The sequence below is a fragment of the Stenotrophomonas sp. YJH_SMC_131 genome (assembly GCF_059367975.1).
This window is the reverse complement of record NZ_JCAFRJ010000003.1, coordinates 56,655-169,883: the sequence shown is the minus strand read 5'-3', so window position 1 is coordinate 169,883 and position 113,229 is coordinate 56,655. Positions and strand designations below refer to the sequence as shown.

The 113,229-nt window shown below is 67.8% G+C and carries 101 protein-coding genes, 1 other RNA gene, 1 pseudogene and 1 riboswitch (2 of these 104 running past the window's edge); of the genes and pseudogenes, 57 read left to right on the top strand and 46 right to left on the bottom strand.

Translation table 11 applies throughout. From position 1 onward, the window contains the following. The 4 genes from ribB to thiL form a co-directional block, all read left to right on the top strand. Window positions 1-670, top strand: partial view of a 3,4-dihydroxy-2-butanone-4-phosphate synthase gene (ribB, locus tag AC5P56_RS08230; protein ID WP_111206811.1) — the 3' portion only. The gene continues 431 nt to the left of window position 1, outside the view; only the last 670 of its 1,101 coding nucleotides appear in the window; its start codon lies off the left edge, out of view; its stop codon occupies window positions 668-670. A gap of 184 nt (window positions 671-854) precedes the next feature. After that, window positions 855-1,322 carry a 6,7-dimethyl-8-ribityllumazine synthase gene (gene ribH, locus AC5P56_RS08225; protein ID WP_005415267.1) on the top strand — a complete coding sequence of 156 codons (468 nt, stop codon included), beginning with the start codon at window positions 855-857 and terminating at the stop codon, window positions 1,320-1,322. Then, a complete protein-coding gene (gene nusB / locus AC5P56_RS08220) occupies window positions 1,319-1,798 on the top strand; it encodes a transcription antitermination factor NusB (protein ID WP_005408062.1) in 480 nt (159 codons plus the stop codon). The genes ribH and nusB overlap by 4 nt, the downstream gene beginning before the upstream one ends. A gap of 125 nt (window positions 1,799-1,923) precedes the next feature. Next, complete coding sequence (gene thiL, locus AC5P56_RS08215) at window positions 1,924-2,886, top strand: thiamine-phosphate kinase (RefSeq protein ID WP_495231533.1); 963 nt, start codon at window positions 1,924-1,926, stop codon at window positions 2,884-2,886. A 536-nt stretch (window positions 2,887-3,422) separates the two neighbouring features. Here thiL and AC5P56_RS08210 read toward each other — a convergent pair. From AC5P56_RS08210 to AC5P56_RS08200, 3 genes are all read right to left on the bottom strand, one after another. Continuing rightward, entirely contained in the window at window positions 3,423-3,794 is a 372-nt protein-coding gene (locus tag AC5P56_RS08210) for a DUF805 domain-containing protein (RefSeq protein ID WP_164077310.1), read from the bottom strand. A 128-nt stretch (window positions 3,795-3,922) separates the two neighbouring features. Further along, window positions 3,923-4,333 (bottom strand): hypothetical protein, encoded by a 411-nt coding sequence (locus AC5P56_RS08205; RefSeq protein ID WP_134808501.1) that lies wholly within the window; start codon window positions 4,331-4,333, stop codon window positions 3,923-3,925. Between the two features lie 456 nt (window positions 4,334-4,789). After that, on the bottom strand, window positions 4,790-7,246 hold the full coding sequence (locus AC5P56_RS08200) for an autotransporter family protein (protein WP_495231532.1): 2,457 nt from the start codon (window positions 7,244-7,246) through the stop codon (window positions 4,790-4,792). A 324-nt stretch (window positions 7,247-7,570) separates the two neighbouring features. Between AC5P56_RS08200 and AC5P56_RS08195 the strand changes: the two genes are divergently transcribed. Then, window positions 7,571-10,822: an autotransporter family protein gene (locus AC5P56_RS08195; RefSeq protein ID WP_495231531.1), complete on the top strand. Its 3,252-nt coding sequence runs from the start codon at window positions 7,571-7,573 to the stop codon at window positions 10,820-10,822. 192 nt (window positions 10,823-11,014) lie between these two features. After that, on the top strand, window positions 11,015-13,036 hold the full coding sequence (locus AC5P56_RS08190) for an acyltransferase family protein (RefSeq protein WP_495231530.1): 2,022 nt from the start codon (window positions 11,015-11,017) through the stop codon (window positions 13,034-13,036). A 443-nt stretch (window positions 13,037-13,479) separates the two neighbouring features. Here AC5P56_RS08190 and AC5P56_RS08185 read toward each other — a convergent pair whose 3' ends face one another. The 4 genes from AC5P56_RS08185 to AC5P56_RS08170 all read right to left on the bottom strand — a co-directional run bounded on the left by AC5P56_RS08185 (window position 13,480) and on the right by AC5P56_RS08170 (window position 17,696). Next, window positions 13,480-14,865, bottom strand: a complete 1,386-nt coding sequence (locus AC5P56_RS08185) for an FAD-binding oxidoreductase (RefSeq protein ID WP_288496476.1) — start codon at window positions 14,863-14,865, stop codon at window positions 13,480-13,482. Beyond that, entirely contained in the window at window positions 14,862-15,506 is a 645-nt protein-coding gene (locus AC5P56_RS08180; protein ID WP_049440207.1) for a metal-dependent hydrolase, read from the bottom strand. Before AC5P56_RS08180 ends, AC5P56_RS08185 begins: the two co-directional genes overlap by 4 nt. Window positions 15,507-15,616: 110 nt before the next feature. Then, the gene (locus tag AC5P56_RS08175; RefSeq protein WP_041864068.1) at window positions 15,617-15,985 is read right to left on the bottom strand and encodes a YraN family protein; all 369 of its coding nucleotides are present in this window, start codon (window positions 15,983-15,985) and stop codon (window positions 15,617-15,619) included. Continuing rightward, entirely contained in the window at window positions 15,975-17,696 is a 1,722-nt protein-coding gene (locus tag AC5P56_RS08170) for a penicillin-binding protein activator (RefSeq protein ID WP_032956659.1), read from the bottom strand. The genes AC5P56_RS08175 and AC5P56_RS08170 overlap by 11 nt, the downstream gene beginning before the upstream one ends. Window positions 17,697-17,777: 81 nt before the next feature. Here AC5P56_RS08170 and rsmI point away from each other — a divergent pair, with 81 nt between their 5' ends. Continuing rightward, window positions 17,778-18,596: a 16S rRNA (cytidine(1402)-2'-O)-methyltransferase gene (gene rsmI / locus AC5P56_RS08165; RefSeq protein WP_014645933.1), complete on the top strand. Its 819-nt coding sequence runs from the start codon at window positions 17,778-17,780 to the stop codon at window positions 18,594-18,596. Window positions 18,597-18,722: 126 nt separating this feature from the next. Continuing rightward, window positions 18,723-19,074, top strand: an RNA gene (rnpB, locus tag AC5P56_RS08160) — RNase P RNA component class A. A gap of 88 nt (window positions 19,075-19,162) precedes the next feature. Here rnpB and AC5P56_RS08155 read toward each other — a convergent pair. Both AC5P56_RS08155 and AC5P56_RS08150 read right to left on the bottom strand, forming a co-directional pair. After that, window positions 19,163-19,642 carry a DM13 domain-containing protein gene (locus AC5P56_RS08155; RefSeq protein WP_049405822.1) on the bottom strand — a complete coding sequence of 160 codons (480 nt, stop codon included), beginning with the start codon at window positions 19,640-19,642 and terminating at the stop codon, window positions 19,163-19,165. 359 nt (window positions 19,643-20,001) lie between these two features. Then, window positions 20,002-20,802, bottom strand: coding sequence for an NRDE family protein (locus tag AC5P56_RS08150; protein WP_495231529.1), 801 nt, complete (start codon window positions 20,800-20,802; stop codon window positions 20,002-20,004). Between the two features lie 324 nt (window positions 20,803-21,126). Between AC5P56_RS08150 and mraZ the strand changes: the two genes are divergently transcribed. The 15 genes and pseudogenes from mraZ (at window position 21,127) to lpxC (ending at window position 37,977) form a co-directional block, all read left to right on the top strand. Continuing rightward, window positions 21,127-21,573: a division/cell wall cluster transcriptional repressor MraZ gene (gene mraZ / locus AC5P56_RS08145; RefSeq protein WP_004143635.1), complete on the top strand. Its 447-nt coding sequence runs from the start codon at window positions 21,127-21,129 to the stop codon at window positions 21,571-21,573. Window positions 21,574-21,587: 14 nt separating this feature from the next. Continuing rightward, window positions 21,588-22,556 (top strand): 16S rRNA (cytosine(1402)-N(4))-methyltransferase RsmH, encoded by a 969-nt coding sequence (gene rsmH, locus AC5P56_RS08140; protein ID WP_049440201.1) that lies wholly within the window; start codon window positions 21,588-21,590, stop codon window positions 22,554-22,556. Then, complete coding sequence (gene ftsL / locus AC5P56_RS08135) at window positions 22,553-22,816, top strand: cell division protein FtsL (RefSeq protein ID WP_005415286.1); 264 nt, start codon at window positions 22,553-22,555, stop codon at window positions 22,814-22,816. Before rsmH ends, ftsL begins: the two co-directional genes overlap by 4 nt. After that, a complete protein-coding gene (locus AC5P56_RS08130; protein WP_014645937.1) occupies window positions 22,813-24,657 on the top strand; it encodes a peptidoglycan D,D-transpeptidase FtsI family protein in 1,845 nt (614 codons plus the stop codon). The genes ftsL and AC5P56_RS08130 overlap by 4 nt, the downstream gene beginning before the upstream one ends. Next, window positions 24,654-26,162 carry a UDP-N-acetylmuramoyl-L-alanyl-D-glutamate--2,6-diaminopimelate ligase gene (locus AC5P56_RS08125; RefSeq protein WP_346601726.1) on the top strand — a complete coding sequence of 503 codons (1,509 nt, stop codon included), beginning with the start codon at window positions 24,654-24,656 and terminating at the stop codon, window positions 26,160-26,162. The genes AC5P56_RS08130 and AC5P56_RS08125 overlap by 4 nt, the downstream gene beginning before the upstream one ends. After that, the gene (locus AC5P56_RS08120; protein ID WP_197605455.1) at window positions 26,159-27,553 is read left to right on the top strand and encodes a UDP-N-acetylmuramoyl-tripeptide--D-alanyl-D-alanine ligase; all 1,395 of its coding nucleotides are present in this window, start codon (window positions 26,159-26,161) and stop codon (window positions 27,551-27,553) included. The genes AC5P56_RS08125 and AC5P56_RS08120 overlap by 4 nt, the downstream gene beginning before the upstream one ends. Next, complete coding sequence (gene mraY, locus AC5P56_RS08115) at window positions 27,543-28,628, top strand: phospho-N-acetylmuramoyl-pentapeptide-transferase (protein WP_004154219.1); 1,086 nt, start codon at window positions 27,543-27,545, stop codon at window positions 28,626-28,628. Before AC5P56_RS08120 ends, mraY begins: the two co-directional genes overlap by 11 nt. Window position 28,629: 1 nt before the next feature. After that, the gene (gene ftsW, locus AC5P56_RS08110) at window positions 28,630-29,955 is read left to right on the top strand and encodes a putative lipid II flippase FtsW (protein ID WP_014645940.1); all 1,326 of its coding nucleotides are present in this window, start codon (window positions 28,630-28,632) and stop codon (window positions 29,953-29,955) included. Next, window positions 29,952-31,040: an undecaprenyldiphospho-muramoylpentapeptide beta-N-acetylglucosaminyltransferase gene (gene murG, locus AC5P56_RS08105; RefSeq protein WP_049406067.1), complete on the top strand. Its 1,089-nt coding sequence runs from the start codon at window positions 29,952-29,954 to the stop codon at window positions 31,038-31,040. The genes ftsW and murG overlap by 4 nt, the downstream gene beginning before the upstream one ends. Window positions 31,041-31,080: 40 nt before the next feature. Then, on the top strand, window positions 31,081-32,517 hold the full coding sequence (gene murC / locus AC5P56_RS08100; protein WP_049440198.1) for a UDP-N-acetylmuramate--L-alanine ligase: 1,437 nt from the start codon (window positions 31,081-31,083) through the stop codon (window positions 32,515-32,517). After that, window positions 32,514-33,476: a D-alanine--D-alanine ligase gene (locus tag AC5P56_RS08095; protein ID WP_197605451.1), complete on the top strand. Its 963-nt coding sequence runs from the start codon at window positions 32,514-32,516 to the stop codon at window positions 33,474-33,476. Before murC ends, AC5P56_RS08095 begins: the two co-directional genes overlap by 4 nt. Beyond that, a pseudogene (locus AC5P56_RS08090) lies at window positions 33,473-34,150 on the top strand (cell division protein FtsQ/DivIB); the annotation flags it as partial. The gene AC5P56_RS08095 and the pseudogene AC5P56_RS08090, both read left to right, overlap by 4 nt. Window positions 34,151-34,218: 68 nt before the next feature. Further along, window positions 34,219-35,454, top strand: a complete 1,236-nt coding sequence (gene ftsA / locus AC5P56_RS08085) for a cell division protein FtsA (protein ID WP_005408083.1) — start codon at window positions 34,219-34,221, stop codon at window positions 35,452-35,454. 170 nt (window positions 35,455-35,624) lie between these two features. Next, window positions 35,625-36,860 (top strand): cell division protein FtsZ, encoded by a 1,236-nt coding sequence (gene ftsZ, locus AC5P56_RS08080; protein WP_005415297.1) that lies wholly within the window; start codon window positions 35,625-35,627, stop codon window positions 36,858-36,860. 205 nt (window positions 36,861-37,065) lie between these two features. Next, the gene (gene lpxC, locus AC5P56_RS08075) at window positions 37,066-37,977 is read left to right on the top strand and encodes a UDP-3-O-acyl-N-acetylglucosamine deacetylase (protein ID WP_049440195.1); all 912 of its coding nucleotides are present in this window, start codon (window positions 37,066-37,068) and stop codon (window positions 37,975-37,977) included. Between the two features lie 281 nt (window positions 37,978-38,258). Here lpxC and AC5P56_RS08070 read toward each other — a convergent pair whose 3' ends face one another. Next, on the bottom strand, window positions 38,259-38,708 hold the full coding sequence (locus AC5P56_RS08070) for a DciA family protein (RefSeq protein ID WP_032956682.1): 450 nt from the start codon (window positions 38,706-38,708) through the stop codon (window positions 38,259-38,261). Window positions 38,709-38,720: 12 nt separating this feature from the next. Here AC5P56_RS08070 and AC5P56_RS08065 point away from each other — a divergent pair, with 12 nt between their 5' ends. The 3 genes from AC5P56_RS08065 to AC5P56_RS08055 all read left to right on the top strand — a co-directional run bounded on the left by AC5P56_RS08065 (window position 38,721) and on the right by AC5P56_RS08055 (window position 43,753). After that, window positions 38,721-39,677: a M23 family metallopeptidase gene (locus AC5P56_RS08065; RefSeq protein WP_495231528.1), complete on the top strand. Its 957-nt coding sequence runs from the start codon at window positions 38,721-38,723 to the stop codon at window positions 39,675-39,677. Window positions 39,678-39,964: 287 nt separating this feature from the next. Continuing rightward, window positions 39,965-42,697, top strand: coding sequence for a preprotein translocase subunit SecA (gene secA, locus AC5P56_RS08060; RefSeq protein ID WP_014645947.1), 2,733 nt, complete (start codon window positions 39,965-39,967; stop codon window positions 42,695-42,697). 102 nt (window positions 42,698-42,799) lie between these two features. Next, the gene (locus AC5P56_RS08055) at window positions 42,800-43,753 is read left to right on the top strand and encodes a Nudix family hydrolase (RefSeq protein WP_445978475.1); all 954 of its coding nucleotides are present in this window, start codon (window positions 42,800-42,802) and stop codon (window positions 43,751-43,753) included. A 103-nt stretch (window positions 43,754-43,856) separates the two neighbouring features. Here AC5P56_RS08055 and AC5P56_RS08050 read toward each other — a convergent pair whose 3' ends face one another. After that, window positions 43,857-44,441, bottom strand: a complete 585-nt coding sequence (locus AC5P56_RS08050) for a DUF4124 domain-containing protein (protein ID WP_049440193.1) — start codon at window positions 44,439-44,441, stop codon at window positions 43,857-43,859. Between the two features lie 40 nt (window positions 44,442-44,481). After that, window positions 44,482-45,309 carry a methylenetetrahydrofolate reductase [NAD(P)H] gene (gene metF, locus AC5P56_RS08045; protein ID WP_014645950.1) on the bottom strand — a complete coding sequence of 276 codons (828 nt, stop codon included), beginning with the start codon at window positions 45,307-45,309 and terminating at the stop codon, window positions 44,482-44,484. Between the two features lie 203 nt (window positions 45,310-45,512). Here metF and AC5P56_RS08040 point away from each other — a divergent pair, with 203 nt between their 5' ends. From AC5P56_RS08040 to AC5P56_RS08020, 5 genes are all read left to right on the top strand, one after another. Next, window positions 45,513-46,439, top strand: coding sequence for an alpha/beta fold hydrolase (locus tag AC5P56_RS08040; RefSeq protein WP_014645951.1), 927 nt, complete (start codon window positions 45,513-45,515; stop codon window positions 46,437-46,439). 36 nt (window positions 46,440-46,475) lie between these two features. Next, on the top strand, window positions 46,476-47,525 hold the full coding sequence (locus tag AC5P56_RS08035) for a sensor histidine kinase (RefSeq protein ID WP_014645952.1): 1,050 nt from the start codon (window positions 46,476-46,478) through the stop codon (window positions 47,523-47,525). Next, window positions 47,522-48,253, top strand: a complete 732-nt coding sequence (locus AC5P56_RS08030; protein WP_014645953.1) for a LytR/AlgR family response regulator transcription factor — start codon at window positions 47,522-47,524, stop codon at window positions 48,251-48,253. The genes AC5P56_RS08035 and AC5P56_RS08030 overlap by 4 nt, the downstream gene beginning before the upstream one ends. Window positions 48,254-48,303: 50 nt before the next feature. Beyond that, complete coding sequence (locus AC5P56_RS08025; protein ID WP_014645954.1) at window positions 48,304-48,888, top strand: DUF3228 family protein; 585 nt, start codon at window positions 48,304-48,306, stop codon at window positions 48,886-48,888. Window positions 48,889-48,989: 101 nt separating this feature from the next. Beyond that, a complete protein-coding gene (locus AC5P56_RS08020; RefSeq protein WP_053494934.1) occupies window positions 48,990-49,625 on the top strand; it encodes an energy transducer TonB in 636 nt (211 codons plus the stop codon). Window positions 49,626-49,695: 70 nt separating this feature from the next. On the opposite strand, the gene AC5P56_RS08015 is transcribed toward AC5P56_RS08020, so the two are convergent. The 5 genes from AC5P56_RS08015 to ahcY form a co-directional block, all read right to left on the bottom strand. Next, on the bottom strand, window positions 49,696-50,181 hold the full coding sequence (locus AC5P56_RS08015) for a hypothetical protein (RefSeq protein WP_049440185.1): 486 nt from the start codon (window positions 50,179-50,181) through the stop codon (window positions 49,696-49,698). After that, window positions 50,181-50,654 (bottom strand): Cys-tRNA(Pro) deacylase, encoded by a 474-nt coding sequence (gene ybaK, locus AC5P56_RS08010; protein WP_053494932.1) that lies wholly within the window; start codon window positions 50,652-50,654, stop codon window positions 50,181-50,183. Before ybaK ends, AC5P56_RS08015 begins: the two co-directional genes overlap by 1 nt. A gap of 110 nt (window positions 50,655-50,764) precedes the next feature. After that, on the bottom strand, window positions 50,765-52,108 hold the full coding sequence (locus tag AC5P56_RS08005; protein ID WP_014645958.1) for a peptidoglycan-binding domain-containing protein: 1,344 nt from the start codon (window positions 52,106-52,108) through the stop codon (window positions 50,765-50,767). 50 nt (window positions 52,109-52,158) lie between these two features. Continuing rightward, entirely contained in the window at window positions 52,159-52,947 is a 789-nt protein-coding gene (locus AC5P56_RS08000) for a lysozyme inhibitor LprI family protein (RefSeq protein WP_134808519.1), read from the bottom strand. Window positions 52,948-53,205: 258 nt separating this feature from the next. Further along, window positions 53,206-54,651, bottom strand: a complete 1,446-nt coding sequence (ahcY, locus tag AC5P56_RS07995) for an adenosylhomocysteinase (RefSeq protein ID WP_014645960.1) — start codon at window positions 54,649-54,651, stop codon at window positions 53,206-53,208. 36 nt (window positions 54,652-54,687) lie between these two features. Continuing rightward, a riboswitch (S-adenosyl-L-homocysteine riboswitch) is annotated at window positions 54,688-54,771 on the bottom strand. A 120-nt stretch (window positions 54,772-54,891) separates the two neighbouring features. On the opposite strand from ahcY, the gene AC5P56_RS07990 reads away from it, so the two are divergent. Then, window positions 54,892-57,408 carry a S9 family peptidase gene (locus AC5P56_RS07990; protein ID WP_495231527.1) on the top strand — a complete coding sequence of 839 codons (2,517 nt, stop codon included), beginning with the start codon at window positions 54,892-54,894 and terminating at the stop codon, window positions 57,406-57,408. Between the two features lie 237 nt (window positions 57,409-57,645). Continuing rightward, a complete protein-coding gene (ppc, locus tag AC5P56_RS07985; RefSeq protein WP_049406093.1) occupies window positions 57,646-60,357 on the top strand; it encodes a phosphoenolpyruvate carboxylase in 2,712 nt (903 codons plus the stop codon). Window positions 60,358-60,465: 108 nt separating this feature from the next. Here ppc and AC5P56_RS07980 read toward each other — a convergent pair whose 3' ends face one another. After that, window positions 60,466-60,972, bottom strand: a complete 507-nt coding sequence (locus AC5P56_RS07980) for an acyl-CoA thioesterase (protein WP_010481883.1) — start codon at window positions 60,970-60,972, stop codon at window positions 60,466-60,468. A gap of 140 nt (window positions 60,973-61,112) precedes the next feature. Then, a complete protein-coding gene (metK, locus tag AC5P56_RS07975) occupies window positions 61,113-62,324 on the bottom strand; it encodes a methionine adenosyltransferase (RefSeq protein WP_010481882.1) in 1,212 nt (403 codons plus the stop codon). Between the two features lie 335 nt (window positions 62,325-62,659). On the opposite strand from metK, the gene olsF reads away from it, so the two are divergent. From olsF to AC5P56_RS07960, 3 genes are all read left to right on the top strand, one after another. Further along, entirely contained in the window at window positions 62,660-64,375 is a 1,716-nt protein-coding gene (gene olsF, locus AC5P56_RS07970) for a bifunctional ornithine lipid synthase OlsF (RefSeq protein WP_495231526.1), read from the top strand. Then, on the top strand, window positions 64,372-65,172 hold the full coding sequence (locus AC5P56_RS07965; protein ID WP_005412268.1) for a UDP-2,3-diacylglucosamine diphosphatase: 801 nt from the start codon (window positions 64,372-64,374) through the stop codon (window positions 65,170-65,172). The genes olsF and AC5P56_RS07965 overlap by 4 nt, the downstream gene beginning before the upstream one ends. A gap of 119 nt (window positions 65,173-65,291) precedes the next feature. Then, complete coding sequence (locus tag AC5P56_RS07960) at window positions 65,292-66,359, top strand: metal-dependent hydrolase (protein ID WP_046428852.1); 1,068 nt, start codon at window positions 65,292-65,294, stop codon at window positions 66,357-66,359. Between the two features lie 57 nt (window positions 66,360-66,416). Here the strand turns inward: AC5P56_RS07960 and AC5P56_RS07955 are convergent, their stop codons facing one another. The 5 genes from AC5P56_RS07955 to AC5P56_RS07935 all read right to left on the bottom strand — a co-directional run bounded on the left by AC5P56_RS07955 (window position 66,417) and on the right by AC5P56_RS07935 (window position 71,322). Next, complete coding sequence (locus AC5P56_RS07955) at window positions 66,417-67,244, bottom strand: class I SAM-dependent methyltransferase (RefSeq protein ID WP_005415318.1); 828 nt, start codon at window positions 67,242-67,244, stop codon at window positions 66,417-66,419. Window positions 67,245-67,308: 64 nt separating this feature from the next. Further along, window positions 67,309-68,304: a tRNA dihydrouridine synthase DusB gene (dusB, locus tag AC5P56_RS07950; protein WP_134808517.1), complete on the bottom strand. Its 996-nt coding sequence runs from the start codon at window positions 68,302-68,304 to the stop codon at window positions 67,309-67,311. A 147-nt stretch (window positions 68,305-68,451) separates the two neighbouring features. Beyond that, on the bottom strand, window positions 68,452-68,883 hold the full coding sequence (locus AC5P56_RS07945) for a hypothetical protein (protein WP_014645966.1): 432 nt from the start codon (window positions 68,881-68,883) through the stop codon (window positions 68,452-68,454). 149 nt (window positions 68,884-69,032) lie between these two features. Further along, window positions 69,033-69,998, bottom strand: coding sequence for a ribokinase (locus tag AC5P56_RS07940; protein WP_014645967.1), 966 nt, complete (start codon window positions 69,996-69,998; stop codon window positions 69,033-69,035). A 25-nt stretch (window positions 69,999-70,023) separates the two neighbouring features. Beyond that, on the bottom strand, window positions 70,024-71,322 hold the full coding sequence (locus AC5P56_RS07935) for a NupC/NupG family nucleoside CNT transporter (RefSeq protein WP_014645968.1): 1,299 nt from the start codon (window positions 71,320-71,322) through the stop codon (window positions 70,024-70,026). A 193-nt stretch (window positions 71,323-71,515) separates the two neighbouring features. Between AC5P56_RS07935 and AC5P56_RS07930 the strand changes: the two genes are divergently transcribed. The 5 genes from AC5P56_RS07930 (at window position 71,516) to AC5P56_RS07910 (ending at window position 76,834) form a co-directional block, all read left to right on the top strand. Further along, window positions 71,516-72,487, top strand: a complete 972-nt coding sequence (locus AC5P56_RS07930; RefSeq protein ID WP_134808524.1) for an aldo/keto reductase — start codon at window positions 71,516-71,518, stop codon at window positions 72,485-72,487. A 193-nt stretch (window positions 72,488-72,680) separates the two neighbouring features. Beyond that, entirely contained in the window at window positions 72,681-72,875 is a 195-nt protein-coding gene (gene hemP / locus AC5P56_RS07925) for a hemin uptake protein HemP (protein ID WP_005412278.1), read from the top strand. A 153-nt stretch (window positions 72,876-73,028) separates the two neighbouring features. Then, on the top strand, window positions 73,029-75,221 hold the full coding sequence (locus AC5P56_RS07920; RefSeq protein WP_369334247.1) for a TonB-dependent hemoglobin/transferrin/lactoferrin family receptor: 2,193 nt from the start codon (window positions 73,029-73,031) through the stop codon (window positions 75,219-75,221). A 4-nt stretch (window positions 75,222-75,225) separates the two neighbouring features. Continuing rightward, window positions 75,226-75,825, top strand: a complete 600-nt coding sequence (locus AC5P56_RS07915) for a hemin transporter (protein WP_032956720.1) — start codon at window positions 75,226-75,228, stop codon at window positions 75,823-75,825. A 73-nt stretch (window positions 75,826-75,898) separates the two neighbouring features. After that, window positions 75,899-76,834: a DUF6607 family protein gene (locus AC5P56_RS07910; RefSeq protein ID WP_197605433.1), complete on the top strand. Its 936-nt coding sequence runs from the start codon at window positions 75,899-75,901 to the stop codon at window positions 76,832-76,834. 102 nt (window positions 76,835-76,936) lie between these two features. On the opposite strand, the gene AC5P56_RS07905 is transcribed toward AC5P56_RS07910, so the two are convergent. Then, window positions 76,937-79,447, bottom strand: a complete 2,511-nt coding sequence (locus AC5P56_RS07905; RefSeq protein WP_049440166.1) for an ABC transporter permease — start codon at window positions 79,445-79,447, stop codon at window positions 76,937-76,939. After that, window positions 79,444-80,091: an ABC transporter ATP-binding protein gene (locus tag AC5P56_RS07900; RefSeq protein WP_075076551.1), complete on the bottom strand. Its 648-nt coding sequence runs from the start codon at window positions 80,089-80,091 to the stop codon at window positions 79,444-79,446. The genes AC5P56_RS07905 and AC5P56_RS07900 overlap by 4 nt, the downstream gene beginning before the upstream one ends. A 75-nt stretch (window positions 80,092-80,166) precedes the next feature. Between AC5P56_RS07900 and AC5P56_RS07895 the strand changes: the two genes are divergently transcribed. The 3 genes from AC5P56_RS07895 to AC5P56_RS07885 all read left to right on the top strand — a co-directional run bounded on the left by AC5P56_RS07895 (window position 80,167) and on the right by AC5P56_RS07885 (window position 83,034). Continuing rightward, window positions 80,167-80,808, top strand: a complete 642-nt coding sequence (locus AC5P56_RS07895) for an arylesterase (RefSeq protein ID WP_032956728.1) — start codon at window positions 80,167-80,169, stop codon at window positions 80,806-80,808. A gap of 87 nt (window positions 80,809-80,895) precedes the next feature. After that, on the top strand, window positions 80,896-81,609 hold the full coding sequence (locus tag AC5P56_RS07890) for a response regulator transcription factor (protein WP_002811889.1): 714 nt from the start codon (window positions 80,896-80,898) through the stop codon (window positions 81,607-81,609). A gap of 153 nt (window positions 81,610-81,762) precedes the next feature. Beyond that, on the top strand, window positions 81,763-83,034 hold the full coding sequence (locus AC5P56_RS07885) for an ATP-binding protein (protein ID WP_164077288.1): 1,272 nt from the start codon (window positions 81,763-81,765) through the stop codon (window positions 83,032-83,034). Between the two features lie 135 nt (window positions 83,035-83,169). On the opposite strand, the gene AC5P56_RS07880 is transcribed toward AC5P56_RS07885, so the two are convergent. Beyond that, window positions 83,170-83,871 (bottom strand): SGNH/GDSL hydrolase family protein, encoded by a 702-nt coding sequence (locus tag AC5P56_RS07880; protein WP_014645976.1) that lies wholly within the window; start codon window positions 83,869-83,871, stop codon window positions 83,170-83,172. A gap of 213 nt (window positions 83,872-84,084) precedes the next feature. Here AC5P56_RS07880 and AC5P56_RS07875 point away from each other — a divergent pair, with 213 nt between their 5' ends. From AC5P56_RS07875 to AC5P56_RS07835, 9 genes are all read left to right on the top strand, one after another. Then, the gene (locus tag AC5P56_RS07875) at window positions 84,085-84,480 is read left to right on the top strand and encodes a diacylglycerol kinase (protein WP_014036025.1); all 396 of its coding nucleotides are present in this window, start codon (window positions 84,085-84,087) and stop codon (window positions 84,478-84,480) included. 33 nt (window positions 84,481-84,513) lie between these two features. Continuing rightward, on the top strand, window positions 84,514-85,263 hold the full coding sequence (locus AC5P56_RS07870) for a TerC family protein (protein ID WP_005408127.1): 750 nt from the start codon (window positions 84,514-84,516) through the stop codon (window positions 85,261-85,263). Window positions 85,264-85,492: 229 nt separating this feature from the next. Beyond that, window positions 85,493-86,653, top strand: coding sequence for an MFS transporter (locus AC5P56_RS07865; protein ID WP_014645977.1), 1,161 nt, complete (start codon window positions 85,493-85,495; stop codon window positions 86,651-86,653). 544 nt (window positions 86,654-87,197) lie between these two features. Further along, window positions 87,198-87,818 (top strand): LemA family protein, encoded by a 621-nt coding sequence (locus AC5P56_RS07860; RefSeq protein WP_005415338.1) that lies wholly within the window; start codon window positions 87,198-87,200, stop codon window positions 87,816-87,818. A gap of 3 nt (window positions 87,819-87,821) precedes the next feature. After that, window positions 87,822-88,709 carry a TPM domain-containing protein gene (locus AC5P56_RS07855; protein ID WP_049420663.1) on the top strand — a complete coding sequence of 296 codons (888 nt, stop codon included), beginning with the start codon at window positions 87,822-87,824 and terminating at the stop codon, window positions 88,707-88,709. Continuing rightward, window positions 88,709-89,203, top strand: a complete 495-nt coding sequence (locus AC5P56_RS07850) for a TPM domain-containing protein (RefSeq protein WP_032955917.1) — start codon at window positions 88,709-88,711, stop codon at window positions 89,201-89,203. Before AC5P56_RS07855 ends, AC5P56_RS07850 begins: the two co-directional genes overlap by 1 nt. 95 nt (window positions 89,204-89,298) lie before the next feature. Further along, window positions 89,299-90,186, top strand: coding sequence for a prolipoprotein diacylglyceryl transferase (lgt, locus tag AC5P56_RS07845; RefSeq protein ID WP_046428907.1), 888 nt, complete (start codon window positions 89,299-89,301; stop codon window positions 90,184-90,186). Then, entirely contained in the window at window positions 90,183-90,977 is a 795-nt protein-coding gene (locus AC5P56_RS07840; RefSeq protein ID WP_046428910.1) for a thymidylate synthase, read from the top strand. Before lgt ends, AC5P56_RS07840 begins: the two co-directional genes overlap by 4 nt. A 5-nt stretch (window positions 90,978-90,982) precedes the next feature. After that, the gene (locus AC5P56_RS07835; RefSeq protein WP_049440214.1) at window positions 90,983-91,474 is read left to right on the top strand and encodes a dihydrofolate reductase; all 492 of its coding nucleotides are present in this window, start codon (window positions 90,983-90,985) and stop codon (window positions 91,472-91,474) included. A 128-nt stretch (window positions 91,475-91,602) separates the two neighbouring features. On the opposite strand, the gene AC5P56_RS07830 is transcribed toward AC5P56_RS07835, so the two are convergent. The 10 genes from AC5P56_RS07830 to AC5P56_RS07785 form a co-directional block, all read right to left on the bottom strand. Beyond that, the gene (locus AC5P56_RS07830) at window positions 91,603-92,247 is read right to left on the bottom strand and encodes a DUF1287 domain-containing protein (RefSeq protein ID WP_049440156.1); all 645 of its coding nucleotides are present in this window, start codon (window positions 92,245-92,247) and stop codon (window positions 91,603-91,605) included. After that, a complete protein-coding gene (locus AC5P56_RS07825; RefSeq protein WP_014645985.1) occupies window positions 92,244-93,260 on the bottom strand; it encodes a symmetrical bis(5'-nucleosyl)-tetraphosphatase in 1,017 nt (338 codons plus the stop codon). Before AC5P56_RS07825 ends, AC5P56_RS07830 begins: the two co-directional genes overlap by 4 nt. A gap of 15 nt (window positions 93,261-93,275) precedes the next feature. Beyond that, window positions 93,276-93,659 carry a Co2+/Mg2+ efflux facilitator ApaG/CorD gene (gene apaG, locus AC5P56_RS07820; protein WP_008268668.1) on the bottom strand — a complete coding sequence of 128 codons (384 nt, stop codon included), beginning with the start codon at window positions 93,657-93,659 and terminating at the stop codon, window positions 93,276-93,278. A 13-nt stretch (window positions 93,660-93,672) separates the two neighbouring features. Next, window positions 93,673-94,476 (bottom strand): 16S rRNA (adenine(1518)-N(6)/adenine(1519)-N(6))-dimethyltransferase RsmA, encoded by an 804-nt coding sequence (rsmA, locus tag AC5P56_RS07815; RefSeq protein WP_495231525.1) that lies wholly within the window; start codon window positions 94,474-94,476, stop codon window positions 93,673-93,675. Next, the gene (gene pdxA / locus AC5P56_RS07810) at window positions 94,473-95,453 is read right to left on the bottom strand and encodes a 4-hydroxythreonine-4-phosphate dehydrogenase PdxA (protein ID WP_262225254.1); all 981 of its coding nucleotides are present in this window, start codon (window positions 95,451-95,453) and stop codon (window positions 94,473-94,475) included. The genes rsmA and pdxA overlap by 4 nt, the downstream gene beginning before the upstream one ends. Window positions 95,454-95,456: 3 nt before the next feature. After that, window positions 95,457-96,803 carry a peptidylprolyl isomerase gene (locus tag AC5P56_RS07805; RefSeq protein WP_032959016.1) on the bottom strand — a complete coding sequence of 449 codons (1,347 nt, stop codon included), beginning with the start codon at window positions 96,801-96,803 and terminating at the stop codon, window positions 95,457-95,459. Next, complete coding sequence (lptD, locus tag AC5P56_RS07800; protein ID WP_162838511.1) at window positions 96,800-99,307, bottom strand: LPS-assembly protein LptD; 2,508 nt, start codon at window positions 99,305-99,307, stop codon at window positions 96,800-96,802. Before lptD ends, AC5P56_RS07805 begins: the two co-directional genes overlap by 4 nt. Before the next feature lie 89 nt (window positions 99,308-99,396). Beyond that, window positions 99,397-100,335, bottom strand: a complete 939-nt coding sequence (locus AC5P56_RS07795; protein ID WP_288496620.1) for a histone deacetylase family protein — start codon at window positions 100,333-100,335, stop codon at window positions 99,397-99,399. A gap of 9 nt (window positions 100,336-100,344) precedes the next feature. Further along, complete coding sequence (locus AC5P56_RS07790) at window positions 100,345-100,899, bottom strand: cob(I)yrinic acid a,c-diamide adenosyltransferase (protein ID WP_049404150.1); 555 nt, start codon at window positions 100,897-100,899, stop codon at window positions 100,345-100,347. An 8-nt stretch (window positions 100,900-100,907) separates the two neighbouring features. Beyond that, window positions 100,908-101,492, bottom strand: a complete 585-nt coding sequence (locus AC5P56_RS07785) for a hypothetical protein (RefSeq protein WP_014645992.1) — start codon at window positions 101,490-101,492, stop codon at window positions 100,908-100,910. 109 nt (window positions 101,493-101,601) lie between these two features. Between AC5P56_RS07785 and ubiH the strand changes: the two genes are divergently transcribed. Together ubiH and AC5P56_RS07775 are read left to right on the top strand one after the other, a co-directional pair. After that, entirely contained in the window at window positions 101,602-102,810 is a 1,209-nt protein-coding gene (ubiH, locus tag AC5P56_RS07780; RefSeq protein ID WP_014645993.1) for a 2-octaprenyl-6-methoxyphenyl hydroxylase, read from the top strand. Beyond that, window positions 102,807-103,988 carry a UbiH/UbiF family hydroxylase gene (locus AC5P56_RS07775; RefSeq protein ID WP_049440151.1) on the top strand — a complete coding sequence of 394 codons (1,182 nt, stop codon included), beginning with the start codon at window positions 102,807-102,809 and terminating at the stop codon, window positions 103,986-103,988. Before ubiH ends, AC5P56_RS07775 begins: the two co-directional genes overlap by 4 nt. A 68-nt stretch (window positions 103,989-104,056) precedes the next feature. Here the strand turns inward: AC5P56_RS07775 and AC5P56_RS07770 are convergent, their stop codons facing one another. From AC5P56_RS07770 to AC5P56_RS07745, 6 genes are all read right to left on the bottom strand, one after another. Next, window positions 104,057-104,455, bottom strand: a complete 399-nt coding sequence (locus AC5P56_RS07770) for an EF-hand domain-containing protein (protein WP_049440150.1) — start codon at window positions 104,453-104,455, stop codon at window positions 104,057-104,059. Between the two features lie 64 nt (window positions 104,456-104,519). Then, window positions 104,520-105,587 (bottom strand): 23S rRNA (cytidine(2498)-2'-O)-methyltransferase RlmM, encoded by a 1,068-nt coding sequence (gene rlmM, locus AC5P56_RS07765; protein ID WP_046428937.1) that lies wholly within the window; start codon window positions 105,585-105,587, stop codon window positions 104,520-104,522. Further along, window positions 105,571-106,131 (bottom strand): nucleoside deaminase, encoded by a 561-nt coding sequence (locus AC5P56_RS07760; RefSeq protein WP_004154307.1) that lies wholly within the window; start codon window positions 106,129-106,131, stop codon window positions 105,571-105,573. Before AC5P56_RS07760 ends, rlmM begins: the two co-directional genes overlap by 17 nt. Before the next feature lie 98 nt (window positions 106,132-106,229). After that, complete coding sequence (locus AC5P56_RS07755) at window positions 106,230-106,952, bottom strand: DUF6348 family protein (RefSeq protein WP_014645997.1); 723 nt, start codon at window positions 106,950-106,952, stop codon at window positions 106,230-106,232. Between the two features lie 48 nt (window positions 106,953-107,000). Then, window positions 107,001-107,654, bottom strand: coding sequence for a membrane protein (locus AC5P56_RS07750; RefSeq protein WP_014645998.1), 654 nt, complete (start codon window positions 107,652-107,654; stop codon window positions 107,001-107,003). A gap of 43 nt (window positions 107,655-107,697) precedes the next feature. After that, window positions 107,698-109,446: a glutamine--tRNA ligase/YqeY domain fusion protein gene (locus AC5P56_RS07745; protein WP_049440148.1), complete on the bottom strand. Its 1,749-nt coding sequence runs from the start codon at window positions 109,444-109,446 to the stop codon at window positions 107,698-107,700. Window positions 109,447-109,636: 190 nt separating this feature from the next. Here AC5P56_RS07745 and AC5P56_RS07740 point away from each other — a divergent pair, with 190 nt between their 5' ends. After that, window positions 109,637-109,900: a putative signal transducing protein gene (locus tag AC5P56_RS07740; protein ID WP_032956987.1), complete on the top strand. Its 264-nt coding sequence runs from the start codon at window positions 109,637-109,639 to the stop codon at window positions 109,898-109,900. A gap of 30 nt (window positions 109,901-109,930) precedes the next feature. Continuing rightward, window positions 109,931-110,596 carry a peptide-methionine (S)-S-oxide reductase MsrA gene (gene msrA / locus AC5P56_RS07735; RefSeq protein WP_032956996.1) on the top strand — a complete coding sequence of 222 codons (666 nt, stop codon included), beginning with the start codon at window positions 109,931-109,933 and terminating at the stop codon, window positions 110,594-110,596. 583 nt (window positions 110,597-111,179) lie between these two features. Here the strand turns inward: msrA and AC5P56_RS07730 are convergent. From AC5P56_RS07730 to AC5P56_RS07720, 3 genes are all read right to left on the bottom strand, one after another. Then, window positions 111,180-112,136: a transaldolase gene (locus tag AC5P56_RS07730; protein WP_032956985.1), complete on the bottom strand. Its 957-nt coding sequence runs from the start codon at window positions 112,134-112,136 to the stop codon at window positions 111,180-111,182. Between the two features lie 50 nt (window positions 112,137-112,186). Beyond that, on the bottom strand, window positions 112,187-112,591 hold the full coding sequence (rnk, locus tag AC5P56_RS07725; protein ID WP_014036052.1) for a nucleoside diphosphate kinase regulator: 405 nt from the start codon (window positions 112,589-112,591) through the stop codon (window positions 112,187-112,189). Between the two features lie 123 nt (window positions 112,592-112,714). Then, window positions 112,715-113,229: the 3' portion of a LysR substrate-binding domain-containing protein gene (locus AC5P56_RS07720; protein WP_014646003.1), read on the bottom strand. The gene runs 448 nt beyond the window's last position; 515 of the gene's 963 nt are visible here — the last part of the coding sequence; the start codon falls outside the window, past its right edge; the stop codon is at window positions 112,715-112,717.

The window sequence follows — 113,229 nt, the reverse complement described above, 5'->3', positions numbered from 1 at the left end:
CGAAGCCGGCGTCGACCTGGCCATGCTCGCCGGGCTGGAACCGGCCGGCGTGCTGGTGGAGATCCTGAACCCGGATGGCAGCATGGCGCGCCGCCCGGAGCTGGAAGTGTTCGCCCGCGAGCACGGCCTGAAGATGGGCTCCATTGCCGATCTGATCGCCTACCGCCTGGCCACCGAAAAGACCGTCGAGCGCGTGGACGAGCGCGAGATCGACACCGAATTCGGTCCGTTCAAGCTGGTGACCTACCGCGACCGCATCGCCCACGACCTGCACTTCGCGCTGGTTCGTGGCACGCCGGATGCGGACACCCCGACCCTGGTGCGCGTGCAGGTGGAAAACCCGCTGGCCGACCTGCTGCACTGGCGCCGCGACGACTTCGGCGTGGCGGCCACCGATGCCCTGCGCGCGATCGATGCCGAGGGCGCCGGCGTGATGGTGGTGCTGTCGGCCCCGCGCGACGGTGAAGCCCTGCTGGCCCGCCTGCGCCAGCAGCCGGCGCCGGTGGTGCCGGGCAAGGACAAGGATGTGGGCCAGTGGCGCCGCAACGGTGCCGGCGCACAGATCCTGTCTGACCTGGGCCTGGGCAAGCTGCGGGTGCTGGGCACCCCGCGCCGCCAGGTTGGCCTGGCCGGTTACGGCCTGGAAGTGGTGCAGACGGTCACCCTGTAATGGGGGATTGCCGGCCAGCGGCCGGCACTACCGGTGGGTGCCGGCCCCATGCCACCGGTGGGTGCCGACCCCATGCCACCGGTGGGTGCCGACCGTTGGTCGGCACACCCTGCGGGCCCCCGCCAGCCACGGCCGGGGCCCATCCACGCTAGAATTACCCCCTTATCGAGTCCCCAAGCCGCATATGAGCCACTACGAAGGCGATCTTCGCACTCCCGAGTCGGCGCGCTTCGCCATCCTGGCCAGCCGCTGGAACGCCCGCATCACCGACGCGCTGGTCGCAGGCGCGCGCCTGAGCCTGGCCGGCAACGGCATCACCGAAGCCAACATCGACGTGATCCGCGTGCCGGGTGCCTGGGAACTGCCGCTGGTGGCCGCGCGCCTGGCCGCCGCCCATGAACACGCCGCCATCCTCACCCTGGGCTGCGTGATCCGTGGCGACACCCGCCACTACGAACACGTGGCCGACCGCTGCGCCGAAGGCCTGATGCGCGTGCAGCTGGATTTCGGCGTGCCGGTGCTGAACGGCGTGCTGGCGGTGGAACGCGTTGAAGACGCCGAGGCGCGCGCAGGCGGCAGCCACGGCAACAAGGGCGAGGAAGTCGCACTCGCCGCACTGGAAATGGTCAATCTGCTGGAGCAACTGCCATGAACAAGAACACCCAGGGCAAGCCCTCCGGTAAACCCGTCCGCCGCGATGGCGTCGATCCGGTGCTGCGCTCGCGCGCCCGCCGTCGTGCCGTGCAGGCCATCTACGCCTGGCAGATCTCCGGCGGCAACGCACAGTCGCTCATCGCCCAGTTCGCCCACGAGCAGGCCCGTGAAATCGCTGACCTGGCGTACTTCGAGGCGCTGCTGCACGGCGTGCTCGACAACCGTCGTGACATCGATGAAGCGCTCGGCCCGTACCTGGACCGTGGCATCGAGGAAGTGGACGCGATCGAACGCGCGGTGCTGCGCCTGGCCGCCTACGAGCTGCGCTACCGCCTGGACGTGCCATACCGCGTGGTGATCAACGAAGCGATCGAATCGGCCAAGCGCTTCGGTTCCGAACACGGCCACACCTACGTCAACGGCGTGCTGGATCGTGCCGCCGTGGAATGGCGCAAGGTCGAATCGGGTCACTGACCCGATTTCTGTAGAGCCGAGCCATGCTCGGCTCACCGTGCAGCGCACGGTTGCGTTCGGCAATGCGGCGCGTGATCGAACTGCAGCCGAGCATGGCTCGGCTCTACAAAAAAGCAGAACGCCCCATGTCCCTGGCCGAATTCGCCCTCATCGACCGCATCCGCGCCCGCACCCTCGAGCGCGACGACATCCTGCTCGGCATCGGTGACGACGCCGCGCTGCTGCAGCCGCGTGCCAACGAGCAACTGGTGGTCACCGCCGATACGCTCAACAGCGGCGTGCACTTCCCGGTTGAGACGCCTGCCTTCGACATCGGCTGGAAGACCCTGGCGGTCAACCTGTCGGACCTGGCCGCGATGGGCGCGCGCCCGGCGTGGTGCACGCTGGCACTGTCACTGCCGGAAGCGTCTGAAGATTGGATCGAGGCCTTTGCCGATGGCTTCTTCGCCCTGGCCGACCAGCACGACATCGCGCTGATCGGTGGCGACACCACGCGCGGTCCGCTGTCGCTGTCGGTGACCGCGATGGGCCAGGTCGGGCGTGGCCAGGCCCTGCGGCGCGACCGCGCACAGGCAGGCGATGACATCTGGATCAGTGGCACGCTGGGCGATGCCGCCGGCGCGCTGCGCCTGTGGCAACAAGGTGCGTTGAGCATCGCCACCGCCACGCTGCTGGCCCACTACGAAAGCCTGCGCCTGCGCCTGCTGCGGCCGACGCCGCGCGTGACCCTGGGCCTGCGCCTGCGGGCCTTCGCGCACGCGGCGGTGGATGTGTCCGACGGCCTGCTGGCCGACCTCGGTCATATCGCCACGCGTAGCAACGTGGCCGCGCATGTGGATGCCGATTCGCTGCCGATCTCGCACGCGCTGCGTGAGCTGCTCGGCCGCGACACTGCGCGCGACTGCGCACTGCGCGGGGGCGACGACTACGAACTGTGCTTCACCGCCGCCGCCGACCAGCGCGACGCACTGCACTACCTCGCCGAATCGCTGGACGTGCCGCTCACCCGCATCGGTCGGATTGCCGAAGGGCAGGGCGTGCATGTGGATGGCGAAGCCGCCGACGGCGGTTACCAGCACTTCGCGTAGCCGCAGCGGTACTGCACTGCTGGGTGCCAAGCTTCCGGTGTGGGGTCAGATCGATGTTGCTCTGGCAGGTGCCAACCCTGGTTGGCACGAATGTGTCAGCCGCGCGTGGCAACTCCGTGTCGACCAAGGTCGACACCTACCCAGGCGGAGGCACAACGGTGTTGCTCTGGCAGGTGCCAACCCTGGTTGGAACGAATGTGTCAGCCGCCCGTGCCAACAGCGTGTCGACCAAGGTCGACACCTACCAAAGCGGAGGCGCATTGGTGCGCTCTGGTAGGTGCCAACCAGCGTGTCGACCAAGGTCGACACCTACCCAGGCGGGAACACCTCGATGTTGCTCTGGCAGGTGCCAACCCTGGTTGGCACGAATGTGTCAGCCGCGCGTGGCAACAGCGTGTCGACCAAGGTCGACACCTACCCAGGCGGGAACACCTTGGTGTTGCTCTGGTAGGTGCCAACCTTGGTTGGCACGGATGTGTCAGCCGCCCGTGCCAACAGCGGGTCGACCAAGGTCGACACCCACCAACGCGGGCGGGTTACACGTGCGGAACCGCTGTATCGAAGCGGTTGTTGCCCGGCGTGCCGGGTAGCAGCAGGAACACCAGCACCACCAGGCCCACAATCGGCACCAGCATCAGCAGGTACCACCAGCCTGAACGGTCGGTGTCATGCAGGCGGCGCACGGTCACTGCAATCATCGGCACGATGATCGCCAGCCACACCAACGCGCCCACGCCCGTCGATATCAGTGCCAGCGTGCTTGAACCGGTGTAGCCAGCAATGAAGCCCAGCACATTCGACGGTATCAACAGGATCATGATGAACAACTGGAACCACCAGAACTCACCGCGGCTGGCGCGGCCATTGAACTGTGCATAGCGGACAAGCGGAATCATCATCTTGTGCATCCGGGCACTCCCTGAAAAGAAGTGCGCACTATTGGTGCTCCTGTGATGATGAGCCATCGGAATCGTTGGAATTGCACGCAGCGTGCAACTGAACTGAGCGCTACCCCGCACTTCTCCTTGTTGGATGCTTACACTGCCCGCAACTGCACATCCACATACTCGGCCAATCCACGGCAGGCCAGTAGCAGGCCCTCGCGCGCGCCATCGCCTATCTGCTGATCAATATCCCCGTCCACGCGGACGCGTTCAGTGGCGTGCAGCAGTTCCAGCAGGAAACTCAGCCCCGCATTGGCGCGGTCGATGCGCGCCAAGGCCAGCCGCTGACCAGGCGTACGGTTGTGGCCGGGCCACGGCTGGCCGTCGGCGGCATCGCCCTGGCGGATGTACTGCAGGCAGGCCTGCAGGGTGATGGCGCCAGGGCTGTTACCGGTCTGCAGCGCAACGATGGTGTCTTCCAGCGTGCGGGCCAGGTCATCGGGCAGGCGCGTGGCGGCCTCGCCCAGGGTGGCGAACAGGTGCGGGTAAGGGGAAGCGGTCATGGCGGCGTCCTTGTGCAAGCGGCAAGGGGCCACCCTGCTTAACAGCGAGGGTGGCGGACGGTGCGTGGTTCCAATACCGGAGGTCGATGTAGAAGCGCCGGCGGGCACGAGGCCCCCACGCACCGCCCGCCATGTAAGCGCGGACAGAATGCCTGCCGACGCCACCCAACAAGGAAAGAGCGGCGCCGGCAGGCAAGCGTAACCAACACATCAACCTAACGGGATTGGAAGCCCGTGCCACCCGTTGTCGGTGGCGCTACATGATTTGCATGAAGTGCCAGTGCTACCAATGAGAATTGTTGGAAAGTTCGAAAGCGTTGCAATCGCGCGGCGCACGCCACAGCGTGGCAATCGCGACATTCGTGTAGAGCCGAGCCGACGCTCGGCTCATCACAATCTCATCGAGAAGCAGCCGAGCATGGCTCGGCTCTACAGAAAGTAGAACGCGCTTCTACCTCACCACTTGTACGACATGCTCAGGTTCGCCGTCGCTTCGCGGTAACCATGGTCACCGCGCATCACGCCGAAGCCACCCCAGGCACTCAGCCCGGAACGGAAGTCCACGCGCGCACCGGCATTCAACTCGTAGCGGCTGCGCGGCACGCCGGCCTTCAGCGCTTCATCGTCGAACGCCATGCCGTTGCTGGCGCCATCGCGGTACCAGTTGGCCACCACATACGGGCTGACCGACGCGCCGGCGGCACTGCGGCCTTCGCCCTGCAGGCGCAGGCCCACGCGGCCGGACAGACCGCTGTCGCCCAGGCTGCGCACCACCGTGCCGTTGGCTTCCTCGTGGCGATCGGTGTTGGCGTCGGTGTAGACCAGCTGCAGTTCCGGCTGCAAGCTCAGCGCGGTGCTGCCGATCTGGCCGATGCCGAAGCGGTAGCCGGCTTCCAGCGAGCTCTGCCAGATGTCCGAGTCGTAGCGTTCCTCGGCCAGGCCTTCGCCCTGCACGCGGTTGCGGAAGTGGCCGCGCTGCACGCTGGCATCCACATACAGTGCATCGTTGCTCCAATTGCCGTACACGCCCAGCGCGCCGCCGTTGAGCTTGCCGCGTGCGCTGTAGCCGGTCAGCTGTGAACGTGAAGTGGCGTCGGACTTGGCCAGCGTACCCATCACGCCCACGCGGCCCTGGCCGTTGTCGAACACGCCGATGTCCGCACCCAGCTGCACGCGCGAGCGGTCCACGCGCAGGTCCAGCTGGTCTTCCACCGCCGACAGCTTGCTCTGTGTAGCGTCCACGCGGGCCCAGCCACGCACGCCATCAATGGCGGAGGTGTTGCCGCCCTGGCGGTCGCGCCAGCCATGGCGCAGCAGCTGGTCCATCGCGAATTGGTTGGCCAGGTACGCGCCGGCTTCCGGGCGCAGCACCGGCGTGGGGTCGATAGGATCGACCGGATCGACCGGATCGACCGGATCCACCGGATCCACCGGATCCACCGGATCCACCGGGTCCACCGGATCGACCGGCTTACACTCCGGCAGCGTCGGGTCGATCACACACGGATCCGGCGCCCCGGCAAGTTCCGAGCGCAGGTACCAGCCGCCGTTGGTCGCGTCCTTGAACAGGAAGTACTCGTACTGCCCACCCACCGCGCGGCCCTGCAGGTCGAACTGCGCATTGGACGCACCGCCCACACGGATCAGCTCGATGCCCTTGTCGGTCTTGGCGCCTGCGCCGCCGGCATTGAGCACACGCACGTTGGCCTGGCCGTTGGCGTCGCCCTTGATGATCAGCGTGTCGGTGGCCGAACTGTCGTCGCCCAGCTGGGTGTTGAACAGCAGGGTGCCACCGGCCCCGTCGAAGGTATCCACGGTGAGCGTGTTGAACGTACTGCCATTGCCCAGCGCCACCGTACCGGTGCTACCCAGCGCGAGATGACCGACAGTGCTGTCGCCGGACATCAGCCAGGTGCTGTCGCCGTCGATGCTGGCCGAGGTGACGTTGAAGAAGCGGCCGTCGATCTGTGCCTTGTTGCGCAGTTCCACGTTGATCATGCCGTTGGGGACCGTTGTCGTGTCCAGCACCACATCGCCAGCGATGCGCGAGTCATCGACAGTGAAATCGACTGTGGTGCGGCCAGCTGCGACAGCGGTCCGCCCTTTCAGTTGGATGAGAATTCCATCCCCTCCATGCAGTTGGCTGCCGTTGGCAACGGCGACATCGATGTGAGCATCACTGGCACGGCCATGGACCCAGATGGCTGCCGCGCTCTTGGCCGACAGGGTTGAACGGTCCAAATGCACCTCGAAGTTCTGTCCGTTTGCGACTGGCGAGATGACAACACCATGATTCTCGGCATCGATACGGGAGCGGTTGTGCAGCACGAGACTGCCATGGGTCATGAGTGCCCCCACGCCGTCCGAGAGAGGATTGCCACTGCTCGTGGGCAGGGCATCAACCCTGACGGTACTTGCGTCGAGCAGGATGCGCCCACTGCCAACGCTCATCCCGGAAAAACCCAGGCCTACGGACTGCCTGTCACCAGGTTGCTGGCCTGCACCGGGCGAGACCACAACGTGAGAGCCGGAAAGCGTAACCTGCGCTTGATCGTGTACTCGCAGGTTCCCCACAAAAGTACTGTCACGCGCGTCCAGCAGCGAATTTCCATCCAGCTTTACGGCATGTTCGGCGTAGTCGCCCGATGGCTTGCGCGAGACCGTCGAAGCAACCAGCGTTACGCGTGAGTCATCGGCCAGAATGGTCTGGGTCGCTCCTCCGTTCACGGTCAGCAGCGAGCCGTTCTTCAACGTCCACGCTTCGACCGGATCCCCAGCACCGACCTCCGCAGTCTGGCCATCGAGATCACCGGCCAGGGCGACGCCGGAGGGAAGGGATGCCAGTGCCAGCAGCAGGCTGCGGAACAACAGGCGCGGCGTCGGAGGATGGGAGGCGGTGGCGGTGCGCTTCATGGGGGAATCCTTGTGTCGGAGAAGGGGAAGAGACGCGACACGACGCAACCGCATTCAGACGACGTGCCGTATATCCTTCATCTCTGTGACGATGGCGTGAAGGGCGGGCAATTGCGAAGTCAAGTGTCTCTACCGGACTGGCGCCAGTCTCTGTGCGCAGCCCGGCCGAACCCATGCAAAAAGTTGTAAAGCACACTGAACACCGGTAGCGCCTTCAGCTTTCAGCCAGCACTGCGACAGCCTGTCGCAGGTGAGTTGCAAGTGATTCGATGGAGGCAGTGAACGGAGATGACGAGCATGGCGCCTCCTTTCAGGAGCAACCCCATGCACACACCCACCCCACGCCACCATGCGCTGGCCGCCGCCCTCGCCATTGCACTGCTTGCAAGCATTCCCGCCTCGGCCCAGCAGATCGTGGCCGACGGCGACGACCAGATGCCCGCCGAAGGCGATTACCACACCACTGAGCCGGTGCTGCCGGGCGACCCGTCGGGGCATGCCTTCTACGCAGTCAACGGCGGCCGCATTCTTCCGACAGGGCCGGTCAACCTCTCCACCGAAGGACGCGGAGCGCACGCTGCGCACGCCGAAGGTACCGGCAGCCTGATCTCGTTGCAGGGCGCATCGGTGAGCACCACCGGCATCTCCGCAGCAGGCGCGTCAGTTGCTACGGGCGCCCGGCTGGAGGCCGCCGATGTAGTGATCGAGACACGCGGCAACAGCGCCCACGGGGTACAGGTGCAGGGGGCGGATGCCGTGCTGAGAAACGTGCAGGTCCGCAGCACTGGCGGCGATGCGCTGCGGTTGATGGGGGGCACGCTGCAGGTTCAGGGCGCTCAGTTGCAGGTGAACCGCTACGGTACTTACGGTCTGTATGCGAATGCGGGCACAGCAACGCTGGATGGGGTCCACATCGACATGGCGGGTGACGCGGGCAATGGTGTCCTGGCGACCGGCACGGCCGAGGTCGTCCTGCAGGACGCGAGCATTGGACGCGTGGGTCATTCGGGTGTGGCCGCAACGGCGCATCGCGGCGCGCGCCTGGTGATGAAGGGTGTGGACATCGACATGCGCGGTGACGCCGCCGTCGGTCTGGCGATGGGAGGCAGCGTAAACGTTTCCGACAGCCGCATCAGCGTGCAGGGCGCCCATGGTCGTGCCGTCGATCAGTCAGGTGGTGCGCTGGACGTGCAGAGCAGCGAGCTGTCCGGCAATACGGGACTGAGGCTGATGGACAATGGCAGCGTGAACCTGCGTGACAGCAGTGTCCGCAGCGAGCTGGTCGCATTGGATATCAATGGCCGAGGCAACGTCGTGACAGTGGAGCGCAGCTCGCTTGCAACGTCTGCAGGTACCGCCATCTGGATGCCGAACGATTCCACGCTGGTGCTGAGTGAGTCTTCAGTGGTGGCCCAGGGAGACGGTGGGCTCGGCCTTGATGCACGAGGCGGCAGCGCGCAGCTTTTCAGTACCAACCTGTGTACAGGGGGGCACTCTGCCCATGGTCTGTATGCGCAGGGCGGCACGGGGCGGCAGCCCGGGATCGAGGCGGTCGATACCCAGGTGCTGACCGAAGGTGATGGGTCTGCTGCGGCGATTGCGCGCACCGGCGGGACCGTCACGCTGGTCGACAGCCGCTTGCAGACCGTCGGCCGATCCTCGCACGGTGTCATTGCCGGTGGTGCTGGGCAGATCGCTTTGAACAACACCCATGTACGCACCGAAGGCGAGGGCGCGTGGGCGGCGGTGATCAATGACAACGGTCGGATGCGTATCGACGGCGGCTCGCTGGTGAGCGTCCAGCATGGTGGTGTGTGGGTGCGCAGCAGCCGCGACCCGGGCCTGACATTGTCCAACGGTGCGGTGGTATCGGGCGGCAATGGCATCGCGCTGGCGTTGGATGCGGCGGTGTCCGGGCGTTTCGACGTGCTGCTGGAGGGGCGCTCGCAGATGGTGGGTGACATCGTCATTACTCCGGAAGACGAGGACGCTGGACTGCCGCCACAGTCGGACGTGCATGTGCGGCTGGCGGATGGATCGCTATGGCAGGGTTCGTCGGATCTGGTGCAGACGATGGCGATCGAGAGTGGCAGCCAATGGACACTGACCGGTGATGCCACGGTGGGCGAACTGCAGGTGCTCAACAGTGGCGTGGCATTGTCCGACGGCAGTGGTCGCTTCAATACCCTCACCGTGGACGGCGACCTGCATAGCGCAGGGGCGACGTTCCTGTTCCAGGGCGCGCTGGCCGGCGATGACAGTGCGATGGATCGGCTGCACGTGCGCGGCGATACCAACGGTGATGCGCTGATCGCGGTGAAGAACATCGGTGGCGTGGGTGCGCCGACGGTGGATGGCATCCCGTTGATCGAGGTCGACGGTGCATCACTGGCAAGCTACGCACTGAGCGGGCGCGCGGTGGGCGGATCGTACGAATACTTCCTGTTCCAGGGCGGCCTGGCCGATCCTTCCGATGGCAACTGGTACCTGCGTTCGCAGTGGTTCGATATCTGCCAGGACAACCCGGCCGCACCGGGGTGCGTGGTCGATCCGGGCCCGGATCCGGATCCAACCGATCCGACTGATCCGACTGATCCGACTGATCCGACTGATCCGACTGATCCGACTGATCCGGGCGATCCGGGCCTGCCGCCACCGGTGCTGCGCCCGGAAGCGGGGGCTTACCTGGCCAACCAGTCGGCGGCGATCAACCTGTTCGCGCACCGCATGCACGAGCGTAATGGCGCGCGTTCGATGGACGGCGAGCGCCAGGCCTGGGCACGCGTAGGCCGCAACCAGGCTGATTTCAGTGCGGTCGGTGGCCAGTTGTCGGTGGACGGCACTGCCTCAGTGCTGCAGATCGGCACTGACCTGCTGCAGCGTGGCAACGCGGTTGCCGGTGTGATGCTGGGCAGCGGCCGCGCCGACAGCAGCGTAGTGTCCGATCTGACCGGTTACAGCGCCAAGGGCCGGGTGCGTGGCAGCGCCGTGGGTGTGTACGGCACCTGGATGCAGGATGCAGACAGTACGCGGGGCGCATATGTGGATGCGGCCCTGCAGTACGGCCGCTTCGACAACCGGGTGCAGGGCATCGGCCTGGCGCCGGAGCACTACGACTCGCGCATGGCCAGTGCGTCGCTGGAGGCCGGCTACACCTTCAATGTATGGCAGGGCGACGCCAGCGCGCTGTACGTGCAGCCGCAGCTGCAGCTGAGCCATGTCGATTTCCGGGCCGATCGCCACCTGGAGAGCAACGGCACGGTGATTGACCACGCCGACGCCGGTGGCCTGAGCGGGCGCCTGGGCGTGCGCGTGTTCGGCCATGGCACGGCCGCCGGCAACACCGTGCAGCCGTACCTGGGCGTGAACTGGCTGCGTGGCAGCGGCACCAGTACGTTGCAGTTCAACGGCGACACGCTGGGTGCGGACGTGCCGCGCAACCGCTATGAAGTGCAGGCCGGTGCCGAGCTGAGGCTGGGCCAGCGTTGGGGTGCGTGGGGTGGCGTGAGCGTGCAGCGCGGCGATCATGGCTACCGCAACGTAGGTGGCCAGCTGGGTCTGCGCATGGCCTGGTAAGCGCATGAAGCGGGGTCGGATCCCATTGCCAAGGCAATGGGCTCTGACCCCCAGTTGCTGCTGTAGAGCCAAGCCTATGCTCGGCTCACTGCGATCTGGACGAAGGTCAGCCGAGCAGGGCTCGGCTCTACAATCGCGCCGATCCGGGACTGGACCTGAACGTTGTCCACGTCTGTCGCGATTGTCCATTGAATGACTGCGCAAACGGTGGCGATGCTGCCGCCCTTTCTTCTGCCGGTTGCCCGCGTGTCCTCTCCCGAACGTTCCCACAACGCCGCCATCGATGGCCTGCGTGCACTGGCGGTGCTGGCCGTCGTCCTTTTCCACACCAACGCGACGTGGCTGCCCGGCGGCTTCACCGGTGTGGACCTGTTCTTCGTGGTGTCCGGCTTCGTGATCAGCCAGTCGCTGGCCTCGCGCGCCCAAGCATCGCTGGGTGCGATGCTGCTCGATTTCTACCGGCGTCGCGTGCTGCGCCTGTTGCCGGCGCTGCTGGTGATGCTGATGGCGACCTTCGTGCTGTCGGCGTTGTTCATTCCCCGCGCGTGGCGCAATGAGCAGTTCGACCAGACCGGCTGGGCCGCGTTGGTCGGCTTGAGCAACATCGTGCTGGCCGGCCAGCAGGACGATTACTTCTCGCCCGGCGCTGAACTCAATCCGTTCCTGCATACCTGGACGCTGGGTGTGGAAGAGCAGTTCTACCTGGTCTTCCCGCTGTTGTTCTTCGTGTGGTTGCGCGGGCGCGAGCGCTGGCCGGGGTCGCGTTGGCTGTTGCCGGTGCTCACCGTGCTGTCGCTGGCGTGGGCGGGCTGGCAGGCGCAATCGGCGCCGGCGTCGGCGTTCTATCTGCTGCCGGCGCGGTTCTGGGAGCTGGCCGCGGGTGCGCTGCTCTACCAGTGGATGCATAAACGTACGCCACGCCAGGGCAGCGACGCGGCTGCCGTGGCGGGCCTGGCGCTGCTGGCCGCGGGTGTGCTGATCGTCCCGCAGTTGGCGATGCCGATGCCGGGCGTGCTGGCGACCGTGGCCGGTACCCTGCTGCTGTTGGCGGGCGTGTCGACAGCGGGGTCATCGCGCATCGCCCGTGCGCTGGGCTGCGCACCGCTGGCCTATCTGGGCCGGCTGTCCTATTCGCTGTACCTGTGGCATTGGCCGCTGCTGGTGCTGCTGCGCTGGACGTATGGCCTGCATGGCGTCGCGTTGTGGCTGTATCCGGTGCTGCTGCTGGCGGTGTCTGCCGCGTCCTACCACTTCATCGAGCGCCCGCTGCGCAGTGCGGCGCCGCTGCTGCGGCTGGCACCGGCCAAGGTGCTGGCGATGGCGTTTCCGCTGGTGGCGCTGTGCGGTGCCGGCGCCTGGGCCACGGTCGAGTACCACGAGCAGGTCTCGCTCAGCGTCACCCGCAACGGCTACGCATGGCAGGCGCGTCGCTACCCGGCGTGGCGCCCGCTGGAACCGGTGAGTGCGCCGGCGCTTGAAGGGCGGCGCCTGTTCGTGGCCGGCGACTCGCATGCGGCGGCGTATCGCACCATGACCAGCATGGTCGCGCGGCAGACCGGCATGGAGGTGCGCCAGCAGGATCGCGGCGGCTGCAGCTTCGTCAACCTGCTGCGGGCCAGCCCGGCCGACTGCCAGGACTTCATTGAAGACACGCTGTCGACCATCGAACGCGAGGCGCGCCCGGGTGACATCGTGCTGCTGGCGGCCTTGCGCATGCCGGAACTGCGTGGGTTCGACTGGCAGCGGCAGGATGCACAGCAGATCTATCGACAGCTGCTGGCCGAGCGCACGCCCGCGCATGCACAGGCTGCACGCGACGAAGCCGAACGCGTGCTGGGGCGTTTGCAGAAGCTGGGCGTACAGGTGGTGATCGACGCACCGCTGCCGCTGTTCAAGGCCGGTGCGTACCGCTGTTCAGACTGGTTCAACCGCCGCAATCCGGCGTGTGCCGGCGGTCTGAGCATGCCGCGTGCGGATCTGGAAATGCTGCGGGCGCCGCAGATGGCGTTGCTGGCCGAGCTGGCAGCGCACCATCCATCGCTCACCCTGTGGGATCCGCTGCCGCTGCTGTGTGGGCCGCAGGCCTGTTCGGCGGTGGAAGACGGCGAACCATTGTTCTTCGACAATGATCACCTGAGCGGGCATGGCAACCGCGTGCTGCTGCCCAGTTTCCGGCAGACCCTGATCGATATCGCAGCCGACAAGACGGTGTAGAGCCGAGCCCACGCTCGGCTTGCGCGCACAGCGCGGGCGTCATCGCGATCTGGTCGAAGAGCAGCCGAGCATGGCTCGGCTCTACAGGAGCGCGAAGGTTAACGACACGTCGTTGTAGAGCCGAGCCCACGCTCGGCTTGCGCGATCTGGTCGAAGAGCAGCCGAGCATGGCTCGGCTCTACAGGAGCGCGAAGGTGAACGACACGTCGTTGTAGAGCCGAGCCCACGCTCGGCTTGCGCGCACAGCGCGGGCGTCATCGCGATCTGGTCGAAGAGCAGCCGAGCATGGCTCGGCTCTACAGGAGCGCGAAGGTGAACGACACGTTGTTGTAGAGCCGAGCCCACGCTCGGCTTGCGCGCATGGCGCGGGCGACATCGCGATCTGGTCGAAGAGGAGCCGAGCATGGCTCGGCTCTACAGGAGCGCGCAGGAGTGCGCGCAGTCTATGCCGGCGGCAGCACCTTACCGGGGTTGAGGATGCCGTCCGGGTCCAGCGCGGCCTTGATCGCGCGCATCGTTGCCAGCGTTTCCGGGGTGAAGGCCTGCGCCATGAAATCGCGCTTGGCCAGGCCGATGCCGTGTTCGCCCGACAACGTGCCGCCCAATGCCAGCGTCAGCTCGAAGATCCTTGGCAGCGCGGCATGCGCGCGCGTGTTCTCGTCGGCATCGTCCGGGTGGTAGAGGATGTTGACGTGCAGGTTGCCGTTGCCGGCATGGCCGAAGGTGACGATGGTCAGCGTGTAGTCACGTGCCAGCGCCTGCACGCCGGCCACCAGCTCCGGAATGCGCGACACCGGGACCACTACATCTTCATTGATCTTGCCCGGCGCCACACTGCGCAGCGCAGGCGACAGCGCCTTGCGCGCCGCCCACAGCTGGTCGCGTGCGCGGCCTTCCATCGCTACGTCCAGTTCGATCATGCCGCCGCCTTCGGCGGCGCTGGCCAGGGCCTGCAGTAGATAGGGCAGGGTGTCGTGGTCACCATCGGCCTCGACCAGCAGCATCGCACCGGCCTCCGGCACGTCAGCACCATTGAGCCGCAGCAGCTCCAGGCTGCGCGCGTCCATGAATTCCAGGCGGGTGGGTACCACCGGCTGCGACATCAACCGCGATACGGCGGCCGCAGCAGCATCGGCATCGCGGTACAGCACGCGCAGCCCGGCCTGGCTGACCGGCAACGGGGTCAGCTTCAGCGTGGCTTCCACGATCAGTGCCAGCGTGCCTTCGCTGCCCACCAGCAGATGGGTGAGGTCGTAGCCGGTGGCGTCCTTGGTGTAGGCACCGCCGCAACGGATCACCTCGCCGGTGCCGGTCACCGCCACCAGGCCCAGCACGTTGTCGCGGCTGGTGCCGTACTTCACCGCGCGCGGGCCGCCGGCATTGCAAGCGAGGTTGCCGCCGATGCTGCAGATCTCGGCGCTGGAAGGATCCGGCGCCCAGAACAGGCCATGCGGGGCCAGTGCCTGCTGCAGGGTGCCATTGAGCACGCCGGGCTGCACGACCGCGCAGCGATCACCGGCGCGGATCTCGACGATGCGGTCCATGCGGGTGAACGACAGCACGATGCTGCCCGGCTGCGGGACGGCTGCACCGGTAGTGCCGGTGCCGGCGCCGCGCGCGACCAGCGCCACGCCATGCGCGCGACAGGCACGTACCAGTGCCTGAACCTGTTCGACGTCGGCGGGCAGCGCCACGGCTGCCGGACGCTGGCGGCGCCATGAATTGTCCTGTGCGTTGGCCTCCAGCGCGCTGTCATCCATGCGCCAGCCCTCCGCGCCCAGCAGGGTGGACAGTTCGGCGACCAGGGCAGCAGGCAGGGCAGGACTCATGACGGATCTCGAGAGGCAGCAGGAGCGGGTTGGATCAGTTTCCAGGCGACAACGGCGCCGGCCAGTGGCAGCCACACCCAGCGCAGTTCGGAGAGCAGGGTAGCCACGCCGCGTGCGCTGAAGAACTGTGGGGCGAAGGGTGAAACGCGGATCGGTCGCCACGGTGCGAAGAAGCGGTGTTCGCTCCACGGCCAGGCCAGTGCGACGCCGAGGCCGCCGGAGGTCATCGCATCCAGCAGTGGATGGCTGGCGGCGCAGACGAAGACGAATACAGCGGCTTGTACGGTCGATGCCACCGTTGGCCCTGCCTTGGTAGGTGCCAACCTTGGTTGGCACGAAACCGCCGACCAAGGTCGGCGACTACCGGAGCTGTGCTGCGCCGACCAAGGTCGGCGACTACCAAAGAACGCCAACGCCGCCGCCAATGCCGCCAGCACGCCGGCAAACAGCAGCGAATGGCTGGCACCGCGATGGCCGAAGGCATCCGCATAGGGAATGTGCAGCGCAAAGGCCAGTACATCGGCATCGGGCAGCATCGCGGCGATCACGCCTGCAACCAGCAGGCGCGGCGGGATGCGGCCACGATCAGCGGCGCACCACAGCGCCAGCGGCACGGCGGCATGGGTGATGATCGAAGGCATCAGTCACGCACCATGGTAGTGCCGGCCAGGCTGCGCTCTGGCGGGGGCCAACCTTGGTTGGCACAGACGCGCCGACCAAGGTCGGCTTCTACCAAGGCGGACAGTACACATCAGCAATCATCCAGCCGGAATGCGTCACGCAGCCAATGCAGCTGCGGCGGTTCGCCACTGGCTTCCACCACGTCGAAGCGGCAGGGCGCATTGGCCAGCGCGGGGTGGTCCTGCAGGTACAGCTGCGCGGCATGCGCCAGGCGCCGGCATTTGCGCGCATCGACTGAAGCGGCACCGCCACCGTACTCTGATCGCGCGCGATAGCGCACCTCCACGAACACCACGATGCCGGCATCGTCCATCACCAGGTCCAGTTCACCGCCGCGATAACGCACGTTGCGCGCGCGCGGCTGCAGTCCGGCCTGTTGCAGATGCTGCTCGGCGGCGGCTTCCACCGCCGAGCCACGTTGGCTGCGCTCAGCGACCACCGACGATCGGCATCGGCCGGCCGCCATTGAAGGTCGACCATGCCGGCTGGCGCAGGATGTTCCCGTTGCTGTCCAGGAACAGGGTGCCGGTGGCACCGTCCAGGCCGCCTTCGTTGGACAGCTTGTCCAGATAGGCGGTGATCTTCCAGGCGTCGGCGCCGAAGGCGAACAGGCGGCCGGCCGCACCGCGTGCGCTCGGCAGGGTGCTGGCCACCTGGCTGGCCGAGGGCAGGCCGGACACGCTGCGCACGTTCCAGGCTTCATTCGGGTAGACGATGCCGTCCAGGGCCACGTCTTCTTCCACCTTGCCGCTGCCGACGGTCAGCTGCGAGGTGCCGACGCGGGTGGCGCCACCGGCACCGGCCAGCGCCAGCTGCGGCGCCAGCAGGCGGGCCTGCGGTGCACGCACGGCGAGGAACACCGCATCGACCTGGCCGGCATTGCGCACCTGCGCGCCGACATCGCCAACGGCATCGCTGACGTTGAAGGTGGCCACCACCTGCCCACCGCGCTGTGCGAAGCGCTGCGCGAAGGCGGCGGCGGAACGGCGGCCGGTGTCGTCATTGCTGCTGATCACCAGTGCGCGGTTGCGTTCGCGGCCACGCAGGTATTCGGCGGCGACGATGCCGTCGTCTTCCGGTGCCAGCGAGAAACCGGCGCTGCCGGCCGGCGGTGCGTCCTTGCCACGGTTCAGGGCCAGCACCGGCACCTGCAGCTGCTGGCGGCCGTACACGGCGTCCACTTCGTCGCGGCCCAGCGGTCCGACCACGAAGTCGGCACCGGAGGCGACCGCCTTGTCATAGGCGGCGAGGGCACCGGCCGGGGTGCCGGCGGTGTCGAAGAAGTTGATGTCCGGACGGCGGCGGCTTTCACCGTAGTAGGCGCTCAACAGGCCATCGCGCACCGGCTGCGCGGCGGTGGCCAGGCGGCCGCTGAGCGGCAGCAGCACGGCCAGCTTGGCCGGCGGGCGGTAACCGTCGCTCATCGCCGGCGGGCGCTTGCTGGTGTCGAACTGGGCCGCGCCATCGCGGTCGAACGGGCGCGGCAGCGGCAGGCCGCGCGCGATCAGCGCACGGCCGGCGAAGTTGTACAGCGGGTCGTTGGCCGGCAGCGCGGCGGCACGGCTGCGCAGGGTGGCGTCGTCGAGGGTGCCGAGCAGGCCGGCGATGGCGGCCTGGTTCTCGCTGCGCGCGCTGCCGGTCAGGCCGGCATGGGCACGGGCGCGCTCGTTGGCGGCACCGAAGGCATCGCCGGTGCCCTGCAGGGCCTGGGCGCGGGCCAGCAGCCAGCGGGTGCGCAGGCCGACCGCAACGCTGTCGGCATGATCCTTCAGCAGGGCCAGCGCCTGCGCCGGCTGCTTGTCGGCCAGCGCCAGCTCGGCACCGGTCAGCTGGTAGCGCTGCAGGCTGGCGCCGGACAGCTGGCGGGCGGTGAGCTGGCCCAGCAGGCTGCGCGCGCGGGCACTGTCACCGGCCAGATGCCAGGCCCAGGCCGCATCGGCCAGTGCGTTGCTGCGGGCACCGCCACGCAGCGTGGCGGCCAGGCCTTCCAGCTGCAGTGCGGCGTCGCGCGGCTTGCCCTGTTCGATCAGCGCCAGCGCCTGGCCCTGGGCCGGCGAATCGGGGGTGCTGGTCAGGCTGGTGGTGGCACAACCGGCCAGCAGCATCAGCGACAACGACAGGGCGGAGAACCGTGCGGCGGGCTTGTTCATGATCGGGTCCATGCGATGAGGGCAGCGGCCTTGGCCGGGTACACGCTACGATTCTACCCTTGCCCCGTGAGTACCGCTGAAATGAGTGTCCCAACCCTGTACGTCGTCGCCACCCCGATCGGCAACCTGGCCGATCTGAGCCCGCGCGCGCAGGAGGTGCTGCGTTCGGTGGCGGCCATCTGTGCCGAGGACACCCGCCGCAGTGGCCAGCTGCTGTCCCATTTCGGCATCCAGCAACCACTGGTGGCCCTGCACGAACACAATGAAGAGGCCCTGGCGCAGCGCCTGGTCTCGCGCCTGCAGGCCGGCGAGTCGCTGGCGCTGGTCAGCGATGCCGGTACCCCGCTGGTCAGTGACCCCGGGTTCCGCCTGGTGCGTGCCGCGCGCGCGGCGGGCATCAAGGTCAGCCCGGTGCCCGGTGCCTGTGCCGCCATCGCCGCGCTGAGCGTGGCCGGCCTGCCCAGCGACCGTTTCAGTTTCGAGGGCTTCCTGCCGGCCAAGGCCAGCGGCCGCCGCGACCGCCTGCAGGCGCTGGCCGGCGAAGTGCGCACGATGGTGTTCTACGAATCGTCGCACCGCATCGCCGAATCGCTGGCCGACATGGCGGCGATCTTCGGTGGCGAACGCCCGGCGGTGCTGGCCCGCGAGCTGACCAAGCTGTTCGAGACCGTGCTCGATGGTGACCTGGCGGGCCTGCTGGCCAAGGTCGAGGCCGACGACAACCAGCGCAAGGGCGAGTTCGTGGTGATGGTGCAGGGCGCGGGTGATGACGAACAAGCGCAGCTGGCACATGGCCGCCGCGTCTACGCGAAGCTGAGCGAGCACCTGCCACCGTCCACCGCCGCCAAACTGGCCGCGGAACTGACCGGCGCGCCGCGCAAGGCGTTGTACGGTAGTTGATGGATTGCTGCAGCCACGCATGGCGTGGCGCTACTGCAGTAGATCCACGCCATGCGTGGATGGATGAACCGGACGCCGCGATCAGCACGGCAGGAAGGACCTGCGTACGCTAGAATATGCGCTGGCGGAGCCGGCCAGACAGTCGCGTCATCCCTTCGGGGGTGCCGAGGAAAGTCCGGGCTCCACAGGGCAAGGTGCCAGGTAACGCCTGGGCGGCGCAAGCCGACGGAAAGTGCAACAGAAAGATACCGCCTACGTCTTCTTCGGAAGGCCGGTAAGGGTGAAATGGTGCGGTAAGAGCGCACCGCGAGTCTGGCAACAGACCGGCACGGCAAACCCCACCTGGAGCAAGACCAAATAGGGATCCTTTGGCGCGGCCCGCGTTGGATCCGGGTAGGTTGCTTGAGCGTTGCGGTGACGTAACGCCTAGAGGAATGACTGTCCACGACAGAACCCGGCTTATCGGCCGGCTCCGCCTCCTTCTTCTTCCACGCATGGCGTGGAGCTACCGTGATTGCGGGGTCGGATCCCTTTCCGGAGGAAAGGGATCCGACCCCATGCTGTCCTCAGCCCGGCGTGCGGTACTGGCCGGCGGAAATGAACTGCGAGAAGCGCTCGCACCACACCACCACCGTGGTGTAGTCGTCCACGTCCACGTTCGCGGGCACATCCACCAGGAAGCGGTTGAATGTCTTCACCTCGCCGATGCGCTGGGCCTGCGCCTTGATCTTCAGGAAGTCGGCCTTGTTGTCGACGAAGTCGCGGACCAGGTAGACCTTGTAGTCCGGGCCCGGTCCCATCTTGCCGTCGAAGGCAACCTGGGTGGCGCTGACGCTGACCTTGCCTTCGGCCCAGTGCACCGCGTCGCTGCCTTTGAGGTCGCGACGGAAGGTGGTGCGATAGGTGGCGTCGTTCATCGCGGCCTGCACCTGCGTGACCGGCGGGTCATCGGGGGCGATCAGGATCGGCAGCAGATAGATGCCCAGGCCGAAGCCCAGGCCGAGAGCAAGCAGGTGGGTGGCGAACAGGATGAGAATGCGACGCATGGGGCCTCCTTGGGGTTGCGGTCGATGGCGCGGCGAGGTGCCGGGCGCGATCACCCTGGGAGGTCAGGGGCGACATTTATAGACACAGTGCCGATTGCGAAAAGGGCACAGTCGGATGGCTGTGATGCTGAAACCCCTGTGGCACGGACGGATCGTGGTCGCGGCTGGAAGCTGAATGACGTTTCAGGCCCGCTGCGATGACGACTGCCGTCGCGTGGATCGCGACAGCACGCTGCGGGTAGTGCCGGCCGCTGGCCGGCAACTTCATGCTGCATCCGAAGATCCAGAGGTTGCCGGCCAGCGGCCGGCACTACCCCCCCCCCGCCAAGAGCATCCGGCCAAGGGCCGTCATGACCGGGTCAGAAAATGACGTGGCTCTGGCCGCTGGGAGCGCCCTGCGGGCCGAAGCGGCGTTCGTGGATCTCGCCATGGCCGTCGGCGTCGATCAGCAGCACGGTGCTGGCGCGGGTGCCGTAGTCATCGCCACGGATGAAGGCCGGGCTCAGCCAGCGCTCGCGTTCCAGGCCGATGCCGGTGTCGGGCAGGTCGCTGTCGGCAGGGCGGTGTTCGTCGGCCAGGGCATTCCAGAGTGGGGTCAGGTCCGGGGTCAGGTCCGGGGTCAGATCCCTTTCGCCGTGCGAAAGGGATCTGACCCCGTCCTTTTGCAGCCAGGCTTCAAGGGCCGCCATCAGCCGCCGGGTCTTCGGCCAGGGTGCGTCCAGCGCGCCGTTGGACATGCCGTGCACGCCCGGGCCGAGGGTCTGCCGTTCGGCGGGATGGTTGCCGAGGTACTCCAGGCTGTCGCTATCGGCCAGCAACAGATTGAACGGGGCATAGGCGCCAGCCACGGTCGCCAATCGGTCGATATGCACGGCGGCCGGGTCGCGGCCGCGCAGGAAGTCGGCCACCAGCGCGCCCCGCGACGGGCCGGTCTGGGCCGCCAGCGGGTCGCGGACGTTGGTGACCACCGCCATCCGGCCCGAGGCGCCAACCCCGGCCCAGCCACCGCCGGAGCGCAGATCGCGCCCGCCGATGACGGACGTCTCATCCTGCCAGGGGGCCAGCGCCGCCGTCGGGCGGGCGTGGAACTCATCACGGTTGCCGGTCATCACCAGCCGCCAGCGCGGGTGGTGCATCCAGCCAAGAGCGAGCAGGCACATGGCCTCATTGTGCACGGTTTGCGCAGTCCGGCGCCGTTTCCGGCCCGTTCCGGATGAATGCGCGGCCGATGTTTCACGCCCTCTCCACGCCCCTGAACTTCCGTTCAATCTCAAAAATTGAGACGGATCAGCAACTTGTGGATAAGCCTTGAACAATTCTCTAAAGGTTGTTGCAAGCCATTGATGCGGCTGGCGATTTCCCCGCTGAAAAGTTGTTGACAACCCTCGGCCCGCTGCTAAGGTGGGCATCAGAGGGAAATCCGGGTGTTTTGTGGGTTTTCGTGGTTCAATGTTTCACCGGGCGAAGGACAAGGTGCAGGCGTCGTGTTCCAGGGCGAGACGGCCATCACAGTTGACGACAAAGGGCGCATGGCGGTTCCCACCGCTTACCGCGACCTCGTCGCGCGCGCCAGCAACAACCGTCTCGTGCTGACCTACAACCCGTTCGAAGCCGGCTGCCTGTGGCTGTATGCAGAGTCGGAATGGGAGCGGGTCCGCGACGATGTGATGTCCAAGCCCAACACCCAGCGCGTCGTGCGCCTGTTGCAGCAGAAGCTGGTCGGCTCGGCCGCCCATCTGGAACTGGACGGCAACGGTCGCATCAGCATCCCCGCCAGCCACCGCGGTGCGGTGGGCATTGAGAAGAAGGCGGTATTGCTCGGTATGGGCGACAAGTTCGAATTGTGGAGCGAGCAGGCGCATCGGGCCCTGATCCAGCAGACGTTGTCTGACGAGGATCTGGGTGATGGGTTGCTCGACCTGAAGTTGTGAGCCGGGGTGCCCGGATGCGCCCAGAAGCGCAGGCCGGTCACCTTCCGGTGTCGCAGTCGCCGGCGGTGCACCTGCCGGTCCTGTACACCCAGGTCCTTGAAGGCCTGAGGGTGATCGAAAACGGACGTTATCTGGATGGCACGTTCGGTCGTGGCGGTCATGCACGTGGCGTGCTCACCCAGCTCGGTCCCGGGGGGCGCCTGCTGGTCATGGACAAGGATCCGGAAGCCATCGCCGTTGCCGAGCGCGATTTCGCGCCGGACCCGCGCGTGTCCATCTTCCGGGGCAGCTTCGCCCAGCTGCTGCAGTGGGATGCGACGGCCGAAGGCCTGGACGGCGTGCTGTTCGACCTCGGCGTGTCGTCGCCGCAGCTGGACGTGGCCGAACGTGGCTTCAGCTTCGGCAAGGACGGCCCGCTGGACATGCGCATGGATCCGGACAGCGGTGAAAGCGCCGCGCAGTGGATCAACCGCGTCGAAGAGCGCGAGATCGCTGATGTGCTGTGGACCTACGGCGAAGAGCGCCAGAGCCGGCGCATCGCCCGCGCCATCGTGGCCCGCCGCGAGAAGCAGCCGTTCTCCCGCACCGCCGAACTGGCCGAGCTGATCGCCTCGGTGATGCCGCGTGGGAAGGACAAGATCCACCCGGCCACGCGCAGCTTCCAGGCCATCCGCATCCACATCAACCGCGAGCTGGCCGATCTGGAAGCCGGGCTCGATGCGGCGGTGGAACGGCTCAAGCCCGGTGGCCGCCTGGCGGTGATCAGCTTCCACTCGCTGGAAGACCGCATCGTCAAGCAGTACATGAACCGCCTGGCCAAGGCGCCGCCGGCCAACCGCCGGCTGCCCGAGGCGGTTGCGTTCGTGCCGACGCTGGACCTGATCGGCGGCGCCATCAAGGCCACCGACGAAGAGCTGGCCGCCAACCCGCGTGCCCGCAGCGCCGTGCTGCGCGTGGCACAGAAGCGGGGGGGCGATGCATGAGCCGGCTGCTGCTGATCATCCTGCTGGCCTGCACCGTCGCCTCGGCGATCGGCGTGGTGTTCGTGCGCCACCGCCACCGGCAGACCTTCATCGAGCTGTCGCGTGCCGAGCGCAAGCGCGATGACATCAACCTTGAGTTCGGCCGCCTGCAGCTGGAACAGGCCACCCTGGCCGAAGCCAACCGCGTGGACCGCATTGCCCGCGAGAAGCTGGGCATGAAGTTCCCCGAGGCCGCTGACATCGTGGTGGTGCGCCCATGAGCAAGACCGGCCGCAACCGCCCGCGCAACGCCTTCAACCTGCGCCAGCGCCTGCGCTGGGTCGCGCTGGCGCTTGGCCTGTGCTCGGTGTCGCTGGTGGGTCGCGCGGCCTACGTGCAGATCATCAACAGCGATTTCTACCAGCGCCAGGGCGAGGCCCGCTACCTGCGCGAGCTGCCGATCAAGACCTCGCGCGGCATGATCACCGACCGCAACGGCGAGCCGCTGGCGGTGTCCACCCCGGTCGCCTCGATCTGGGTCAACCCGCAGGACCTGCTGCGTTCGCCCGAGCGCATCCCGGAGCTGGCCCAGGCGGTCGGCATGTCGGTGGATGAGCTGAGCAGCCGCCTGTCGCAGAAGTCGGACAAGGAATTCATGTACCTGCGCCGCCGGATCAATCCGGACGAGGCAGAGAAGGTGGTCGCGCTGAAGATTCCGGGCGTGGCCGCGCAGCGCGAGTTCCGCCGCTTCTACCCGCAGGGCGAAGCGATGGCGCACGTGCTGGGCTTCACCAACATCGACGACCGCGGCCAGGAAGGCCTGGAACTGGCGTTCGACGAATGGCTGCGCGGCAAGGCCGGTGCCAAGCGGGTGATCCGCAACCGCAAGGGCGAGACCGTCGAAAGCGATCTGCTGCGCGCCGCCGAGCCGGGCAAGGACCTGACCCTCAGCATCGACCGCCGCATCCAGTACCTGGCCTTCAAGGAACTGCGCAACGCGCTGGTGGCCAACAAGGCGGCCGGTGGTTCGATGGTGATCATGGACGTGACCACCGGCGAGATCCTGGCCATGGTCAACCTGCCGACCTACAACCCGAACTCGCTGACCGGCGCGATCCCCGATACGCGCCGCAACCGCGCGGTGACCGACCTGGTCGAGCCGGGTTCGACGATGAAGCCGCTGACCATCGCCACCGCGCTGCAGGCCGGTGCGGTGACCAAGGACACCATCATCGACACCAACCCGGGCTACATGACCCTGGGCCGCTTCACCATCCGCGACGTGCCGCGCAACAACGGTGTGCTCAACGTGACCGGCGTGATCACCCGCAGTTCGAACGTGGGTGCGGCCAAGGTTGCGGCGAAGATGCCGGACCAGACCTTCTACGACGGCGTGCGCCGCTTCGGCTATGGCTCGGCGCCGCACAGCGGTTTCCCGGGTGAATCGGCCGGCGTGGTGATGCGTCCGGCACGCTGGTCGGGTACCACCAAGACCACCATGTCCTATGGCTACGGCCTGTCGGTCACGCCGCTGCAGATTGCCACCGCGTACTCGGCGCTGGCCAACGGCGGGCGCCTGATCGCGCCGACCTTCGTCAAGGGCCAGCGCAATGAAGGCCAGCAGATCATCGACGAGAACGTCGCCCGGCAGGTGGTGGCGATGATGGAAACGGTGGTCACCCAGGGCGGCGCCAAGCAGGCGGCGGTGCTGGGTTACCGCGTGGCCGGCAAGACCGGCACCGCGCGCAAGGCCGGCCCGGGCGGTTATGAGCGCGGCCATTACAACGCGCTGTTCGCCGGCGTGGTGCCGGCCACCAACCCGCGTTTCGCTACCGTCATCGTCATCAACGACCCGCAGGCCGGCAAGTTCTACGGCGGCCTGGTGTCGGCGCCGGTCTACCACAACGTGATGGAAGGCACCCTGCGCCTGATGGACGTGCCGCTGGACGACCTGCAGTCGTGGCTGGCCGCACAGCAGTCGGGCAAGGTCGGCCATTCGGCCTCGATCCTGCCTGCGCCGCCGGCCGAGACCGCGCTGCCGGTCGATGCCGCCGCTGAATTCGACGCTGCGCTGCCAAGCGCGCAAGCCCAGACGCCGCCCGCTACGGGAGGCACGCAATGAGTCCTTCGATGTTGCTTTCGCAGTTGCTTCCGGACGTGGCCCTGGCGGGTCATGATCCCGTTCTGACCGGCCTGGTGCTGGACAGCCGTGCCGTGCGCCCCGGTAACGCCTTCGTCGCCATCGCCGGTTTCGGCGCGCATGGCCTGGGCTTTGTCGAGCAGGCGCGCGCTGCCGGTGCCAGTGCCATCCTGTTCGAACCGCCGGCACCGGCCGATCTGCCGGCCCCGGCCGATGCGATCGCCGTGCCGGGCCTGCGCGCGCGCATGGGCGCGATGGCCGACCAGTTCCATGGCGCGCCATCGCGGGCGATGGCGATGGTCGGCGTGACCGGCACCAACGGCAAGACCTCCACCGTGCAGCTGCTGGCCCAGGCCTGGCATCTGCTCGGAACGCCCAGTGGCAGTATCGGCACGCTGGGTGCCGGACTTTATGGTGCGGTCGAGCCGACCGGCTTCACCACGCCGCTGGTGCTGCAGATGCATGCGCTTCTGGCGCAGCTGCGCGACGCCGGTGCGCGCGCGGTGGCGATGGAAGTCAGCTCGCATGCGCTGGACCAGGGCCGCGTGGACGCCGTGCACTACGACGTGGCGGTGTTCACCAACCTCACCCGCGACCATCTGGACTACCACGGTGACATGGCCAGCTACGGGGCGGCCAAGGCGCGGCTGTTCCATCGCCCGGGCCTGAAGGCCTCGGTGATCAATCTGGACGATGCCTTCGGCCGGCAGCTGTTCGCGGGCCTGCCGGCCGGCGTGCAGGCGATCGGGCTGAGCTCGCGTGGTGCCACTGACGCCAGCGTGCGCGCCGAGGCACTGCAGCTGGACGGTCGTGGCATCGCCTTCGAGCTGGTCATCGACGGCCAGCGCGCGGCGGTGCAGTCGCCGCTGCTGGGCCGCTTCAACGTGGACAACCTGCTGGCCGTGGCCGGTACCCTGCACGCGCAGGGCCAGCCGCTGCCGCGTATCGCCGAAGTGCTGTCGGCGCTGCAGCCGATCCGCGGCCGCATGAACCGCTTGGGCGGTGAAGACGGACTGCCGACGGTGGTGGTCGACTACGCGCACACCCCGGATGCGCTGGAACAGGCGCTGGACAGCCTCCACGGGCACCTGCAGGGCACGCTGTTCTGCGTGTTCGGCTGCGGCGGCGAGCGCGACACCGGCAAGCGCCCGCAGATGGCGGCGATTGCCGAGCGCCTGGCCAACCAGGTCATCGTCACCGACGACAACCCGCGTGGCGAGGATGGCGACGTGATCGTGGCCGACATCCTGGCCGGCTTCCAGAACGCCGATGCCGTGACCGTGCAGCGCAGCCGCGCGCGTGCGATCGGCCTGGCGGTGAAGCGTGCCGGTGCAGGCGACATCATCCTGATCGCAGGCAAGGGCCACGAGCCGTACCAGGAAGTGAATGGCGTGCGCCATGACTTCGACGACACCGAAGTGGCCGCCGCTGCACTGGCGGCCAAGGCCGGTGTGCTCAGCGCGCAGGCCGGGGAGGGCGCCGCATGAAGCGCACCCTGCTTTCGCTGATCGCACACTGGGCCGGCGGCGAGATCCACGGCGACGACGTGGCCATCGATGCGGTCAGCAATGACACCCGCAATCTCGGTCCGGGCAGTCTGTATGTGGCGCTGCGCGGCGAGCGTTTCGACGGCCATGACTTCGCGGCCGACGCGCAGGCGCGCGGTGCCAGTGCGCTGCTGGTCGAGCACCTGCTGCCGGTCGAACTGCCGCAGGTGCTGGTGGCCGACAGCGAACTGGCGCTGGCGAAGATCGCCACCGGCATGCAGCGTGACCGTGGCACCGAGGTGTTCGCGATCACCGGCAGCAATGGCAAGACCAGCGTGAAGAGCCTGCTGCTGTCGATCCTGCAGCAAGTGGCCCAGCACGCGCACAAGGTGGTCTACGCCAACCCGGGCAACCGCAACAACGAGATCGGCCTGCCGCTGGCGGTGATCGATGCGCCGGAAGATGCCGACTACGCCGTCTACGAGATGGGCGCCGGCAAGCCGGGCGACATCGCCTACCTGACCGAGATCGCCCGCCCGCGTTATGCGCTGGTCAACAACATCGCCCCGGCGCACCTGGAACGTATGGGCAGCCTGCTCGGCGTGGCGGTGACCAAGGGCGCGATCTACGCCGCGCTGCCGGCCGATGGCGTGGCGGTGATCAACGCCGACGATGCCTATGGCCGCTGGTTCGAACAGCATTTCATCAGCACCCCGGCGCGTTGCCGCGTGCTGCGCTATGGCCTGGAACACTCGGCGGACGTGACCGCGCGCGATATCCGCGCCGGTGCGCAGGGCAGCCAGTTCACTCTGGTCGCACCGGCCGGCGAAGCCCGCGTGGTGCTGGGCCTGCCGGGTCGCCACAACGTCAGCAATGCGCTGGCCGCCGCCAGCCTGGCGCTGGCCGCCGGTGTCGATCTGGCGCTGATTGCCGCCGGCCTGGCCGAAGCGCAGCCGGTGCCGGGTCGCCAGATCGCCCATCAGCTGCGCAATGGCGCGGTGCTGGTGGATGACAGCTACAACGCCAACCCCGGGTCGCTGGCCGCAGCCATCGATGCCCTGGCCGCGGCGCCGGAAGAGGGCTGGCTGGTGCTGGGCGACATGCGCGAGCTGGGCCCGGACGCGGAAGCGCTGCATGCGCAGGCCGGCATCCGCGCACGTGCTGCCGGCCTGAAGCGCCTGTATGCACTGGGCCCGCTCAGCGCCGCTGCCGCCTCCGCCTTCGGCGAAGGCGGCCGCCATTTCGCCACCCACGACGCGCTGTCGCAGGCGCTGAAGGACGAGCTGCACGCCGGCGTGCGCTGCCTGGTCAAGGGTTCCCGTGGCAGCGCCATGGACACGATTGTCAAAGCGCTGCTGGCGCAAGGAGAGGAATCCCCGCATGTTGTATGAACTGGCTCGATGGTTGCAGCAGTTGGAGAGCCTGTTCGGGCTGTTCAACTACCAGACGTTCCGCGCCATCCTTGCCGCGCTGACGGCCCTGTTCCTGTCGCTGTGGCTGGGCCCGGCGATGATCCGCAAGCTCGCCCAGTTCAAGGGCGGCCAGCCGATCCGCAAGGACGGTCCGCAGACCCATTTCTCCAAGGCCGGCACGCCGACCATGGGCGGTTCGCTGATCCTGCTCACCATCACCCTGTCGGTGCTGATGTGGGCCGACCTGCGCAACCGCTACGTGTGGCTGGTGCTGGCGGTGATGCTGTGCTTCGGCGCCATCGGCTGGTATGACGACTGGATCAAGATCGTCCGCCGTGACCCGAACGGCCTGAAGTCGCGCTGGAAGTACCTGCTGCAGTCGATCTTCGGCCTGGCTGCGGGCCTGTTCCTGTTCTACACGGCCGACGTGCCGGCAGCGCTGACCTTCTACATCCCGATGTTCAAGTCGGTCGCGCTGCCGCTGGCCGGCATCGGCTTCGTGGCCATCGCCTACTTCTGGATCGTCGGTTTCTCCAACGCGGTGAACCTGACCGACGGCCTGGACGGCCTGGCGATCATGCCCACCGTGCTGGTGGCCTGCGCGCTGGGCGTGTTCGCCTATGCCTCGGGCAACGTGGTGTTCGCCAACTACCTGCAGATCCCGCAGATCCCGGGCGCCGGCGAGCTGGTCATCATCTGTGCGGCCATCGCCGGCGCGGGCCTGGGCTTCCTCTGGTTCAACACCTACCCGGCCATGGTCTTCATGGGCGACATCGGCGCACTGGCACTGGGTGCGGTGCTGGGCACGATCGCGGTGATCACCCGCCAGGAGCTGGTGCTGGTGATCATGGGCGGCGTGTTCGTCATCGAAACGCTGTCGGTGATGATCCAGGTCGCCTCGTTCAAGCTGACCGGCAAGCGCGTGTTCCGCATGGCGCCGATCCACCACCATTTCGAACTGAAGGGCTGGCCGGAGCCGCGCGTGATCGTGCGTTTCTGGATCATCTCCGTTGTGCTCGTGCTGATCGGCCTGGCCACGTTGAAGGTGCGCTGAGATGAACGACCTGTCCCGCCAGGCAACACGCCTTGAAGCCATCGAAGGCAGCTACGACAAGTGGCTGCTGGGCGCGATCATCGCGCTCACCGGTGTCGGCGTGGTGATGGTGGCCTCCAGCTCGATCGCGCTGATGAGCAGCCCGTTCTATTACCTCAACCGCCACCTGATCTTCCTGGCGGTGGGTATCGTGCTGGCGGTCATTGCCGCCCGCACCGAGCTGAAGTCGATCGAGCAGTACAACCAGATGCTGCTGCTGGGCTGCTTCGTACTGCTGCTGGCGGTGTTCGCACCGGGACTGGGCAGCACGGTCAACGGTGCGCGCCGCTGGATCAACCTGGGCATTTCCAAGTTCCAGACGGTCGAAGCGGTGAAAGTGCTCTACATCGTCTGGCTGTCGAGCTACCTGGTACGTTTCCGCGACGAGGTCAATGCGACCTGGCCGGCAATGCTCAAGCCGCTGGGCGTGGCCGGTGCGCTGGTGGTGCTGCTGCTGCTGCAGCCGGACTTCGGTTCCTCGACCCTGCTGCTGGCGATCACCGCCGGCATGCTGGTGCTGGGCGGGGTGAACATGCCGCGCATGTCGATGCCGGTGATCATCGGCCTGGTCGGCATGAGCGCGCTGGCGATCATCGAGCCGTACCGCATGCGCCGCATCACCTCCTTCCTGGACCCGTGGGCCGACCAGCAGGGCGACGGCTACCAGCTGTCCAACGCGCTGATGGCGGTGGGCCGTGGTGAATGGACCGGCGTCGGCCTGGGCAACTCCGTGCAGAAGCTGTACTACCTGCCCGAAGCGCACACCGACTTCATCTTCTCGGTCACCGCCGAGGAATTCGGTTTCCTGGGTACCTGCGTGATCGTGGCGCTGTATGCGCTGCTGGTCGGCCGCACCTTCTGGCTGGGCATGCGCTGCGTGGAAATGAAGCGCCACTTCTCCGGCTACATCGCCTTCGGCATCGGCCTGTGGATCAGCATGCAGACCTTCGTCTCGATCGGCGTGAACCTGGGCATCCTGCCGACCAAGGGCCTGACCCTGCCGCTGATCTCCTCCGGCGGTTCGTCGGTGCTGATGACCTGCGTGGCGATGGGCCTGCTGCTGCGCGTGTCGTATGAACTCAAGCGCGCCGAGCGCCGCCAGGCCGTGCGCATCGGTGGCGCCGAAGACGCCGCAGCCGAACCGATGGACAAGCCCGCCGCAGCGGTGGACGCCAGCGTGCCGATGCGTGCCGAGCCGGTCGCACCCGCGTCCGCTGCAGCGAGCGCCGCACGTGGCACCAGCCGCCTGCAGTCGCGCATCGAACCGACCTTCGGGAGGCTGTCATGAGTGCAGCCACCGAGAGTGGGCGCCCGGTGATGATCCTGGCCGGAGGCACCGGCGGTCACATCTTCCCCGGCCTGGCCGTGGCCCGCGTGCTGCGCCAGCGCGGCGTGCCGGTGACCTGGATGGGCGCCGACGGTGCGATGGAAACCCGCCTGGTGCCGCAGCACGACATCGCCATCGATACGCTGGCCATCACTGGCCTGCGCGGCAAGGGCAAGCTGGCCCTGCTGGCGGCGCCGTGGCGGCTGATGCGCGCGCTGCGCGCGGCCGGGCTCATCATCCGCCAGCGCCAGCCGCGCGCGGTGGTCGCCTTCGGTGGCTTTGCCTCCGGCCCCGGTGGCATGGCCACGCGCCTGCATGGCCTGCCGCTGATCGTGCATGAGCAGAACCGTGCGCCGGGCCTGACCAACCGCATCCTGTCACGTTATGCGCGTCGCCTGCTGACCGGTTTCCCGGGCACCTTCGCCAAGGGCGAGGAGTTCGTCGGTAACCCGGTGCGCGCGGAAATCGCTGCCATCGCGCCGCCGGAACAGCGCTTCGCCGACCGGCAGGGCCCGCTGCGCGTGCTGGTGGTGGGCGGCAGCCAGGGCGCGCGTGCCCTCAATACCGGCGTGCCGCAGGCGATTGCCGCGCTGGGCGCCGGCCTGCCGGTGCAGGTGCGCCACCAGAGCGGCGAGAAGATGCATGCCGAAGCGGTGGAGGCTTACGCCAAGGCCGGTGTGCAGGCGGAAATCACGCCGTTCATCGCCGACATGGCCGAAGCCTTCGCCTGGGCTGACCTGGTTGTCTGCCGCGCCGGCGCGTCCACGCTGGCCGAGCTGTGCGCGGTCGGTGTCGGCAGCGTGCTGGTGCCATTCCCCGCTGCCGTCGACGATCACCAGACCCGCAACGCGGAGTACCTGGTCGAGCGCGGCGCGGCGGTGTTGCTGAAGCAGGACGGAACGCTGGCCGACGGCATTGCCGCACTGCTGCGCGATCTGTCCGAAAATCCCGCCCGCCGCATGCAGATGGCGCAAGCCGCGCGTGCCCTGGCCAAGGTCGATGCCGCCGAGCGCATCGCCGATATCATTCTCGAGGAAGCTGTATGAAGAAGGCATGCCACCGCGCCTGCCCTGCGCGAGGCCGCGCATGATCCGCCGCCTGCACGACACCAACGACCTGGTGCGCGCGTTCCCGCGCGTGCATTTCGTCGGCATCGGCGGCACCGGCATGAGCGGTATCGCCGAAGTGATGCTGACGCTGGGCTATGAAGTGTCCGGCTCGGACAACGCCGACAACGTGGCGACCCGCCGCCTGGCCAGCCTGGGTGCGCGCATCATGCGCGGCCACTCCGCGGCCAACGTGCTGGGCACCGACTGCGTGGTGGTCTCCAGTGCCATCCGCGAAGACAACCCGGAACTGATGGAAGCACGCAGCCAGCGCATTCCGATCATGCCGCGTGCGGCGATGCTGGCCGAGCTGATGCGCTTCCGCCGCGGCATCGCCGTGGCCGGTACCCATGGCAAGACCACCACCACCAGCCTGACCGCTGCGGTGCTGAGCGAAGGTGGCCTGGACCCGACGTTCGTGATCGGTGGCCAGCTGCTGGCCGCCGGTGCCAACGCCAAGCTGGGTGGCGGGCAGTGGCTGGTGGCCGAGGCTGATGAAAGCGATGGCAGCTTCCTGCGCCTGAACCCGCTGATGTCGATCATCACGAACATCGATGCCGACCACCTGGAAAACTACGGCAACGATTTCGCCCGCGTGCAGGCGGCGTTTGCCGAGTTCCTGCAGCGCCTGCCGTTCTACGGCCTGGCGGTACTGTGCATCGATGATCCGGAAGTCGCCGCGCTGGCCGCCAGGACCCCGCGCCACGTGATGAGCTACGGCATGAGCCCGCAGGCCGACGTGCGCGCCGAGAACGTGGTGCAGGAAGGGTCGCGCATGCGCTTCACCCTGCGCCTGCCGCAGGGCACCAGCCAGGAAGTGGTGCTGGCGCTGCCGGGCAGGCACAACGTGCTCAACGCGCTGGCCGCCGCTGCGGTGGGCTGGCAGCTGGGCGTGGCCCCGGACGCGATCGCACGCGCGCTGGAGGGCTTCGCCGGTGTCGGCCGTCGCTTCAACGATCTGGGCGAGGTGACCACCGCCAGTGGCGCCAAGGTCCGCATCATCGACGACTATGGCCATCACCCGAGCGAGCTGGAGGCAGTGTTCGCCGCCGCTCGTGGTGGCTGGGCCGACAAGCGCCTGGTGGTGGCCTTCCAGCCGCACCGCTACAGCCGTACCCGCGACCAGTTCGACAAGTTCGCCGCCGTGCTGTCGAGCGTTGATGCGCTGGTGCTGAGCGAGGTCTACCCGGCCGGTGAAGAACCGATTGCCGGCGCCGACTCGCACGCGCTGGCCCGTGCCATCCGCGCGCGTGGCCGCAGTGAGCCGGTGGTGGTGGGCAAGGCCGCCGAGCTGGCCAGCGTGCTGCCGGACGTGCTGCAGGACGGTGACCTGCTGCTGATGATGGGCGCCGGCGACATCGGTGCCGTGGCCACCCATATCGCGGTGGAAGGTTTCAAGGGGGAGGGCCAGGTGTGAGCAAGCTGACCTTCCCGCCGCTGCGCGTGACCGACCCGGCCGAGTTCGGCCGCGTCGCCGTGCTGCTGGGCGGCAGTTCCAGCGAACGCGAGGTGTCGCTGGATTCGGGCCGCAACGTGCTCGAAGCCCTGCAGTCGCGTGGCGTCGATGCGTTCGCGGTGGACGGCATTCCGGCGCTCGCCAGCGCGCTCGCCGCCGGTGGCATCGATCGCGTCTTCAACATCCTGCACGGCCACAACGGTGGCGGTGAGGACGGCATCGTGCAGGGCCTGATGGACGCCTTCGGCGTGCCGTACACCGGCTCGAACGTGCTGGGTTCGGCGCTGAGCATGGACAAGATCCGCACCAAGCAGGTGTGGCTGTCGCTGGGCCTGCCGACCCCGCAGTACCGCAAGGTCACTGCCGAGGACGTGCACGCCAATGCCGCCGAACTCGGCCTGCCGGTGGTGGTGAAGCCGGCCAACGAAGGCTCCAGCGTGGGCATCAGCCGGGTCACCGATGACGCCGGGCTGGATGAAGCGGTGGCCCTGGCCGCGCGCTACGACGGCCAGCTGCTGATGGAGCAGATGGTGGTCGGCGACGAATTGACCGTGGCCATCCTTGGCGACGTCGCACTGCCGTCGATCCGCATCGTGCCCAAGGGCCAGTGGTACGACTACAACGCCAAGTACATCGCCGAGGACACCCAGTACCTGTGTCCGGGCCTGGACGGTGGCGACGAAGAGGACATCCGGCGCATCGCGCTGGCCGCGTTCCGTGCCGCCGGGTGCCGTGGCTGGGGCCGCGTGGACGTGATGCGCGATCGCGACAGCGGCCGTTTCTTCCTGCTGGAAGTGAACACCGCGCCGGGCATGACCAGCCATTCGCTGGTGCCCAAGGCGGCCCGCCAGGCCGGCATCGGTTTCGAGGAACTGGTGTGGCGCGTGCTGGAACAGACCCTGGAGGCCTCGCACGCATGAACGCGGTGCTGCGCATCTTCGTCTGGCTGTTGGCGCTGTCGGTGGTTGCACTGCCGGTGGTGGCCGTAGTCAATGGCTGGGTCGGCGCCGAGCGCTGGCCGCTGGCGAAGCTGCGCGTGCATGGTGAGTTCAAGCGGGTGCCGGCCGAACAGCTGCAGCAGGTGCTGCTGCCGTATGCGCGCGCCGGTTTCTTCGCGGTCAAGCTGCAGGACGCGCAGGACGCCCTGGAGAAGCTGCCGTGGGTGGAAAGCGCGCAGGTCCGCAAGCAGTGGCCGGACGTGCTGGAAGTGACCCTGGTCGAGCACAAGCCGTTCGCCCGCTGGGGTACCGACCGCCTGGTGTCCGAGCAGGGCAAGCTGTTCCCCACGCCGAAGAAGCTGTCCGACCTGGCGCTGCCGGAGCTGGATGGCCCGGACAGCCAGACCGCGGAAGTGATGAAGCTGTACAGCGACTCGCGTGCATTGTTCGCACCGGCCGGCGTCGATGTGCGCCGGGTGACGATGGACGCACGCGGCAGCTGGTCGCTGGTGCTGAGCAACGGCACCGAAGTGGTGGTCGGCCGCGACGACGCGCGCTCGCGCATGCAGCGCTTCGTCAAGGTACTGCCGCAGCTCAACCGTCAGGACGCGCCGATCGAGCGCGCCGACCTCCGTTACACCAATGGTTTCACGCTGAGCTGGGGTACCCCGGCCACGCCGGCGAAAACGCCGGCGACCCCGGCCAGAAGCACGCAGGAAAGGACATGAATCGCAAGGGTGACAAATCGCTGATCGTTGGCCTGGACATCGGCACCTCCAAGGTGGTGGCGCTGGTGGGCGAGTATTCGCCGGGCAACCCGATCGAAGTGATCGGCATCGGCTCGCACGAATCGCGCGGGCTGAAGCGCGGCGTGGTGGTGGACATCGAATCGACCGTGCAGTCGATCCAGCGCGCGGTGGAAGAAGCCGAGCTGATGGCCGGCTGCGAGATCCGTTCGGTGTACGCCTCGATTTCCGGCAACCACGTGCAGTGCAAGAACTCGCCGGGCATCGTGCCGATCCGCGACGGTGAAGTGACCTGGGGCGACCTGGATCGCGTGCTCGACGCGGCCAAGGCGGTGGCGATCCCGGCCGACCAGAAGATCCTCCACGCGATCCCGCGCGAGTACGTGCTGGACGATTCGCAGGAAGGCATCCGCAACCCGGTCGGCATGACCGGCGTGCGCCTGGAAGTGCATGCGCACCTGGTGGTGTGCGCGCAGTCGGCGGCGGCCAACATCAGCAAGTGCGTGCAGCGCTGCGGCCTGCAGGTGGACGACCTGGTGCTGTCCTCGCTGGCCTCCAGCGTGGCGGTGCTGACCGCCGACGAGCGCGAGCTGGGCGTGGTGCTGGTCGACATGGGCGCCGGCACCACCGACATCGCGGTGTTCGTGCAGGGTGCGATCTGCCACACCGCCTCGCTGCCGATCGCCGGCGACCACGTGACCAACGACATCGCGCACATGCTGCGCACGCCGACCCCGGAAGCCGAGCAGATCAAGGTGCGCTATGCCTGCGCCCTGGCCCAGCTGGCCACGGCCGAGGAGAGCATCCAGGTGCCGTCGGTGGGCGACCGCCCGCCGCGCCGCATGCCGCGCCATTCGCTGGCGCAGGCCGTGCAGGGCCGTTACGAGGAAATCTTCGAGATGGTGCAGGCCGAACTGCGCCGCTCCGGCTTCGAGGAACTGGTGCGCGCCGGCATGGTGCTGACCGGTGGCGCGTCGAAGATGGAAGGCGTGGTCGAACTGGCCGAGGAAATGCTGCAGATGCCGGTGCGCGTGGGTATCCCGCAGCACGTCACCGGCCTGGGCGAAGTGGTCGGCAACCCGGTGCACGCCACCGGCGTGGGCCTGCTGCTGATGGGAAGCCAGATCGAGCACCCGCGGCGGCCGTCGCTGCCCACCGGGCGCGCCGGAAGCATGTTCAAGAAACTCAAGACCTGGTTCCGCGGCGAGTTCTGACGCGGAACCCGAAAACCCGGGCCTCGCCCGGGCGCAACACCCGCAGTACCCGCATCACAACGCAATACCGGCTACACACAACCCACACAGCCGCAACGTCGGCATGCAGCAGGACGGCAGGACGCCCGAATGCCCATGCCAGCCAAAGCGGATACAACGAGGACACGGACATGGCGCATTTTGAACTGATCGAAAAGATGGCACCCAATGCGGTGATCAAGGTGGTTGGCGTGGGCGGCGGCGGCGGCAATGCCGTGGCGCACATGGTCAACTCGGCAGTGGATGGCGTGGAATTCATCACTGCCAACACCGACTCGCAGGCCATCAAGAATTGTGGTGCCAAGCTGCAGCTGCAGCTGGGTACCAACGTGACCAAGGGCCTGGGCGCAGGCGCGAACCCGGAAGTCGGCCGCCAGGCCGCGCTGGAAGACCGTGAGCGCATCATGGACGCGCTGCAGGGCGCCGACATGGTGTTCATCACCGCCGGCATGGGCGGCGGCACCGGTACCGGCGCTGCGCCGGTGGTGGCACAGCTGGCCAAGGAAATGGGCATCCTGACCGTGGCCGTGGTCACCAAGCCGTTCCCGTTCGAAGGCCGTCGCCGCATGCAGGTGGCGCTGAAGGGCATCGAGGAACTGAGCCAGCACTGCGACTCGCTGATCACCATCCCGAACGAGAAGCTGATCACCGTGCTGGGTCGCAACGCGACCATGATCCAGGCCTTCCGCGCTGCCAACGACGTGCTGCAGGGCGCCGTGCAGGGCATCGCCGACCTGATCGTGCGTCCGGGCCTGATCAACGTCGACTTCGCCGACGTGCGCACCGTCATGTCCGAAATGGGCCTGGCGATGATGGGTACCGGCACCGCCCGTGGCGATGACCGCGCCCAGGCCGCTGCCGAATCGGCGATCCAGAACCCGCTGCTGGACGATGTGAACCTGGCTGGTGCCAACGGCATCCTGGTCAACATCACCGCCGGCGCCGATTTCACCATGGCCGAGTTCGACGAGATCGGCCGCACCATCGATGGCTTCGCTTCCGAAGATGCCACCGTGGTGGTCGGCACCGTGCTCGATCCGGACATGCAGGACGAAGTGCGCGTGACCGTGGTGGCCACCGGCCTGAACCGCGTCTCGGCCAGCAAGACCCAGCGTCCGGGCGAGCGTGCGCCGATCAAGCTGGTCCGCAACGCCACCACCGGCCAGCCGGAGTTCGGCGAGTTCGACAACGGCGGCGATGCCGTCTCCAAGGCGGTGGGTGGCATGGGCCTGGGCCTGCGTCGCGCCAGCAGCGATACCGCAGCGGCCTCCGCCCCTTCGGCCCCGGCCGCTTCGGCCCCGGCGGCGGCGGAACTGCCGAACGATTACCTGGACATCCCGGCGTTCCTGCGCCGCCAGGCGGACTAAGCGGGGCGGCCCGGGGTTGTCCTCCCCGGGTTGCGCCACCATGTCCTGAAAACGCGGGCGCCGGGCCAGGATGGGCCCGGCCGCCCTGCTTCACGCGCTTTCCAGCGGCGTGCCGGTGGATCCTGCCGGTGGCTGCAACTGGCGTTTCAGCCGGGGTAGGGGAGTGCGCGTGTTAATCTAATGTGTCACTTCCGGTCCATCCCCCATGATCCAGCAACGCACCCTCAAGAACACGATCCGCGCCACCGGCGTTGGCCTGCACAGTGGTGACAAGGTCTACATGACCCTGCGCCCGGCACCGGTCAACCATGGCATCGTGTTCCGCCGCGTGGACCTGGACCCGGTCGTGGAGGTGCCGGCCAAGGCCGAACTGGTCACCGAAGTGACCCTGTGCACCGGCCTGACCTGCAACGACGCAAAGATCCAGACCGTCGAACACCTGATGTCGGCGCTGGCCGGCCTGGGTGTGGACAACATCATCGTCGAACTGTCCTCGGCCGAGCTGCCGATCATGGACGGTTCGGCCGGCCCGTTCGTGTTCCTGCTGCAGTCGGCGGGCATCATCGAACAGGATGCGCCCAAGCGCTTCATCCGCGTGCTCAAGACCGTGGAGGTGACCGAGGGCGACAAGGTGGCCCGTTTCACCCCGTACGAGGGCTACAAGCTGGGCTTCACCATCCAGTTCGACCACCCGATGATCCCGGCCAAGCAGTCGCGGCAGGAAATCGAGTTCTCGACGCTGGCCTACACCAAGGAAATCTCCCGCGCGCGCACCTTCGGTTTCATGCGCGACCTGGAATACATGCGCGAGCGCAACCTGGGCCTGGGCGGTTCGATGGACAACGCCATCGTGCTGGACGAGTTCCGCGTGCTCAACGAAGACGGCCTGCGCTACGCCGACGAGTTCGTGCGCCACAAGATCCTTGACGCCATTGGCGACCTCTACCTGGCCGGTGGCCAGGTGCTGGGCGCCTACGAGGGCTTCAAGTCCGGCCACGCGCTCAACAACAAGCTGGTGCGGGCCCTGATGGCCGACGCCAGCGCCTGGGAATGGGTCAGCTTCGACTCGCCGACCACCCCGGATCCGGTGGAATATGCCACCCCGGCCTACGCCTGATTCCGTAGATCGTTGAATTTCAAGATAAAAACGCCGCCTTCCAGGGCGGCGTCGTTGTTTCCGGCGCTTGCGACGCATTCAGCGTGCTTGAAAGGCGTCAAGGCCGGTTCAAGGTCACGGTTTTGTGAACCTGTTGGATCGGAAGCCTGAATTTAACGAAGTTTTAACTTCAATCTAACGACAGGCCTCCGGATGGCCGCTAGGATGCGACCCGGCCCCCGAAATGTTTCACGCCGTGGTGACACGCGCGACGGGGAGCGGAGCCGGATGCTCCGTTGCCATCAGGATCGCTTCTTCGGCTTCGAGGGAACGTCCTGCAGGCAAGCCAAGGCGTCGCGTAGCCCTTTGTGCGTGGCGGCTGAAACTGCGTGGGGGCCATTCCGGTTGTCGATCGCTGGGGAGCGTGAGGGAGTGGTGGACGCAGTCTTGATGGTCACCCTGGTGGCCTTCAGCCCGATGGAACGGGCCGCGTCGAGCAACTGGGCTTCGGCAAGCCGCAACTTGGCATGCCAGACCGGGGACTCGACGAGAAAAACGAGGTGTTCCCCGTCCACATTGGCCAGCCGGCAGCGGCTGCGCAGAGGTGGCGGCAACTGGGGGCGCAACTGCCGGTCCAGCGCGTCGAGCCACAAGGCCCGACGCAGCGGGTTCCCGCTTTTGTCCGCCATTACCGCATCCAGCGCCGGTTTCGGCACTGACGCGGGGCGAACGCTGGATTTCGGCTCAGACATGAAAACTCACTGATGGCATTCAAAAAGATCGTAATCAAAACGCGTGAAGGACAGGCCAAGGCGTCGCCGATCACGCGTTTGCGGTTCTACTTCGAGGACCGCCCCCGCGCCCTGCTGGGCAGCGTGCTCGGGGTAGGCTGCATTATCGGCCTTGCCGGCGGCATTGGCGCCAGTGCGCTGAATGATTCGCGCCTGCAGGCCAAGGTCGAGCGCCAGGATGCGGAGCTGGCCAAGGTCAAGCGCGATGCGCAGACCCAGGTCAACGCGCTGGCCGCCCGCCTCGGCGAGCTGCAGGCGCAGGCCACCCGCCTGAACGCCCTCGGCGAACGGCTGACCCAGATGGGCAAGTTGGAAGATGGCGAATTCGACTTCAACGAGACCCCCGGCCTCGGTGATGGCGACGCCGGCGGCCCGACCAGCGACATCCCGGTCAAGGACGTCAACGCCGACTTACAGGTGCTGGAGCAGCGCTTCGCTGCTTCAGGCCGCCAGTTGTCGGTGATGGAATCGCTGATGTTCGACCACCAGCTGCAGCAGAACGCCGTGCCGTCGCGCATGCCGATCCGCAACAGCTACGTGACCTCCGGCTTCGGCACCCGTGCCGACCCGTTCGGCCGCGGCGCCGCCACCCACAAGGGCATGGACTTCCACGCCAAGGTCGGTGACCCGGTGATGGCCGTGGCCGAAGGCGTGGTCAGCTTCGCCGGTGTGAAGGGCGGCTATGGCAACGTCGTCGATGTCGACCACGGTAACGGCTATGTCACCCGCTACGCGCACAATTCGCGCCTGATGGTGAAGGCCGGTGACCTGGTCCGCGCCGGCCAGGAAGTGGCCAAGGCCGGTTCCACCGGCCGTTCGACCGGTGCCCACGTGCACTTCGAGGTGTGGGAGAACGGCAACGTGGTCAACCCGCGCAAGTTCCTCGGCGACGGCGGCAACACGCCGGTCGGCCGCGTCAGCCGCGGCTGATGCCCGGGTCGGATTCCTTCCGCGCCGCGGAAGGGCTCTGACCCGATTCGGTTGAGGGCTGGGGTCAGAGCCCTTTCGCCATGGCGAAAGGGGTCCGACCCCGCATCCGTGCTTCTTTGCCGAATCCGGGGCGATTGCGACCGAATTGGCGCTTGAAACCTCAGCCGCCCGTCCCAAGCTACAATGGGTGTTGCCATCGACAGGGCGCCAGGCGCCCTGTTTCGTTTGCGGCGGACGGATCCCAAGGGGGAGGCCGGGCGTCGTGTCCATCCAACCCGGTTCCTTCAATGATCAACAGCCTGCTTACCCGCGTATTTGGCAGTCGTAACGAACGACAGCTGCGCCAGCTCAACCGCATCGTCGCCAAGATCAATGCGCTGGAGCCGGAGATCGAGAAGCTTTCCGACGAGCAGCTTCAGGCCAAGACGCCGGAGTTCAAGCAGCGCATCGCCGGCGGTGAAGCCCTGGACAAGGTGCTGCCGGAAGCGTTCGCGGTCTGCCGCGAAGCCGGCCGCCGCGTGCTGGGCATGCGCCACTACGACGTGCAGCTGATCGGCGGCATGGTGCTTCACCTGGGCAAGATCGCAGAAATGCGCACCGGTGAAGGCAAGACCCTGGTGGCGACCCTGCCGGTGTACCTCAACGCGCTGGAAGGCAAGGGCGTGCACGTGGTCACCGTGAACGACTACCTGGCCCGCCGCGACGCCGCGCAGATGGGCAAGCTGTACAACTGGCTGGGCCTGAGCGTGGGCGTGGTGTACCCGGGCATGCCGCACAGCGACAAGCGCGAAGCCTACGCGGCCGACATCACCTACGGCACCAACAACGAATTCGGCTTCGACTACCTGCGCGACAACATGGCGCTGTCCAAGGCCGACCGTTACCAGCGCGGCCTGCACTACGCCATCGTCGACGAAGTCGACTCCATCCTGATCGACGAAGCGCGTACCCCGCTGATCATCTCCGGTCCGGCCGATGATTCCCCGGAGCTGTACATCCGCGTCAACCGCGTCGTGCCGCACCTGGTCAAGCAGGAAGCGGAAGACGGCGAAGGCGATTTCTGGGTCGACGAGAAGGGCAAGCAGGTGCACCTGTCCGAAGCGGGCATGGAGCACGCCGAGCAGCTGCTGGTTGAAGCCGGCATCCTCGACGGCGAGACCGAAGGCCTGTACGCGGCGCAGAACCTGACCGTGGTCCACCACCTCAATGCCGCCCTGCGCGCGCACGCGATCTACCAGCGTGACGTGGACTACATCGTGCGCGACGGCGAAGTGGTCATCGTCGATGAGTTCACCGGCCGTACCCTGGCCGGCCGCCGCTGGTCCGACGGCCTGCACCAGGCGGTGGAAGCGAAGGAAGGCGTGCCGGTCCAGCGCGAGAACCAGACGCTGGCGAGCATCACCTTCCAGAACCTGTTCCGCATGTACAAGAAGCTGTCCGGCATGACCGGTACGGCCGATACCGAAGCGTTCGAATTCCAGAGCATCTACGGCCTGGAAGTGGTGGTGATCCCGACCAACCGCCCGACCATCCGCAAGGACAGTCCGGACCAGGTGTTCCTCAACCGCAAGGGCAAGTTCAATGCGGTGCTGGCCGACATCGAAGAGTGCGCCAAGCGCGGCCAGCCGGTGCTGGTGGGTACCACCTCGATCGAAACCTCGGAAATGCTGTCCGAGCACCTGAGCAAGGCCGGCGTGAAGCACGAAGTGCTCAACGCCAAGCAGCATGACCGCGAAGCGACCATCGTCGCCAACGCTGGCCGCCCGGGCGCAGTGACCATCGCCACCAACATGGCCGGCCGCGGTACCGACATCGTGCTGGGCGGTTCGCTGGAAGCCGAGATCCACGCCCTGGGCGAGGACGCGACCGACGAGCAGAAGGCGGCGGTCAAGGCCGAATGGCAGAAGCGCCACGAGGCAGTGAAGGCGGCCGGCGGCCTGCACATCGTCGGCACCGAGCGCCACGAATCGCGTCGTATCGACAACCAGCTGCGCGGCCGTTCGGGCCGCCAGGGTGACCCGGGTTCGTCCCGCTTCTACCTGTCGCTGGAAGACAACCTGATGCGCATCTTCGCCTCCGACTGGGTGCAGAAGGCCATGCGCATGATGGGCATGAAGGAAGACGACGTCATCGAGGACCGCCTGGTCAGCCGCCAGATCGAAAAGGCGCAGCGCAAGGTCGAGGCCCACAACTTCGACATCCGCAAGAACCTGCTGGACTTCGACGACGTCAACAACGACCAGCGCAAGGTGATCTACGCCCAGCGCGACGAGCTGCTGGATGCCGAGTCGGTGAAGGCGAATGTCGATGGCATCCGCGACGACGTGATCTTCGACATCGTGGCGCGCTTCGTGCCGCCGAACTCGATCGACGAGCAGTGGGACCTGCGCGGCCTGGAAGCTACCCTGGAGTCGGACTTCGGCCTGCAGATGTCGCTGACCGACCTGGTCAAGGAACACGAAGAGCTGGACGCCGAGGCCATCGCCACCAAGGTCCAGGAGCGCGTCAACCAGCACTTCGCCGAGAAGGAAGCCGGCCTGGGCGAAGAAACCATGCGCGCGCTGGAGAAGCACGTGATGCTGACCGTGCTGGACCAGAGCTGGAAGGAGCACCTGGCGCGCATGGATTACCTGCGCCAGGGCATCTACCTGCGTGGTTACGCGCAGAAGCAGCCGAAGCAGGAATACAAGAAGGAAGCCTTCGAGCTGTTCTCGGACATGCTGGAGAACGTCAAGCGCGAAGTGGTGACCCTGCTGGCCCGCGTGCGCATCCGCAGCGACGAGGAAGTGCAGGCGCTGGAAGCGGCCGAGCGCCAGCAGGCGCAGGCGCGCCTGAGCCAGTCGCAGTTCCAGCACCAGGATGCCGGCGGTTACAGCGCCGACGAGGAAGCCGCGCAGGTCGAAGCCGCCCAGCAGGGCGTGGCCACGCTGCAGCGCGACGAGCCGAAGATCGGCCGCAATGATCCGTGCCCGTGCGGCAGTGGCAAGAAGTACAAGCACTGCCACGGCCAGCTGAGCTGACCCCGGAAGGCCCCGCGCAAGCGGGGCCTTCTGCTTTGGCGCGGGCGATCCGGCGCGGATTCGTGATTGCGCTGGCCGCCCTGTTCTGGGCATGCTGGCCCCATGGTTTCTCCCACCCGATCGATCCATGTCGTGGCCGCCGTCATCACCGACGCCCGTGGCCGCGTGCTGCTCAACCGCCGTACCGAGAACCGCGACATGGCTGGCCTGTGGGAGTTCCCCGGCGGCAAGCGCGAATCCGGCGAGACCTCCGAACAGGCGCTGGTGCGTGAACTGCGCGAAGAGCTGGGCATCGAGGCCGATGTCGGGCTCTGGCTGATGGATGTGCCGCAGCGCTATCCGGACAAGCACCTGACCCTGGAAGTGCGCCACGTGCGCAGCTGGAAGGGCACACCGCGCGGGCGCGAGGGCCAGGCGATCACCTGGGTGGCGCAGGACAAGCTGGGCCGCTATTCCATGCCGCCGGCCGACCTGCCGGTGGTGGCCGCACTGCGCCAACCGGATCGCTACCTGATCACGCCGGCGCCGGCCGAAGATGCCGGCGGCGTGCAGCACTGGCATGAACGGCTGCAGCAGGCAGTGGCGGCGGGCCAGCAGCGCATCCAGCTGCGCCTGCCGCCGGAGCATCCGCAACGGCAGGCGATGATCGAACAGGCCGTGCGCGCGCATCGTCGCGGCGTGCAGTGGCTGCTCAACCGCGATGTCGCGTTGGCCCGCACACTGGGCGTGGGCGTGCACCTGGGCAGCGAGCAGTTGCTGGCCCTGCAGGAGCGGCCCTTGCCGGAAGGACAGCTGGTCGCCGCGTCCTGCCACGACCTGGAGCAGCTGCAGGCGGCGCAGCAGTTGGGCTGCGACTTCGCGGTGCTCGGCCCGGTGCAGGCCACGGCCAGCCATCCCGGGGCGGTGCCGCTGGGCTGGGAGGCCTTCGCTGCGCTGCGCGCGCAGGTATCGCTGCCGATCTACGCGTTGGGCGGCATGGCCGCCGGCCATATCGCCGAAGCGCGTCGGCATGGCGGGCAGGGCATCGCTGCGATTCGTGGGCTGTGGCCGGCGTGAGCCGGCATGCAGGGTCAGATCCCTGCGCAGCAGGGCTCTGACCCCATCGCGGCAATCCGGGGTCGAAGCCCTTTCCGCTGGGAAGGGATCCGACCCCTCCCGATCACAACGTGATCCAGAAGCATCCGTATTGCCGCCGCAATCCCAGCACCGTGGACGCTCGCGACGCGCTGCCGGGCAGCGTCTGCTCCAGGCGCAGGCCGACCGGATGCCGTGGCGCTGGCGGCTCAGGGGCGGATTCCTGCGCCGCAGGGCTCTGACCCTCTTCCTGCGAGGACGCCAGCCCCTGTGGCGGATACACCGGCACCACGTCCACCAGTGGCCGCCGTGCCAAGGATTCCAACTGGCCGAGGATGCGCTGCGCGCCGGCATCGGAGACCGCACCCCACAGGTACAGCGAGGACAGCCGGTTCACATCGTTGCTGACGATGCCGGTGCGCAGTGCCTCCACCAGCTCGCTCAGGCGTCGTGGGCAGCGCGCACCCAGGGTGTCGCGTGGCAGGGTGCTGCCGGTGGGCGCGGGCGGTGGCAATCGCGACCGGGCGCCAACGCTGTCGCAGGGGCGGTCGGTATACACGCTCTGCCCCTGCGCATCGGTGCAGCGGTTCAAGCGCGGGGACTGCGCATGGACAATGCTCGATACCGAACACAACGACAGCAGCAACAGCAGGAAGGAAAACCGGTTCATCGGCGCAGGGTAGCGCCGATCGCGGTGGCATGGCGTGCTTTCAGCCGTGCAGCAGCTTCAACACCGACGTGGTCGGCTTGGCCAGGTTCAAGGTGTAGAAGTGCAGGCCCGGCGCGCCGCCCTCGATCAGGCGCTGGCACAGTTTGGCCACCACTTCGGTACCGAACGCCCGCACCGATTCGGCGTCATCGCCATAGGCCTGCATCTTGCGGCTGATCCAGCGCGGGATCTCCGCACCGCATTGCTCGGAGAAGCGGCGCAGCTGGCTGAAGTTGGCGATCGGCATGATGCCGGGCGTGATCGGCACCTGCACGCCGAGCCGGCGCACGGCATCGACGAAGTGGAAGTACGCATCCGGGTTGTAGAAATACTGGGTGATCGCCGCGTCGGCGCCGGCATCGATCTTGGCCTTGAAGTGCTTCAGGTCGGCCAGTGCATCGGAGGCCTGTGGATGGGTCTCCGGATAGGCACCGACTTCGATGCGGAAGGCGGTGCCATGTTCGGCGCGGATGAAGTCGATCAGCTCGGCGGCGTAGCGCATGTCACCGGGGAAGCCCATGCCGGAGGGCAGGTCGCCGCGCAGCGCGACCAGGCGATGGCAGCCGATGGCGCGGTACAGCTTGAGCAGTTCGCGGATTTCCTGGCGGGTGCCGCCGACACAGGACAGGTGCGGTGCTGCCTCGAAGCCGTGGTGCTGGTTGAGGTGGCGCACCGTCTCGGAGGTATAGCTCAGGGTCGAGCCACCGGCGCCGAAGGTACAGGACACGTACTCGGGGTCGTAGTCCTTCAGCCTGGCCGCGGCGCGGTCCAGCTGGCTGCGCTGTTCGTCGGTCTTGGGCGGATAGAACTCGAAGCTGATGGCGGTCATGGCACGGGCGGCAGCGGCGGGTGCGGGTCAGTATATCGCTTCATCAAGATGGATGTTAGTTGGCTGCATGGACTGGCACCGTCCGCCGCCGGCGACCGTTTGCCCGGGTCTGCGGCCGTTGCTCCGGAATCGCAACCTGGCTGCCGTAGCCGGGCGCACGCTGCTCCCATCCCGGCACCCCCCACCTGATGAAGGAGCACACGATGAAGATCTTCCTGGCACTCTGGTACGCGATGAAGGCCCTGGCCCGGCTGGCGATGATCGGCATGGCGATGGCCGTGCTCGGCTCCGGTTCCGCGCATGCCGCCACCGGCTCGACCGCTGGCAAGGTACAGGTCGAGGTGGTCGGCATGGGGCGACCGCTGCTGATGATCCCCGGCCTCAACAGCAGCGCCGAGGCCTGGCGCGAGACCTGCCTGGCCCTGAAGGACGTGCAGTGCCACCTGGTGCAGTTGCCGGGCTTTGCTGGCGCGGCAGCGGCCGACCCGCGCCCGGCCGGCTTCCTGCCGGCGATGCGCGGGCAGCTGCTGGCCTACCTGCATGACCAGCACCTGGGGCCGGTGGTGGTGGTCGGCCACAGCCTCGGTGGCGTGCTGGGCCTGCAGATGGCGCAGGCCGAGCCGAAGGCGATCAGCGCACTGGTGGTGGTCGATGCCCTGCCGTTCCTGCCGGCGGCGCGCGACCCGAGTGCCACCGCTGACAGCGTGCGGCCGATGGCCGACCAGCTGCGCAAGGGCATGCTGGCCGCCGATGCCGCGCAATGGCAGGCGCAGTTGAAGGCGGGCCTGCCGGGCATGACCCGCGATCCGCGGCGCCAGGCCGAACTGGGCCGCTGGGGCGAAGCCAGCGACCGCCAGACCACGGCCGATGCGATGCATGCGGTGATGACCACCGACCTGCGCGACAGCATCGCTTCGATCACCGCGCCGACGCTGGTGCTCGGCAGCTGGGCCGGCTACCAGCCGATGGGCGGCACCGAGGACGGCACGCGTGCGGTGTTCCAGGCCCAGTACGCGAACCTGCAGGGCGTGCAGATCGCGATGAGCGCGCAGGGTTTCCACTTCCTGATGTGGGATGATCCGCGCTGGTTGCAGGAACAGGTGCAGCGTTTCCTTGCCGCGCATCCCTGACCCTTGTCCGCCCTCCTGCCACCGCCGAGAGCCCGCATGGACGCCACCACGCCTTCCCGCCGTTTCTGGACGCTCAATGCACTGGCATGGGCCGGCTATGCGCTGTACGGGCTGTGGGTCGGCATGCGGATCGGTGGCGGCATCGTGTTCAGTGGCATCGTGCTGATCACCGTCAGCGTGGCGGTCTCACTCTGGCTGTGCAGCGGCGCATTGCGTTCGGTTGCACTGCGCCAGCGCTGGTGGGAGGGCAGCCTGGGCAGCCTGGTGCTGAAACTGGCTGCCGGCGTGGTGCTCGGGGCCAGCGTCGCACAGGCGGTAACGGCGGCGCTGCTGCTGCCGGCGCTGGCGCTGGGTTGGGTGCAGCTGCCTGGCGGCCATGCGGATTACCAGTGGTCTTCGGTGCTGCTGTACTGGATGAACACCGCGTTGTTCCTGCTGGTGTGGACCGGTTTGTGGGCGGGCCTGCACGGCCTGCGGCGGGCACGCTACAGCGAGCTGGCACGCCTGCGCGCCGAAGCCGAACGCAGTGCGCTGGAACGTGACGCACTGCGTGCGCGGCTCAATCCGCACTTCATGTTCAATGCGCTGAACAACCTGCGTGCGCTGATCCTGGAAGACCCGGAACGGGCCCGTGACATGGTCACCCGCCTGTCGCGCACGCTGCGCCAGGCGCTCGCCCACAACCGCAGCGAGCAGGTCACGCTGGCCGAGGAACTGGCGGTGGTCGATGATTACCTGGCCATCGAGGCGGTCCATTTCGAACAGCGCCTGCAGGTGCGGCAGCAGATCGATGCCGATGCCACGCAGGCGCAGCTGCCGGCGATGGCGTTGCAGTTGCTGGTGGAGAACGCGATCAAGCACGGTATCGCCAGCCGACCCGGCGGCGGCGAGGTGCAGATCCGCGCCACGCTGGACAATGACGTGCTGCGGTTGCAGGTGGACAATCCACTTCCAACCGGCAGCGAACCCACCCATGGCCATGGCGTCGGCCTGGCCTACCTGCGTGCGCAGCTGGGCATGCGTGGCCGATTCGTGCTGCAACCGGCCGGTGACCGCATGCAGGCCCTGCTGGAGATTCCGCAATGACTGGCATGCTGCGCGTGTTGATCGTCGATGACGCACGGCTGGCCCGGCAGGAGCTGCGCACGCTGCTGTCGGCGCTGCCGTGGGTGCAGTGCGTGGGCGAGGCCGACGACGTGCCCGCCGCACGCGAGGCGATCACCACGCTGGCACCGGACCTGGTGCTGCTGGATGTGCAGATGCCCTCCGGCAGTGGTTTCGACGTGCTGGACGGCCTGGACACGGTGCCGGCCGTGGTCTTCGTCACCGCCTACGACACCTATGCGGTGCGTGCGTTCCAGGCCAACGCGCTGGACTACCTGGTGAAGCCGGTGGAGGCACCGCGGCTGCTGGAAGCGCTCGAGCGGGCGCGGCAGTGCGAGGCGGTTGCGGCCGACGTGCCGGAATCGCGCGGCACGCTGGGCGCGCACGACCAGGTGTTCGTGCGCGAGGGTGAACGCTGCTGGTTCGTGGCAGTCTCCGAGATCCGTCGGCTGGTGGTGGATGGCAACTACACGCGGCTGTGGTTCCGCGACCAGAACGCACTGCTGACCCGCAGCCTGAGCGCGCTGGAAGCACGCCTGCCGCCGGATCTTTTCTTCCGCGCCAACCGCAACACACTGGTCAACCTGCGCCGTATCCGTGGGGTGTCGCCCAGCATCGGCGACGGCTATGACCTGACGCTGGATGATGGCAGCGAGGTGGAGGTATCGCGGCGGCAGGCACGCGAGCTGCGCGAGCGGATGGCGTTGTAGGTGCTGCCAGCGGTTACCCTGTGCAGCGGATTCCCAGATCACGCCGCGCCATGTCCATCGTCCTCACCGATTTCGCCCGTCCCCGCCTGTTCCCGCGCGTGCCACGCGGCAATACCATCCAGGACTGCACTGCCGAGCAGTTCGAGGCACACCTCAATGCGCACGCGCCGCTGAAGGTGCTCGACGGCTACGCCCCGTTCTGCAAGTTGTTCGTCTACGAGAACTGGACCAGCACGCGCTGCCTGACGGTGCCGGTCACCGAGGCCAACCGCCACCAGCTGCGCAGCGGCTACGAAGCGCGCAACCGCGAGGAACTGCCGGTACTGGTGCGCTGGTTCGAGGGCGTGGAGTCGCCGCGCGCGAACTACCTGGTGGTGATCCTGTACAACGCCGAGCAGCTGGCCAGGGAAGGCTCACCGATCGAAGCCGATTGGGGCATCGTCGGCTGCATCTATACCGCCGAACCGGAAGAAGTGCCGATGGCGCCGATCACCATGATGCGCAATGCGCTGGGCGTGGAGGAGGGCGGTTCCGGCGTGCCATTGGACAAGGAGGCCTACCGGCGCTCGGTGGAGTTCTGGGAGAACAACGCCAACTGGCGGCCGGGGTCGGATCCCCGCATCGCAGGGCTCTGACCCGATCATTCGAGCCCCCGGTCGAAGCCTTTCCCTGAGGAGGGGATCCGACCCCAGGCGCGCGCTATGATCGGGCCAGGCAAACCCAAGGAGGGCAGGGCATGGCGGTCTGGGCAAGGATGATCCTGATGTTGCTGGCGGGCACGCTGCCCGCCACTCCGGTACTGGCCGCGAAGCCCTCTGCCGGGATGGCCTGCGAACCCATGGCACGCCTTCCCGGGCTGCGCGATGCGGGCGTGACCGCGCTGTCGATGCAGCCGCAGGACGGCCGCTGCGTGATTGAAGTGGCGGCGGCCAATGGCAACGCGCTGCGTCGGCAGCAACGAATGCTGGAGGCGCTGGTGCAGCATGCCTGTGCCGCGCCGGCGCACGTGACCGTGAATGAGGTGCAGGTATCCCTGCAGCTGCGCCTGCCGACGCCCTGCACGGCACGCAGCAAACGGGATCTGTTCGCGGGTGAAGGTATTCCCTGGCTGCCTCCACACGGCGTGTCGCCGCGCTATCCGGTGGAGGCCATGCGGCAGGGGCTGTCCGGCCGCAGCATGCTGAAGGCGTTGGTCGATGCGCGGGGGCGCGTTGCGGCCGTGATCGTGGAGACCTCCAGCGGTCATGCGTTGCTGGATGACGCTGCAGCGGAGGAGCTGCAGGGCTGGCGTTTCAGCCGCGCCGATGCGAAGGGTACGGTGCCGGCGTTGACCCTCGTGCGCATGCCGATGCGGTATGAATTCGTGGAGTGAGCGTCATCCATGCATGGCATGGATCTGGACGTACCGCAGCGGAGCCACGCCGTGCGTGGCTGCATCACTGTCAGAGGCGCTTCCACTCCCACCACGGGTAGTGGTATTCGCGCTCGGTGGCGCTCCACGGCTGCGTGCAGGACGTGCACGTCACCCGGTAGCACTCACCCCAGCCATCCTCGGCCTCGCCTCGTCCGAGCAGCAGCACGTGGCCCTGTTCCAGCAGCGGTGCAGGGTTGAAGAACACATAAGAAGGGTAGAGTGCGCACAGGCACCCCTCACGCGCCCGCCAGTAGCGCAGCCGTTGCAGGGCCGCCTTCAGGTGCGCCTGGTTGCTGATCAGCATGCCGCCAAGGGCGATGCCCTCGCAGTTGCGTTCGATCGTATCCACATGTGCGACCAACGCGTCCAACGACGCGGTGCTGAACAGCCGTGCCACCGTGCGTGCGGCATCGGTGATGCGCGTGGCATCGCGCGACAGCAGGTCCTGCAGCAGCACGTCGGCCTGTGCATCGTCGAGCCGGGGTACCGGCGCTGCAGACCACGGCCAGCGCATCAGCGTGACTTGCCGATGGCAGCGTAGTGGCCGGCGGTGAGGCGCAGAAGATCGGCCGGTGCCAGTTCTACCTCGAGGCCACGGCGCCCGGCGCTGACATGCAGCGCGGGCAGCGCTTCGGCACTGGTGTCCAGGAACGTGCGCAGGCGCTTTTTCTGCCCCAGCGGGCTGATGCCACCGACCAGGTAGCCGGTGGCGCGCTGTGCGGCATCGGCGGCGGCCATCTCGCACTTCTTGCAGCCGGCGGCTTCGGCCAGCGCCTTCAGGTCGAGCTGGCCGGCGACCGGCACGATCGCCACCAGCAGTTCGTGTGCTTCCGTGCTGGCCAGCAGGGTCTTGAACACCTGGGCCGGGTCGAGGCCGAGCTTGTCGACGGCTTCGCCGCCATACGATTCGGCGTGGGCGTCGTGCACGTAGCTGCGCACGGTGTGGGCGATCTTCTCGCGCTTGAGCAGGTTGATGGCCGGGGTCATGGGCGCATCCTAGCGCGAGGTAGGGATATTGCCTTGACCGAAACTCGCGCATCAACGCAGGACGGGCCCCCGAAGGCGCCCGTCCCGGCTGTGATCGTCGGCATCCCGCGTCAGCGCGACATCGACTGCTGCGTCTGAATCTGTTCCTGGGTCTGTCGCTGCGACAGTTCGTTGTCCAGCGCCTGGCTATGCCGCGTGCTGTCCTGCAGCGTGTGGTTCGCCGCCTGCGACAGATCGACGTAAGTGCGGTGCATGGCGGGATCGCCAAGCTGGCCCTGCACGGCGAACACGCCCTGGTTGTCCGGCCGCGCCAGCACGGTATCGACCTGGCTCATGCCGGCCAGCTTGGACTCGTAAGCCACCAGGCCTGCGGCGTTCTCGAGCTGGCTGCGGTCATTGAACAGTGGCGCCAGGCCACCCTGGCGGCGTTGTTCTTCCAGCGTTTCCAGCTTTTCCACGACCTGCTGGTAACGCGGGTTGTCGGCGTGGCCGGGGGTGGCCATGGTCGGTTCGGCGGCCTGCTGTTGCTGTTGCGCGATGGCCTTGTCGAGCGCACCCAGGGTGGTGGCACCGACCTTGCCATCGACGGTGAGCTGGTGCTCACGCTGGAACTGCTTGACCGCTTCCAGGGTGCCGGGCCCGAAATCGCCATCGGCTACCAGTGGCTTGCCGTCCTTGCCCAGATAGCCCAGGTCGGCCAGCTTCTGCTGCATCGCCTTTACCTCATCGCCCCTGGCGCCGCTGACCAGTACGCCGTTGCCGCCGGGCGCGCCGGGCGACCCGTGCGAGGGGGCATGGGTGGGGGTGATGCCCAGCTGGGTCATGGCCCGGTCGAAGCGCTCATCGCGGCTGGTCACCGCGGCCGGCGACTGGATGCCGTACTTGGTGGCATCGACGAAGTTCTGCACGTCGCCGCGGGTCGGTGGATTGCCGGCCTGGACCGTACCGCCCTGCAGCTTTTCCGCGTTGCCGGCCAGATAGCTGATGAACTGCGGGCCCATGCCGCCGAACTGGTTGTCATAGTCGGCCATGGCCAGCTGCAGTTCGGGGTTGGCCGCGATGGCATCGGCGGCGGCCGGGTTGGTGGCACGCACCTTGGCGATGGCTTCATCGACGCGCTCGATGGCGCTGTCCAGCTTGTCGTTGGTGAGCTGGTCCATCTTCGCCTGCGGAATGGCCTGCAACTTGGCGTCAAGCGCCGCCAGCTGCCGGGTGCTCAATCCGCCCTGCTGGGACAGCAGTTCGATGTCAGCGGCGGTGAAGCCGTTGTCGCGCAGGAAACGCCTGGCCTGTGGATTGCCGCCGACATCGAACTGCACCAGTCCAAACGAGTAGGTGCTTGCGCCTTTCTGCGCGTATGAGAAGTGGTCCAGGTGGCGGGTGTTGCCGCCCAGCTCCGTGTTGAGGAACAGCGTGGACAGCTGTTCGCGGGTAAGGGTGGAATCCTTTGCCATGGTCATCGTCCTTCAATGTGGGAAAAAGCGCCGGGCGCACCCAGCGGATGTCAGCCGGCGCAGTGCTGCTGCGTAAAGCCGAGCAGCTGGCGGACGGCCTGGGTGCCGTAGGCGGCCGATGCCGGTTCGAGGGCGAACTGGCCGACCATCTGGTTGCTGCACAACTGCACGTTGCGCTTGCCGGCGGTGGTTTCCTGGATGCAGTTGGCCGCCAGCACGGCGTTGGGGCCACCGCCCACGTTGGTGGCGGCCGTACAGCCCAGCAGGCGGCCTTCCTGGCCGTTTTCTCCCAGCAGCGTGTTGAAGTTCGCCAACTGGCTGTTGGGGTCGCGCAGCACCAGCAGGTCCACGCACTGCTGCTGGCCGTCGGGCACTTCGCAGGCGTCCTGGTCGACCAGGCCGTCGCGCGTGGCCGAGAGCACCTTGAGGCGATCGGCAAATACCTGTTGCAGGCAGTGCGCGTCACCGCACAGGTCGCGCGTATGCTGGATCCAGCGCTGCTGCTCGGCCTGCAGCTTGTCCTTGCCGGCGGCATCGAGGGTGTCGCGTGCGGAGGCTTCAGCCTTGGCCAGCTCGGCTTCCTGCTGCAACAGGGCGGGGTCGTTGCAGATCAGGGTCTGTACCTGTGATGCCCCCTCGGCGCAGGCAGCGCTGCTGCCCGTGGCCGCTGCCGGGGTGCTGGTTGCCTTGCCGTCGGTGCTTGCCTGGCCGGTGTTCGCCGCCGGCGCGCTGGCACCGGCATCGCTGCCAGACGGGCTGCAGGCGGCCAGCAGGGCCACCCAGCACAGGATCATCAGGGGCTTCATCGCCCGGGTCACTCGGTCATTGTTGCGCGGCATGTCCTGTCCTTTGCTGTCAGCGTCCCGGCGCATGGCCTGCAGTCGGCAGTCCATGGGGGCATAGAGACTAGCAAGCGGCTTCTTAGGGCACTGTGACAGGGCGCGCGGATCTGCTGCGGGGCGACGCAACGCAGAACGGGCGCCCGAAGGCGCCCGTTCTGTCTGCATCTGTTGCCGGGGTCAGCGCCCTTTCCTGCGGAAAGGGATCCGACCCCGCCTGCGCCGGTAGTGCCGGCCGCTGGCCGGCACCGCGCACGATCAGTAGCGGTAGTGGTCCGGCTTGAACGGACCTTCCACCGGCACGCCGATGTAGTCGGCCTGTTCCTGGCTCAGGGTGGTCAGCTTCACGCCGATCTTTTCCAGGTGCAGGCGAGCCACTTCTTCGTCCAGCTTCTTCGGCAGCAGGTACACCTTCTTCTCGTAGCTGTCCTTGTTCGCCCACAGGTCGATCTGTGCCAGGGTCTGGTTGGCGAAGCTGTTGGACATCACGAAGCTCGGGTGGCCGGTGGCGCAGCCCAGGTTCACCAGGCGGCCTTCGGCCAGCAGGAAGATCGCATTGCCGTTCGGGAAGATGTACTTGTCGACCTGCGGCTTGATGTTGACGTGCTTGATGCCGGCGAAGGACACCAGTGCGTCGACCTGGATCTCGTTGTCGAAGTGGCCGATGTTGCAGACAATGGCCTGGTCCTTCATCGCGCTCAGGTGCTCGATGCGGATGATGTCGCGGTTGCCGGTGGTGGTGACGTACAGGTCGGCACGGCCCAGGGTCGATTCGATGGTGTTGACTTCATAGCCTTCCATCGCCGCCTGCAGGGCGCAGATCGGGTCGATCTCGGTGACGATCACGCGCGCGCCGTAGGCACGCAGCGACGCGGCGCAGCCCTTGCCGACATCGCCGTAGCCGCAGACCACGGCTACCTTGCCGGCCAGCATCACGTCCATCGCGCGCTTCAGGCCGTCGGCCAGCGACTCGCGGCAGCCATACAGGTTGTCGAACTTGCTCTTGGTGACCGAGTCGTTGACGTTGATCGCCGGGATCAGCAGGGTGCCGGCCTGGGCCAGCTGGTACAGGCGGTGCACGCCGGTGGTGGTCTCTTCGGAGACGCCCTTCCAGTCCTTGACCACGCGGCCCCAGTAACCCGGGCGCTCCTTGGCGACGCGCTTGAGCAGGTTCTTGATGACCTGTTCTTCGTGCGAGGCGGACGCGGTGTTGACCCAGTCGCTGCCGTTCTCCAGTTCGTAGCCCTTGTGGATCAGCAGGGTCACGTCACCGCCGTCGTCCACCACCAGTTCCGGGCCGGTCAGGGTGCCGTCGGCCAGGGTGAAGGTCAGCGCGTCCAGGGTGCAGTCCCAGTACTCTTCCAGGGTCTCGCCCTTCCAGGCGAACACCGGGGTGCCAGTGGCGGCGATGGCGGCAGCCGCGTGGTCCTGGGTCGAGAAGATGTTGCACGAGGCCCAGCGCACGTCGGCGCCGATGTCCTTCAGGGTCTCGATCAGCACCGCGGTCTGGATGGTCATGTGCAGCGAGCCGGTCACGCGCACGCCCTTCAGCGGCAGCTCGGCCTGGTACTTGCGGCGGATCGACATCAGGCCCGGCATTTCGTGCTCGGCGATGTCCAGTTCCTTGCGGCCCCAGTCGGCCAGCGTGATGTCGCGGATCTTGTAATCACCTTCGGTGGAGAAGGTCTTGGCAACAGCGTTCATTCGTGTGCTCCGGTTGTGGGCGAGCGGGTGCTCGCATCTAGCCGGGCGCCGTTGTTACAAAGCCACCTTACCGAGCCTGGCCGGGCCTCATCGGATCCGGTCGCAGCGCCCCTCGGCAGGGGAGAACCCCCATTATATCGCGGCCCCGGCATGACATCCGGATGACCCAACCATCGGCAGATGGGGGCGCGTGCACGGCCTGTTAAGGTCGGTGCTTTCACGCATCACGCAGGTAGAACGATGAGCATGCACGCGCGCCGTACGCGGCGCTGGACCGGCCTGGTCCTGTCGATGGGACTGCTGGCCGTGGCCCCGCTGGCCTGGGCGGTGGCCCCACAGCCCGCTGCAGCACAGGCCCAGGGTGCCAATGGCTACGAACTGCCCTCGGCGGCGCTGCAGGCGGTGGTCGACGCACCGCGCGCGCCGTCGCTGCACCTGTCGCCTCGCCGCGACATGGCCGCGTTGATGCAGATGCCGTCGCTGCCGCCGATCCGGGTGGTGGCGCAGCCGGAACTGAAGCTGGCCGGCCTGCGCATCAACCCGCGCACGTTCTCCGACAGCCGTTTCAGCTTCGGCGAGAAGCTGTGGCTGATGAACGTGGCCGATGGCAAGGAACGGCAGATCAGCGGCCTGCCGGCCACGCTGTCGATCGCCAGCCTGATGTGGTCTCCGGATCAGAAGTGGCTCGCTTTCAACCAGGTCGACGCCACCAGCGGCGCCAACGAACTGTGGCTGGTGGACGTGGCCGCCGGCAGCGCCCGCCGCCTGCTTGCCGGCCTGAACACGGTGATCGGCAGCGGTTACCAGTGGCTGCCGGACAGCCGCGGGCTGGTGGTGTTCACCCGCCCGGCCAACCTCGGTGCGGCCCCGGCCACCGACGGCATCCCGACCGGCCCGGCCGTGCAGCAGACCCGCCAGGGCGATGGCGTGGTGTCGATCCGTACCTACCAGGACCTGCTGAAGAACGAGGCTGACGCGCGCCAGTTCGACTACTACGCCACCACACAGCCGGTGGAAGTCAGCCTGGATGGCAGCACCCGCGCGATCGGCGCGGCCGGCATCTTCATGGGCTTCTCCGTGTCGCCGGATGGCCGCTTCGTGCTGCGGCAGCCGGTGCAGCGCCCGTATTCCTACGTGGTGCCGGTGAGCAGTTTCCCGCGCCGCATTGAAGTGATCGACCGTGCCAGCGGCAAGCTGGTGCATACCGTGGCCGTGCGTCCGCTGGTGGAAGGCCTGCCGACCGGCAACGACGCCGAAGTGACCGGCGTGCGTGACATCGGCTGGCGTGGTGATGCCGACGCGACCCTGGTCTGGGCCGAAGCGCAGGATGGTGGCGACCCGAACAGGGATGCCAAGGTGCGCGATGCGGTGCTGATGCAGGCCGCGCCGTTCGACACACCGCCGGTGACGCTGGCCCAGCTGGGCAGCCGCCTGGCCGGTATCAGCTGGGGCCGTGGCGACCTGGCCCTGCTGACCGAATCGTGGTGGAAGACCCGCAGGACCAAGACCTGGCTGATCGCCCCGGACAATGCCAGCGCCGAACCGCGCCTGCTGTGGGATCGCGATGCGCAGGACCGCTACGCCGATCCGGGCCGGCCGCTGCGGGCCAGCGACGAGCGCGGCCGTTCGCTGCTGCAGACCAGCGCCGATGGCGGCAGCCTGTACCTGGCCGGCGCCGGTGCTTCGCCGGAAGGCGACCGTCCGTTCGTGGACCGCTTCGACATCGCCACGGGCAAGGCAACGCGCCTGTTCCACTCGCAGGCACCGAGCTATGCGCTGCCGGTGGCATTGCTGGACAAGCAGGGCAGTTCGCTGCTGCTGAGCCGCGAGAGCCCGGACGAGCCGGCCAACTTCTACGTGCAGTCGCTGGCCGATGCTGGGAGCGCACCGCGCGCGCTGACCCATTTCGCGCATCCGCTGCCGCAGCTGAAGGGTGTGCAGAAGGAGCAGATCCGCTACAAGCGCAAGGACGGCGTCGACCTGACCGCGACCCTGCTGCTCCCGCCGGGATACGACCCGAAGCGCGACGGCCCGCGCCCGCTGCTGATGTGGGCCTACCCGGGCGAGTTCAAGAGCGCGGCCGCGGCCAGCCAGGTGACCGATTCGCCGTATCGCTTCAATGCGGTCAGCTACTGGGGTCCGCAGGCGTTCCTGGCCAAGGGTTACGTGGTGCTGGCCAGCCCGTCGATGCCGATCATCGGCGAGGGCGACAAGGAGCCGAACGACACCTACATCGAACAGCTGGTGGCCAATGCGCAGGCGGCCGTGGATGAAGTGGTGCGGCGTGGCGTGACCGACCGCGATCACATCGCCATTGGTGGCCATTCGTACGGTGCGTTCATGACGGCCAACCTGCTGGCACACACCCGCCTGTTCAAGGCGGGCATTGCGCGCAGCGGCGCCTACAACCGCACGCTCACGCCGTTCGGCTTCCAGGCCGAGGAGCGCAACTACTGGCAGGCGCAGGACGTCTACCAGAAGATGGCGCCGTTCAATTACGCCGACAGGATCAAGGACCCGATCCTGTTCATCCACGGCGTGGACGACAACAACTCCGGCACGTTCCCGATCCAGAGCGAGCGCATGTTCGCGGCGGTGAAGGGCCTGGGTGGCACCGCGCGGCTGGTGATGCTGCCCAACGAATCGCATGCCTACCGCGCACGCGAATCGATCATGACCATGCTGGCCGAGAGCGAGCGCTGGCTGGAGCAGACCATCGGCCCGGCCGAGCAGGGCACGGCGAAGAAGAAGCGCTGATACGTGCATGAGGGTGGCCGCTGCAACAGCGGCCGCCTGTGCGGCTGCGCCGCCGCCCGAGCATGGGCTCGGGCGCTACACGGTGTCACGCGCCATGACGCTTGTAGAGCCGAGCCCATGCTCGGCTGCGTCCGCCATGGATACGTGCAGATGAAACCATTCTTGCATCGCAGCACGACGCCCGATCTGGGATAGGCTTGGGGTCTGGATCCGTTGACCGAGGCCTGTGCGTCGCCGATGAACGAGTACCGCAGCAGCATCGAGTTTGCTTCCCCCGATCTTCCGCTTCGCGATGACGTGCGCCGGCTCGGCGCACTGGTCGGTGACCTGCTGGTCGAACAGGTTTCGGCCGCTTTTCTCGACGATGTCGAGGACGTGCGCACCCGCGCCATTGCCCGCCGCGAGAACCAGGCGCCGCTGTCGGAGCTGGCCGAAGGGCTGGCCGGGCGCACGCCGCAGCAGGCCGAGACCATGGTGCGGGCCTTCAGCACCTACTTCCAGGTGGTCAACATCGCCGAGCGCGTGCATCGCATCCGCCGCCGCCGTGATTACCAGCGTGCCGGTACCGCCGGGGCGCAGCCCGACGGCCTGCAGGATGCGCTGCAGCACCTGAAGGCGCAGGGCGTGGGCCTGGATGAGCTGGCGCAGTGGCTGCCGCGCATCGACATCGAACCGGTGTTCACCGCGCACCCGACCGAAGCGGTGCGCCGCGCGCTGCTGGAGAAAGAGCAGCTGATGGTGGCCAGCCTGGTCGACAACCTCGACGGCCAGCGCACGCCGGGGGAAGCGGCCGCCGATGCTGCGCGCTTCCGCATGGCGCTGACCGCTTCGTGGCAAACCACCGATTCCTCGCCGGTGCGGCCTACCGTCGATGACGAGCGCGAGCACGTCGGCTTCTATCTGGTGCAGGTGCTGTACCGGGTGATCCCGGTGCTGTACGAATCGCTGCAGCAGGCGCTGCGCGATACCTACGGCGAAGAACTGCCGCTGCCGCGCCTGCTGCGCTTCGGTACGTGGGTGGGCGGCGACATGGACGGCAACCCGAACGTGGATGCCCACACCATCCGCACTACGCTGGACGCGCAACGGCAGGCCGTGCTGGGTCGCTACCAGAAGGAACTGCTGCAGCTGGCCAGCCTGCTCAGCCAGTCCACCGAGCGGGTGGGCGTGAGCGAGGCGCTGCAGGCGCGCGTGGCGCACTACCAGCAGCTGCTGCCGCAGGTGCAGTCGCGCCCGCGCCATGCCGACATGCCGTACCGCCTGCTCAACGACCGCATGCGTGCACGCCTGCAGGCCACGTTGGATGACGGCGAAGGCGCCTACGCCGGTCCGGACGAACTGATCGACGACCTGCAGCTGATCCTCGACAGCCTGCGCGCCAACCGCGGCGAACATGCCGGTGGCTTCGCCGTGCAGCGCCTGCTGTGGCGGGTGAAGACCTTCGGCTTCCACCTGGCGCGGTTGGACGTGCGCCAGGAATCGAGCGTGCACGCGCGCGCGCTGGCCACGGTGCTGGGCGGCGACGCAGCGTGGGACGGTCTGGATGCCTTGGGCCGCGCACGCCTGCTGGCGCCGCATGCCAGTGGTGACGCGCCGTTGCCGAAGGGCGACGACGAAGGCAACCGGCGACTGGACGCCGTGTTCGCCGCGCTGGCCGATGCCCGTGCGCGGCATGGTGGCGATGCACTGGGCAGCTACATCATCTCGATGGCACATGACCGCAGCGACGTGCTGGCGGTGCTGGCGCTGGCGCGCCGTGGCGGCCTGGTGGAAGAGAACGGATCAGTACCGCTGGATATCGCGCCGCTGTTCGAGACGGTGGAGGACCTCAAGCGCGGCACCGCGACCCTGCGTGATCTGCTGGCCGACCCGATCTATCGCGCGCACCTGCAAGCGCGCGATGACGTGCAGATGGTGATGCTGGGCTATTCGGACAGCAGCAAGGACGGTGGCATCGCCGCATCGCGCTGGGGCCTGCAGCGTGCACAGGTGGAGCTGCTGGAGGTGGCGGCCGAGGCCGGCATCCGCCTGACCTTCTTCCATGGCCGTGGCGGCTCGATCAGCCGCGGTGGCGGCAAGACCACGCACGCGGTGGACGCATCGCCGCGCGGCAGCATCGATGGCCGCCTGCGGGTGACCGAGCAGGGCGAGGTGATCCATCGCAAGTACGGCATCCGTGCGCTGGCCCTGCGCTCGCTGGAGCAGGCCACCGGTGCGGTGCTGCGTGCCAGCCTGCGCCCGCGTGCCGCCGAGCCGCGCGAGGATGAGTGGCGACCGGTGATGGACGCGGTGGCATCGGCCAGCAGCGAGGTGTATCGCGCGTTCGTTGGCCAGGCCGGTTTCATGGACTACTTCCGCACCGCCACGCCGATCGACGTGATCGAACGCATGACGCTGGGCTCGCGGCCATCGCGCCGGCTCGGCCAGGACGCCGCGCTGGGCAACCTGCGTGCGATTCCCTGGGTGTTCGCCTGGAGCCAGGCGCGCGCGGTGATTCCCGGTTGGTACGGCGTGGGCAGTGGCCTGCAGGCGGCGGTTGCTGCCGGCCACGAACAGACCCTGCGCGAGATGGCGCGGGACTGGCCGTTCTTCCGCACCTTCCTGGACGACATCGCGATGGTGCTGTCCAAGGGCGATATCACCATCGCCGAGCAGTTTTCGCTGTTGTCGGGTGAACTGCACGGGCACTTCTTCCCGCAGGTGCAGCGCGAACTGGAACTCACCCGGCACTGGCTGCTGGCGCTGATGGACCAGCGGACGCTGCTCGACCACGATGCGCGGCTGGCGCTGTCGATCCGCCTGCGCAATCCCTACGTCGATCCGATCAGCGTGCTGCAGGTGGACCTGTTGCAGCGCTGGCGGGCCAGCGGGCGCGAGGATGACGGGTTGCTGCGCGCGCTGGTGGCCTGCGTGAACGGTGTTGCGCAGGGCGTGCAGAACACCGGTTGATCCGCATCCGCCGGGCATGGCCCGGCGAATTCGCAATGGTAGTGCCGGCCGCTGGCCGGCTACCTCTGGCAGCACGCGCGAGGTTGCCGGCCAGCGGCCGGCACTACCTCATTCCTCCGGTGACGGCGGATTCGATGCCAGCAGTTCCAGATGGCGCTGTTCCATTTCCTGGCGCAGCTGGCGGCGGATCTGCGCGGCGGCCTGGCGGCGCTTCTCGTCGGACGTCGCCGGCTGCAGGGGCGGGACGGGCGTCGGCCGGCCTTCCTCATCCACGGCCACCATGGTGAAGAAGCAGCTGTTGGCGTGGCGCACGCTGCGCTTGAGGATGTCCTCGGCCACCACCTTGATGCCGATCTCCATCGACGAGGTGCCGGTATGGTTCACCGAGGCCAGGAAGGTGACCAGCTCGCCCACCGCGATCGGCTGGCGGAACATCACCTGGTCCACCGACAGGGTGACCACGTAGCTGCCGGCGTAACGGCTGGCGCAGGCGTAGGCAACCTGGTCGAGCAGGCGCAGGATGGCGCCGCCGTGGACCTTGCCGGAGAAATTGGCCATCTCCGGCGACATCAGCACGGTCATGGACAGCTGGTGGGTTTTCAGTTCGGTCGACATGCGGCGATTGTATCGGCGTGGCGTAGCTCTTGGAGAGCCGAGCCCATGCTCGGCTGCTCTTGTCGCAGGAAAAAGAAAGCCGAGCATGGGCTCGGCTCTACAGAAAGCAGAAGGGCCGCGTGAGCGGCCCTTCGTGTTTCTTACTTCAGCTTCGCATCGGCGCGCAGGGCGGCGGCGCGGTCGGTCTTCTCCCAGGAGAAGGCCGTGGCGTTGACGGTCTCGCCTTCGCCGTTGAGGTAGCTGAACTCCTTCGGCTTGCGGCCGAAGTGGCCGTAGGCCGCGGTCTGCTGGTACATCGGGTGCACCAGGTCCAGCATCTTGATGATGCCGTACGGGCGCAGGTCGAAGTGCTTGCGGATCAGCTTCTCGATCTTGTCGTCGCTGATCTTGCCGGTGCCGAAGGTGGTGACCGAGATCGAGGTCGGCTCAGCCACGCCGATGGCGTAGGAGACCTGCACTTCGCAACGGTCGGCCAGGCCGGCGGCCACCACGTTCTTGGCGACGTAGCGGGCCGCGTAGGCTGCCGAACGGTCGACCTTGGACGGGTCCTTGCCGGAGAAGGCACCACCACCGTGACGGGCCCAGCCGCCGTAGGTGTCGACGATGATCTTGCGGCCGGTCAGGCCGCAGTCGCCCACCGGGCCACCGATCTCGAACTTGCCGGTCGGGTTGATGTGGAACTTGGTGCCCTTGTGCAGCCACTTGGCCGGCAGCACCGGCTTGATGATCTCTTCGCGGACGGCCTCGATGAGGTCCTTCTGCTTGATGCCGGGGGCGTGCTGGGTCGACAGGACCACGGCGTCGATGGCCGAGACCACGCCGTTTTCATAGCGCAGGGTGACCTGGCTCTTGGCGTCCGGACGCAGCCACGACAGCGGCGAGTTCTTCTTCTTGCGGATCTTGGCCTGCTGCTCGACCAGGCGGTGCGACAGGTGGATCGCGGCCGGCATGTAGCTGTCGGTCTCGTTGGTGGCATAGCCGAACATCAGGCCCTGGTCGCCAGCGCCCATTTCTTCCGGCTTCTTGCGATCCACGCCCTGGGCGATGTGCGGCGACTGCTTGCCGATCAGGTTCAGCACGCCGCAGGTGGCGCCGTCGAAACCGACGTCGGAGCTGTCGTAGCCGATGTCCGTGATGACCTTGCGGGTCAGCGCTTCCAGGTCGATCCAGGCGCTGGTGGTGATTTCACCGGCCACGATGGCAACGCCGGTCTTGACCATGGTCTCGCAGGCCACGCGGGCGCGCTGGTCCTGGGTCAGGATCGCGTCCAGCACCGCATCGGAGATCTGGTCGGCAACCTTGTCCGGATGGCCTTCGGAGACCGACTCGGAGGTGAAGAGATAGCTGGACATCAGGCGTAATATCCCTTGATTCGGATGGAAAGATGGGCGCGCATGATACACGGGGTGCGCCGCCTGTGCATTGTGAACCTGTGCCGGTTGCCGGTGGTTAAGCCCGCGTAGGCCTGGAGGGGCCGTCCCTTGGGGATTGGGGCCCAGCCTTGAGGCCCAGTGTTCCACCAGCGTGACAACAGACGGGACGGCTGCCGGCCCCGACCGCGCAGGCGGCGACCTCGCCGCGAAGGCGGGCCGGCCGTCATCGTTCTGCCCCGAAACCGCCATCTGGCTGCCGCCTGCCGGGCGCAGGCTGTCGGCCAATCCGGCCGCCGGGCATCAGTGGATCCGCCATGCAGGAACTCGAACAGCGTCTCCAGCAACGTTTCCCCGATTGGTTCCATGGCCGTCGCGGCCAACTGGCGCGGCCGCTGCTGCGCAGCGTCGGGCGCTGGTCGCGCCTGGACCAGATCGAAGCCTTCCTGCAGCGCAGCTCAGGACTGCGCGGCTTCGGTTTCGTCGCCGCCGGCCTGGAATTCATCGGCGGCCAGTACCAGGTGGATCCGGCCGCGCTGGCCAGGATCCCGGCCACCGGCCGCCTGCTGATCGTCGCCAACCACCCCTCCGGGGCACTGGATGCCCTCGCACTGCTGGACGCGGTTGGCCGTATCCGCCGCGACGTGCGGATCGTGGCCAACGATCTGCTGGGGGCGATCGCGCCGCTGCAGGACCTGCTGCTGCCGGTGCGCATCCTCGGTGGCAAGGCCCGGCGCGGCAGCCTGCATGCGGTGGAGGAAGCATTGGCCGCCGAGCAGTGCGTGATCGTGTTCCCGGCCGGCGAGGTCTCGCGCCTGTCGCTGCGCGGCATCCGCGATGGCCGTTGGCAGCGCGGGTTCGTCCGCTTTGCCCGCGCGGCCGCTGCGCCGGTGCTGCCGGTGCGGGTGGAAGCGCGCAACTCGGCGCTGTTCTACGGCGCCTCGACCCTGTTCAAGCCGGCCGGCACCGCGCTGCTGGCGCGCGAAATGTTCGCCCGTCGTGGCCGCCCGCTGCGGCTGAGCATCGGCGAGCCGATGCAGCTGGGCAAGGGCGGTGACCCGGGCGCACAGCTGCTGGCGGTGCGCCGCGCGCTGTACGCGCTGGGCCGCAACGGCGCGGCCGGCAATGCCGCTGCGTGCGCAGGCCCCGAGCCATTGGCGTCTCCGGTGCCGCCTTCGCAGGTCGCCGCCGGCATTGCCGCGGCCACCCAGCTGGGCCAGACCGCCGATGGCAAGCAGATCCTGTTGGCGAACTGTACCGCCGATTCACCGCTGCTGCTGGAACTGGGCCGCCTGCGCGAGCTGACCTTCCGCCAGGTGGGCGAGGGCACCGGGCGCAGCCGCGACCTGGACGCCTACGATCCGCAGTACGAGCACATCGTGATCTGGGACGCGGCGGCGCAGCGCATTGCCGGTGCCTACCGCATCATGCGCGGCGCCCAGGCCCTGGCCCGGCACGGCCTGTCCGGGCTCTACAGCGCGTCGCTGTTCCGCTATTCCGACGATGCCATCACCCACATTGCCGAGGGCCTGGAGCTGGGCCGCAGCTTCGTGGTGCCCGATTACTGGGGCAGCCGCAGCCTGGACTACCTGTGGCAGGGCATCGGCGCCTACCTGCAGTGCCGGCCGGGCATCCGCTACCTGTTCGGCGCGGTCTCGATCAGCGCAGCGCTGCCGCGCGATGCGCGCGAGCAGCTGGTGGCCTACTACCAGCGCTACTACGGCGGAACCGCCGGGTTGGCCGAATCGAACCGCCCCTTCCAGTACTTCGCCGCACCGCCAAGTTTCGGCGAGCTGGATGCGGGTGCCGCGTTCGATGTGCTCAAGGCCAACCTGGCCGCACTGGGTACCGGCGTGCCGACGCTGTACCGCCAGTACACCGATCTGTGCGAACCCGGCGGCGCGCGCTTCCTCGCCTTCGGTGTGGACCCGGACTTCAGCGATTCGATCGACGGCCTGATCGAAGTGGACCTGTGCGCGATCCGGCCGAACAAGCGCAAACGCTACCTGCGCGACACGGGTGCGCCGGCATGAGCACGCTGGCGAACCTGTCGCCGCACCGGCGCGCAGTGTTCGTCTCCGACGTGCACCTGGGCTCACGTCATTGCCATGCCACCGAGCTGGCGCGGTTCCTCTCGCAGCTGCGCTGCGAGCGGTTGTACCTGGTCGGCGACATCATCGACCTGTGGTGGATGGCGCATCGCCGCGCCAACTGGCGGCAGTCGCACAGCGAAGTCATCCAGGCCCTGCACGCGCTGCGCCGTGCAGGGACCGAGATCATCTACATTCCCGGCAACCACGATGCCTCGCTGCGCCAGGTGTGCGGGCTGATGTTGCCGGCCATGCAGGTGCGCCGCCGTGCCATCCACGTGACCGCCGATGGCCGCCGGCTGCTGGTCGCGCATGGCGACGACTACGACGGCGTGACCCATTTCGGTGGCCTGCAGGAAAAGTTCGGCGACTGGCTGTACTACCGCATCCTGACCGGCAACCAGGCGCTGAACGCGGTACGGCGCCGGCTTGGCATGCGCTACTGGTCGCTGTCGGAGTTCCTGAAGAAGCGCAGCGGGGCCGCCGAACGCTACATCGAGCGCTTCGTGCAGGCCGGGCTGGACGACGTGCGCCGGCGCGGCCTGGATGGCATCGTCTGCGGCCACATCCACCGCGCGGCGCTGGTCGAACGCGATGGCCTGGTCTACGCCAACGACGGCGACTGGGTGGAGAGCCTGACCGCACTGGCCGAGGACCATGATGGTGCGCTGCGCCTGCTCGACCACAACGGCCAGACCCTGGTGGAACTGCCAGGCGCGCGGTTGTCGCAGGCGGCGTAACGCGCGTCTGTCCTACTGTAGAGCCGAGCCCATGCTCGGCTGACGTGGCGCCGAACGAAGCGCAGCCGAGCATGGGCTCGGCTCTACATGCACCGCCCGCAAGCCGCTAGCATCGGCCCATGGACTCCCTGACCCAGATCGTGCTCGGTGGCGCCGTCGCCGCTGCCATCGCCCCGCCCGGACATCGCCGTGCGGCCCTGCTCGCTGGTGCCGCGCTTGGCACCCTGCCGGACCTCGACGCGCTGTGGCTCGGTTTCACCGCAGCCGATCCGGTGGCGAACATGATCGAGCACCGCAGTTTCAGTCATTCGCTGCTGGTACTGCCATGGGTGGCGGCATTGATCTGGTGGCTGTTCAAGCGCTTCGGCAATGGCCGCGTCGCGCAGTCACCGCTGCGCTGGTTCTGGGCGATCCAGCTGGCGCTGGTCACCCATCCGGTGCTGGATGCGTTCACCGTGTATGGCACCCAGTTGTGGTGGCCGCTGCGCCCGCATCCGACCATGGGATCCAGTGTCTTCATCATCGACCCGGGGTATACGGTGTGGCTTCTGCTGGGCTGCGTGCTGGCCTGGTTCGGCCGCGCCCGGCCCTGGGCGGGCAAGGTGCTGGGCGTGGCCCTGCTGCTCAGCAGTGGCTACCTGGGCTGGGGCCTGATCGCCAAGTCACAGGTCGACCGTGCCGCACAGCAGAGCCTGGCCGCGATGGGCCTGGGAGATGCGCCGCGCTTCTCGGTACCGATGCCGTTCAACACCCTGCTGTGGCGGGTGGTGGCGATGACGCCCAATGGCTACGTGGTGGGTGACCGCTCGCTGGTGGCCGACCACCGGCCGATGCGGTTCGAAGGCCATGCGTCCAACGTACAGGCCTTGCGCGAAGCGCAGGCCATCCCGGCGGTGCAGCAGCTGACGTGGTTCAACCGCGGTTTCATGCGTGCGCAGGTGGTTGACGGCCGGTTGGTGCTGAGTGACCTGCGCATGGGGCTGGAGCCGGACTACACCTTCAACTTCGTCGTGGCCGGGCAGGCCGACGGGCAGTGGCGGGCGATCGTTCCCGAGCAGGTGCGGGTGGACTACAGCAGTCCCGCCGCGCGTGCCGACGCCGGTCGCCGCCTGGCGGCTATGTGGCAGCGGATCTGGCAGGAGCCGGCGGCGGCGCCGGGCGCGGCCGACCACACCGCCGTGCATTGATCACTGGATCCACGCATGGCGTGGCTCTACGGCCCCGATCGGCAGCAGAACACCGGATCAATACACCGTGGCGCGGCCCTGGACGAACGAGTAGAAGAACACGGCGTTCGGGTCGTTCTGCACCAGGCGGAACTCGCGGCGCATGCCTTCCACGGTTTCCTCGTCCACCGAGCCGGCCTGCAGCAGCTGGTCGGCGGCCGACAGCAGGAGCTGTTCCCAGAACGCGATCATCGTCTTGCGACGCGCCGGTTCGCGGTTGTCCAGGTGGATGGTCTTGATCTCGGTGTGCACGTCGCGGAAGCCGCCGGCCAGCAGCAGGTTGCCCAGCTTTGCACCGACGAACGGGTCACCGCCATGGTCGTACTGGAAGTCGTTGAAGGCCATCCAGTAGCGCCAGATGTGCGGCGAGTACGGGTCGAGCAGGAACGAGGCATTCATCACTTCGGTGATGTAGACCGGCGAACCCGGTGCCAGCACGCGGCGCACTTCGCTCAGCACACGCGCCGGTGAAGGCACGTGTTCCAGCACCCAGCACAGGAACGCCGAGTCGAAGCTGCGTGCCTCGAACGGCAGCTCGCCGGCGTCGGCCTGCTGCAGGGTGTATCGGTCGCTGCACCACGGCGTGCGCGCCAGGTTCTCGCGCGCGGTGGCCAGCTGCGTTTCGCTCAGGTCCACGCCGGTCACGTGCAGCTCGGGGAAGCGGCGCAGCAGGATCTCGGTCTGCGCACCGACGCCACTGCCGACTTCCAGCAGGCGCCGCGCGCCGCTGTAGTCGATCTGGCCGAAGATGCTCGATTCCAGCAGCCGGGCCTGGGTCATCAGGCGCTGCTGTTCGGTGCCGGAAAATCCGTGCAGGTAGGTCGGGGAGGAAATCGGCGGGGTCATGGAGGCGGGCTCTCGGAGTTCAATTCGGTCGAGCAGGCTCGACGTTGCGACGCGGCGGGGGCGGTCAGGCGGCCGAAGACAGCGCCGGTTCCCCGGCGATCAGGCGGTCGAAGTATTCCGTGGTCAGCGCGATCTGGCCCTGCGGGTCTTCGGCACGGTTGACCACGGAGCGGAAGGCGGCGTTCTCCGGCCGGTCCTTGGCATACCAGCCCAGGTGCTTGCGCGCGATGCGCACGCCCTGCGGCTCGCCATAGAACGCATGCAGCGCATGCAGGTGGCCGAGCAGGATGTCGCGCACTTCCGCCAGCGACGGCGGTGGCAGTTCCTCGCCGGTGGCCAGGTAGTGCGCCACTTCGCGGAAGATCCACGGCCGGCCCTGCGCGGAGCGGCCGATCATCACTGCATCCACCCCGGTCTGCTGCAGCACGTGGGCGGCCTTCTGCGGTGAATCGATGTCACCGTTGGCGATCACCGGGATGCGCAGCGCAGCCTTGATCTCGCCGATGGTGGCGTACTCGGCCTGGCCGGTGTAATGCTGGTCGCGGGTGCGGCCATGCACGGCCAGTGCGGCGATGCCGCTGGCCTCGGCGATGCGGGCGATCACCGGGCCATTGCGATGGTCGCAGTCCCAACCGGTGCGGATCTTCAGCGTGACCGGCACGTCCACTGCGTTGACCACGGCTTCGAGGATGCGCGCCACCAGCTGCTCGTCGCGCATCAGCGCCGAGCCCGCCCAGGCGTTGCACACCTTCTTGGCCGGGCAGCCCATGTTGATGTCGATGATCTGCGCGCCGTGGTCGACGTTGTAGCGCGCGGCCTCGGCCAGCTGCTGCGGCTCGGTGCCGGCGATCTGCACGCTGATCGGGGCCGGCTCGCCGTCATGGTCCATGCGGTGGATCGACTTTCGCGTGTTCCAGAAGCGCGGGTCGCTGATGGTCATTTCCGAGGCGGCCAGTCCCGCACCCAGCCGTTTGCACAGCAGGCGGAAGGGCTTGTCGGTGACGCCGGCCATGGGTGCCAGCACGACGTTGGGGGCAATGGTGTACGGGCCGATCTGCATGCGCCCATTGTAGGGCGCGGGCGGCGGTACGGCCGTGCCGCGCGCGGTCCGGTTCAGGCCGATCGGCACCGACCTCATGCCGTACCGGCATCAGCAGATGCTTGACGGTTGCTTCCGCCGCCCCCACGGGCGGGCGATGGTGGGCGGCTACCCCAGGCTCTGCCAGGCCTGGCGGGTACCCAGCGCGAAGGCCAGCCCCAGGCCCAGGCAGACCAGCGAGCTGACCGCCCAGAAGCGCGTGCCGTTGTACCCCGGCCGGAACAGCGCCAGGCCGAAGCCCATCGCGGCACGCAGCAACAGCAGCGCGGCGATGCCGGGCAGGACCAGGCGGCTGGCCGGCAGCGGCGAATGCCAGCCCGCGGCGGCCAGTGCGTACAGGGTCCAGGCCACCAGCACGGCAGTGATGACCGCGGTCATCAGCGGTGGCCACCAGTGCCCCGCATGCGCCAGCCGGACCACGCGCTGGCCGGCACCGAAGTACCTGTACCACGCGGCGCCGAAGGCGATGCAGCCGATATGCAGCAGCGCCGCCACGGCACTGCCGGCGGCCGCGACCAGCAGCCAGGGGAATCCGTCCATGTCCTGCCCGTGCGAGGAAGCTGCGCGGATGGTGGGCGAGGGGCAGGATGTGGGCAATGCGACAGGCGGTCGCAGGGGCTGGGCAATGGGCAAAAGAATGGCCCGGGTGTCTGCACACCCGGGCCTTGTCATCCACGCGTGGCGTGGAATTACCTGGCTTCAGCGTCGGCCGGGGTGAAGCGCGGCATCGCCGCAGCGGCGCCTTCCTTCTCGGTCGAACGGCCGGCGAACTGGTTGGCGAAGCGCACGTGGCGGGCGAACGGGGCGTCGGCCACCTGCGCCAGCGACGCGGCCAGCGCACCGTTGAAGGCGTCACCGGCACCGGTGGTGTCGATCGCCTGCACCTGTTCGGCACCCACGCGGTAGTACGGCTGGGTATCGCCGCGCAGGTTCTCGTCGGCATGCGACACGAACACGCCCACCGAACCCAGGGTCACCACCACGGTGCCGTTGCCGACCAGCTTGCGGCACAGCGCGTGCAGGCTGGCGCCATCCAGCGCGGCGACGTCGTTGGCATCCACGCGCTCACCGACATGGCGGCCGAGCAGGGCAGCGAACTCGGTTTCGTTCGGGGTGATCACATCGGCCAGCTTGAGCAGGCCGATGGTCGAGGGCGCATCGGCCGGTGCGGTATTGAGCACGGTGGTGACACCGGCCTCGCGGGCCGTGGCCAGCGCCGCTTCGATGGTCTGCACCGGCGATTCCAGCTGCACCAGCACCACCTTGGCGCGGGTCAGCAGGGCCTGCTGCTGTTGCAGGAAATCGGTGCCCAGCGCGGCGTTGGCACCCGGGCCGATCACGATGGTGTTGCGGCCACGCGCGTCCACGTAGATGCCCGCGGTGCCGGTCGGTTCGCTGCTGGCCTCGGCGATCAGCGCGAAGCCATCCTGCGCAGCCAGTTCACGCGCGGTGGCGCCACCGGCGTCATCGCCCAACGCGCACACGAAGTGCGTGTCGGCACCGGCGCGGCAGGCCGCCACCGCCTGGTTGAAGCCCTTGCCCCCGGGGCCGGTGCTGTAGCGGCCGGCAATGGTCGCACCCGGTGCCGGCAGCGACTCACACCGCCACACGTGATCGACATTGAAGGAACCGACGACAACGACACTGCTGCTCATAGGGAATCTTTTCTCAACCAAGGGTTCAACTGAAGTGCGTCAGCACGCCGGCGATGGTCGCCGTCATGAAGGTGGCAATGGTACCGCCCAACACCGCGCGCAGGCCGAACTTGGCCAGGTCGTGGCGACGTTCCGGGGCCAGGCCGCCGATGCCGCCGATCTGGATCGCGATCGAGCTGAAGTTGGCAAAGCCGCACAGCGCGTAGGTGGCGATCAGGCGACCTTCCTCGGACAGGCTCACGCCGGCCACCTGGCCGTTCACGATCTGCGACAGTTCGGTGTAGGCGACGAATTCGTTGATCACGACCTTCTGGCCGATCAGCGAACCGACGGTGGTGGCATCAGCCCACGGGGTACCGATCACCCAGGCGATCGGGGCCAGCACGTAACCGAAGATGGTCGACAGGTTGGTCGGCTTGCCGATGGCAGCGGCCAGGCCGGTCACCTCGCCGATCCAGGTCAACGGGGCGTTCAGCAGCGCGATCAGGGCGATGAAGGCCAGCAGCATCGCGCCGATGTTCAGCGCCAGCTTCAGGCCGTCACCGGCACCGGCAGCGGCCGCGTCGATGATGTTGCTGGAGGTCTTTTCGACTTCCATCTTCACCGTGCCGCGGGTCAGCGGGGTGCCGGTTTCCGGAATCAGCAGCTTGGCCACGACCAGGGTGGCCGGTGCGGCCATGATGCTCGCTGCCAGCAGGTGCTTGGCGTAGAAGGCCTGCTGCGCCGGGTCGCCACCGCCGAGCATGCCCACATAGGCCGCCAGCACGCCGCCGGCGATGTGGGCCATGCCGCCGATCATCATGGTCAGCAGCTCGGACTGGGTCATCCTGGCGATGTACGGGCGCACGGTCAGCGGCGCCTCGGTCTGGCCGATGAAGACGCTGGCGCAGACGCTGGTGGTTTCCGCGCCGGACACGCGCATCACCTTGGTGATCGACCACGCCATCACGCGCACGATCGCCTGCATGACGTTGAGGTGGTACATCACCCCCATCAGCGCCGAGAAGAAGATGATGGTCGGCAGCACCTGGAAGGCGAAGATGAAGCCGTAGTTCTTGGTGTCCATCAACGAGCCGAAGATGAAGCCCGAGCCTTCATTGACGAAGCTGAGAACCTTGACGAAGCCCTTGCCCAGCGCATCGAACACGTCGCGGCCGCCCGGCACCAGGATCACCAGCGCCGCGAACGCGATCTGCAGGGTGATACCGGTGGCAACCAGCTTCCAGTCAACCGCACGCTTGTTGTTGGAAAACAACCAGGTGATGCCGATCAGCACCGCCAACCCGAACAGGCCGAAGCCGATCCTGCCCAAACCTTCGACCATGTGAGTGACTCCCCTGGGGCGTCGCGAAAAACGGGAAGCCTAGTGCAGGGCAGGGGCCGGGGCAAGAAAAAGCAGCGTGCGCGCATCTATCGGTACCGATCAGGCCAGCAACGGCAAGGGCTTGCGGCCGGCGGCGGCAGGTAGAATGGGGCTCGATCCCGGCCCGGATGCGGGCCCGCAGCAGGAGATTCGCATGCAATACCGTCGCCTGGGCTCCACCGGCCTGCCGATTTCCGCCCTGTCCTTCGGCGCCTGGGTGACCTTCGGTGACCAGATCCCGCGCGACGAGGCCCGCAACCTGGTGGCCGCCGCCTGGGACCACGGCGTCAACTTCTTCGACAACGCCGAGGGCTATGCCAACGGCCGCGCCGAACAGGTGATGGGCGATGTGATCGCCGACCTGCGCCTGCCGCGCGACGGCATCTGCGTCTCCAGCAAGGTGTTCTTCGGCAGCGCCAAGGACCCACGGCCGACCCAGCGCGGCCTGTCGCGCAAGCATGTGACCGACGCCTGCCATGCGGCGCTCAAGCGCCTGCGGGTGGACTACCTGGACCTTTATTACTGCCATCGCCCGGATCCGGACGCGCCGGTCGCCGAGACCGTGCATGCCATGGATACCCTGGTGCGGCAAGGCAAGATCCTCTACTGGGGGACCTCGGAGTGGTCGGCGGTGCAGATCCAGCAGGCGCTGGACATCGCCGAGGCGCGCAACCTGCAGGGCCCGTCGATGGAGCAGCCGCAGTACAACCTGCTGCACCGCGAACGGGTCGAGGTCGAGTACGCGCCGCTGTATGCCGGTGCCGGCCTGGGCACCACCATCTTTTCGCCGCTGGCCTCGGGCCTGCTGAGTGGCAAGTACGACCAGGGCATTCCGGCCGATGCGCGGCTGGGCCGCGAGGGCATGGAATGGCTGCAGGCGCTGGTGCTGGGTGACGACGCCGAGGCCCGCCTGGCCCAGGTGCGCCGCTTCAGCGAGGTGGCGCGTGCGCTGGGGCAGGCGCCGGCCACGCTGGCCATCGCCTGGTGCCTGCGCAACCCGAACGTCTCCAGCGTGATCCTCGGTGCCAGCCGGGTCAGCCAGCTGCTGCAGAACCTGCAGGCGCTGGAGGTGCTGGAGCAGGTCGACGCCGCCGGCTGGGCCGACATCGAAGCCGCCTTCGCCTGAACCCGGGGGCCGACCGGGCCTCGGGGGCCTCGGTAGAGTCGACTCTACACGGCTGCGTCGCCACTCGATTGACATGATCTATCGAATTTAAGAATTCGATCATTAATCTCATCAATCAAATTGAGAATGGTTGTTGATTGTCAACTGAGAATCATTATCATTTGACTCGTCCCTCGCACGAGTCCAGATGCTCATGAATGCTCAACCTGTACTGCTGCGCCCCGAAACGCTGACCCTCCGCGATCGTCCGGTCCGTGTCGTTCCGCCGGAAGAGGTCATCGACAGCGAAGCCCTGCTCAAGGGCCGTCGTGAAATCCTGATCCAGCACGGCGACCGCTTCTATCGCCTGCGGCACACCAGCAACGACAAGCTGATCCTGACCAAGTAATCGCGGCCTGGTCGCCCGCCCCCCTCCCTCCTGCCGGCCGCGCCGGCAGGGTGGGCGACCCGTCCGCTCCCGCTCTCTCCCCCTCGGTCTACCGCGTGCACCCTCCGGGTGTGCCGGTAACCGGGGGTTCCCCTGCCTGACCGAACGAACCCGATGACCCGCCCTACCGCCCTTTGCCTTGCCGTCTGGATGGCCCTGCCGCTGTCCGCCCATGCTGCTGCCGCGGCCACCGCCGCGCCCGATGCGCGCGAATTCGACCGTGTGCAGGTCACCGCCACCCGCACCGAGCGGGCGGTGAGCGATGTGGCGGCCACCGTGGACGTCATCGACCGCGAGCAGATGGACCGGCACCTGGTGCAGGACATCAAGGATCTGCTGCGCTACGAGCCGGGCCTGTCGGTCAGCCGCAGCGCCGCGCGCTTCGGCCTTGGCAGCATCCGCATCCGTGGCCTGGACGGCAACCGCGTGCGCGTGCAGACCGACGGCATCGCCATGCCCACCAGCTTCAACATCGGCTCGTTCTCCAACGCCAACCGCAACTTCACCGATCTGGATACGCTCAAGCGCGTGGAGATCGTGCGCGGCCCGGCCAGCTCGCTGTATGGGTCCGACGCGCTCGGGGGTGTGGTGGCCTTCGTCACCAAGGATCCGGCCGATTATCTGAAGGATGGCAAGGACAGCTACGTCGGCCTGAAGTTCGGCTACGACGGTGAGTGGAAGGGCCTGCTCGGCGGCGTGACCAGCGCGTTCGGCGGCGAACACTGGAGCGGCATGGTCAACATCAACCATCGCCAGGGCCAGGAAACCGGCAACAAGGGTGATGTACGCAGCCTCGACAACACCCGCACCGCGCCCAACCTGCAGGACCGCGATGGTCGCAGTGGCCTGGCCAAGCTGGTCTATGCACCCAGCCAGGACCAGCGCTTCCGCCTGACCGTGGAAGGCAACGAAGACAACACCGATACCAACGTGCTGTCCTCGATCGACCGCACCACCACCACCGGCATGAAGGCGCGCGATACGCAGAACCGCACCCGCGTGTCGTTCGCCCATGAAATGGATGCGCTGGACAAGGGCTTCGCCGACAGCCTGCATTGGCAGCTGTATACCCAGCACAGCGAAACCACCCAGATCACCGATGAGGACCGCGCCAACCGCAGCCGCCGCCACCGCGAGTTCAGCTTCGACCAGCGCGTCTACGGCCTGCAGGCGCAGTTCAACAAGGCGTTCAGCACCGGCAGCGTCGAACACGCGCTGACCTACGGTTTCGAGGGCGCGCATACCGAGATCCGCCAGAAGCGCGACGGCTACCAGGTGTTGGCCAATGGCCAGACCAGCACCACCATCCTGCCCGACGCCTTCCCGGTGCGCGATTTCCCGATCAGCAAGACCACCGAGCTGGGCCTGTACGCACAGGACGAAATGCGCATGGCCAACGGCAAGCTGTCGCTGGTGCCGGGCGTGCGCGTGGACCGCTACGAGCTGAAGCCGGAGGTGGACAGCATCTTCGCCGACGACAATCCCGGCGTTGCGGTGGCCAGGCTGACCAAGACCAGCGTCTCGCCGAAGCTGGGCATGGTCTATCGCTTCACCGACGAATGGTCGCTGTTTGCCGGCTATTCGCATGGCTTCCGCTCGCCGCCGTACAACGACGTCAACCTGGGCTTCACCAACTTCGCCTTCGGTTACACCGCCATTCCCAATCCGGACCTGAAGCCGGAAACCAGTGACGGCCTGGAGCTGGGCCTGCGCTTCCTGTCGCCAGCGGCCTACGTCAGCCTCAGCGGCTACTACAACGAGTACAAGGACTTCATCGAGTCGCAATCGCTGGTCGGCACCAACGCCCAGGGCCTGATGGTGTTCCAGTCGCGCAACATCGCGGATGCGCGCATCTATGGTGCCGAAATGAAGGCCGGCGTCGACTTCGGCCAGATCAGCCCGGCGCTGCAGGGCTGGGCGCTGCGCAGCTCGGTGGCCTGGTCGCGCGGCGACAACAGGACCGAAGACACCCCGCTGGATTCGGTCGACCCGCTGCGTGGCACCGTCGGCCTGATGTACGACACCGACACCTGGGGCGTCGAACTGGCCGGTACCTTCGTCAAGCGCAAGGACCGCGTCACCGCCGCCACGGTGTACCGCCCGGCCGGCTACGGCGTGGCCGACCTGATGGCGCACTGGAACTTCGCCCCGGGCGCCACCTTCAACGTCGGCGTGTTCAACCTGGGCGACAAGCGTTACATCGACTGGTCCAACGTGGGTTCGACGCTGTCGCCGGGCAGCCGCGTGCTGGACCGCTATACCAACCCGGGCCGCACCCTCTCCGCCAGCCTTGCCGTTTCCTGGTGACCTCATGAGCCGAGCCTTGTCCGCACGCAGGAACGACGCCATCGCCGCGCAGGGCAGCGCGGCCTGGCCGACGCCGGCACAGCTGGCCACGCTCGGCACCGTGTTGTGCCTGTACCGCGCCGACGGCAACGAGCTCGGTGGCTGGCGCCAGGCAGTACGCGTGCATGCCTGCCAGGGCGTGGACAGCGAGGGCGTGCGCGAAAGCCTGTGCTTCCTCGATGCCCGCGGCCGCTGCGTGTGGCGGCTGTACCTGTTGCCCGACAGCGATTTCCTGGCCTGGGACCGGCTGGTCGCGGCGCTGCCGCCGGGCCCGGAGCATGACAGCGAGGGCAGTGTCGGCGAACGCCTGTGGCGGCGCCTGGCCGGCCATCTCGGTGGCCAGCGCTGGCGACTGTGCGCGCTGCGCCTGCATGCCGCCGACGACGGCCGCACCCTGGCTGCAAGCCTGTCGACGTTGTCCTCGCTGGGCGCAGCCACCGCGCGTCGCATCGCGCGGCTGGAAGGTGCCGAAGGCGAGCTGGCGATCGACGATTGCTGCTGCGCCGATGCTGCACGTCGCTCGGCGCCGCGGGTTCCCGGCGACCTGCCGCTGATCCGGCTGTAACCCTTTCCCGATGGAACGCCTGTCGGCCACGGACGGCCTCTCACTGCATCTGCAACCCCGAAGGAAGACCCCGATGAAGCTCCAGACAGCCAGCGTCCTGCTGCTGCTCGCCACCAGCGGCGTGGCCAGCGCGCAGCCCTCCGGCATCGCCCGCGACCACGACAGCATCCTTGCCATGCAGGGCGAGTACACCGTCGATTTCGCATTCGACGAGACCGTGCTGCTGAAGCCCGGCTACGAGCGCGCCCCGGCGATGCGCAGCGGCGGCAACGAACTGGTGATCGTGGTCGAGGACACGCCGAAGCGCATCGTGCTGCAGCACCTGCTGCTGGACGAGAAGAGCGGCCACATCACCAAGCACTGGCGCCAGGACTGGGTCTACGAAGCACCGAACCGTTTCGAGTTCAGCGCCGACCAGACCTGGCAGGTACGCCGCATTCCCGCGGCGGCGAACCAGGGCGCCTGGACCCAGTGCGTGTACGAAGTGAGCGACGCACCGCGCTACTGCGGCACCGGCAAATGGACCTACACCAACAACGTGCCGAGCTGGACCAGCGACCTCAGCTGGCGCCCGTTGCCGCGCCGTGAGTACACCAAGCGCAGCGACTACAACGCGCTGGCCGTCGTCAACCGCCACACGCTCACGCCCAATGGCTGGACCCACGAGCAGTTCAACACCAAGGTGCAGCGCAACGCCGACGGCAGCCAGGTGGAGATCGCACGCGAGTTCGGCTTCAACGACTACGTGAAGACCACCGAGGTCGACTTCACCCCGGCGCGTGACTACTGGAAGGCCACTGCCGGCTACTGGGCCAAGGTGCGCCAGCGTTGGGACGGCTTCCTCGGCCAGGCCCCGGGCGTGCACCTGAAGACCAAGATCGATGGCATGGCGATGATCATTCCGCTGTTCACCCAGGCCGAAGCGATCCAGTCCGGCAAAAAGGTGAAGGACAAGCAGATCGACGAGGTGTTCGCCAAGTACGTGGAAAAGGCGCCGAAGGAAGGCTGATCGCCGCGATGGAGAGAGGTGCCGGGGGTACCCGGCACCGCATTCACCGGCTGCCGGTGGGGGCCGGGCTTGCTCGGCACGCCATCCGGAGGCGCAACCGATTCAGGCCTCGCGCAGTGCCAATGCCGGCGGCGTATGCAGGATCGCCCGCGTACCCCACCAGCCCGCCAGCAGGCTCAAGCCGATGCCGACCACGCCGCCGATCAGCAGGCCCGGCCACGGCGGCAGCAAGGGCAGCTCGAACACCTTCTGCGACACCGCCACGCCGATCGCTGCGGCCGCGCCCACCGCCAGCAACGCCGCCAGCGTGCCCAGCGCGCCGAACTCCACCAGCACCGCGCCGCGCAGTTGGCGCCGGGTCGCGCCCAGCGTGCGCAGCACCGCGCTGTCGTAGCGGCGCTCGCCGGCGGTGGCCTGCAGCGCCGCCAGCAGCACCAGCACGCCGGCCAGCAGGCTGAACACCATCACCAGCTGCACTGCCTGCGCCACGCGCTCCATCACATCGCGCACCTGCGAGATCACCGCGTCCACGTCCAGCAGCGACAGGTTCGGCTGCGCGCGCACCAGCTCGCCCAGCCCGGCCGCGTTGCCGGACGGCAGATGGAAGGCCGACAGCAGGTTGTGCGGGGTATCGCCCACCGCATTGGGGTTCAACAGCACGAAGAAATTCGGGCGGAACGTGTTCCAGTCCGCCTTGCGGATGCTGGTGACGGTGAACTCGCGCTGCTGCTCGCCTACGGAAATCGTAATGCGATCACCCAGGTGCGCGCCGTAGCGCCGCGCCCAGCCGGTTTCCACCGAGGCTTCCGCCGCGGTGCTGCCGGCCTGCCAGAAGCGGCCCTCCAGCAGCGCATTGGCGGGTGGGAAGCTGCTGCGCCAGCTGAAGTTCAGCGGCCGGTTCTCGTCGTCGTCCTCGCGCGGGCCGTTGTTCGCGCCGTTCCCCTCGGCGGCGGCCTGGTCCACGCGCAGCGGCGGCTTGCCGTTGATCGCGATCAGGCGGCCGGTCGCCATCGGCTCGATACTGGCGTCGCCGGCGCCCAGTCCACGCAATGCGGCCAGCACACCGTCGCGTTGTTCGGGCTGGATGTTGATCAGGAAGTAGTTCGGCGTATCCGCAGGCAGGCGCTCGCGCCACTGCTGCAGCAGGCCGGGTCCGGTCACCGCCAGCAGCAACAACGCGCACAGCGACAGCGACAGCCCCACCAGCTGCATCACCGCCAGCAGCCGGCGCCGGGTCAGCGCGGCCAGGCCCAACCGCCAGTTGCCATGCAGGCGGTGCTGCAGGCCGCGCAGCAGCTGCAGAAGCACGAAGCCGACCGCACCGGCCGCCAGCGCCAGCGCGGCCAGGCCGCCCAGCACCCACAGCGCCAGTTTCAGATCGCCGGTGACCTGCACCGCCAGCAGCAGGCTGGCCGCCAGCGCCGCCACATAGGCCAGCAGCGACGCCGGCGGCAGGGCGGCGAAGGAACGGTTGAGCACCCGCATCGGCGGCACCCCGCGCAGGCGCAGCAGCGGTGGCAGGCCGAAGCCGAACAGCAGCAGCAGGCCGATGCCGGCACCGGTCAGCGCCGGCATCGCTTCCGGCAGCGGCAGGCGCTGCGGCACCAGGCTGCCCAGCACCTGCACCAGGCCTTCCTGCGCGGCCATGCCCAGGCCGATGCCGAGCGCACAGGCTGGCACCGCCAGCATCAGCAGCTGCAGCGCCAGGCCCAGCAGGATGTCGCGCTGGCGTGCGCCCAGGCAGCGCAGGATCGCCACCTGGTCGATGCGACGCAGGGCGAAGCGGTTGGCCGCCAGCGCGGTGGCCACACCGGCCAGCAGTACCGCCAGCAGCGCGCTCAGGCCGAGGAAGCGCCCGGCCAGATCGAATGCCTGGCGCACGCCACGCTGGGTGTCGTCCACGCTCAGCAGGCGCAGGCCTTTCACCTGCGGCAGCAGCCACTGGCGCAGCGCCGCGATCGGCTCCGCTGCGCCGGCGAACATCAGCCGGTAGTTGATACGGCTGCCCGGGCCGAGCAGGCCGGTGCCCTCCACATCAGCGCGGTTGACCAGCAGGGTGGGCGAGAGAGTCAGCAGGTCGCCACCGCTGTCCGGCTCGGCCTCGATGATGCCGGCGATGCGCAGCGTGCCGGCGCCGAACTCGAGGTCATCGCCGGCCTTCAGCCCCAACCCCTGCAGCAGGCGTGGGTCGGCATAGGCCTGGCCCTTGGGCGGCATGCCGGCATCGGCGATCAACGCACCGCCGGGCGTGGCCCGGACCCGCAGCGTGCCGCGCAGCGGATAACCCGCCTGTACCGCCTTGATGCTGGCCATCTGGCTGGCATCGCCGTTGAACAGCACGCTGCCGAAGCTGGCGATGCGGGTATGCGCCAGGCCGCGCTGTTGCGCCTCGTCGGCGAATGCCTGCGGCGGATCATCGCGCCCGGCGATGCCGAGGTCGCCGCCGAGCATTTCCGCCGCGCTGCCGGTCAGCGCCAGGTTGACCCGGTTCACCAGCGTGCCCACCGCAGTCATCACCGCCACGCCCAGCACCAGCGCGGCGAACACGGTCAGCAGGTCGCCGGCCAGCGCCTCGCGGCGCAGCGCGCGCCACGCGTGGCGCAGCACGTTCATGCCTGTGCCCCACGCTCGACCGGCAGCAGGCGGCCGTCATCGATGCGGTGGATGTACTGGCAACGCTGGGCCAGGCGCAGGTCGTGGGTGACCAGGACCAGGGTGGTGCCGCTGCCGGCGTTGAGTTCGAACAGCAGGTCGCTGATGTGCTGGCCGGTGGCATGGTCCAGCGAGCCGGTCGGTTCGTCGGCGAACAGGATGCGCGGGCGGGTGACGAAGGCACGTGCCAGCGCCACGCGCTGCTGCTCGCCGCCGGACAGCTGGCGCGGGTAGTGGCGGGCGCGATGGGCCAGGCCGACCTGCGCCAGCACCTCGTCCACCCGCGCCCGGTCCTCGCGTCCGGCCAGTTCCAACGGCAGCGCGACATTCTCGGCGGCAGTCAGCGCCGGCAGCAGGTGGAAGCTCTGGAACACGAAGCCGACCGCACGCGCGCGCAGCTGGGCCCGTGCTTCTTCATCCAGGTCGCCCAGGTTCTGGCCCGCCAGCGCGACGTGGCCGCGGCTGGGCAGGTCCAGTCCGGCCAGCAGGCCGAGCAGGGTGGTCTTGCCGGACCCCGAAGCGCCGACGATGGCCACACTGGTGCCTTCATGGACGGTCAGGGTGATGTTGTCCAGTATGTGGACTTCACCCTCCGGGCCCTGCACGGACTTGCCGACCTGGTCGACGGCGATGGCGACGGGCGTGCTGCGGGGGGACAGGCTGTCGATGAGGAGACTCCAATGCGCAAGACGGGATGGAGCCGGCGAGCCGGCGCGATGATGGTGCTGCTGCTGGGATTGCTGCTGCCCGGGCTGGCCGGAGCCAAAGACCCGGCAGGTACGGTGCTGGTGCTCGGCGATAGCCTCAGTGCTGCCCACAATATCCCTGCCGACGCCGGCTGGGTCAGCCTGTTGCAGCAGCGGGTCAGGCAACAGTCGAAAACACCGGCGCGCATCGTCAATGCCAGCATGAGCGGGGAAACCACGGCCGGCGCGCTGACCCGCCTGCCGGGCCTGTTGGCGAAGGAAAAGCCGACGGTGGTGGTGATCGCGCTGGGCGGCAACGACGCGCTGCGCGGGCTGACCCCGGCACAGGTGCAGGGCAACCTGGAAAAGATGGTACAGGCCAGCCAGAAGGCCGGCGCCAGGGTGCTGCTGCTGGGCATCGACGTGCCGCCCAACTATGGGCCCGCTTACCGCCAGCGCCTGGCGGCGGCCTACAAGGCGCTGGCCACGCAGTACAAGGTGCCGCTGCTGCCGTTCCTGCTGGAGGGCGTGGCCCTGCAGCCGGGCATGATGCAGGCCGATGGCCTGCACCCCACGGCGCAGGCGCAATCGAGGGTGCTGGACAACGTCTGGCCACTCCTGCGGCCCCTGCTCTGAACGATTTACAACCCTCTTGACGGAACTTCACATCGCGTCCACCGTCGATCCGGCATGTTTCACAAAGCTGAAGTTAGAGGGAATCACATGCGTCAGACGAAGGAGACCTCCGGCTTGGTGCTGGTGGTCGAAGACAACCGCAACATCTCCGAGATGATCGGGGAATACCTGGAAGGTCGCGGCTTCGAAGTCGACTATGCACAGGACGGCCTGGATGGCTACCGCCTTGCGGCGGAGAACAGCTATGACGTCGTGGTGCTCGACCTCATGTTGCCGCGCCTGGATGGCATCGAAGTATGCCGTCGCCTGCGCAACGATGCGCGCAAGTCCACCCCGGTGCTGATGCTCACGGCACGCGACACGCTGGACGACAAGCTCACCGGCCTCGGTTTCGGCGCCGATGACTACCTGACCAAGCCGTTCGCGATCCAGGAGCTGGAAGCCCGCCTGCGCGCGCTGATCCGCCGCGAACGCCGCCAGGTGGGTTCGGAAGTGCTGAAGGTCGCCGACCTGGTGCTCGATCCGGTCAGCATGCGGGCCACCCGTGCCGGTACCGAACTACAGCTGTCGCCGATCGGCCTGCGCCTGCTGACCATCCTGATGCGCGAATCGCCGCGCGTGGTCACCCGCCAGGAGATCGAACGCGAGATCTGGGGCAATGGCCTGCCGGATTCGGACACCCTGCGCAGCCATCTGTACAACCTGCGCAAGATCATCGACAAGCCGTTCGACCGTCCGCTGCTGCACACCGTGCAGAGCGCCGGTTACCGCATTGCCGATATCGCCCAGCCGATGGCCTGATCGGGGCCAGGCCGGTGCAGCATCAGGCCCGGCCGGGCAACGACCCCGCACCGGGCACGGATGACCGGCCGGCACTGCCGCCGGTCATCCTCCGTGCACGACTACGGCGCAGCGCGCTGCCTATAATCGCAGCGCTCTGACCGGGACCCCGCAATGCCGCACGGCCTGCCGCGCAAGATCCGTATCGCCTTCATCCTGCAGGCAGTCCTGGCCAGCCTGGGCATCCTGCTCGGTGCCTGGCTGGTTTCGCTGGTGATCAAGCACAGCCTGGTCGGCGCCGCCCTGCGCGAGGAAGCGGCCTATTACTGGACGCTGCACGAGGCCTCGCCGGTGCAGCCACCGCCCAACACCCAGAACATCCGCGGCTACCTGCTGGAAAGCGGGCAGTCGGCGCTGTCGTTGCCGGCCAACCTGCGCAACCTGGAACCCGGTTTCCACGAGCTGCCCAAGGATGACCAGCTGGTACTGGTCGATGTGCGTCCGGCCGGCCGCCTGTACCTGGTGTTCCTGCGTTCGCGTGCGGAGATGCTGGCGTTCTGGTTCGGCATCGTGCCGGTGCTGCTGACCCTGTTGGCGGTGTATGGCGCCAGCTGGGTCACCTACCGGGCCTCCAAGCGCCTGGTGTCGCCGGTGAACTGGCTGGCACGGCGCGTCTCGCGCTGGGACCCGGGTCACCCGGAGGCGGCCGACCTGGAACCGAACAAGCTGCCCGCGGACATGCAGGGCGAGACCCGGCAGCTGGCGGCCGCGCTGCATTCGCTGGCCAACCGGGTCAGCGCGCATGTGGCGCGCGAGCGCAATTTCACCCGCGATGCGAGCCACGAGCTGCGCACGCCGTTGACCGTCATCCGCGTGGCCAGCGACATGGCCCTGGGCGATGAAACCCTGCAGCCGCGCCTGCGCCGCAGCCTGCAGCGCATCCAGCGCGCCGGCCGTGACATGGAAGCGGTGATCGACGCGTTCCTGATCCTGGCCCGCGAGGCCGACGTCGAACCCCAGATCGAGCTGTTCGACGTCAACGACATCGTCCGCTACGAGGTGGACAACGCCAACGAACTGCTGGGTACGCGTCTGGTGTCAGTGCACCTGCACAGCGAAGGCCCGGTGCACCTGCACGCCCCGCCGCGGGTGCTGCAGGTGGTGGTCAGCAACCTGGTGCGCAACGCCTGCAGCTACACCGACGAAGGGCGTATCGACGTGCACGTGCTCAATGACCGGGTGGTGGTGCGCGACACCGGCATCGGCATGTCCGCCGAGGCGCTGTCGCGCGCGTTTGAACCCTTCTACCGCGCCGAGCCGAGCCGCCCGCAGGGCACCGGCCTGGGCCTGTCGATCGTGCGCCGGCTGTGCGACCGCTTCGGCTGGAAGGTCAGCCTGGCCAGCCAGCCGGGCAAGGGCACCGAAGCCACGGTGGTCTTCCGGTAACGCGGCGACCTGCCGGGGTCGGATCCCGTTGCGGCGCAACCGGCTCTGACCCCATCCCGCTGAAATGTCGGTAGATCCAGGCCATGCGTGGATGGGGTGCGGTAGCGCCGGGCCATGCCCGACGTCCACAGTGCCTCAGTTGCAGTTGACCTTCGGCGCCAGCGCCTTGGTCCAGATCGCATAGCCGGCCGGGGTCATGTGCAGCATGTCCTCGCGGAACAGCGTCGCGTCCGGCTGTCCATCGGCGCCGAGCATCGGCGTGTAGATGTCGGTGAAGCCGGTGTTGGGCAGCCTGGCCAGCGCAGCCTTGATCAGCGCGTTGGCTTCGTTGATCGCCGGCAGCAGGTGCGCACGCGACGGGCTCGGCTTGATCGACAGGTACTCGACCCTGGTCTTCGGCAGGTCGCGGTGCACGCGCTGCACGAAGGCGACCACGTCATCTCGCACCTGCATGGCGCTGCGGCCGCTGTTGAGGTCGTTGTCACCGGCGTAGAAGAACACCTTGCACGGCGCATACGGCACCACGATCTGGCCGGCATACCAGGTGCTGTCGCGCACTTCCGAACCGCCGAAGCCGCGGTTGAACACCGGCTGGCCGGGGAAGTCGGTGGCCAGGCTCTCCCAGAAGCGGATCGAGGAGCTGCCGATGAACTCGATGCCACCACGCGGCGGCGGGTTGGCCTGGTCGGCGCTGGCGAAGCGGGCCATGTCGCCGGCCCAGGCCACATTGGAGACCTGTTCGGGCACCTGCGGCGGCCTGGCCGGGCTCAGGGCCTGGGCAAGCGGTGCGGCAGTCAGCAGGCCCAGCATCAGCAGGCAGGTACGGCGACGGGACATCAGGCGCTCCAGCAGGCAAGGGGAGCTCCATCATAGAAGCACGGCCCAGCCCGGTGCTTGCCCCTGGCAGGCCGTTCAGCGGGCCGGTGCGGGGTGCGGTTGGCGGCCTTGTGGCAAAATGGCGGCCATCTGCCTATTCCTGTGCACCCATGATTTCCTGCCGTGCGTCTGAGCGGTCGCTGCGCCGCGCCCCTGTTGCTGGATGTTCCACCCGTGGCTGATCAGTTCGGCCACATGCCCCGCGGCCCGCGCCGCATCTTCCAGGCCGCCCGCTGGTCCTGGCAGGGCCTGCGCGCCGCCTGGCTGCACGAGTCCTCGTTCCGGCTGGAGGTATACCTGCTGGTGATGCTGACTCCGGTCGCGATCTGGCTGGGCCAGACCCCGGTCGAACGCGCGCTGCTGATCGGCTCGATGCTGCTGGTGCTGGCGATGGAGCTTGCCAACTCGGCCATCGAAGCGGTGATCGAACGCTACGGCAGCGAGATCCACGAGCTGGCTGGCCGCGCCAAGGACATGGGCTCGGCAGCGGTGTTCGTGCTGATGATGAACGTGCTGCTGTGCTGGGCGCTGGTCGTGGTTCCGCACGCGCTGGCCGGCAGCTACGGCTGAAACCCCATTCCCCCACTGCCTTGAAGAGTTTCCATGTCCTTTGAGTTCCTCGCCGACCCCAATGCCTGGGTGACCCTGTTCACGCTCAGCGCGCTGGAAATCGTGCTCGGCATCGACAACCTGGTGTTCATTTCCATCGCGGTCAGCAAGCTGCCGGAAGAGCGTCGTCCGTTCGCACGCAAGCTGGGCATCGCGGTGGCCTGCATCACCCGCATCGGCCTGCTGGTCTCGCTGGCCTACCTGGCGCACATGGCGGCCAACCTGTTCACCGTGGCCGGCATGGGCATTTCCATCCGCGACCTGGTACTGATCGTTGGTGGCCTGTTCCTGATCATCAAGGGCTGCATGGAGATCAAGGAACTGATCAGCGGTGGCGAGGACGAAGACCCCAGCACCACCAAGGCCTCGGCCGTGTTCGGCTACGTGATCGCCCAGATCGCGGTGATCGACATCGTGTTCTCGCTTGACTCGGTGATCACCGCCGTCGGCATCGCCGACCACATCCCGGTGATGGTGGCTGCCATCCTGCTGTCGGTGCTGGTGATGCTGCTGGCCGCCAACCCGCTGGGCCGCTTCATCGACGCCAACCCGACCGTGAAGATGCTGGCCCTGGCCTTCATCCTGATGATCGGTGCGGTGCTGATCCTGGACGGCCTGGACGTGCACGTGCCCAAGCCCTACATCTACGCCGCGATGGGCTTCTCGGTGCTGGTGGAGTGGCTGAACCTGCTGATGCGCCGCCGCGCCCGCGAACACAACGTGCCGGGCGCCGGCAACTGGTAAGCGCGCCATTGGCACGTGTGTCACCCAGAACCCCCGGCCTGGCCGGGGGTTCTGCGTTGTGGGGCGCGGCTCTACAACGAACGGCGCTGCGGTTTTTGCACTTGCGACGGCGTTCCGGCCTCCACTTGTGAATCAGGATCAACAGTGTTTTCCCGGGCCGAGGCTTAATCCGGCGCAGCAAAGCGCGCAGGCTACGCACTCCCGATTCCCGCCCCCCAGGAAACCCCCCATGAATTCCAGAGCCGCCTTGCTGGCGCTTGCCGTTGGCGCCTTCGCCATTGGAACCACCGAATTTGCCCCGATGGGCCTGTTGCCGGTCATCGCCGACGGCGTGGGGGTTGGCATCCCCACCGCCGGCATGCTGATCACCGCCTACGCCGTGGGCGTGATGCTGGGCGCGCCGGTGATGACCCTGCTGATGGGCCGTTTCGGCAAGCGCACCGCGCTGATGCTGCTGATGTCCATCTTCGTGGTCGGCAACCTGCTGTCCGCGCTGGCGCCGAACTACGGGCTGCTGCTGCTGTCGCGCCTGGTCACCAGCCTCAACCACGGCGCCTTCTTCGGCATCGGTGCGGTGGTCGCCGCCAGCCTGGTGCCGAAGGAAAAGCAGGCTGCCGCCGTGGCCACCATGTTCATGGGCCTGACCATCGCCAACATCGGCGGCGTGCCGCTGGCGACCTGGGTCGGCCAGCAGCTGGGCTGGCGCCTGTCCTTTGCCGGTACTGCGGCGCTGGGCCTGATCGCAATCACCGCGCTGGGCTTCGCGCTGCCGGCATCTGCACCGGGGCCGCGCCCGGACGTGCGCCGCGAACTGAAGGCGATCCTGCAGCCGCCGGTGCTGCTGGCGATGGCCACCACCGTGCTCGGCGCCGGTGCCATGTTCACCCTCTATACCTACGTCGCACCGGTGCTGACCGAATTGACCGGCGCCTCCAATACCTTCATCGCGATCTCGCTGGCGCTGATCGGCATCGGCTTCACCCTCGGCAACGGCATCGGTGGGCGCATGGCCGACTGGTCGCTGGATGGCGCCACACGGATCCTGCTGGCCGTCCTGGCGGTGCTGATGTTCGTGCTGCCGCTGGCCTTCATGAGCCACGCCACCGCCGCCCTCGGTGTGCTGCTGTTCGGCGCGGCGACCTTCGCCCTCGTACCGCCGCTGCAGATCCGGGTGATGCAGGCGGCCAGCGAGGCGCCGGGCCTGGCGTCGTCGATCAACGTCGGTGCGTTCAACCTGGGCAATGCGGTGGGTGCGGCGCTGGGCGGTGCGGTGATCAGCTCGGGCCTGGGCTATGCCGCGATTCCGGTGGCCGGTGGCCTGCTGGCGGCATCGGGCCTGCTGCTGGCGTGGCTGGGGCGTCCCCGCACTGCGGTGGCTGAGGCCTGCTGAGGGGTGTTGGATTCCGGCAGGGCTTGCAGCCCTGCACCCGCCGAATCAACGTCAACGTCAACGGCAAAAGCCTGCATTCCGTGGGTTGGCGGGTGGGTCCGGTTGAGGGGGACGCTGCAAGTACGTCCATGTAAGCTCGGTCGCCGCATCCACGCGGCTCACGCCCCCTCAACCGGACCCACCCCGCCTTCGACAGATTCCCGCGATCTGTCGTAACGGCGTTCCGCTCTGGTAGGTGTCGACCTTGGTCGACACGAATGCCTGAAGAACCGGCTTTTGCTTTTGATTTTTTCTTTTGATCCTCCCGCGGTGCGCAGGAAATTGTCCGTGGCCGGGAGGGTGGGTTGGCTGGGGGCGTGAGCCGCATGGATGCGGCGACCGAGCTTACATGGACGTACTTGCAGCGCCCCCCAGCCAACCCACCCTCCCGGCCGACCCCGATAACGCTTCCTTGCCACCCACCGCGGAGGGGGCGGCGCCCGATGGCCGGTCTTTCACCCGAACCGTGGCATGCTCGGTGCCCAGTCCACCCGGAACCTCCGCCATGCGCCTGTTCACCCGTGTCCTGCCCCTGATGCTGCTGGCCTCCCTGCTGTCCGGCTGCGGCTACAACGCCATCCAGCAGAAGGATGAGGCGGTCAAGGCCAGCTGGTCCGAAGTGCTCAACCAGTACAAGCGCCGCGCCGATCTGGTGCCCAACCTGGTGCAGACGGTGAAGGGCTTTGCCAGCCAGGAAGAGCGCGTGCTGACCGAAGTCACCAACGCCCGTTCGCGCGTCGGCCAGATCAACGTCAACGCCGACGACGAAGCCTCGCTCAAGCAGTTCCAGCAGGCCCAGGGTGAACTCGGCAGCGCACTGTCGCGGCTGCTGGTGGTCACCGAGAACTACCCGGTGCTGAAGTCCGACCAGAACTTCCGCGACCTGCAGGCCCAGCTGGAAGGCACCGAAAACCGCATCACGGTTGCGCGCGGCCGCTACATCCAGCAGGTGCAGGACTACAACACCTACATCCGTTCGTTCCCCCAGGTGATCACCGCCAAGATCTTCGGCTACAAGACCAAGCCGAACTTCACGGTGGACAACGAAGCGCAGATTTCCAACGCGCCAGCGGTCGATTTCGGCAACGCGCCGCAGCAGCAGCCGGCGCCGCAGCCGGGCCATTGACCGATGCGCCTGGCCACTGCGCTGCTGGCCCTGCTGCTGTGGCTGCCGTTGGCAGCGCAGGCACAGCCGCTGGCGCCGATTCCTGCGCTGGACTCGCCGGTGGTCGATACCACCGGCACGCTGGACGCCACGCAGAAGCAGGCGCTGGTGCAGCAGGCGATCGAGCTGCAGCAGCGCAAAGGCAGCCAGCTGCAGGTGCTGGTGGTGCCCACCACCCAGCCGGAGGACATCGCGCAATACACCACGCGGGTCTTCGACCAATGGCAGATCGGCCGCAAGGGCGTGGATGACGGCGTGCTGCTGGTGGTGGCCAAGGATGACCGGCGCGTGCGCATCGAGCCGGGCTACGGCCTTGAAGGCGCCATTCCCGATGCCATCGCCAACCGGGTGATCCAGGAATACCTGGTCCCGCGCTTCCGCAGCGGCGACTATGCCGGCGGCATCACCGATGCCACGGCGGTGCTGGTCAAGCTGATCGACGGCGAACCGCTGCCGGCACCGGTCAGCGGTCATCGCGGGCGCGAGCCCGGTGGTGGTGGCGATACCTGGTTCCTGGCGCTGTTCATCGGCGTGTTCGCCGGCAGCATCCTGCGCGGCGTGTTCTCGCGCGTGCCGCGTCCGCTGCGCGGCCTGCTCGGCGGCGCGGGTGCGGCGCTGGCAGCATTTTTGTTCACCTCCACGCTGCTGGCCAGTGGCCTGGCCGGCGTGGTCGGCCTGATCGTGGCGATGCTGTCCGGCCACCCGGGTCGCTTTGCCGGCGGTGGCGGTTGGGGCGGTGGCAGCTGGGGTGGCGGAGGCGGTTTCGGCGGGGGCGGTGGATTCGGTGGTGGTGGTGGCTGGGGCGGTGGCGGCGGCCGTTCCGGTGGCGGTGGCGCTTCGGGAGGCTGGTGATGATCCAACGTCTGTTCCGCCATGTATTCTCGCCCTCGGTGCGGCGTGCCTTCCCGCCGGCCACATTGCAGGCGATCACCGAGGCCATCGCGGCCGGTGAGCAGCGCCACGGCGGGCAGGTGATGTTCGCGGTGGAAGCGGACCTGCCGCTGGGGGCGCTGTGGCACAGGGTGACCCCGCGCCAGGCCGCCGAGCATGCCTTTGCGCGCCTGCGAACCTGGGATACCGCCCACAACAACGGCGTACTGATCTACCTGCTGCTGGCCGATCACGCGATCGAGATCGTTGCCGACCGTGGCCTGCACGGCCGGGTCAGCCCGGCGCAGTGGCAGCGGGTCTGCACCCACCTGCGCGAGGGCCTGCGCGGGGCCCATCCGGTCGAGGCATTGCAGGATGCCATCGACGAGGTCTCCAGCCTGATCGAAGGGCACTTTCCGGCCGCCACGCGGTCCGAGCATGACGCGTTGCCTGACGCGCCGCAGATCCTGGACTGAACCCTGATCTGCGGCGTGGTCCTCCGCCCGTGCCGGCCCCGGCCCCGGGCGGGGCAGGGACGCTAAAATACCCGTACTCCCGCCAGGCGTTTTCCATGATCTATTTCCACGACATCGACCCCATCGCCCTTTCGCTGGGGCCGATCAAGGTGCACTGGTACGGCATCATGTACCTGCTCGGCTTCACCGCAGCGTGGCTGCTGGGCCGCACGCGCATTGCCGCGGGGCGCCTGCCGGGCGTCGATGCCAACGGCTTCTCCGACCTGCTGTTCTACGCCATGCTCGGCGTGGTGCTGGGCGGGCGCATCGGCTACATGCTGTTCTACGCGCTGGGCGATTTCCTGCACAACCCGCTGCTGCTGTTCAAGGTGTGGGACGGCGGCATGAGCTTCCACGGTGGCCTGCTGGGCGTGCTGGGCGCCTGCTGGTGGTGGTCGCGCAAGCACAAGCTGCATTTCTTCGACACCATGGATTTCATGGCGCCGCTGGTGCCACTGGGCCTGGGCTTCGGGCGCATCGGCAACTTCATAGGCGCCGAGCTGTGGGGCAAGTACACCGACGGGACCTGGGGCGTGGTGTTCCCGTCCGGCCTGCCGGCCCCGCTGAACCAGCTCGACCACGCGACGCTGCAGGCGCAGTTCGCCACCGGCGCATTGAACCCGTACGCCCGCCATCCGTCGCAGCTGTATGAAGCGTTCCTGGAAGGCCTGGTGATGTTCGTGGTGCTGTGGGCGGTGTCGGCCAAGCCGCGCCACCGCTACCTGGTGGGTGGCCTGTTCGCGTTGATGTACGGCCTGTTCCGCTTCGCGGTGGAGTTCGTGCGCATGCCGGACAACGGCGTCTACGTGGCCTTCGACTGGCTGACCCGTGGCCAGATCCTCAGCCTGCCGCTGATCGCCTTCGGCCTGGTGCTGCTGGTGATGTCGCGCCGCGCGCCGGTGCTGCAGCCGCAGTTGCCGGTGGCTGCCGAGGGCAAGCCATGAAGCCCTACCTGGACCTGCTGGCGCACGTGCTCGAGCATGGCGCCGAGAAGAGTGATCGCACCGGTACCGGCACCCGCAGCGTGTTCGGCTGGCAGATGCGCTTCGACCTCACCGAAGGCTTTCCGCTGGTCACCACCAAGAAACTGCACCTGCGCTCGATCATCCACGAGCTGCTGTGGTTCCTGAAGGGCGACACCAACATCGGCTACCTGAAGGACAACCAGGTGCGCATCTGGGACGAGTGGGCCGACGAGAACGGCGACCTCGGCCCGGTCTACGGCAAGCAGTGGCGCAGCTGGGCCACCGCCGACGGCCGCCAGATCGACCAGATGCAGTGGCTTGTGGACGAGATCAAGCGCAACCCCGATTCGCGCCGGCTGGTGGTCAGTGCCTGGAATGTGGGCGAGCTTTCGCAGATGGCGTTGATGCCATGCCATAACCTGTTCCAGTTCTACGTGGTGGACGGCAAGCTCAGCTGCCAGCTGTACCAGCGCAGCGGTGACATCTTCCTTGGCGTGCCGTTCAACATCGCTAGCTACGCGCTGCTGACCCACATGGTGGCGCAGGCCACCGGCCTGGGCGTGGGCGACTTCGTGCACACGCTGGGCGATGCGCACCTGTACTCGAACCACTTCGAGCAGGCCCGCGAGCAGCTGTCGCGCGCGCCGCGCGCGCTGCCGAAGCTGTGGTTGAACCCGGAGGTGACCGACCTGTTCGGCTTCCAGTTCGACGACATCCGCATCGACGGCTACGACCCGCACCCGGCGATCAAGGCGCCGGTGGCGGTATGAGCGCCCTGAAGCTGTCGATGATCGTGGCGCTGGACCGCAACCGTGGCATCGGCCAGGGCAATGCCATGCCCTGGCACCTGCCGGATGACTTCAAGCACTTCAAGGCGCTCACCCTGGGCAAGCCGATCCTGATGGGGCGCAAGACGGCCGAGTCCATCGGCCGCGTGCTGCCGGGGCGGACCAACCTGGTGCTGACCCGCAGCGGCCAGGTGCCGTTCGAGGGCATGCGTGCGGTGGCGTCGCTGGACGAGGCGAAGGCGATTGCCGAAGGCGAGGGCGCCAGCGAGCTGTGCATCATCGGCGGCGGCGAGATCTTCCACCAGTTGCTGGACCAGGCCAGTGACCTGTACCTGACCTGGGTCGATGCCGAAGTCCCCGCCGATACCCATTTCCCCGAAGTGGACGTGCAGGACTGGCAGGAAGTGAGCAGCGAGCCGCACCCTGCCGACGAACGGCACGCCTACGCGTTCCGCTTCGTGCACTACGTGCGCCGCTGATCGCGGAAATACCAACGAAAACACCGACGGGGTAGAGTCGACTGTTGGTCGACTGCTCTCGGCGGGCACCCGAAAAACCCGCGCTGCGCGCGATAGTCGACTAACAGTCGACTCTACCGGGACTGTCGCTACGGCATCCGGTAATGCCCGATGATCGCGTGCTGGAACAGCAGGTTCTCTTCGCGCGTGCCGCGCGCGATGTTGTGCAGCACCAGCGGTGTGCCATTGGCCAGGCGCCGGTCAGAAACGATGCCCACGTGCAGCAGGCCGTTGCCATTGAGCTTCCAGGCAACGATGTCGCCGGCCGCGTAGTCGGCGGCGAGGGCCGTGACCGGTTGCTGCCAGCCCTGGCGCTCGAACCAGCGCATCAGGTTCGGTACACGACGATGATCGATGTTGCGGTCCGGCCGTGACAGGCCCCAGATCGCCGGATAGGCACTGAAACTGCCGCGCATGTCCTCATGCACGCGTACCTGCAGGTCCAGGCCCAGATCGCGCAGGGCGCGCACCACCACGTCCGTGCACACGCCGCGATCCAGTGGCACGTCGCCGCCAGGATAGGCCAGTACCTGGTAAGCAGGATCGTAACGGGTGGTGACGCCGACCTGCGCGCGGGCTGCGGCCACCAGTGGCGGCGAAGGGGCCTGCGGCTGCGTCGGCGCATGTGCAGCACCATCCGCAGCCGTGGGAGCAGGCGGCGAGCCGGGCTGGCAGCCGCTGGCCAGGGCCAGCGTCAGCAGCACCGTCCCTGGTGCCCAGCCGCGCCGCGTCACGCCTGCGGCGGGGGACTGTTGTGGGTGCCGCCACCCGCGCCGCCCCCTCCGCCACCACGACGGCGACGGCGGCGTGGGCCACGGTTGCCCGGGGTGGCAGCGGCGTTGCCGCCCTGTTCCTTGCCCTGCGTCGCAGCGCCGGGGCGCTCGTGCGCCGGTCGCGCCGGCGGGCGGGCGTTGGGCACGGGTGCCGGTACGTCGCGGCCCGGAACCTGCACTACGCGCAGCTCGTCGGTATCAAGCTGGAGCGCGGTCAGCTTGCCGCCCCAGACCGCGCCAGTGTCGATGGCGTGCACGCCCTGGGTGATGGTCAGGCCCAGCGCCGACCAGTGGCCGCAGACGACCTTGAGGTCGCGCTCGACCCGGCCGGGCACTTCGAACCAGGGATACAGCCCCTGTTCCTGCGTGCCCGGCGTGCCCTTGTCCTCGATGCCGATGCGCCCCCGCGGGGTGCAGTAGCGCATGCGGGTGAGCACGTTGATGATCGCGCGCGAGCGGTCGTAACCGGACAGGTTCGGGGCCCAGCTCGGCTTGTCGCCGTACATGTTGCGGAACAGCTTGCGGTAGCCGGCGCCATGCAGTTGCACCTCGACCTCGGCGGCATGCTTCTCGGCCATCTGCGTGGTCCACTTCGGCGCCAGGCCGGCGTGCACCATCATCCAGCCCAGCTCGCGGTCCACGTGCACCAGCTTCTGCAGGCGCAGCCAGTCCAGCAGTTCGTCGCGGTCCTCGGCCTGCACGATGCGCAGCAGGTCCGGGTTGACCTTGCGCTGTTCCTCTTCGGTACGCGAACCGACGGCCAGCAGCGAAAGATCATGGTTGCCCAGCACCACCACGCTGTGCTCGCGCAGCGAGTGCACCAGCCGCAGCGTTTCCAGCGACTGCCCGCCGCGGTTGACCAGGTCGCCGCAGAACCACAGGGTGTCCTGCGCCGGGTCGAAGCGGATCTTCTCCAGCAATCGCTGGGTGACGTCATAGCAGCCCTGCAGGTCGCCGATCGCCCACACACTCATCGTTCGGCCTCCGTATCAGTGCAGGGTACGCGGCACGGCCAGCACGAAGGGTGCGACCGGCGCGGCAAATTCGGTGCCATCGTCGGCGACCATGTCGTAGTGCCCCTGCATGGTCCCGTGATCGGTCCCCAGCATGACACCGGACGTGTAACGGAAGTCTTCACCGGGGCGCAGCCGCGGCTGCTCGCCGATCACCCCGTCGCCATCGACATGCTCGACACGACCATTGGCATCGGTGATGCGCCAGTGGCGCGCGACCAGGCGTGCCGCGACCCGCCCCTGGTTGTGGATGCGGATCGTGTAGGCGAACGCAAAGCGACCGTCTTCCGGCGCGGATTGATCGTCGAGGAAGCGCGGCGCGACTTCGACGGAGATGGCATAAACGTCAGCGTCTTCCATACCGGCAGTGTAATCAGGAGGCATTGGCCAAAGCGATGAATTCGGCCACGTCCAGCTGTTCGGCGCGGGCATCGGGACGCACGCCGGCGGCGATGAACTGCTCGGCGGACACCACGTTGTTCAGGGCATTGCGCAGGGTCTTGCGGCGCTGCCCGAAGGCGGCCTTGACCACCTCGGCGAAGCGCTTGTGGTCGTTGATGTTGATCGCGGCCAGGTCACGCGGCACCAGACGCACCACGGCCGAATCGACCTTCGGCGGCGGCCGGAACGCGCCCGGCGGCACCACGAACAGCGAGGTCACCTGGCAGTAGGCCTGCAGCATCACGCTGAGGCGGCCATACACCTTGCTGCCGGGGCCGGCCGCCATGCGGTCGACCACTTCCTTCTGCAGCATGAAGTGCATGTCGCGGATGACCGCGGCATGCTCCAGCGCATGGAACAGGATCGGCGAGGAGATGTTGTAGGGCAGGTTGCCGACCAGGCGGATCGGCTGGCCGGCAGCCAGTTCGGTGAAGTCCACGCGCAGCACGTCGCGATGAACGATGGTGAGCTCGCCCAGCGGCTCGGCGGCGGCGGTCAGCGGCGCGATCAGGTCGCGGTCGAACTCGATCACCGTCAGCGTGGGGTGCACGCGCAGCAGCGGCAGGGTGATCGCGCCCTGGCCAGGGCCGATCTCGACCAGGCGGTCGCCGTCTTTCGGGTTGACCGCCATCACGATCTTGTCGATGTAGTGGCGGTCGGCCAGGAAATGCTGGCCAAGCTGCTTCTTGGCCGGTGCGGTGAACACCGGGCCGGAGGGGGAATGCGGGGAATTCATGCGCCCAGTGTACGTTGCCGCGCAAGCTGCGCACACAGCGTCGTTGCCGCCTGCAGGCTGGAGGGATCGGCGATGCCGCGGCCGGCCAGCTCCAGCGCGGTGCCATGGTCCACCGCCACGCGCGGATAGGGCAGGCCCAGGGTCAGGTTCACCGCCTGTTCGAAGCCGGAATATTTCAGTACCGGCAGGCCCTGGTCGTGGTACATCGCCAGCACGGTGTCGAAGCCGGCCAGCTTGGCGGGCAGGAAGGCGGTATCGGCCGGCAGCGGCCCGACCAGGTCCATGCCCTCCGCGCGCAGGCGCTGCAGCAGCGGGATGACCAGATCCAGTTCTTCGCGGCCCAGGTGGCCATCTTCGCCGGCGTGCGGGTTCAGGCCGAGCACGGCGATGCGCGGCGCAGGCAGGCCGAACTCACGGCGCAGTGCGGCGTGCACCGTGCGCAGCGTGTGCTCCAGGCCGGGCGCGGTGATCGCATCGGCCACCTCGCGCAGCGGCAGGTGGGTGGTGGCCAGGGCCACGCGCACGATGTGGTTGGCCAGCATCATCACCACCTTTACCCCGGCCTGGTCGGCCAGCAGTTCAGTGGTGCCGCTGTAGGCGATGCCGCCTTCATTGATGACCGCCTTGTGCACCGGGCCGGTCACAACACCGTGCAGTTCGCCGGACAGGCAGGCCTGGCCGGCGCCGAGCAGGGCGCCGATGACCGCGCCGGCATTGGCCGGATCGGCCTGGCCGAAGCGGCTGGGCGCAGCGTTGCGGACAGCGCGCAGGCGCAGATCGCCGGGGGCGCGTGATTCGGCGTCCTCGGGCAGCAGCTGCAGGGGCAGGTTCAGCGCGGCCGCGGCCGCGTGCAGGGTGTCCGGATCGGCGAAGGCCAGCAGCCGGCAATCTTCACGCGGCTGCTGGACGAGGCGGACACATAGCTCCGGGCCGATCCCGGCGGGCTCGCCCGGTACCAGAGCGAGCTCGGGGCGCATCGGTCAGGACTGCGGCGGGGTGGCGGTGTTTTCCGCGCGGTCGCCGCTGCGGAAGCTGACGTAGGCTTCGCCACGCAGTTCCTGCAGGAAGCGGTTGTACTCGTCTTCCAGCTTGCGGCGGCCGATGGTCTCGCGGACCTGGGCACGCTGGTTGTCGGTGGTCACGTCGGTCTGGCGGGTCGCCACGCGCTGCACGATGTGCCAACCGGCATCGGTACGGAACGGCTGGCTGACGCCACCGTCCTGGAGGCCTTCCACCTGCTGGCCGAAGGCCGGACCGAACGCGTCGGCCGGGAACCAGCCCAGGTCACCGCCCTGGCCCTTGCTGTTGTTGTCCTCGGAGGACTCCTTGGCAACGGTCTGGAACTCGGCACCACCGGCGATGCGGGCACGCAGGGTGTCGATCTTGGCCTTGGCGGCGGCGTCGGTCTGGTGGTCGTCCACGCGCACCAGGATGTGGCGGCCGTGGAATTCGGTGACCGTATGCTCACCGGCGGCGGCGGAGCTGGCGTCACGCACTTCCACCAGCTTCAGCAGCTGGAAGCCGCTCGGGCCACGGATCGGGCCGACCACTTCGCCGGGCTTCATCTTTTCCATCATCTGGGCAAAGGCCTGCGGGATTTCATCCAGGCTGCGCCAGCCCAGGTCACCGCCTTCCAGTGCATTCGGGCTGTCCGAATAGCGCACGGCTGCAGCGTTGAAGTCCAGCTCGCCCTTGTCCAGCAGGGTCTTCACACCATCGGCCTTCTTCTGGCCGGTGGCGATCTGGTCGGCGTTGGCACCGTCGGGCAGGGCGATCAGGATGTGCGCCAGGTGGTACTGGTTGCCCACCGTGGCCTGCTGCTTCAGCGCGGCGTCGACTTCACCCTCGCTGACGCTGATGCGGCTCTGCGCGAAGCTCTGGCGCAGGCGCTGCACGGTGATCTCGTCACGCACCGAGGCGCGGAAATCGTTGAAGTCGATGCCGTCATGGGCCAGGCGCTGGCGCAGGGCGTCCAGGTTCGAACCGTTCTGCTGGGCGATGGAGTTCATCGCCTGGTTCAGCTCCTGGTCGCTGACCCGGATGCCGCTGCCCTGGGCGCGGGCCACCTGCAGCTTGACCAGCACCAGGCGCTCGAGCACCTGGCGGCTGAGCACGTCTTCCGGCGGCAGCTGGTTTTCGCGGCCGGCGTACTGCGCCTTGATGTTGGCGATCGCACGCTGGAGCTCGCTCTGCAGGATCACGTCCTCATCGACGACGGCGGCGATGCGGTCAAGCGGCTGCGCCTCCTGGGCAAGCACCTGCAGGGGGGCGGACACGCTGGACACCGCCAGCAGCGAGGCGAGAAGAACGGGGAAGCGCTTGGTCATGGGATCAGGTTCGGATCGTAGTCATCCCGGGTCGCCCCGGTGTTGCTCGGCGGCACGAGATAGAGGTCGTCGCGGTTGTAGCCGAGGATAGCACGGCGCAGGGTACGGTCCGTGTCCTGGCCCAGGGAGCTCAGGCCCTTGAGCACGAACTCCAGCTGGATGGCGTTGTTCATCTCGCCTTCGCGGTTGCGGACGTAGCGGCGGGCGACCGCACGCACGGCCAGGCAGCAGCTGTCCCACTGGACGCCGGCGATGATCTCCAGCGGTTCCTTGTCCTGCAGCGAGTAGTAGTAGCGGCCGACCAGGCTCCAGCGCGCATTCAGCGGGTACAGGAACGACAGGTCGGCCTGTTCCAGCAGCGTGCGGTCATGCTTGTTGGCGGTGGCCGGGGCGCCGGAGTTGATGCGGTAACGGTAGCTGAGGTTGATCACGCCATCGTTGGGCATCAGGTAGCGGGCGCGGACGCTGGCCAGATCCTCGCGCTTGTACTTGGGGTCCCACTGGTAGGTGGCACCCAGGGTCCAACGGTCGTTGATCATGTAGTTGCCGTCAGCGATCCACGCCGACTTGCCCTTCTCCACCGGCGCGCCACCCGGGGTGACGGTCACCCGCGATTCGTCGAAGTACTGGATCTGGCCGATGGAGGCCGAGAAGCGTTCCTTGCCGGTGGTCTGGTCGATGAAGCGGGTGCTCAGCGCCATGGTCAGCTGGTTGGCGTCGTTCTGGCGATCGGCGCCGGTATAGCGAGAATCGCGGAACAGCTGGCCCCAGCTGAAGGTGAAGTCGCGGGTGTCGAAGATCGGCAGCTCGTCCTGATCGCGGTAGGGCGTGCGCAGGTAGAACAGGCGCGGTTCCAGGGTCTGCAGGAAGGACTTGCCACCGATGCGGGTCTCGCGATCGAAGAACAGGCCGGCGTCGATGCTGCCGATCGGCAGGCTGCGGCTGGGCGAGGTGTTGCCGCGCAGCTGTTCCGGTGTGGCGGTGTTCGGGTCGATGCCCTGCGAACGCAGGATCTGGCCGCGGATGCCGTTCACGCCATCAACCAGGCCACGGTCCAGCTGGTAACCGGTATAGCGGTAGGCCAGGGTCGGCGTGACATACCAGGCCGCGCCGCTGATCGGGAACGACACGTAGGGTTTGACATCCAGCCGCGAGCCGCCGCTGACACCGATGCCGTCGGTCTGACGGCTGCCGTTGCGGGTGTACTGCAGGTCCGGTCCCGCATCAGCGCCGTACTTGAAGTTGATGTCGTCGTGGGTGAAACGCACGGCTTCGGCGTAGATGCCGGTTTCCAGCCACGGCAGGACCGGCTTGTCCCAGTTGAGATACAGGCGCGGCTGGCGGTTGTAGGCCAGCGCACCCTCGTTGAGGGTGTAGTCGGTCAGCTGCCAGCGGTCGGCCATGATGCCGGCCGTCCAGTTCCTGCCAGTGCCGTACAGGCCGATGGTGCTCTGCAGGTTCGACGCGGTGACCCCCACCAGGCGGTTGGCGAAGTCTTCCACATAGCGTTCGTCGCTGACCCAGGCCAGGTTGGCGCGGGCCTGCCAGTGGTCGTCGAGGTTGTGGTAGCCGCCGAACATCACCCGGCCGCGGTCGCGGTCGCGCAGTTTGTCGTTGGGCATGAACGCGGTCAGCAGTTCGCCGCGGCCGCCGTTGTAGAGGTAGCGGAATTCGTTGTCGAGCATCAGGCCGCGCCGGCTCATGTAGCGCGGGGTCAACGTGTCGTCGTAGTTCGGCGCCAGGTTGAAGTAGATCGGCTGTGCGTAATCGAAACCGTTGCGGCCGGACATGCCCAGCTGCGGGAACAGCAGGCCGGTCTTGCGGCGGTCGTCGATCGGGAACTTGAAGTACGGCGCCCACAGCACCGGCACCTTGCCGATGCGCAGCACGGCGTTGCGGGCGGTACCGAAGCCTTCGTCGTTGTCCACTTCGATCTGCGGCGCCGACAGCTTCCACACCGGCTGCGACGGGTCGCAGGTGGTGTAGGTGGAGCGGTGCATCTGGCCGACCGCGCCCTGCAGGTCGACCGATTCGGCATCGCCGTTGCCGCGGCGCGACACCAGCTGGTACTTGATGTCGGTGATCTTGTGGGTGTCGCTTTCCTGGTTGCCCTCGGCGCGCTTGGCGACCATGCGGATCGAGGAGTCCTGGTAGCGGACATTGCCGTCGGCGATGTAGTTGCCGGTCTCGGTATCGAAGCTGAGCTTGTCGGTGCCGACGAACTGGTCGCCACGGCGCAGGGCCACGTTGCCTTCGTACTGCGGCACGGTGGTGGTGCCCAGCAGCTGGTCACCCTCGATGTCGGTCGGCTGCTGCTCGCGCGCGGCGCTGGCGGCGGCCTTGTCCTGCCCCGGGACCGGGACCGGGACAGGGGCATCGGTGAACGCGGGAATCACGTCGGTAGCCGGGCACAGGCCCCAGTTGAGCGGCTTTTCATCGGCCATTGCCGGCAGGCAGATGGCGATGCTCAGAGGCAGGGGAAGCAGGCGGAGGGCTCGGCGCACGCGGTTCGGATTCGGGCGAAAACGGACGGTAGCTTGCCCCATCCCTTGCATAGGGGCAATGAAGGGCGTCGGATCCTGCCGGTTCGGGTTCATCCGGAGACGCTGCCCGGTGGGGGGGGCAGCAGGGCCCGGACATGGGCCACGCTGCACTCGGCAAGGGCCTGCAGGTCATAGCCGCCTTCCAGCATCGAGACCACCCGGCCGGCCGCATGGCGGCGCGCCAGCGCATGCAGTTCGCGGGTGATCCAGGCGAAATCGTCGGTTTCCAGCATCAGGTCGGCCTGCGGATCGCGCAGGTGGGCATCGAAGCCGGCCGAAATCAGCAGCAGCTGCGGCCGGAAGTCGTCGATGGCCGGCAGCATCTCGTCGGCCCACACATTGCGGAAGCGGAAACCGCCGCTGCCGGGGGGCAGCAGGATGTTCATCAGGTTGCCGGCACCGCGGTCGCGGCGCAGGCCGGAGTTGGGGAACAGCCCGGCCTGGTGGGTGCTGTAGTACGAGACCCGGCCGTCGTGCTGGAAGATGTCCTGGGTGCCGTTGCCATGGTGGACATCGAAATCGACCACCGCGATCCGCTCCAGGCCATGACGGTCACGGGCGTAGGCGGCGGCGATGGCGATGTTGTTGAGCAGGCAGAAGCCCATCGCAGTGCTGCTGGTGGCGTGGTGGCCCGGTGGCCGCACCGCGCAGAACGCCAGCGGGTCCTCGCCCAGCATCACCGCATCTACCGCCGCCACGCCGGCGCCGGCGGCATGCACGGCGGCACTGGCCGAGCCGGGCGAGGTCCAGGTGTCCATGTCCAGCTGTCGCAGCGGCGCGGTCTGCGGCTGCAGCACGAAGTCGAGCAGGGCGCTGTCGTGGACCCGGGTCAGTTCGCCGAACTTGGCCGGCGGCGCCTCGCGCCAGTCCAGCTGGCCGGGGAAGGCGGCGTGCAGGGCATCGAGCACATGCTGCAGGCGTTGCGGGCACTCCGGATGGCCAGGGCCGGGGTCATGCAGCAGGCAGGACGGATGGGTGAAGACCAGCATCGTGCCGACTCAGCGCTGGCGCTGCTGTGGCTGCCACAGCGCTTCGCCATGGCCATCGGCACGGGCCAGCACCCGGGCCAGCACGAACAACAGGTCCGACAGCCGGTTGAGGTACTGCAGCGCCTCGCTGCGCACGGCGTCGTGGCGGGCCAGGGTGACCGTCTCGCGCTCGGCCCGGCGGACGATGGTGCGCGCCAGGTGGCAGCGTGCGGCGGCCTCGCCACCGGCTGGCAGGATGAATTCCTTCAACATCGGCAGGCTGGCGTTGTAGTGATCCAGCTGCTGTTCCAGTGCCGACACATCGGCGGCGTGGATCGCGGCGTGGCCGGGGATGCACAGTTCGGCGCCCAGGTCGAACAGCTGGTGTTGCAGATGCACCACCAGCGCGCGCACGTCTTCGGGCAGCGCCGTGGCCAGCAGCAGGCCGAGTGCGGCATTGGCTTCGTCGACAGTGCCGTAGGACGCCACGCGGGCATCATCCTTGGCCACGCGCTGGCCGTCGCCAAGGCCGGTACTGCCGTCGTCGCCGGTGCGGGTATAGATGCGCGAGAGGCGATGACCCATGGCGCGGCTCAGTGCCGGATGTCGCGGCGGGCCTGCTGGAGCTTCAGTACCTGCTCCACGGCCAGCTGCAGGGCGGCGGCCAGCGCCACGTAGATGGCGGTGGTGCGCAGGTACGGCCCGAACCACTGTGCGTAGTTCTGTGCCCAGCCGGCCAGCGTCGGTTCGGCCACGTTGCGGCTGGTCCAGTAGAAGCCGCCCTGCGCGAGCAGGTGACAGACCGCCACCGAGGCCACCAGCAGCAGCGCGCCCTTGGCCAGTACCGGCCAGCGTGCCCCCTGGTAGTTGCGGCCCAGCAGCATGCCGCCGGCCCACAGCGAGAAATACGCCGGCAGCAGCAGCCAGTAGCCCGGCGACACGCAGTAGTGCTGCCAGAAATCCAGGCCGCTGCTGCGGATCACGATCCAGTCCACCAGCACCGCGAACACCATCAGCAGCGGGAACGCCCAGCGGGTCCAGCCAGCCAGGTAGAAGCCGCCGATGAAGAACACCGCCCAGGAGGCATCCGGGATCGCCGCGAAGTGGTTGACCCGGGTCGCCGCCAGCAACAGCACGAGTACGGACAGGACGAAGGCACGGTTGGCGGTGGCGGACATGGCAGCGGGCCCGGAGCGGATTCAGGTTTCATTCTAGCCCGCCGCGCCGGTTGGCGCAGGTCGGGGGCTGTTGGGTGTTCGGGCGGGGCGAGCGCGTATCATGAACACCATGAGTGAACGACATGACGTGCTGATCGTCGGTGGCGGCCTGGTCGGTGCCAGCCTGGCCATTGCCCTGGACCGGTTGGGCCGCGACGTGGGCCTGCTCGAAGCCAGCCCGGCCGGCGAGCTGCCGGCGGTGTTCGACCAGCGCAACCTCAGTTTCGCCGCGGCGACCGTCAACGCGCTGACCGCGTTGGGGGTCATGCAGAAGCTGGCGATGGCGCCGGGCCCGATCCGCCGCATCCATGTCAGCCGCGCCGGCGATTTCGGCCGCGTGCAGCTGGAGGCTTCCGACTACGACCGGCCGTGGTTCGGCCAGGTGGTTGTCGCGCGTGACTTCGGCCAGGCGCTGGAAGCGCGCCTGCAGGAGCTGCCGCAGCTGCGGCGCTACCGGCCGATGCGGTTCCTGGGCCTGGGCGAGGTGGTCGACGGCTACCGCCAGGTGCGGGTGGCCGACGAGACCGGCGAGCGCGTACTGCTGGCACGGCTGGTGGTCGGTGCCGATGGCACGACCAGCGGTGTGCGTGGCGCGCTGGGCATCGAGGTCGACCGGCATGATTTCCAGCAGACCCTGTTCGTGGCCCGCGTGCGCAGCCAGCGCGCGCCGGATGGCACGGCCTGGGAGCGCTTCACCGATACCGGCCCGACCGCCCTGCTGCCGCGCGGCGACCGCCACTTCGGCACCGTGCACGGCGTGGCGCGGGACCAGGCCGATGCGGTGATGGCGCTGGACGATGCGGCCTGGCTGCAGCGCCTGCAGGATGCGATCGGCTGGCGTGCCGGTCGGCTGCTCGAATCCGGCCCGCGCAGCGCTTACCCGCTCATCCAGGTGCTGGCGCGCGCATTGGCCGGTGAACGCACGGTGCTGCTGGGCAATGCCGCGCAGACCATCCATCCGCTGGGTGCGCAGGGCTTCAACCTGGGCCTGCGCGATGCGCTGACCCTGGCCGAACTGCTGGAGGATGCGCACGAGGATGCCGGCAGCGATGTGCTGCTGCAGGCCTATGTTGCGCGCCGCCAGGAAGACCGACGGCAGACGGTGGCGTTCTCGGGTGGCCTGGCACGGCTGACCAGCAATCCGGCACCGCTGATGCGGCCGCTGCGCAGCCTCGGCCTGGTGGCCGCGCAACGCGCCTCGGTGCAGTCGATGCTGGTCGGTGGCGCGATGGGCTTCCGCGGCGAAGTGCCGCGCCTGTGCCGCGGAGAAGCCGCATGAGCCGGCGCATGCGCCTTGATGTGGCCATCGTCGGTGGTGGCGTGGTCGGTGCCGCGTGCGCGCTGGCGCTGGCCGATGCCGGCCTGTCGGTTGCGCTGGTGGAAGGTCGTGAGCCCGCGCCGTGGCAGGCCGCACAGCCTGACCTGCGCGTGTTCGCCTTCGCTGCCGACAACGTTCAGCTGCTTAACCGCCTGGGCGTGTGGCCGGCGATCGCGCAGGCCCGTGCCTGGCCCTACCGGCGCATGCAGGTGTGGGACGCGGCCGGTGGCGAAGATCTGCTGTTCGATGCCGATCGCTTCGGCCGTCGTGAACTGGGCTACATCGTCGAGAACGGCCTGCTGCAGGATCGCCTGTGGGCGGCGTTGCCGGCGGCGGGCGTGCAGCTGCACTGCCCGGCGCGGGTGGACGCGCTGGAGCAGGACGACGACGGCGTGCGCCTGCGCCTGGATGACGGTCGTCGCCTGGAAGCGGCGTTGGCGGTGGCCGCCGACGGCGCCGAATCGACCCTGCGCCAACTGGCCGGGATCGAGGTTGAAAAGCATGACTACCACCAGCGTGGCGTGGTGGCCTACGTGGACAGCGATCTTCCCAACCAGGCCACCGCCTGGCAGCGTTTCCTGCCGGGCGGGCCGCTGGCGCTGCTGCCGGTGGCCGAGCGCCGCAGCTCGATCGTCTGGACCCTGCCCGAGGACGAGGCGGCACGTGTGCTGGCCTTGGACGAGGACGCCTTCAACCGGGAACTGACCCGCGCCTTCGCGGCACGGCTGGGTGAGCTGCGACTGGCGTCACCGCGTGCGGCCTTCCCGCTGCGTCGCCAACTGGCCCGTCACTACGTGGCCGGCCGCGTGCTGGCATTGGGTGATGCCGCGCATGTGGTGCATCCGCTGGCCGGGCAGGGCGTGAACCTGGGCCTGCGCGATGTCGCCGCCCTGCAGCAGTGGCTGGCGCCGTCGGCCGAGCGCCGTGGCCAGCCGCGGCTGTCGCCGCAGCGCCTGCAGCGCTGGGCACGCGAACGGCGCAGCGACAACCAGATCGCCGCCTACAGCTTCGATGCGATCAACCGCCTGTTCTCCAACGACGAGATGCACTTGACCCTGGCCCGTGGCCGCGCGCTGGGCTGTGTCGGCAAATGGCCGCCGCTGGTACAGGCGTTCTGGAAGCGCGCCGCCGGCGTCTGAAGCAAAAAGGGGACGGAGGGGATTAAGTCGTTTGTGCACATACGACTTAATCCCCTCCGTCCCCTTTTTCAATCCACCAGCCAGCCGGCCAGGTCGGTGCGGTCCAGCTTGCCGCGGTGCCTGCGGTCCAGCGAATTGAATTCGTCGGCCAGCGCCGGATTGGCCTGTGCTTCCTCGCGGCTGATGAAGCCGTCGCCATTCACATCCAGCGCGGCGAAATGGATGCGGTACTGGCCGACCACGCTGCTCGGTTCCAGCGAACGCACGGTCACCTGTGCCTCGCCGGCCGGCTGCGGAATCTCGACGCTGCCGCTGACCCGGCCCGCATCCAGCGGTTGCTGGCGGATCGCGCCGCCGGTGGGGCCCAGCGGCTGGCTCTGCGCCGGCGTGGACGGGCCGTGCTGGGCGATGGCCGGTACCGAGGCCAGCAGGATGGTCAACAGCAGCGCAGTACGCGGAAGGTTCATGACAGGCTCCTTGCCAGAGGGTACCGGGAGCGTACTCCCGGCAACCTGTGCCGCCGATGACGGATCAGCGCAGCGGCGAAGCCAGCACGGTGATCTCTTCACGATCGTGATAGAGCTGCTTGGCGCGGACCACCAGCGGCTTGCCGGCCTGGTCCTGGAACAGGTCCAGGCACAGCCGGGTTTCGTCCCAGCGCTTCTTCATCGGCAGTTTCAGATTGAAGATCGCATGCCGGCACCAGCCCTCGCGGAACCAGGTGGCCATGCGTTCGGCCACGCGGCGCGGCTGCTCGACCATGTCGCAGACCATCCAGTCCAGCGGCTGTTCCGGGTGCCAGTGGAAGCCATCGGCGCGCAGGTGCTCGACCAGTCCGGTGTCCAGCACGTGCTGGCGCAGCGGGCCGTTGTCGATGCTCAGCACGTGCATGTGCTGGCGGGTCAGCACCCAGGTCCAGCCGCCGGGTGCGGCGCCGAGGTCGGCCGCACGCATGCCGGGCTTGGCCAGCGCCTCGCGTTCTTCCGGCGTCAGCAGGGTCAGCAGCGCCTCGTCCAGCTTCAGCGCCGAACGCGAAGGCGCCTCGGGCAGCAGCTTCAGGCGCGGGATGCCCAGCGCCCACGGTGCGCTGTCGGCCGGGTCGGCCACGCAGACGAAGGCATGGGTGCCATCGACGAACACCACATGCAGGCGCGGCAGGCGGTTGTTCGGCTTATCAGTGAGCTTGCCGGCCTTGCGCAGCGCCGGGCGCAGTGCATTGCCGAAGGCACGGGCCAGACCGGACAGTGGCTTGCCGGCGTCCGAATCGGGGTGTTCCACCCACAGGTCGCCGAAGCGCGGCGCATCGGCCAGCACTTCCAGCATCGGGGTGATCCGGTCCGCCGGGTCCAGCTGCGGCAGTTCGGCCAGCACCACCAGCTTCTGCCGCGCGAAGATCAGCTCGCGCCAGCGCAGGCGCGGCGCCAGCGCGGCGGCTTCGTCGCACATGAAAAGCACGTAGCCGTCATTGCGCTGGGTGCGCGCATAGCCGGCGAAACCGGCTTCACCGGCGCGGAACTGCAGCTCGCCGGCCAGCTCGGGCTCGAAGCCCTGCCGGCACAGGCACAGCAGGCCGATGCCGGTTTCAGTAACGGGCGCCATCGCTTTCCCCATAGGCACGCAGCACGCTGCGCGCGGCGTCGCGGTTCAGGCCTTGCACCACTTCGATGCCGCGCTTGTTGAGTTCACCCACCCAGTCGGCCGGCAGCGGGCCTTCATCGAACGGGGTCAGTTCCTCGACGTCGGCCGAGTTGGCACCGATCAGCAGGCGGTCGATGCCGGCCCACACGGTGGCGCCGTAGCACTGGCAGCACGGCTGCGAGCTGGTGGCCAGGGTGACCGGCGACAGCACCGCGTTCAGGCGCGGGGTCTGCAGGCGCTGCTGGGCCAGCATGTAGGCCATGTTCTCGGCGTGCGCCAGCGAGGTCGCGTGCGGCATCACCCGGTTCACGCCGGCGGCGATGACCTTGTCGTCCGGTCCGAACACCACCGCACCGAACGGACCGCCACTGGCGTGCTCGACGTTCAGCCGCGACAGCTCGATCGCCAGCGCGACCTTGGCCTCATCGCCCGGATATCGACGATCCAGGTCGATCTGGTCGTGGATCCAGGCGGGAAGGGTCAGGTGGACTTGCGCGTACAGCATCGCGGGGGTGCCTCGTGTGGGATGGGAAAAAGTGCGGTTGCTTGGGGAAACCGGCGCGCAGTGTAGCCGCACCGGCCTGTACCGCGCGTGGGCCGGGCTCAGCCCGGCGAGCCGGTGCGGATCACCACGTACTGCTTGCGGAATTCCAGCCCGGCCTGCGGCCAACTGGCAGCATAGGCGCGCAGCAGGGGCAGGGCGGCGGCGAAGTCGTGGCCGTTGACCCGGCAATCGGCCTCGCACAGGCCGTCGGCATCGCGCGAGGCGAACAGGCGGATGGCGAGGAAATGGCGGGCTTTCAGCAGCTCGTCGAAGGCCTCCATGCTGCGGGTGAACAGGCAGCAGGGGCAGGAGCCATGATCGTCTTCGCTGCAGGTGGAGGCATCCACGTCCTGTGCACGGTAGTGCGCCAACGGCCCCAGCACCACGGTGCGCTGATGTTCCTCACCCTCGTCGCCGACCGGATAGGTCAGGCCCATCATCGGCAGGCCCTGTGCGTCTTGGGCGCCGATCGCGGTCTGCAGGGTCACCAGGTCCACCCGGGCCCAGGCCTGGAAGCCGGACAACAGCGATGCCTGCTCATCGGCACCATTTGCGTGCTGGTACTCGAACAGGCCATCGGCGAACAACTGCGGATGCTGGCTTTCAATGACGGTGGAGGTCTGCCAGCCGCCGTTGTCGCGCGCTTGCGCGGCCATTGCATGCGGGGTCAGGCGCAGGCCGCTGTCCAGCAGCAGCGCGTTGCCGTCGATGCGGCTGGCGGTGCCGGTGTCCTGCAGGGCCTGCTGCAGCAGCGGGAGGAGGGCGGTGGCGCTCGTGGTCATGTCAGGCCTGTGGATGGATGGGGAGGAACATCCAGGCAGGGCCTGGGGCTAGCGGTCGAGTGCGTCGAGCTCGGCGCGATATCGCTGCGCGTCGGATTGCTGCTGCGGATCGTTGCCGTGGTCGCGCAGCCAGGTTTCCAGCTCGCGGCGATAGTCCGCGCGGAAACCGGCATTACCCGGGCTGAAATGCAGCTTGCGTGCCGCCACCTCCACCCGCTCGCGCGCGCTGGCCCGGGCCTGGGCGACGCCGTGCGGTGACTCGTTGGTGAGGATGACGAAGTTGCGTGGGAAGCCCGGCGTGTACTTGACCACGAACGGCTGGTCGCGCGCCGGGATACGGATGGCGTTTTCCAGCGGCCACAGCGAAGCGGTGTTGGTGTGGAACACCACGTCCACGTCGCGGCCCTCGGCGGTACGCAGCACCCCTTCGTAGCGCCAGATGTACTGCTCGTTGAGCGTGGAGCTGGTTCGCTCGGTCTTGACGATCACCGCTTCACCACGCTCGCCCACCACGTTGAGGAAGGCGGCGTTGAGGAAGTGGCCGAGGAACATGTTGAGCATCGCCAGCGGGAACACCACGATGGCGTAGCCCGGAAAGCGCCGCCACCACGAGACCAGCCCGGCCAGCACCATTGCTGCAAAGAACGTCAGCAGCGGATGCTGCGAGATGAACCAGAGCAGGACGGAAAGGGCGGTGATCATCGTCGCGGTCCTGCGGGCGCCATCCAGGCGCCCGCGCAGGCCCTCAGGCCGACCAGGTATCGCGCAGGGTCACGCTGCGGTTGAATACCGGCGTGGCTGCGGTATGGTCGCGGCGGTCGGCCACGAAGTAGCCGGTACGCTCGAACTGGAACGACTGCTCCGGCGCGGCGCTGGCCGCGGCCGGCTCGACATAGCCGGTGACAGTGCGGCGCGATTCCGGGTTGAGGTAATCGCGGTAGGTCTTGCCTTCCGATTCGTCGTCCGGGTTCGGCACCGAGAACAGGCGGTCGTACAGGCGGATCTCGGCCGGTACGCCGTGCACGGCGCTGACCCAGTGGATGGTGCCCTTGACCTTGCGGTTGGCGCCTTCCATGCCCGGACGCGATTCCGGATCCAGCCAGCCACGCAGCTCGGTGATGGTGCCGTCGGCATCCTTGATCACTTCGTCGCAGCGGATGATGCCGGCGCCGCGCAGGCGCACTTCGCCCCCCGGGACCAGGCGCTTCCAGCCCTTCGGCGGCACTTCGGCGAAGTCCTCGCGGTCGATCCACACTTCGCGTGCGAACGGTACTTCGCGGCTGCCGAAGCTTTCGTCCTTCGGGTGGTTGCTGAAGGTCAGCTGCTCTTCGTGGCCTTCCGGCAGGTTGGTCAGCACCAGCTTGACCGGATCGACCACTGCCATGCGGCGCGGTGCGGCACTGTCCAGGTCCTCGCGCAGCGCGCCTTCCAGCACGCTGAAGTCGATCAGCGAATTCTGCTTGCTGATGCCCACGCGCTCGGCGAACAGGCGCATCGCGGCCGGGGTGTAACCACGGCGACGCAGGCCCTGCAGGGTCGGCATGCGCGGGTCTTCCCAGCCGTCCACCAGCTGTTCGGTGACCAGCGCCATCAGCTTGCGCTTGCTCATCACCGTGTAGTTGATGTTCAGGCGCGAGAACTCGATCTGGCGCGGCTTGGCCGCTTCGCGCGGCAGGCCGGCATCGACCAGCGGCTGGGTCAGCGCGTCGTCATGGGCGAAGTCGACGTTGTCCACGCACCAGTCGTACAGCGGGCGGTGGTCTTCGAATTCCAGCGTGCACAACGAGTGGGTGATGCCTTCGATCGAATCACCCAGCGCGTGGGCGAAGTCGTACATCGGGTAGATCGGCCACGCATTGCCGGTGTTCTGGTGCTCGACGTGCTTGATGCGGTACAGCGCCGGATCGCGCAGGTTGATGTTGCCGCTGGCCATGTCGATCCTGGCGCGCAGGGTGCGCGCACCATCCGGGAATTCACCGGCGCGCATGCGGCGGAACAGGTCGAGGTTTTCCTCGACGCTGCGGTCGCGCCATGGCGACGGGCGGCCCGGCTCGGTCAGGGTGCCGCGGTAGGCGCGCACTTCCTCGGCCGACAGGTCGCAGACGTAGGCCTTGCCCTGTTCGATCAGCTTCTCGGCGGCCAGGTAATAGGCCTGGAAATAGTCCGAGGCGTGGCGCAGCTCGTTCCACTCGAAGCCCAGCCAGCGCACGTCGTCCTGGATCGCGGCCACGTATTCCGGATCTTCCTTGGCCGGGTTGGTGTCATCGAAGCGCAGGTTGCAGACGCCGCTGAACTCGCCGGCGATGCCGAAGTTCAGGCAGATCGACTTGGCGTGACCGATGTGCAGGTAGCCGTTCGGCTCCGGCGGGAAGCGGGTCTTGATCGCCTGGTGCTTTCCGCTGGCCAGGTCCTCGCGCACGATCTGGCGGATGAAATCGCGCTTTTCGTGGCTGTCGGCGGGGGTCTCGGGGCTGGCGGGGGTGTGCTCGGACATGAGTCGGCGAAAAGAAAGGCAGAAAGACCAACAGTCTAGCGCGTACGGGGCAGGGCTGCCCGGTGGGGTGTGGGGATGCCGGCCCCGCCCTCTGGTAGTGCCGGCCGCTGGCCGGCAACTCTCCGATCCCGCCCCCGGCACCATTCAGCCCCCGGGCGTATGCTGGAGCCCTGCCCCGAGGAGCCGCCGCATGCACATCGTGTACAAGGCCGACAACCTGTTCGACGCCCATCTGGTCAAGCACGCGCTGGAAAACGCCGGCATCCCCGCCTTCGTGTTCGGCGAGCAGCTGCTGGGGGGCATGGGCGAGCTGCCGTTGTTCGGTGTGTTGCGGGTCGGCATCCCCGACGCGGCGCGGCCGCAGGCGGAGGACATCATCGCGGCGCTGGACTTGGGCCAGGCCGCCGCCGACCCCATTTCCGATGCAGACGATATGGCCGGACTGCCGGCGTAGGAGCGCATCATGTTGGGAATTGGCCAGGGCATCCTCGGCATCGGGGCCTTCAAGCAGCGCCTGCCGCGCCCGGAAGAGGCACTGCCGGGGCGCGAGCAGCCATTGCCGCTGCACAGCAACCAGCACTTCGTGAACAGCCATCCGCTGAAGGACCGCTTCGCCGGCCTGCAGCAGATCCGCTTCGCGCTGGGCTGTTTCTGGGGCGCCGAGCGCAAGTTCTGGACCGAGCCGGGCGTGTACAGCACCTCGGTCGGCTACGCCGGCGGCATCACCCCGAACCCGACCTATGAAGAAGTGTGCTCGGGCCTGACCGGGCACACCGAAGTGGTGCAGGTGGTGTTCGACCCGGCGGTGGTGAGCCTGGAACGGCTGCTGCAGCTGTTCTGGGAAAGCCACGACCCGACCCAGGGCATGCGCCAGGGCAACGACACCGGCACCCAGTACCGTTCGGCGATCCACGCCACCGACGAGGCACAGTACGCTGCCGCGCTGGCCAGCCGCGAGGCCTACCAGGCCCAGCTGGATGCGGCCGGCTACGGCCCGATCACCACCGAGATCGTGTACCCGGCACCGGCGTACTACTACGCCGAGGACTATCACCAGCAGTACCTGGCGAAGAATCCGAACGGCTACTGCGGCATCGGCGGCACCGGCGTGAGCTGCCCGATCGGGTTGGATGTGGAGGCGCCGCGCTGACGCGCGGTGGTCCGCCTGCGGCGGGCAACGTCAACGGCTGAAAGCCAAAGCCAAAGCCAAAGCCAAAGCGGCTCTGGGTTGCTGCTTGTTGGGTGGGGCGGTGTGGGTTGGCAGGACACGCCGTGAACCCGTCCCTGGGGGCTCGATGGCGCCATCCATGGCGCCAACGGTCCTGCCAACCCACACCGCCCCACCCCCGACAGTTTCCCGGTGACGGTGGGAAAGAGCATTGGGTTACTGACGAACTGATGGAAAACAAAAAGGAGGCGGCGTTCGCCGCGTCCTTTTTATTTGGTTCTGCATTGCCCTTGTAGAGCCGAGCCATGCTCGGCTCCGAGCAAGCGAAGCGCGCGACCCGCTGTTGCTCTTCTTTCTTTCTTCCGTGGCGGGTGACCACCGGAAACTGTCAGAGGGCGGGCGGGTTGGGTTCGCGGGAGTGTCCGCCGCATGGATGCGGCGGCCAAGCCTCCAGGGATGGATTCACGGCGTCTCCCGCGAACCCAACCCGCCCGACCCAGCGCGGCTTTTTGCTCTTTGCGACCAACCGACCCGCCACGAGGGGCTCAGCCGTTGGCCGGAATCCTCACAGTGCCGCGCGGATCCGCTCGCGCAGTGCTTCCAGATCCTTGGCAAACGCATCGATACCGGTCGCCAGCTTCTCGGTGGCCATCGGATCGGCCGCCAGGTCTGCTGCGAACTTCGCCGCATCGATCGGGGGCACCGCCGCGCCATCAGCGGCACCGGCCACCAGCTTGCGCGGCAGCGCGCCGTGGTCGGCGTCCAGCTTCTCCAGCAGGTCCGGCGAAATGGTCAGGCGGTCGCAGCCGGCCAGCGCCTCGATCTGTGCGGTCGAACGGAACGAGGCGCCCATCACCACCGTCTTCGAACCGCGGCGCTTGAATTCGGCATAGACGCCGCGCACGAACTTCACGCCCGGGTCTTCGTCGATGCTGGCCGGGGTCTGGCCGTTGGCCACGTACCAGTCCAGGATGCGGCCGACGAACGGGGAGATCAGGAACGCGCCGGCCTCGCTGCAGGCCAGCGCCTGGGTCGGGTTGAAGATCAGGGTCAGGTTGCAGTCGATGCCTTCGGCCTGCAGGATGCGCGCGGCTTCCACGCCTTCCCAGGTCGCGGCGATCTTGATCAGGATCTTCTCGCGCGGCACCCCGGCATCGGCGTACATCTGGATGAACTGGCGGGCCTTGGCCACGGTGGCGGCGGTGTCGTGGGCCTGGTCGGCGTCCACTTCGGTGGACACACGGCCCGGCACCAGCGTGCTCAACAGCGCGCCGACGCCGATGGTCAGGCGGTCGGCCACGGCGTGCACCACGGCTTCGCGGTCGCCCGCCTGCTGGCGGCCCCAGGCCAGTTCGCGTTCGATCAGTTCGGCGTAGACCGGCAGGTCCAGCGCCTTCTTCACCAGGGTCGGGTTGGTGGTGCAGTCCACCGGCTGCAGGCGCTTGATCGCCTCGTAGTCACCGGTATCGGCAACGACCACGGACAGTTCGCGCAGCTGGGACAGTTTGGACGGGGTACTCATTACGGCTCCTGGTGCAGGGGGATCGAATCGCGCGCGGTGCGCAGCGGTAATCAGGGGCGGTCGTTGTGGACCGCAGTCACGCGCAGGCGCAGCTTGCGGCCGCCGGGCGCGTTCCAGTCGATGCTCTGGCCGATGGCCAGGCCGAGCAGGGCACTGCCGACCGGGGCCAGCACGGAGACCTTGCCTTCATCGACATTGGCTTCGCGGGGGAAGACCAGGGTCAGGACGTGCTTTTCGCCCGACACTTCATCTTCGCACTCCACGCGCGAATGCATCATGACGATGCCTTCGGGAATCTGGTCCGGTGCCAGCACGGTGGCCCGGTTGAGTTCTTCAGCAAGCGCGAGCGCGGCAGGCGTCTGGCTCAGCGCAGGGGATTCGAGCATGGCGTCCAGGCGGTCCATGTCGAAGGTAGAAACGGTGATCGACGGCGGCAGGCCGCTGGCGGTGTTCATGGTGAAGCTCCTTGGTTGAAAGCCATGCAAAAGGCGGCACCTGCTGGCGCCGCCTGTCTGTATTGTGGGGACAAATGCGGCCGGAATCGACTCCTGCCGATTCCGGGCCGGTGCTGCGGGGGCTCAGCCGTTCAGCGCGGGGCCGGGCAGGGCCGGTGCATCGCTGCCGGCATCGAGCGCCTCCAGCGTGAACAGTGCCTGCGGCAGGCGCTTGAACTGGTCGGCCAGCTCCATCAGGAAGTCGTTCATGGCCGAGCTGCGGCGCCAGATCATGGCGATGCGGCGGCTGGGACGGCCTTCGCCGGTGAAATCGAGCAGGCGGATGTTGTTCGAGCGCGGCACCGGCGGCTGCACCGACAGGCTCGGCAGCAGGGTGATGCCGACGTCGGCGGCGACCATCTGCCGCAGCGTTTCCAGGCTGGTGGCGCGGAATTCGGACTTCTCGTTGGCGCCGAACAGGCGGCAGACTTCCAGCGCCTGGTCGCGCAGGCAATGCCCGTCTTCCAGCAGCAGCAGCTTCTGCGTGGCCAGTTCCTGCACGTCCAGGTGTTCGCGGCGGGCCAGCGGGTGGCGCCCGGACACGGCCAGCAGGAACGGTTCCTCGAACAGGAATTCGGCATGCAGCTGGTCGTCGATCA

Coding starts and splice junctions, on each gene's coding strand:
- AC5P56_RS08210 (WP_164077310.1), bottom strand. CDS start 3,794: ATGCACAAGATGATGATTCCGCTTGTCCGCTATGCACAGTTCAATGGC.
- AC5P56_RS07930 (WP_134808524.1), top strand. CDS start 71,516: ATGCAATACCGTCGCCTGGGCTCCACCGGCCTGCCGATTTCCGCCCTG.
- ribH (WP_005415267.1), top strand. CDS start 855: ATGAGCCACTACGAAGGCGATCTTCGCACTCCCGAGTCGGCGCGCTTC.
- AC5P56_RS08180 (WP_049440207.1), bottom strand. CDS start 15,506: ATGCCTTCGATCATCACCCATGCCGCCGTGCCGCTGGCGCTGTGGTGC.
- dusB (WP_134808517.1), bottom strand. CDS start 68,304: ATGCAGATCGGCCCGTACACCATTGCCCCCAACGTCGTGCTGGCACCC.
- AC5P56_RS07965 (WP_005412268.1), top strand. CDS start 64,372: ATGAGCACGCTGGCGAACCTGTCGCCGCACCGGCGCGCAGTGTTCGTC.
- AC5P56_RS07865 (WP_014645977.1), top strand. CDS start 85,493: ATGAATTCCAGAGCCGCCTTGCTGGCGCTTGCCGTTGGCGCCTTCGCC.
- AC5P56_RS07990 (WP_495231527.1), top strand. CDS start 54,892: ATGAGCATGCACGCGCGCCGTACGCGGCGCTGGACCGGCCTGGTCCTG.
- AC5P56_RS07740 (WP_032956987.1), top strand. CDS start 109,637: ATGCACATCGTGTACAAGGCCGACAACCTGTTCGACGCCCATCTGGTC.
- rsmI (WP_014645933.1), top strand. CDS start 17,778: ATGAGTGTCCCAACCCTGTACGTCGTCGCCACCCCGATCGGCAACCTG.
- AC5P56_RS08130 (WP_014645937.1), top strand. CDS start 22,813: ATGAGCAAGACCGGCCGCAACCGCCCGCGCAACGCCTTCAACCTGCGC.
- ftsZ (WP_005415297.1), top strand. CDS start 35,625: ATGGCGCATTTTGAACTGATCGAAAAGATGGCACCCAATGCGGTGATC.
- AC5P56_RS07860 (WP_005415338.1), top strand. CDS start 87,198: ATGCGCCTGTTCACCCGTGTCCTGCCCCTGATGCTGCTGGCCTCCCTG.
- AC5P56_RS08005 (WP_014645958.1), bottom strand. CDS start 52,108: ATGGCAAAGGATTCCACCCTTACCCGCGAACAGCTGTCCACGCTGTTC.
- AC5P56_RS07940 (WP_014645967.1), bottom strand. CDS start 69,998: ATGAGCAGCAGTGTCGTTGTCGTCGGTTCCTTCAATGTCGATCACGTG.
- AC5P56_RS08200 (WP_495231532.1), bottom strand. CDS start 7,246: ATGAAGCGCACCGCCACCGCCTCCCATCCTCCGACGCCGCGCCTGTTG.
- pdxA (WP_262225254.1), bottom strand. CDS start 95,453: ATGCGCCCCGAGCTCGCTCTGGTACCGGGCGAGCCCGCCGGGATCGGC.
- AC5P56_RS07955 (WP_005415318.1), bottom strand. CDS start 67,244: ATGACCCCGCCGATTTCCTCCCCGACCTACCTGCACGGATTTTCCGGC.
- AC5P56_RS08205 (WP_134808501.1), bottom strand. CDS start 4,333: ATGACCGCTTCCCCTTACCCGCACCTGTTCGCCACCCTGGGCGAGGCC.
- metK (WP_010481882.1), bottom strand. CDS start 62,324: ATGTCCAGCTATCTCTTCACCTCCGAGTCGGTCTCCGAAGGCCATCCG.
- AC5P56_RS07915 (WP_032956720.1), top strand. CDS start 75,226: ATGAGCCGAGCCTTGTCCGCACGCAGGAACGACGCCATCGCCGCGCAG.
- ybaK (WP_053494932.1), bottom strand. CDS start 50,654: ATGACCCCGGCCATCAACCTGCTCAAGCGCGAGAAGATCGCCCACACC.
- rlmM (WP_046428937.1), bottom strand. CDS start 105,587: ATGGCGCCCGTTACTGAAACCGGCATCGGCCTGCTGTGCCTGTGCCGG.
- AC5P56_RS08000 (WP_134808519.1), bottom strand. CDS start 52,947: ATGCCGCGCAACAATGACCGAGTGACCCGGGCGATGAAGCCCCTGATG.
- AC5P56_RS08170 (WP_032956659.1), bottom strand. CDS start 17,696: ATGAACAAGCCCGCCGCACGGTTCTCCGCCCTGTCGTTGTCGCTGATG.
- rsmH (WP_049440201.1), top strand. CDS start 21,588: ATGCGCCCAGAAGCGCAGGCCGGTCACCTTCCGGTGTCGCAGTCGCCG.
- ppc (WP_049406093.1), top strand. CDS start 57,646: ATGAACGAGTACCGCAGCAGCATCGAGTTTGCTTCCCCCGATCTTCCG.
- AC5P56_RS07750 (WP_014645998.1), bottom strand. CDS start 107,654: ATGATCACCGCCCTTTCCGTCCTGCTCTGGTTCATCTCGCAGCATCCG.
- AC5P56_RS07855 (WP_049420663.1), top strand. CDS start 87,822: ATGCGCCTGGCCACTGCGCTGCTGGCCCTGCTGCTGTGGCTGCCGTTG.
- murG (WP_049406067.1), top strand. CDS start 29,952: ATGAGTGCAGCCACCGAGAGTGGGCGCCCGGTGATGATCCTGGCCGGA.
- lpxC (WP_049440195.1), top strand. CDS start 37,066: ATGATCCAGCAACGCACCCTCAAGAACACGATCCGCGCCACCGGCGTT.
- AC5P56_RS07880 (WP_014645976.1), bottom strand. CDS start 83,871: ATGTCCCGTCGCCGTACCTGCCTGCTGATGCTGGGCCTGCTGACTGCC.
- metF (WP_014645950.1), bottom strand. CDS start 45,309: ATGACCGCCATCAGCTTCGAGTTCTATCCGCCCAAGACCGACGAACAG.
- AC5P56_RS08050 (WP_049440193.1), bottom strand. CDS start 44,441: ATGAACCGGTTTTCCTTCCTGCTGTTGCTGCTGTCGTTGTGTTCGGTA.
- AC5P56_RS08025 (WP_014645954.1), top strand. CDS start 48,304: ATGTCCATCGTCCTCACCGATTTCGCCCGTCCCCGCCTGTTCCCGCGC.
- AC5P56_RS08055 (WP_445978475.1), top strand. CDS start 42,800: ATGGTTTCTCCCACCCGATCGATCCATGTCGTGGCCGCCGTCATCACC.
- AC5P56_RS08065 (WP_495231528.1), top strand. CDS start 38,721: ATGGCATTCAAAAAGATCGTAATCAAAACGCGTGAAGGACAGGCCAAG.
- thiL (WP_495231533.1), top strand. CDS start 1,924: ATGTCCCTGGCCGAATTCGCCCTCATCGACCGCATCCGCGCCCGCACC.
- AC5P56_RS08120 (WP_197605455.1), top strand. CDS start 26,159: ATGAAGCGCACCCTGCTTTCGCTGATCGCACACTGGGCCGGCGGCGAG.
- AC5P56_RS07760 (WP_004154307.1), bottom strand. CDS start 106,131: ATGCTGTACGCGCAAGTCCACCTGACCCTTCCCGCCTGGATCCACGAC.
- secA (WP_014645947.1), top strand. CDS start 39,965: ATGATCAACAGCCTGCTTACCCGCGTATTTGGCAGTCGTAACGAACGA.
- AC5P56_RS07910 (WP_197605433.1), top strand. CDS start 75,899: ATGAAGCTCCAGACAGCCAGCGTCCTGCTGCTGCTCGCCACCAGCGGC.
- rnk (WP_014036052.1), bottom strand. CDS start 112,591: ATGAACACCGCCAGCGGCCTGCCGCCGTCGATCACCGTTTCTACCTTC.
- ftsA (WP_005408083.1), top strand. CDS start 34,219: ATGAATCGCAAGGGTGACAAATCGCTGATCGTTGGCCTGGACATCGGC.
- AC5P56_RS08150 (WP_495231529.1), bottom strand. CDS start 20,802: ATGTGCCTGCTCGCTCTTGGCTGGATGCACCACCCGCGCTGGCGGCTG.
- AC5P56_RS07850 (WP_032955917.1), top strand. CDS start 88,709: ATGATCCAACGTCTGTTCCGCCATGTATTCTCGCCCTCGGTGCGGCGT.
- olsF (WP_495231526.1), top strand. CDS start 62,660: ATGCAGGAACTCGAACAGCGTCTCCAGCAACGTTTCCCCGATTGGTTC.
- AC5P56_RS07840 (WP_046428910.1), top strand. CDS start 90,183: ATGAAGCCCTACCTGGACCTGCTGGCGCACGTGCTCGAGCATGGCGCC.
- AC5P56_RS07805 (WP_032959016.1), bottom strand. CDS start 96,803: ATGACCAAGCGCTTCCCCGTTCTTCTCGCCTCGCTGCTGGCGGTGTCC.
- AC5P56_RS07905 (WP_049440166.1), bottom strand. CDS start 79,447: ATGAACGTGCTGCGCCACGCGTGGCGCGCGCTGCGCCGCGAGGCGCTG.
- AC5P56_RS07890 (WP_002811889.1), top strand. CDS start 80,896: ATGCGTCAGACGAAGGAGACCTCCGGCTTGGTGCTGGTGGTCGAAGAC.
- AC5P56_RS07825 (WP_014645985.1), bottom strand. CDS start 93,260: ATGAGTGTGTGGGCGATCGGCGACCTGCAGGGCTGCTATGACGTCACC.
- AC5P56_RS07945 (WP_014645966.1), bottom strand. CDS start 68,883: ATGGACGGATTCCCCTGGCTGCTGGTCGCGGCCGCCGGCAGTGCCGTG.
- ftsL (WP_005415286.1), top strand. CDS start 22,553: ATGAGCCGGCTGCTGCTGATCATCCTGCTGGCCTGCACCGTCGCCTCG.
- AC5P56_RS07895 (WP_032956728.1), top strand. CDS start 80,167: ATGCGCAAGACGGGATGGAGCCGGCGAGCCGGCGCGATGATGGTGCTG.
- AC5P56_RS07885 (WP_164077288.1), top strand. CDS start 81,763: ATGCCGCACGGCCTGCCGCGCAAGATCCGTATCGCCTTCATCCTGCAG.
- AC5P56_RS08070 (WP_032956682.1), bottom strand. CDS start 38,708: ATGTCTGAGCCGAAATCCAGCGTTCGCCCCGCGTCAGTGCCGAAACCG.
- murC (WP_049440198.1), top strand. CDS start 31,081: ATGATCCGCCGCCTGCACGACACCAACGACCTGGTGCGCGCGTTCCCG.
- AC5P56_RS08195 (WP_495231531.1), top strand. CDS start 7,571: ATGCACACACCCACCCCACGCCACCATGCGCTGGCCGCCGCCCTCGCC.
- ahcY (WP_014645960.1), bottom strand. CDS start 54,651: ATGAACGCTGTTGCCAAGACCTTCTCCACCGAAGGTGATTACAAGATC.
- AC5P56_RS07770 (WP_049440150.1), bottom strand. CDS start 104,455: ATGAACCTTCCGCGTACTGCGCTGCTGTTGACCATCCTGCTGGCCTCG.
- ftsW (WP_014645940.1), top strand. CDS start 28,630: ATGAACGACCTGTCCCGCCAGGCAACACGCCTTGAAGCCATCGAAGGC.
- AC5P56_RS08015 (WP_049440185.1), bottom strand. CDS start 50,181: ATGCGCTGGCCGTGGTCTGCAGCGCCGGTACCCCGGCTCGACGATGCA.
- AC5P56_RS07795 (WP_288496620.1), bottom strand. CDS start 100,335: ATGCTGGTCTTCACCCATCCGTCCTGCCTGCTGCATGACCCCGGCCCT.
- AC5P56_RS07775 (WP_049440151.1), top strand. CDS start 102,807: ATGAGCCGGCGCATGCGCCTTGATGTGGCCATCGTCGGTGGTGGCGTG.
- apaG (WP_008268668.1), bottom strand. CDS start 93,659: ATGGAAGACGCTGACGTTTATGCCATCTCCGTCGAAGTCGCGCCGCGC.
- AC5P56_RS07730 (WP_032956985.1), bottom strand. CDS start 112,136: ATGAGTACCCCGTCCAAACTGTCCCAGCTGCGCGAACTGTCCGTGGTC.
- AC5P56_RS07870 (WP_005408127.1), top strand. CDS start 84,514: ATGTCCTTTGAGTTCCTCGCCGACCCCAATGCCTGGGTGACCCTGTTC.
- AC5P56_RS07960 (WP_046428852.1), top strand. CDS start 65,292: ATGGACTCCCTGACCCAGATCGTGCTCGGTGGCGCCGTCGCCGCTGCC.
- nusB (WP_005408062.1), top strand. CDS start 1,319: ATGAACAAGAACACCCAGGGCAAGCCCTCCGGTAAACCCGTCCGCCGC.
- AC5P56_RS08030 (WP_014645953.1), top strand. CDS start 47,522: ATGACTGGCATGCTGCGCGTGTTGATCGTCGATGACGCACGGCTGGCC.
- AC5P56_RS08185 (WP_288496476.1), bottom strand. CDS start 14,865: ATGAGTCCTGCCCTGCCTGCTGCCCTGGTCGCCGAACTGTCCACCCTG.
- AC5P56_RS07980 (WP_010481883.1), bottom strand. CDS start 60,972: ATGTCGACCGAACTGAAAACCCACCAGCTGTCCATGACCGTGCTGATG.
- AC5P56_RS08020 (WP_053494934.1), top strand. CDS start 48,990: ATGGCGGTCTGGGCAAGGATGATCCTGATGTTGCTGGCGGGCACGCTG.
- AC5P56_RS07790 (WP_049404150.1), bottom strand. CDS start 100,899: ATGGGTCATCGCCTCTCGCGCATCTATACCCGCACCGGCGACGACGGC.
- rsmA (WP_495231525.1), bottom strand. CDS start 94,476: ATGAATTCCCCGCATTCCCCCTCCGGCCCGGTGTTCACCGCACCGGCC.
- AC5P56_RS08040 (WP_014645951.1), top strand. CDS start 45,513: ATGAAGATCTTCCTGGCACTCTGGTACGCGATGAAGGCCCTGGCCCGG.
- hemP (WP_005412278.1), top strand. CDS start 72,681: ATGAATGCTCAACCTGTACTGCTGCGCCCCGAAACGCTGACCCTCCGC.
- AC5P56_RS07745 (WP_049440148.1), bottom strand. CDS start 109,446: ATGTCCGAGCACACCCCCGCCAGCCCCGAGACCCCCGCCGACAGCCAC.
- AC5P56_RS08035 (WP_014645952.1), top strand. CDS start 46,476: ATGGACGCCACCACGCCTTCCCGCCGTTTCTGGACGCTCAATGCACTG.
- ubiH (WP_014645993.1), top strand. CDS start 101,602: ATGAGTGAACGACATGACGTGCTGATCGTCGGTGGCGGCCTGGTCGGT.
- AC5P56_RS08190 (WP_495231530.1), top strand. CDS start 11,015: ATGACTGCGCAAACGGTGGCGATGCTGCCGCCCTTTCTTCTGCCGGTT.
- AC5P56_RS07920 (WP_369334247.1), top strand. CDS start 73,029: ATGACCCGCCCTACCGCCCTTTGCCTTGCCGTCTGGATGGCCCTGCCG.
- AC5P56_RS08155 (WP_049405822.1), bottom strand. CDS start 19,642: ATGCGTCGCATTCTCATCCTGTTCGCCACCCACCTGCTTGCTCTCGGC.
- lgt (WP_046428907.1), top strand. CDS start 89,299: ATGATCTATTTCCACGACATCGACCCCATCGCCCTTTCGCTGGGGCCG.
- AC5P56_RS07755 (WP_014645997.1), bottom strand. CDS start 106,952: ATGACCACGAGCGCCACCGCCCTCCTCCCGCTGCTGCAGCAGGCCCTG.
- AC5P56_RS08125 (WP_346601726.1), top strand. CDS start 24,654: ATGAGTCCTTCGATGTTGCTTTCGCAGTTGCTTCCGGACGTGGCCCTG.
- AC5P56_RS07785 (WP_014645992.1), bottom strand. CDS start 101,492: ATGTCCGCCACCGCCAACCGTGCCTTCGTCCTGTCCGTACTCGTGCTG.
- AC5P56_RS07935 (WP_014645968.1), bottom strand. CDS start 71,322: ATGGTCGAAGGTTTGGGCAGGATCGGCTTCGGCCTGTTCGGGTTGGCG.
- mraY (WP_004154219.1), top strand. CDS start 27,543: ATGTTGTATGAACTGGCTCGATGGTTGCAGCAGTTGGAGAGCCTGTTC.